Below are 111821 nucleotides of genomic sequence, written 5' to 3'. Positions count from 1 at the left end.
GGCGGGCGCGAAGTTGCCGAGCGCCAGGATCACGCAATCGGCGTTGATGCTCGAGCCGTCGCCCAGTACGACATTCCAACTCCCGTCAGGGCGACGCCAAAGGTCATGAACGCTAGCTGGCAGATGACGCCAGCCGACGTCGCAGCGGGCGTCGATATGTCGTTGGAGCGTCTCACCCAGGTAGTTGCCGTAGAGACTGCGCGGCACGAAATCATGTTGTGCATAGGACAGCCCCCGGCGCACGAGCGACTCGGCAAAGTCCAAGGGTGCGGCGACGTCCCATCCCATGCGCGCGGCTGGCACGTTCAGAAGATGAGCCGCAGAACGGGTGCCATAAGCGACGCCGCGGGCCAATTGCCCGCCGGCGTTGATCAGCGTCAGTTGACTGCCGCTCGGTGCCGCTTGCAGCAACTGGCAGGCGACGGCGGTTCCGACGAACCCACCGCCGACGATGGCAATTTTCATGGTTCGTCGCGGCTGATCAAATGCAGATTGAGTGAATGAGACAGATTAGGCATGCACCGCGTTGACAACGCTGGATACAGCGTCACCGGTCGATGGCGCTGGCGCCCTGGAAATCAGTAGGGATGTTCCCGAATCCTTCGATTTCCATAACCTCAGGGGAAACACTGACTGTTGCCAAAAGATCGAACCTAACGCAAGGTTTTTTGTGTGTTTTGCCACACAGCCCATGGCGCTCAGGGTTTTTTCCCAACACGGATGAACTGATCGCTCGAGAGCCCTCTGCTATGCTGCGATTCAACCTACTGAATACGGCAAGGCGTGCCAAGCCAAGTGATGTGGGGGATGGCGCAAGGGACAAGTGCTTACAGCGCTTCGCGGCCCGCGAGACTGGTAACTGTCTTGGTCCGTTGTTGCGTTGACGCTCAGATTTGCAACTGCATAATGGGTGCGCGCTGATCTGCGCTGATTCGCGAGTCAATGCGTTCATGTTCCAACAATCTCTGGAGAATCGTTTAATGAAAAAGTTCACTGTCAAGGCAACCGCCGTGGCGCTGGCGTCGGTTTGCGGATCGGCTGCTTTCGCTGGCTCCATCACTGCGCCGGCTACGGATGGCGCTGCAACCGCGTACGCCGTTGAAGGGTTGACTAACACGACGGACATCACGGGCCCGGTAGTCGTGTACACGATGGGCGTTGCTCGTACGGTCGCTCAGGACTTCACTATCATCATGACCCCGTCGGCTGGCGCGGTTTTCACGGCTGGCTATTGCGCCGCTGCGGTTCCGACCGTCGGCGTTGCCGGTGCCGGTACTGTGACCGTTAAGCGCGCTAGCACCACGGAATGCGCGTATGAAGTCGACGTGACGACGGCCACCACGACCGCCAGCACGATCACTTTCGCTGCGCCGGTGTTCGACAGCCACACGCTGGCTACCGCGGGCAACAACATCAGCGTTTCGCTGAATCTGTGGGACCTCGGTGAGACGGCTCGCATTGACAACAACGCTGCGGTGACCCGTCGCGTGGCAGTCTCCGCTCAAGCTCTGTCGCTGACCGCTACCCAAGATACGGCCACCGTTGCCAACGTCAACGCCACTGGCGGCCCGCTGTTCGGTTTCGTTGCCGGTGGTGCTGGTGTTGCTGACACGTCCACGGTTGCCAAGGCGACGTTTGTCGTCAACAACAACCCGAACAGCCTCGTCAAGCCTGACGGCGCCACGGTGTGGGACTTCGCTAATGACGGTTCCGGCCTTGCTGTTACCGTTGCTGGTACGAACTTCACGGGTCTCGCTGCTGTGAACCCGGTGACGGTTTCGACCGGCGTGGGCGCTGCTCCGACCGTCACCACGACGGCCACCACTGCCACTTTCACGATCGCTCCGACGAATGTGAATGCTGCTCCGGCTGCTACGACCGTTGAGGTCGACATGACTGCGGCTGGCAACGCGCAGTTGGGTACCACCCGTACCTTCGGTGTTTCGGCTGTCGCTGACGTCGTGACCGGCGCTGACGAAACGCTGGCTGGCAACGCCAGCTGGTGGGTGTGGTCGGCCAACGCGATCCAGCTCCAGACTGCATTCGCTACCGTTGACAGCAACGATACTGCTGGTCAGTACCGTCGCTTCTTCTTCCAGAACACCGGTACGGCTGCCACGTACACCGCAACCTGCACGCCGGAAAGCGCCCTGGCTCGCTCGCAACACGGCGGCATTTCGACCGGCGTTGTGACGGCGACCCCGGGTTCGGCTGCCACGGGTTGGCTGTACCCCGGTCAAACCGTGATCAAGGCGAGCAACGTCTGCTCGCTGGATGTGGGCTCGCGTACGTCTGTGACCTTCACGATCAACGCTCCTGCCTCCAACATCAAGGGCGTCTTCATGAGCGCTCCTAATGGTGGCGACACGACGATTGTCCCGCTGGAGCGTCCGTACGCTGGCAGCACGTTCTAATCGTTTCGCGGCTCAGCTGCAAAACGCAAAGGGCGCCCTCGGGCGCCCTTTTTTGCTTTCCAGGCGCTGTTCCGAAGCGGGCGATGGCGCTATGAAATAATGCCTTATTCGGCCGGTGTCCGGTCTTGCCGATAGTGAGATGTGTCGATGGGAAAGCTTCGGATTTCGGTGGTTCAGCGGCGCGGCTTTACGCTGTTGGAAATGCTAGTCGTGTTGGTGATCATCGGCCTGCTGGCCGGTCTTGTCGGTCCGCGGCTGTTCGGCAATGTCGACAAGTCGAAGGTCACGAGCGCGACGACGCAGGTCAAAATGTTGCGCGGCGCTGTCGAGAATCTGCGCCTGGACATTGGTCGCTATCCCACCGTCGAAGAAGGGTTGAACTTGCTCAGCAAGCCGCCGGCCGATCCAGCCCTGGCGAGCCGCTGGCGCGGGCCTTATCTCGAGGACGCGCTGCCGCTCGATCCTTGGAACAACGCTTATCAATACGCAGTGCCAGGCCAAGGGGGGCAGGGTTTCGCGCTGTACTCCTTCGGTGCCGACGGTCAACGCGGCGGCGAAGGCGATGCCAAGGACATCGGCATATTGCCGGTGCAGTGACGGGGATGCGGCGCGTCGCCGGCTTCACGCTGCTCGAACTGCTCGTTGTGTTGCTGCTGCTCGGATTGGCGGCCGGGATGGTCGCGCCGAATGCGAGTCGCTGGCTCGACGCAGCTCAGGAGCGCGGCTGGCGTGCCGATCTGAAGGCCTATCTCGAAACGCTGCCCCTGCGCGCATTCCGGTCAGGGGAGGTGCTGTCCATCGATGCCGCGCAGCTGCGCAAGGCAGTGCCGGAGCCTGTAGGCATTCAGCTGCGCGTCGACAAACCCCTTCGCTATGGCGCTAGCGGCATGGCCGTGGGTGGCGCGATCGAATTGCGGCAGGGCGCCTCTCGGGAGATCTGGCGCATCCGGCCGATCAGCGGCGAGGTCGACATCGGTGATGTCCGCGGTCGATAAATTGACGTGGCACCGGCGTCGGCGCCAGACGGGATTCGGTTTGCTCGAGGCGATCGTCGCCATGGTCATCCTGGGCAGCTCCGGGCTGATGCTGTTCTCGTGGATCGGCGAGAACATGCGCTCGGCCTCGAGGGTGCATGAGGCGACGGCCCGCGCCCAGCTCCAGCTCGAAGGCATCGCGATGCTGGAGACGATCAATCTCGCGCGAGAGCCCGAGGGCAAGCGCGAGGTCGGCTCGCTGCGCCTTCGATGGCGGGGGGAGTTGATTGAGCCGATGCGCGAAGAAAACGATGTCGGCGGCACGCTGGTGCCGCGGTGGCGGCTTGGTCTGTATCGGGTCCATGCGGTCGTCCAAGAGCGGCAGCTGAAGGCCGAATGGAGCCAGACAGCGGTCGGATATCGGTCCCTGAGCGGCAACGACGGGATCCCAGAGGCCTCGCCATGGTGATGCGCCTGGCCGGTGCAGCGCCAGGCCGCGAGCGCGGTTTCACGCTCGTCGAAATGCTCGTGACACTGCTTATCGTGGCAATGATCTCTGGCCTGCTGTGGCAGGCGATGCAGCAGACGTTTCAGGTCGAACGCCTGCTGCAGGACTCCGGCGCCGAACGGCAGATGCAGGTCGTCCGTCGCGAATGGGTGCGCAGCCTCCTGGAGTCGGCGCTGCCCGATCGTCTCGGCGCGGTCGAGCAGTTCCACGGGGACGCCAGCGAGGTCATGCTGACCAGTGCCGAGATGCCGGACTTGGCCGGCTTCGACGCCGGGTGGATGCGGCTGGTCTTCGACCGCGATCCTCGCACTGGCCAGCACCGTCTGGTCGCCAAATCGATCGCCACCCAGGCCGAGCGCGATGCCTGGCAGGATCGGGCGCTCGCCGAGGCAACGTTGTTGCAATGGTCCGGTGCGCCGCCGCGGATGCGCTACCTCGACGTTCAGGGGGAATGGCATGACGCATGGCCGGTCCCGGGTGCGCGGGTCCAGCGGTTGCCGATAGCCGTCATGCTTGAGCTCGGCGACGAGGCGGGCGGTCCGCTCATTGCCCATATCGGCGTCACAGTGCCTTCGCGTGAGCGACGGGCCGATTGGGAGAAGCGGTTTTGAGGCGGTCTGAACGTCGACAGGGCGGCTATGTGCTGGTGACGGTCATCGGCGCCCTGGCGGTAGTCGCTTTCGTGGCGCTGCGCTTCGCTGAGCGGATCGATACGCTGCGGCGCACTGCGGTCGATTTCGATGAGTATGTCGCTGCGCGGGCCAACGTCGCCGGCGCGAGGGCCGCGACACAGTACTGGCTGGCCACCCGACCGTTGGCACTCGGGGGGCGCGGCAACGCGACCGTGGTCGTGCGTGAGGATGATCGCCCATTCCGGTTTCCCGACGGCGCCGTCGTCCAGGTGCAGGATGCGCGCGGTTTGCTGTCTCTCAATTCTGGCGACAGGCAGGTGCTGTTCAATCTACTGATTGCTGACGGTCTTGAGCCTGCGCGCGCGCAAGCGATGATCGACGTGCTTGACGATTACACCGACGCGGACGATCTGCGCCGCCTCAACGGCGCCGAGCGCAGCGAGTACGCAGCGCTCGGCCTGCCGCCGCCGCGCAATGACTGGCTCTTCAGCCTGCGCGAACTCGAGGCGTTGCCACTGTGGCGCGACGATCGCGAAAGATTGGCGCGGCTATCGCGCTCGCTCAGCGCGAGCCTGTTGTACCAATTCAATCCGCTGACCGCCTCGCCGGAGGTCCTGCGCGCCATGTTCCCGCGCGCGTCGGCCGCCCAGCTTGAGCTGCTGATGACCCTGCGCGCAAGCGAGCTGCTCAACAGTACCAGTGCCGTGACGCAACTGACGGGCCTGGCGCTCGATGGAGAGCACATCCATTTCGCCCCCGGCTGGGAGTCGCGGTTGACCCTGTGGGCCCCCGGACTGCCGAGGGCCCTTGAGTACAATATTCGTTTGACTCCGGCAGGCCCGTCAGGTCCTTGGGTCATTCTCGAGCAGCATTCCATGCCTCGCCCTCGTTCGCCCCATGATCTCAGCGCTGCGCCCCTTTTCCCGCTTTCCAGGGCTGCAGGCGCGCAACCCGCGCCACACGCCAGTGCTGTTATCCCATGATCGCCTGAGTTCCGCAGCGCGCGGTGTCTGGGGAACCCAAACGATCGCACTGCCGCGCGGGCGCTGTCGCTTCAAGTGGTTTCGGCTCGCGTCGGTGCCGGCGCCGGAGCGCTTGGCCGCCCTGCGCCTCCAGGCGCTCGGCTGGCAGCCGTTCGAAAACAATGACTATGGCCTGGTCCTGCAGGGCGGCGAGGGCCTCGCTATTGCTTGGGACCGGTCCCTGGCAGCCGAGGAACTGGCCACTGCAGGCTATGTCGCCAAGCGGTCCCGCCTGGTGCCCGAGACACTGCTGCGTGCGCCGCATGACCATGGCGTACTGCTCGTGCGGTGCGGCGAAGGGGTCGAGGGCCAGATCTGGCGTGCCGGTGCATTGATTGCCAGCCGCTGGTGGGCGGTGCTGCCGGGCGAGGATGAATGGCGCTTGTTCCTTCATGCCGGCGCAGCGACTCCGGAGGAGCTGGCGAGCCCGCTACCGAATCGGGCCGAGGACGTTCCACTGTCGAACAAGCCCTGGACCGCGGTGTATGGAATTGATCATTCCGTGGACTCGCGGCTAGTCCGACTGGAGAAGCGGGCACTCGCCGCCGGCGCGTTGGTGCTGCTCGTCGGTGTCGGTGCGATTGCGCGCCAGGAATGGGACGTCTGGCGGCAATTGCAGCAGCGACGGGCCGACATGGCCGAACTGCGCGAATCTGCGGCGGTAGCTCTCAAGAGCCGCGATCAGGCGCTCGCAAAGATGGAACGCGTGGGTAAGTTCGCCGCTGTTCTCAATGAGCCACTGCCGCTTGAGGTACTTGGGCATGTCAACGACATGCTCGGTAAATCAGGCGTCCTGCTCCGCGAATTCGAACTGACCGGCAACAAGCTGCGGCTTGGCCTGCAGCTTGGGCCGCAGATCTCGCGTGCCGCGCTTGTGCGCGATCTGCAGGCCGGAAGCTGGTTCCAGGATGTGACCGAAGAGCGCCAGAGCGCCCAGGGCTATGCGATGCTGAGAATGTCGCTCTCCGGCCTGCGTCCCGGTCCGGCCGCGCTGACGAAGTCCGCCACTGCGACGGCGGATACGCAACCGGTGACCGCTTCCCCGACCGAAGCGCAGTCGACGCTGCGGCCGGCAGTGCCAACGACGATGCCCGGCACGACGGCGACGCCCGTTCCCGTCCCAGCACCGCCGAAACCGCTTCCGCTGCCGGCGGGCATGGCCAGCGGCCCGGTGCCGGACAAATTGCCCCAGTCAGTCTTCGACAGCATCGGACCCAGCAAATGAACATGAGCGGGCAATGGAGCGCGGTCCGCGAGGATTTGCGTTCGCAATGGCAGGCCTCGGCCCGTGTGCGTCTCGGGGGCTGGGCCATCCTCGGCATCCTCAGCATCTATGGCGTCCTGCTGGCGCAGGACCATGCCGATGCACGCCGGGTCGAACTCAAGCAGTTGGAGGGCGAGCTGTCGCGCCTGCGGTCGCTGGCGCGTGAAAAGGTCTGGCCAGAACGGGCCGCTGAAGCCGAACGCCTGAGCCAGGCGTTGTCGAGCATGGCCTGGTCGGAGCGTGATATCGGCTTGACAGAGGCCGCGCTGCAGGACTGGTTGCGCACCGTGCCGGCCCGGCTGGGGCTCAAGACGCGAGAGCTGTCGATTGCACGCGTCGAATCCGGCAAGACCGATGCCGGCGCGGCGCCCGCCGCAACTGCAGGCAGCAGCGATATCGTCCAGGCTTTGCCCCCTGGGCATGTTCTGTTGCGCGCACGAATCAGTTTCGACGCACCGCAGCGTGCGGCGCTGATGGTGTTTCTTGCCGAATGCGCGCGCAGTGATCGGTCCCTCGTCGTCGAGCGTTTCCTGATGCGTGGCCAGCCGGCCTTCGCGGAGATCGATCTGCGTGTCCTCGCGCGCGTTCAGGAGACCGGGTAATGGCGTTCGATGCAAACGTGAGGATGGCCACAATCGCGGTAGCGATGGCGCTTGGTCTTGGCTGGCTGCTCGGTGCTGGTGGTGAGGAGGTTGGCGGCGTCGTGCAGCCGAGGCGCGATGTTTGGACGCTGCCAGATTTGCCGCGCAAGCCTGACATGGCAAGTACGGGTCTGGCTCTGGCCAATTCACCGCTTTTCGAGCCCGAGGCGGCGGTGAACGCCGCAACGGCGGCGTCCGCAGTGCCGGAGGATCTGCGCTGGCGCATCGCCGGCATCTTTCCGCGGGCAGGCCGCCAGGTGGTCTTGATCAGTTTCATCGCACCGGGCAAGGAGCCGCAACGGTTGCGGGTCGGCGATCGGCTGCCGAACGGCCATCGGATCCAGTGCATCGAGCACAACGAGGTGTGTGTACAGAACGGCAAGAAGTCCTATCGGATGGGAGTTGAATACCTTGGTGAATAACGTCCGATACCAGCCGCTTGCGGCGGCCGTGGCCAGTCTGGTGCTCGTCGCCTGCACGCCGCCTATTCGACCCTCGATTCCAGAGTCGTTGCAGCGTCCGCAGGCGTCTCAGGCCTCTGCCAGCGATGCGGGCGCAGACAATGCGCCACGCGAGACGCGCGTGACGCCGGGGCCGAGTGCGCCGTCCAATGCCGCGGTGCCGCCGGTGGAACGCCCGTTGGCTACCGCCTCCGCAGACGGGCCGGTGTTGGCCGCTATCAATCTGCAGCAGATCGCGCTGCCAACCTTCGTGCAGATCCTCTATGCCGAGGTGCTGAAGAAGCCGGTCAACCTGCATGCGTCGGTGATCTCTCGGCAGGACCTCGTGACCTTTCGCACGCCGGGCGGGCAGACGGCCGCACAGCTGGAGCAGGCTGTCCGCCTGCTGCTCAAGAGCTACGGCTTGTCGGTGATCGAGGTCGGCGGGCTCGTGCGCGTGGTGCCGGACAATGCTGATCTCGGCAATCTGCCCGGCATCCGCTATGGCGCGGCGCAGCCCGACGTGCCGCAGTCACTGCGACCGGTGTTCCATCTCGTGCAGCTTGAGTCGGTGCGTCAGATCGATGTGACGAACTGGCTGCGCACGATGTTCGGTGATCGCGTCAAGGTGCAGGAAGACGCAGGCCGCAACGCGGTGCTGATCAGCGGCAATCCGGACAATATGAAGGCGGCGCTCGAGGCGATCGCCTCGCTCGACCAGCCGGTGATGAAGGGGCGTGCGAGCATCGCCCTGACGCCGGCCTTTTCTTCGGCCGACGAACTGGCACGCCGGCTGGCGGAGGTGCTCGGCGCCGAAGGCTACGCGGTCCATCCCGTCGGGCAGCCGATCACGCCTGGGGCCGCACGCAGCCCAGTCATCTTGCTGCCGGTCGGGACCTTGAATGCCGTCTACGTGTTCGCCGTCAGCGACACGGTGCTCAACCACGTGGCCGACTGGGCCAAGACCCTCGACAAGCCGAACGAGCGGGGCATCGGCAAGAACTTTTTCTCCTATGCCGTGAGGCACAAGGACGCCGAGGCGCTGGCGGAAACGCTAGACCGCATACTGAGCGGAGCTCGTGGCAGCGCGGCATCATCGTCGCCGGCAGCCGCGGCCAATGCGGCGCAGAGCGCCAGTGCCAATCAGCAGAGCACGTCGACGCGCTTTGCATCGGTGGTTGTCGACAAGTCGACCAACACGCTGATCTTTCAGTCGAACCAGGACGAGTACGGCCAGATCATCTCGCTGCTGCGCTCGCTCGACCGCCCGACCAAGTCGGCGCTGATCGAGGTTACGGTAGCGGAACTCTCGCTCGATGATTCGCGCGCCTTCGGCGTCGAATGGCTCACCAACCAGGTGCGCGGCGATCGCACGGTGCAAATCGGCACGCAGGGCGGCACGGCGCTTGGGACGGCGGGGCTTAACGTGAGCGTTTTCAATGGTGCCGGTGCTTTGCGTCTGGCGCTTAACGCGCTGGCCAGCGACAACCGTGCCACCATCCTGTCCAGCCCGCGACTGATGGCGCGCAACGGTGAATCGGCGACGATCCAGGTCGGATCAGAAGTGCCGATCATCACCTCGCAGCAGGCGACCAACAATGTTCCTGGCAGCAACAACGGCGTCGGACTGCTGCAGACGGTGCAGTACCGTACGACCGGCGTGATTCTGAAGATCAAGCCCGTGATCCATTCGGGCGATCAGGTCGATCTCGATGTGGTCCAGGAGGTCAGCGAGTCGGCGAAGACCGAGAACGGCGTCACGAGCACGCCGACGTTTCTGACCCGCAAGGTCGACACCAAGCTGACCCTGCGCAGCGGCGCCACCGCTTTGCTCGGCGGACTCATTTCCGAGAGCGGCTCGCAGGGCAACTCCGGCGTGCCGTACCTCAAGGACATCCCGGTGATTGGCGGACTGTTCAGCAAGCAGTCACGCGGCGGCGTGCGGCGCGAGCTGATCATCCTTATCACGCCCTATGTGGCCAACGACGCCTTTGACACCGAGACGCTGACCGATGCCTTCCGTCGCTCGCTCGGTTCCTGGGCGACCAGCGTGAAGCCGGCCGGACTGCCCGGCGCGAAGGACATTGACAAGCCGGTGCCGAACAAGCCGGGCAACGGTTCGACGAGCGATTGATGGCGTCGCTCGATCTGGACCGCCCGTTGCTGCTCGGGCAGATGCTGCTCCAGCGGGGCATGGTGCGGCCGGAAGACATCGAGGCCGGCATCGCCTATCAAGCGGCCCATGGCGGCCGGCTAGGTGCGGTGCTGATGCGCATGGGTGTGCTGACGGCCGAGAGCCTTTTCCCGGTGCTGGCCGATCAGCTCGGCCTGGCGCTGGTGCGCGGCGCGCAGCTCGACGAGGCAGCCGTGCGCGCCGGCCTGGAAACCCTCGCCGCCGACGGCGCGCGGCTGCTCGCGGCGGGCGTGCTGCCCTGGCAGGACGCTGATGGGCGCTGGCTGCTCGCCAGCGCCGATCCGCTGCGGGCCGAGCTGCGCGAAAGTGTCGCGGCGTTGCCGACGCTGGCCGCTGCAACCTGGCAGTTGATGCCGGAAGCAGAACTCGAGCAATGGCAGCAGCGGCTCGGCCGCGCCGAACGGCAGTTGCAGTCGCTCGACGCGCAGGCATTGCGCGAGATGGCCGAGGACGCCCCCGTCATCGCCTGGGTCAACAACCTGATCGCCCAGGCGGTCGAGTCCCGCGCGTCGGACATCCACCTCGAACCCGGCGAACGCGAGTGTGAGGTCAGGCTGCGCATCGATGGCTTGCTGCACACGCGGCTGGCGCTCGGCATGGACCGCTATCCGGCTGTGGCTTCACGCATCAAACTCATCGCGGGTTTGGACATCGCCGAGCGCCGTCTTCCACAAGACGGCCGCATTTCCACACGCGCCGCCGGTGCAGAGCTGGACGTGCGGGTGTCCTCCATTCCCGCTGTCTATGGCGAATCCATCGTCATGCGCCTGCTGCCTAAGAAGCGCGCCGACCTTTCGTTGGAGCGCCTGGGCCTGCGACCTTCGCAACTGGTTCAATTCAAGCGTTGGCTTGGGCTGGCCAACGGGTTGGTGCTGGTGACTGGCCCCACCGGCGCAGGCAAGAGCACCACGCTCTATTCGGCGCTCGCGGCGACCAACGACCAGACGCGCAAGATCCTCACGGTCGAGGACCCGGTCGAGTTCCGTTTGCCGCAGGTGATCCAGGTGCAGGCGCAGCCTGAAATTGGCTATACCTTTGCGCGCGCCCTCCGGGCGTTTCTGCGTCACGACCCGGACATCATCATGGTCGGTGAAATCCGCGACCGGGAGACGGCCGAGATCGCCATCCAGTCGGCATTGACCGGCCACCTGGTGCTGGCGACCTTGCATACCAACGATGCACCGTCGGCCGTCACGCGGCTCGTGGACATGGGCGTGGAGCCCTTCCTCGTCGGGGCTTCCCTGCGGGCCGTCATGGCGCAGCGCCTCGTGCGCAGGCTTTGCGACGTTTGCGCGGTGCCTACGGACGAAGCGCCGTTGCTGGCAGAGGCGGAGCTCGCTGCGGCGGTCGCCGACGCCCGCGCTGAGGAGGGTGGTGGCGATCTCCCGCGCTGGCGGCGCCCGGTGGGTTGCCCCGCATGCCAGGAGACCGGTTTCAGGGGGCGAGCCGGTATCTATGCGATGCTTGACGTCGGTGCCGACATGCAGCACGCCATCGCGCGCGAAGTGGGATTGCCCGAGCTGGTCGCCCTGGCGCGCCAGGCGGGCTACCGCTCCCTGGCACAGGAAGGCGCCCTGAAGATCGTGCAGGGCATGACGACATCGGATGAAGTGCTGCGCGCCACCGGCGCCGCCGAGGCCTGATGCGTTTCGACTACACAGCGCGTGACGCGTCGGGCCAGTCCCACAGTGGCCAGCTTGAAGCGGCGGCTGAAGCCGATGCCGTCGCGCGGCTGGCCGCGCAGGGCATGACGCCGGTGAGTCTGCGGGCCCGTGCCGCGTCGGCGCCGATGCGTGCCAAGCGTTCCAGCATCAAGCTTGCCGACCAAGTGGTGCTCCTGCGCGAACTGGCGACGCTGCTGACCGCTGGCGTCACGCTGGGCGACGCTCTGCCGAGCCTCGTGCAGGCCTACGAAGGTCAGGCCCTTGGTGCGCCCCTTGCCCAAATGGAGTCGCTGGTCCGCGGGGGCGGCAAGCTGTCGGATGGTTTGCGCAACGAGTCGCTGCGCATGCCGGTCTATGTGATCGCATTGGCGCAGGCCGGCGAGGCCAGCGGAGAGATCGCTCGGGCGCTGCAAGATTCGGCTGAGCAGCTGGAATTGAGTCGCAAGGCCGAGGAAGACATGCGCAGCGCCCTCGTCTACCCGAGCGTGCTCGTCGGCGCGGGATCGCTGGCCGTGTTTTTCATCTTTGTCGGTGTCGTGCCCCGTTTCGCGAATCTGATCAAGGGCAGCCGACAGGTGCCGGAGCTCTCACGCTGGGTCATCGAACTGGGCGTCTACGTGCGAGGCCACCTGTTGGAAGTGCTGCTGATCCTCGCCGCGCTGCTCGCCATTGCCGTGACGGGTCTGTCGCGCCCGGCAACGCGCCAGGCGTTGCTCCAGGGCCTCATGCGTGCACCGGTCATCGGTCCCTGGCTTGTGCAGACCGAAATCGGGCGCTGGGCGACGGTGCTGGGCAGCCTGTTATCGAACCGCGTCCCGATCCTGACGGCCATGGAGCTGGCGCAGGGCGTGATCCGCCTGAATCCGCTTCGTGCCGGGCTGGAGCGTGCCACCAAGGGCCTTCAGCAGGGCAGGAGCTTGAGCGCCGGCCTGGAGACGCAGGCATGGTTTCCGCGCACGCGGCTGAACCTCATCCGCGTCGGCGAGCGCTCCGGTGAGCTGCCGCGCATGCTGCTGGCCCTGGGGCACAGCCAGCGTGATGCCGCCGCGGTGCTTCAGCGCCGTATGTTGGGGCTGATCGAGCCCATCGCCATCTTGCTCATCGGTGCGGTCATCGGCGTGGTCATGGTCGCTGTCATGATGGCCATCACGAGCTTCAACACCTTGACCTGAGGTTTCAGGCAGGCGCTTCGGCTTGTGCCCGGTCGAGGGCCTCCGTGCCCTGCCGCGCTGGCTCAGGAAGCGCAGCGGTGTAGTGGTCGATGCGTCCTTGGCCGACGCGCGCCAGGGCTGTTTCCAGCGCGTCGGGCCGCGCCAGAGGTAGATTCAGGGCGTCCATGACGTGCCGTAGCGTTTCGCGAGGACGCGCTGCCAGTTCGGTCTGCCGGCAAATCACCCACCGTTGCGCCGGCAGGCCGCTGGTGCGCAACTGGTTCAGCACGTCGGCGCTGGATCGCAGCGCCTCGCCGAGGAAATCTTCCAGCCCCTGCTCCGGCCCGGGCGTCAGTTGGTGTTCGGCGAACATTGCCCGCCACATCTTGACGTTCGAATGGAAGACGGTCGAAGCATCTCTCGCCATCCAGATCACCTGAGCCTCGGGAAAGCGCCGCAACAGTGCTGGAAGGCGGAAAGTGTGATTGGGTGACTTGAGGATGAGGCGCTGGCCCGCGTGGCCGCCAGTTGCCAAGACGCCGGCGAGGAATCGCTCGAAGCGGGGCATCCAATGGTGTGCCTTGGCTTCCCAGTAGGCCGGGTCGAGCGTGTGCCGCAATTCCGGTAGGCGCTCGGGCATCAAGAAGCCGCGATAGGCCGAATCCACGCCAAGCGTCAGCAAAGCGAACTCGTCTTCCTGGGGCGACAGGGCGCTGATCTCCAGGCCGTCCATGGGTCGGGCCACGCCACTGCGCTGCGGTGGCGCCGGCAGCAATTGGAAGGCGCTGGCGTTCATGCATTGCCAGGTGAGCGGCGTAGGCAGGCCCGTGGCGGCTGTCAGCAGCTCATGCATGACCGTCGTGCCGCTACGCCAGGGGCCCACGATCAACAAAGGTGGCACGAGTGGCGGCGCTTGGACGACGCGCGCCTCGCTCAAACGGCGGTTGATCGTTGCCCAGGTCGAGCGCCAACGCAGCTGTGCACGGTTCCAAACTGACAACTCGCGCCACCGACGGCTCTCCTTCAACCAGTGCAGCAACTGCGCATCGACCGTTTGCAACGGGCTTGTCAAGGTCGCGCTCACTTCGACCCGAACTGCTTGGCGCGGCGTTGTTCGGCTTCAGCCAACCTGCTTTCCAGCATGGTGCGCAACCGCGCGGCCTTTTCGGGTGCGGTTCTGGACAGGTCGTGCTGTTCCTGCGGATCGTTTGCCAGGTCGTAGAGCTCAACGCGACTGGTGGCCAGGTGCAGCACGAGCTTGTCGTTGCGGTCCATGATGACGTATTGGCCTGCACGCAAAGGCCTAAAACGACTTTGCTTTTCCATCGCCATCGCGAAGACCGGCCGCGCAGGCACTGGCTGGCCGTCCAGCGCGGGACGCAGCGATTGTCCGTCGGTGTTCGGCAGCGAGGCGCCGGCCAAGTCCGCGATTGTCAAAGGCAGGTCGACCGTGCTCACGGGATCCGTCACATGGCGGCCTGTGGTCTGACCGGGCAGACGTACCACCAACGGAACCTGCAGCAAAGGGTTGTGCAGCAGTTCGCCGGAGTGGCCCAGGAAGCCTCGCTCGAATGATTCGCCGTGGTCTGAGCTGACGATGACGATGGCTTTGTCGAGCTTGCCACGTTGCTTCAGCTCTGTGAACAAGCGGTTCAGTGCTGCATCAGCGCCCATGATGCTTTCGCGGTAGCGCAGCCGGTACTTGTCGATGCCGGCCTGATGCTCGGGCGGGTAATCGCCCATGCCCCGAAACTCTGCCCAACGATCCAAGGTGCCCTTGGGCAGCAGCCGGTACTTGGTTTCTTGTGGCGGCAGGTAGGGATCGTGCGGCGGCAGCGTGTGCACCCAATAAAAGCGTGGCCGACCGCTGGACGATGGTGTATCCACGCTCTGCAAGAACTCTCGGTAGGCGTACTCGGCCAGATAAGGTTGCCGCTCGCCGTGCAGGTAAATGTCGATCGTGTCGAGCAGCGGTACCAGCGACGACAGCCAATAGGGCAGTGTGGTGTCGGAGAACAGCGTCAGCATTGCGCGCGGCACATGGCCCAGCGACGTCGAAGGGGCAATCCGCTGGCTGTCCCAACCGGCCTGCGTACCGTGTCGGCGCGGGCTAGCCAGCAAGTTGGCGTTGATCGAATGGGTTTCATATCCGGCCGCCCGGAGCCGGCTGCCCAACGATGCCTCCTGCTGCGGCTCGGCGATCTGCGCGACGAACTGGACCGCCCAGTGATTCCACGGCAGCAGGCCCGTCTCTAGCGTGGAAGTGCTGGGCGTCGTGTAGTTTGCGTTGGCATAGCTGCGCTCGAAGCAGGTGGCACTTGCAGCGAACTCTCGCAACCCTGGCATGGTCGTCGTGCCATTCCCGCACACCTGCGCATCCACCTCGGACAAGGTGTCGATCATGATCAGGTAGATGTCCGGCAGATTGCTCGGAACCGGCGCGGTGTTGGCTGCAGGTGCCGTGGTCGCGAGCCGAGGTGGCATCCATGCAACCACGACAATGGCGGGCAGCAGCAGCAGCAACGCCGGGCCACGCAATCCGGCCAGACGAGCGATCGTGTCGTCAATCAGCCGGCGCAACCCTCGTCGGCGTATCAGCCAGACCAATACCGCCAGAAGGGCCATTGCGGCCATCAGCCGGCCACCGTAGCCGATGTTCAGCTGCGAGGTCCAGACGCTTTTGAGCCAAGCCCATCCTGTGCCGCCCAACTGCCAGATGCAGACCCACAGAGTGGGGAGGAGCACCACGGCCCAGCCCCAACCGTCGGCATTGGCGATACGCAGACGACGCAGCAATGCAGTAACGCTAGCCCCCAGCAAAGCAAGCAGCAGCGCTGGCAGCAACAGCAGAAGGTAGGCCAACCCGACGTCGCGTGCGAGCTGCAGTGGGGTTGCGAAACCGAGGAAGGCGTCGATCTGCCGCAGCAGTGCCATGGGCATCCAGACCAGACCCAGTGGCGCGAAGCAGCAAAGGAACATCGTCCCCACACCGCTGGAGGACCCGGGCGGATTGCGGGCGGTCATTCGCGGTCGCGGCCCGTCAGGCGCGACCAAATCTGTCGGACCACCTCTGAGATCCAGCGACGCAGGAAGAGCCATCCGCCGACGATCGCCGCAAACAACGGCGCCAGCAGTTGGAACAGCATGCCGCCGGCATTCGGGTCGATATAAGCGAAGGCCGGCGTACAGCTGAGCAACAACAGCGCCAGAGCAACCGGGCGGCCGAGGGGTCTTTTCTTCGCGTGCATGGATTGAGGGGCGAGCGGGAAGCGCGAATTCTACGCAGGAGCGCTCCCATAGAATCCGCCACCCTCATTCGTACCAATGACCTCTAGGCTCGCCCGTCACACGCTGCTGAACCTGCTCGGGCTGGCACTGCCGTTATTCGCAGCGCTGCTGGTGATACCTGAGCTGCTGCGGCAACTCGGTCCCGGGCGCTTTGGCGTATTGACGCTGGTTTGGGCACTGGCAAGCTATTTCGGGCTGTTTGATCTCGGCCTGGCGCGTGCGCTGACGCAGCAACTCGCGGCTGCCAAAGAGCGGAGCGACACGGCGGTGATCGGGCCATTGGCGGCCACGACGCTGGGCTTGCTGGCACTGCTGGGCTTGTCGGCAGGGCTGCTAATGGGCGTTTTGGCGCCGACCATTGCAGACCACATGCGCGATCTGCCGGACTGGGCAGAGACCGTGGCAGTGATCCGTGTCATTGCGCTGATGATGCCGGCCATCGTTGTCACAGCCGGGCTGCGTGGCATCCTGGAGGCGTGTCATGCGTTCGGGGCGGTGAATCTGGTGCGCTTGCCACTCGGTCTGTGGACCTTTGCCGGGGCGTGGTTGTCGCTGCACCTGTGGGGCGACAGTCTGGTGAGCATTGCCTGGTTGCTGCTGGCGGGCCGAGTGGTCGCGTTGCTGGTGCATGCATGGCAGGTCTGGCACGTCCTCCCCGAGGCGGCGGGGCGCTGGCATTGGCGAGCGGCACTGTTGCGGCCCTTACTGGTGTCCGGTGGCTGGCTGACCTTGAGCAACGTCATCAGCCCCCTGATGGGCTATGTGGATCGCTTCTTGATTGGCGTGATGCTGTCCGCTGCCGCAGTTGCCTACTACGCAACGCCGCAGGAGATCGTGACCCGACTGTGGATAGTGCCCAGTGCACTGACTTCGGTGCTGCTGCCAACCTTTGCAGCCAGGTCGGTGCGGGCAGATGGCTCGGACGCTCTGCTGCTAGATCGAGCGGTGCATGCCCTGTTCCTGATCATGCTGCCCATCACGACCGGACTGGCGCTGTTCGCTGACGAGCTGCTTTCACTGTGGCTGGGCGCAGAGTTTGCGGTCGTCAGTGCGCCGTTGCTGAAGGTGTTCGCCGTCGGAATTCTGATCAACTGCCTGGCACATTTGCCGCTGACCTGGCTGCACGCCGTCGGGCAATTCAGAGTGCCTGCGCTGATGCACTGCGTGCTGTTGCCGCTGTTCCTTGCTGCCCTGTGGCTGCTGTGCCGCCAGTTCGGACCGTTCGGCGCGGCGCTGGCCTGGCTCGCACGCATGGTGGTCGATGCGATGACGCTGTTCCTGCTGTGCTGGCGCGCCCGTGGCGCGGCGCCGAGTTGGTTGGCCTGGGTGCCCGGCGCCGCACTCGCTGCCACTGCCTTTGCCGGCTTGATGCTGCAAGGGACCGATGCGCGGCTGGGATGGTGGCTCGCCATGCTGGGTGCTACTGCGACAATCGCATGGCGGCGCTTTGGCCGGCCCCGAGCTTCATGACTCAGACTCCACTCGTCAGCATCGTCATTCCTGCCTACAACCAGGGCGAGTACCTGGAGGCTGCGATTGAAAGCGTGCTGACACAGCGGCATCCTTGCCTCGAATGCATCGTCATTGACGATGGCTCCACCGATGACACGCTGGCAGTCGCTCATCGTTGCGCGCAGCGCCATGCGCCTTCGCGGCTGAAGGTGTTCACGCAGCCAAACGCCGGCCAATCTGCCGCGTTGAATCGTGGCTGGGCTTTGGCCCGCGGTGAAATACTCGGCTATCTCAGTTCGGACGATCGCTTGTGTGAAGGTGCCGTAGAGACGCTCGTGGCAGAGCTAGTTGCTCGGCCTGATGCGACGGTTGCCTATTGCGACTATTGGCTGACGAACGCGCAGGGGCAGCGCATGCGGCCCCACGTTGCCGCTGAATTCAACATCGAGGCGATGCACGTCGATCTTGTTCAGCCGCCAGGCCCGGGCGCGTTGTTCCGCCGCGAGGTGCTTGCCCGCGCAGGCGGCTGGAACACGGCGTTGCGCCAGGTCCCCGACTTTGATTTCTGGTTGCGTGCATCGACCCTGGGGCCCTTCGTGCGCGTGCCGCGCTGTCTGGCCGAGTGCCGCATTCATGATGGCTCGTCGTCGTTTCGCATGATGTCGAGGCAGCGCGCCGACGAGATCGTGGACGTGGTCACCACATTCTGGCGCGAACGACATGGGCGGGGCGCGCGCAGGGCGCGCTCCAATGCGCTGACGTTGTCGGCCAGGAACCATGCCCAGTCGGGCCGCGTGTTCGCGGCGCTTGCCTGCTTTGCGCAGGCGGTTTGGCTCGGGCCGGCCACATTATTTGACCTTGGCGTGTGGCGCCGCTTGCTGTCCGGCTTCGCGCGCCGCGCTTATTACGGTCTGCGCACCCGGGCCGAACGCTGAGTCGGCTGCTTCGTGATGCATTCTGCTTTCCCGGTGTCCAGTCGACTGCTGCTTGACGCGCCCAATGTCCACACGGGCGGCGGGTTGGTGCTGCTTCAGGCCATGCTGGCCGACTGGCCTGCCGACCTGCCGATGTGGGCTTGGCTTGACGCTCGAGCGCAAGGCCAGTTGCCATTGCCGGCTGCCGCTCAGGTTCACTGGGTGCGAGCAACGCCAATCGCCCGGCTGGCTGGCGAGCTGTCTTTGGTCCGCGAAGCACGGGCCGGTGATCGTGTGTTGTGCTTCCATGGACTGCCCCCGCTGCTGCCCAACAGCGCCGAGAACATCGTCTTTCTGCAGAACTTGCATTACCTCGGCAACATCGACCTGCGCGAATCCACGCGTTGGGTTCGTTGGCGCCAGCGATTCGAGCGGGCCCTGTTTCGGCTGGGTCGCAGCCGTGTCGCCAGCTACTGGGTGCAGACACCGACGATGGCCCGCGAGCTGCGGGCCTGGTGGCCGCAAATGCCTGTGCCGGTGAGGACGCTGCCCTATGCGTTGCCGATCGGCGCGCCGTCGCAGGACCACGGCGAGCGATGGGACTTCGTCTACGTCGCGGATGGCGAACCCCACAAGAATCATCGCTCGCTGGTCGAGGCTTGGAAGCTCCTTGCGGCGGAGGGTTTGCGACCGTCATTGGCGCTGACGCTGCCGGCTCGCAATTCGGTGCTGAGCCTTTGGGTACGTGCACAGGCGCAGCAATACGGCTTGCGCATCGAGGACCTCGGTCCATTGCCGCATGCCGAAGTGTTGGCCTTGTACGGGCGCGCTGGTGCGTTGGTCTTCCCGTCGCGCGGGGAATCGTTCGGCCTGCCGCTGTTCGAAGCGCGCGAGCTGGGGTTGCCCATCGTCGCAAGCGAGCGAGACTATGTGCGCGACATCTGCCAGCCAGCGCAGACTTTCGATCCTGAATCGCCTGTGTCGATTGCGCGCGCCATCCGCCGCCATCTCGGCCTGCGAGAAGCCACCGTTGCACCTGTGTCCGCGTTGGAGTTCCTGCGAGCCATTGCGGGTGAAGGACAATCCGCTTCATGACAGAGACCACCGCGCCTCGACTGTTGGTGCTTGGCGCCAACGGCATGTTGGGTAGTACCGTGTTGCGTTGGTTCGCGTCCCGTTCGGGGCATTGTGTCTTTGGTTCAGTACGCAGGGACGAGGCGGCCCGGCAGTTGCAGCGGGTCGCGCCACAGGCCGAGATATTGAGTCGCGTCGAAGGCAGTGATCTCAACGGGCTTCGTGCTCTATTCGACCGCGTGCAGCCTGAGTACGTCATCAATTGCATAGGCGTCGTCAAGCAACTGGCCGGAGCCGGTGACCCGGCGACGGCGATCCCGATCAATGCCCTCCTGCCGCATCGGCTCGCGCGACTCAGCAAGATCCATGGCGCTCGCCTGATCAACATCGGAACCGACTGCGTGTTCTCTGGTACGCGCGGCGCCTACACCGAAGACGATGTGCCGGATGCGCAGGATCTGTACGGGCGCAGCAAGCTGATGGGAGAAGTTGACTGTATGCATGCCGTCACATTGCGTACGTCCATCATCGGTCACGAACTCAACACCGATCATGGGTTGATCGACTGGTTCCTCGGCCAGCAGGGTCCCGTTCGCGGCTTCGCGCGCGCCATCGTTTCCGCGCTTCCGACCGTTGAATTCGCCCGTGTGATCGAGCAGTACGTTATTCCGCATCCTGAGCTTCACGGGACCTACCATGTTGCCGGACCGGCGATCAGCAAGTATGAACTGCTCAGATTGGTCGGCAAGATCTATGGCCGCGACGGGCCGGCCCAAGCTGACGACGAGCCCGTGATCGACCGCTCGCTGAGCGGTGAGCGCTTCCATGCCGCCACTGGCTACGAGGCGCCGCAATGGCCCGAACTTATTTCGCGCATGCGCGAATTTGGTTGAGCGATAGGGACGATGGACCAGATTTCTCTGAAGGCTGCGGCGCAGCGCTGTGCCGCCAAGCTGTTGGATGCTGTGGAGGGTCAGGGGTACTTCGACGAACCGTACCGCCATATCGTCGTCGACGATTTCTTCGACCTTCCAATCGCGAAAGCCTGCCTTGACCATTTCCCGGCGCTCTCGGCGTCTGGCTGGGAGCATGCGAACGATGCCGACATCGAGGTCAAGTTCCGCACGACCTGGAAGTCGGAATTCGACATTCCCGAGGGGCTTGTCGATGCCGTGCGTATCCTCAACTCGTCGCTGGTGCTGGACGCGATGGGCCGGCGCATCGGCGTAGAGAAACTGGTGCCGGATCCCTACTTCACAGGGGGTGGGCTCAACGTCACGCTACCCGGCGGGTTGCTGGATGTACACGTCGACGGCAACTATCACGACGCCACCGGGCTCACGCGCCGGCTCAATGCGATCGTCTATCTGAACCCAGGCTGGCAGCCCGGCTGGGGTGGCGAGTTCGGCATCTACGATCGCACCGGGCAAAACTGCGTCAAGCGGGTCGAGCCGCTGTTCAACCGGCTCGTCGTGTTTGACTCGCATGACTTCAGCTTTCACGGCTTGCCCGAGCCGATCACATTCCCGCCTGGCACCGAGCGGCGTTCGCTGATCCTCTACTACTACACCCGGGCTGCGCGCCCGGCGGCGGATGTTGCGGTCGGCGATCCTCACAGTGCGTTGTGGGTCAAGCGTGGTGTGCTCGACAAGCGCGGCAACAAGACGCGGCCGGCCCGTTGACCCGCGTCAGGCGTCGACGGGGTGCAGGCGGTCGACGACCCTGAGGATGAAGGTCGACGGGTTCACGACCTCCGTCTCGGCGATGGTGGCCGGGTAACTGCGCCCGATGTTGTTCATGAAAGCGATCTGTGTCTGGCAAATGAAGCGGCGCAAGGTCGCGTAGTTCGCATGGAACCGGCCGTTGATCTGCAGGGCGCCGCGGCCCCATTCATGGCGCAGCAGGAAACTCAGCGAATCCGAACGCATGGCGATGTCGAAGTCCTGCGTGTCCGTATCCCAGGCCAGGGCGCCCGCGCAGATGTCCAACACGGCCACGCGACCCAAGTCGGTCAGGTGGATGCGCGTCGCTGGCAGGCAGCCGGCTGCGGACAGCGTGCGAATCGCAGCCATGTCGTTCTTCTGCGCAATACGCGTGACATAGCGTTCGAAGGCGAGGTCCAAATCAGATTGCGCGACGCTGGGCGGCTCGCTGCATACCGACGTGGGCTGCCGCGCGGCAGCAGCCCATGCCGCGATCGCTGAGGTGTTGTCGTGACTCGTATCGCCGAGCTGCCAGCGATCGAGGACGTAAAGAGCGATGGGGCAACTGCCGTTCGCCGCGATCGTTTCGACCGCCTGGTCGACCCGGTTCGTGAAGCGGTTGAGATGCGAGTTCTCTCGACTCGAGAAGCGGGTGAAGCTCGCGAACGGAATCGTGAAACGCGGCGCCAGGACCTGCAGATTGTTCGCGAGGATACGCAAATACATGTTGGCGAGGGCGCGCGAATAGGCGTCATCTCCTTCATTCCCTATCCAGTTGGCGAACGAGTATTGGGTCAGGAGCACGTCGATCGGGCCGGTCCGGGCGTGCAGTGCCTGTGCATCAGCAACGCTCGGGAGGTAGCAATCGTTGAGGTTCAGGATCGTGCCCCCTGGCGTCTCGATGAGCAGCCATGAATCTGAACCGCGATGCTGGCCGCAGCGCACGACGATGCCGTCGGTCAGTTCATAGCGGCGGTCGTCCTCTAGTTCCAGTACCTTGAAGCCATGGCTGCGACAGAACTCCGCAACCTTGCCGTCGACGGTGGCCTGGTAGAGCACCGTGACTCCGTCTCGGGCATGCACCGGAATCTTGAGCAATTCCGCTGGCGCGAAATGATCAGGGTGTTCGTGTGAATACCAGAGATAGTTGAACGACAGGTCGGCGATCGAGACGGGCGTCGGCGCGAGCAGCTCCCAACCATGGTTGAACGCCGAGCCAGACAACCACGGATCGGTCAGCAGGCGCACGGGCCCCGCCTCGATCAGCACGCAGGCATGGTTGATCAACTGGATGCCAATATCACTCACGGCTGGTCCTTGCCTCAATGAACCACTTCTCGAGTTGCCCGATCAAGGTCGTGCGATCGAACTCGCGCTGGCTGTAGGCCAGGCCGCGGCGGCCCATCACGGCGCGCTCAACGACGCTCATTGCGGCCAATTGCTCTGCCGCGCGGGCCAGCGCTGCACCGTCGCCAGCGGGGCAGCAGAGGCCGGCGCCGGCCTCCTCGACCACGCGGGCACCTTCGCCGTCCAGCATGGCCAGCAGCGGCCTCCCGGCAGCGAGATAGCTCTGTATCTTGCCTGGGATCGTCAACGCGAAAATCGGCTCGGCCTTCAGGGACACCAGCAGCGCATCGGCACCGGCAAAGAAAGCCGGCATGCGCTCCAACGGGTGACGGCCGAGCATGAAAACGGTGGCTTGCAGACCGCGTCTTTCGATCTCCTCGCGTACCCAGGTGGCCTGACGGCCGTCGCCGACGATGAGCCAGTGCAGTTCGGGTCGGTGCCGGGTCGCTTCGGCGGCATCGAGCAGGGCCGGGAAGTCCTGAGCATCACCGATATTGCCGGCGAACATCAGCCTGAAGCTGCCGGCATGCGGTGCCAGCTCGGGCGCTTCGGCAACTCCGCCGGGATCGTCGTCGAAAGCGGCTTCGCCCCATTGCGGGAAGTAACGGGACTTGTGTGGCGCCTGCGACCAGCGCTCTATTGCCGGAAAAAAGCCCTTGGACTGGGCGAGGATCAGATCGCAGCGTCTGTAGATGAAGCGCACCAGCGCGCCGACCGCGTTGAGGCCGCGTTGCGAGCGCACCATGCCTACCGCCGACAGCGTGTCAGGCCACAGATCAAGCACCCACAGCAGCAGTGGCGCGCGCTTGATGCGGCGCAGCAGAACGGCCGGTAATGCGGACGTGATGGGTGACGTCTCGAAGCAGAAGATCGCGTCGAATTGGCGGCCGCGCAGCTTCCACGGGCCGAGCAGGCAGCCCCAGAACACGAAGCTCCAGTAGTTCAACAGCAGTCGGATCGAGCCCCTGCCGCGCGGACGCACCGGCAGACGGATGACGTTGGCGCCGTGGTAGTCGATGAAGGCGGCTGGGTCGACCGCGTAGTCGTCGAAGACGTCGCCACCAGGGTAGTTGGGCAACGCCGTCAGCACGGTGACGTCGTGGGCCCGCGCCCGCAGTTCGGAGACGATCTCATTGACGCGAAAAACCTCCGGCCAAAAGTATTGGCTGACGACCAGCACCCGCATCAGTCGTACTGGCGCCAGACGACGCGCTTCACGTAGTCCGTGTAGCTGTGGATGATGCGCACGACCTTGGCGGACACATTAGGCATGCTGTAGTCGGCAACGAGGCGCAGGCTGCGTTCGTCACCGCGAGGCTGGCCCTGCAGAACGGCAAGGCCCTGGCGCACGCGGTCCAGCGACAGGCCAGTCATCATGACGGCACCTTCCTCCATGCCCTCAGGCCGCTCATGGGCTTCGCGCAGATTCAGCGCCGGGAAGTTGAGGATGGACGACTCTTCGTTGATGGTGCCACTGTCCGACAGCACAGCTCTGGCCGAGGCCTGGAGCCTGACGTAGTCCAGGAACCCCAGGGGCTTCAGCAGCCGGATGCCGGCATGGAATTGAATGCCTTCGGCATCAATGCGCTTTTGCGTGCGCGGGTGCGTCGATACGATGACGGGCAGGCCGTGATCCTCGGCGACCGCGTTCAGAATGCCGACCAGTTTGCCAAAGGTCCGGGGCGACTCGATGTTCTCCTCGCGGTGGGCACTGACGACGAAATAGCCTTGTTCATCCAGACCGAGGCGAGTCAGCACGTCGGACGACGCGATGCCGTCGCGATAGTGGCTTAACACCTCGAACATCGGGCTGCCGGTCTTGATGACCTGATCCGGCGGCAGGCCTTCGCGCAGCAGGTAGTCGCGTGCGATCGTGCTGTAGGTGAGGTTGATGTCGGCTGTATGGTCGACGATGCGGCGGTTGGTTTCCTCTGGCACGCGCATGTCGAAGCAGCGGTTGCCGGCTTCCATGTGGAAGATTGGAATCTTGCGGCGCTTGGCGGCGATGACCGAAAGGCAGCTGTTCGTGTCGCCCAGCACCAGCATGGCCTCGGGCTGCTCGGCCTCCAGCACGCTGTCGATGCCGGCAATGATGTTGCCGATGGTCTGCGCTGCACCGCCCTGCGCTGCATTCAGGAAATGCGCGGGTTTGCGAACACCGAGGTCGTCGAAGAAGACCTGATTGAGTTCGTAGTCGTAGTTTTGCCCTGTGTGGACGAGCACGTGGTCGCAGTGCTCGTCCAGGGCCGCCATCACGCGCGACAGGCGGATGATTTCCGGTCGTGTGCCGACGACGGTCAGCACCTTGAGCTTTTTCATGGCTTGACTTTCATGGCGGTCGTGTCCGGGCGTGCGCGGTCGAAGACCTCGTTGGCCCATAGCATCACGATGAGCTCGTCGTCGCCGATGTTGGTGATGTTGTGGGTCCAGCCGGGGATGGTCTCGACGATCTGCGCCTCTCCGCCGCGTGTGACGAGTTCATGCGTCTCGCCGCTGTCGATATGGCGGAAGCCGAAATGCGCCGTGCCCTTGATGACGAGGAATTTCTCGGTCTTCGTGTGGTGGTAGTGCTCGCCGCGCGTGATGCCGGGGCCGGCAGTGAAGTAGCTGAACTGGCCGCAGTCAGGCGTCTTCAGCATTTCGACGAAAACGCCGCGGGGGTCGGCATGGCGCGGCACCGTGTACGAGAAGCCCTCGGGAGGCAGGTAGCTCACGTAGGTGGCATACAAGGCGCGGGTGAGACCCGTGCCGACGCGGTCGGTCATCAGGTCGTCGCGGGTCTGACGGAAGCCCCTGAGCGTATCGGCGAGTTCACCCACCGTGGTGTCATAGGCCGGCTTGATGTCGACGAAGCCTGGCTCGGGCGGCGCAGGCTCCAGCAGCGCCAGCATCTGGTCGATGACGTCGTCGATATAGACCAACCGCAGAGGCGCCGTCGGGTCGTTGATCGTGACGGGCTGGTCGCGTGCGATGTTGTGGCAGAAGGTTGCCACGACCGAGTTGTAGTTAGGCCTACACCATTTGCCGAAGACGTTCGTGAGCCGAAAGATGTAGACAGGGACGCGGCACTGACGCTGGTAGTGCAGCAGGGCCTCCTCGGCCGCGCGCTTACTACGGCCGTAGACGTTGTCCAGAGTCGCCTGCGTGGATGAGGCGAAGGCTACCGGGGGGCGATCCTGCAGACTCCCAAGAATGGACACCAGGCGGAGGCTGAAGTCGGCATTGCCATCATCGAACTCAAGCGGGTCCAGCGGGCGATTGACGCCGGCCAGGTGATAGACGAAGTCCAGGCCGCTCAACTGTTCGATGAGCTCGGCGTCGCCGGCTCGGTGGGAAATCAAGCGTACGTCGGCATGGCCGGCCTCGCCCAGCCGCCATTGCAAATTGCGGCCGACGAAGCCCGAAGCGCCGGTGATGCCGATGCGCACTCAGTCCTCCGCCGTCACGTTCCGCTCGCCGGCGGCGATGCGACGCATGAAGTCCAGCTTCATCAGCAGCGCCTTCATGCCGTTCACGTCCAGGCGCTCGGTGTTGTGCGAGGTGTAGTCCTCCGCGGCCTGGATGCGGGCTTCGCCTTGTTCGACGAACTTGGTGTAGTTGAGGTCGCGGCCATCGGGCGGGATGCGGTAGTAGCCGCCCAGGTCCTCAGCCCCGGCGCGTTCCTCGCGGCTGAGCAGGGCCTCGTAGAGCTTCTCGCCGTGGCGGGTGCCGATCTCGCGGATGGGATGGCTGGACTGCTCCAGCACGTCCAGCACCGCCTCCGCCAGCACGCGGATGGTCGCTGCCGGCGCCTTCTGCACGAAGATGTCGCCGTTGCGGCCATGCTCGAAGGCGTACAGCACCAGCTCGACGGCGTCGTCCAGCGTCATCATGAAGCGGGTCATCTCCGGATCGGTCAGTGTCAGCGCCTTGCCGGCACGGACTTGCTCGACGAAGAGTGGGATCACCGAGCCGCGCGAGGCCATCACATTGCCGTAGCGCGTGCCGCAGATGACAGTGCCCGTGCCTTCGAGGTTGCGCGAGGCGGCAACCATGACCTTCTCCATCATGGCCTTGGAGATGCCCATCGCATTGATGGGGTAGACGGCCTTGTCGGTCGACAGGCAGACGACGCGTTCGACGCCGGCCTGGATGGCGGCCTCCAGCACGTTTTCGGTGCCCAGCACATTGGTGCGGACGGCCTCCATCGGATGGAACTCGCAGGAGGGCACCTGCTTGAGCGCAGCGGCGTGGAAGCAGTAGTCCACGCCCCGCATCGCACCGGCCACGGCGCGCGGGTCGCGGACGTCGCCGATGTAGAACTTGAGCTTGGGCGATGCGTACTTCTTGCGCATGTCGTCCTGCTTCTTCTCGTCGCGGCTGAGGATGCGGATCTCGCGAAGGCCGGAGTCGAGGAAGCGGCGCAGCACGGCATTGCCGAAGCTGCCGGTGCCGCCGGTGATGAGCAGGGTCTTGTCGTCGAACATGGTCAGCGGGAGAGGGCAGCGGCGAAGAGGGCGTCTTTCTGGGCCGGCTGCGGATAGTTGATGAGCACGGCGCGGTACTGGCCCTTGAACACGAAGAGGCTGCCCGCGGCGCAGCCGATGACGCCGCAGGCATTGATCAGCGCCTCGATGTCAGCCAGCGAGCCGGCGCCGCCGAGCACGCTCATGGGGATGCGGATCGCCGCGCGTATCTGCTTGGCCAGCTCGATGTCATAACCTTTCATCGTGCCGTCGCGGTCCACCGAGTTCAGCACGATCTCGCCGGCACCTTGCGCCTGGCATTCGCGTGCAAACGCGACGGGATCAAGCTTGTGGACCCGGGTGGCGTTGTGCGTGCAGAGCTCGTAGCCACTGGAGAAAAGTCCGGCTTTCTTGCGCACGTCCAGCACGACGACCACGCTTTGGCCGCCCACCGCGTCGGCGATACGCCGAATGCAGGACGGATCCTCGATGGCGGCACTGCTGATGCAGACCTTCTCGACGCCCAGCTCGATGATGCGCTTGGCCTGCTCGGGCGTGCGCACGCCGCCACCATAGGCCAGCGGCATGCGGCATTCGGCGGCCAGGTCCTGGATCAGCTTGTAGTCGGGCTCAACGCCGTTGCGCGTGGCGTCGATGTCCAGCACGACCAGCTCGTCCGATTCCTTCTCGTTGAAGATCTTGACCGCGTTGATCGGGTCGCCGACGTACTTCGGGTCCTTGAAGCCAACGGTCTTGACGAGGCCTCCCTCGTGCACGAGCAGGCAGGGCGTGATGCGCGGCCTCAGCATGTCGAGGACTCCAGTTCGGCAAAGTTCTTCAGCAACGCCGCACCCCAGTGGTGGCTCTTCTCGGGATGACCCTGCATGCCGTAGACGCAACCATTGCGAACCGAGGCGGCGAAGGACGAGCCGTATTCGGCGTGCGCGGCTTCATGGGCCAGGTCGCGGCACTCGAAGTAATAGGAGTGCAGGAAGTAAAAGCGCGCGTCGGTCTCCAGCCCCTTGAAGAGCGGAACGCCCGGCAGCGGCTTCACGTCGTTCCAGCCCATGTGCGGCAGCGGCAGTCCGGCGGTCTTGCCGGTGCTATCGAAATGCCTGACCTGGCCGGGCACCCAGCCCAGTCCTTTGCATTGGCCTTCGTCGCTGGATTCGCCCAGCATCTGCATGCCGACGCAAATGCCCAGCACGGGCACGCCGCCACGGGCGACCATCGCATCCAGCGGTTCGCGCAGGCCGGAGTCGTTGAGTCGGTTCATCGCGTCGTCGAAGCCACCGACGCCGGGCAGAATCACATGCGTCGCGTCCTCGATCTCGGCCGCCGTCGTGGCAAAGCGCGTCGGGATGTTCATGCGCTTGTACATGGTGGCCAGCGCGCCGATATTGCCGACGCCGTAGCTGACGATGGTGATCATCGGATGATGGCCCGTTGCACACCAAGAGCCCGCAGCACCCGCGTGCCGAGTTCGATGATGGCCATGTCGTTGGCGTAGTCCTTGTACGTCTTCGGCTGGCCGCGATGCAAGGCCTGCAGCTCGGCAACGGTCAGGCCGAGCTTCGTCGCGATGTACTCGAAATCATGCGCCAGCGTCTCGTCGTCGTAGGCAGGGATAGCGATCTTGGCGAGCGCGTCCTCGCGCTTGAGCTGGCCTGTCAGGATCAGGCTGGAGAAATGCGCGCGGCGCTTGTCGTAGCCGAACTTGCTGGGCAGCCAATAGCCTTCGTAAAAGCGCGTGAAGCGCGATTCGTAGTGCTTGTGAGCGTATTTTTGCCAACCGAACTTCTGCACGAGTTCGTCCATGGCCGCTTCCTTGAAGAAGGGCACGCAGTTCAGCGGCTTGACGACCTGGACGCCCTTGAAGAAGCGGTAATAGATCTTGAAGCGGAAGATGCCTGCGAGCGGGAACTTCTTCAGCGGGCGCGTGCCGAAGCGGTGGTGGATGTCCTTGAGCTGGCGCACGTCGGATGCGTGGTAGTGCCACTCAAGCGGCTCGCGAACGCATTCCGTCGAGTAGTTCGCCCCGGTCAGGATGTACTTGGCGTTGTGCTTGGCGGCGAAGTTGTAGAGACCGGCGAAGAAGGCATGGTCCTGAGGGGTATCCAGATGCGGTACCTGGGCCTTGAAGAAGGCCAGTTGCAGATCGCGCATCTCGGGCCAGTCGATGACCTCGGTGAACAGATCCAGCCCCAGGCCGTCGACGAGCTTCTCGATGTTGTTGACCGCCTGCTGCGAGTTCCAGCCGGCGTCGACGTGATAGAGCAGTGGGCGCAGGCCAAACTTCTCCTTGGCCAGATAGGTCACGTAGGAGCTGTCGACACCACCCGAGAGGCCGATCAGGCAGTCGTGGTCCTTGCCCTTGCCATCGCGCTTGATCTGCTCCACCTGGGCCATGATCTCGCGCTCGCCGCGCTCATCCGTATGCCAGTTGGGCAGGATGTTGCGGTGGTAGTTGTTGCAGTAGTCGCACCAGCCGCGCTCGTCGAACACGATGCCGGAGTCGGACGTGTCCATGATGCAGTTGGAGCAGATTCGATAGTTCTTCATGCGCGTGAAACCTGCGGTCCTTGTGTGTTGCTGGCCTCAGCCATTGATCGCGTTGTTCTCAATCGCATTGCCGATGATGTCGGAGGTGGACGTCACCACGACGAAGCCCGTGAACGTCACCACCAGATAGAGCAGGAAGCTCAAGGTCAAGGTCATCCCGCCGCTCCGCCTGCTCCGGATCGCGTTGATCACGAAGATGCAATTGATGAGAAAGATGTTGCGAAAGAGCCGTATGAAATCGAGGTTGTCCAAGGTCAGCAATATCGACAGCCCGGCGATCAGGTTCATGTTCAGGATCAAGGGACCGGATATCGCCCATACGCCCATGACGGCGGGGCCACGCGCCGCGGGGCCACGGCCTGCGATTCTACGACCCGCCCACCAGATCATCACCAGGCTGGCGGCATAGAAGGTTCCGACCGAGAGCTTGGTCACCATGCTGGTCTCGGTCGTCGTGTAGACGTCGATCTTGTCGCCGATGAAGGCGAGCAGCGGCGAGGTGACCAATTCGCTGAACAGCGTGAAGTAGGCGCCCGCGCCGAGCGCGAGCATGCCCCACAGAACGAACCTGTTGCGTATGCGAGCCAGCAGGAACAGCAGATAGAAAGCCGAGGTGACGTGGAACATCGTGGCCAGCAGGATGGTCAGCGCGTATTTGGCTGGCGAGGCGCGTTGTTCGACAAGCAGGTAGCGCATGCTGAACAGGATCAGCGCCATCGCGTAGAAATTGCGCACCTGTGTCACATCCCAGATGAAGGGAAAACACAGGTAGGCGAACATCGCCAGGCCCGGCTGATCGCAGAGGTCCAGGATGGTCCGGGCGATCAGCAGCAGCGCGACGGCGGTCATGACGAAATGGAAGGCGCCGTAGTCCAAGCCTAGGCTGGAGGCCGAGTACGCCAGCAATTGGTAGCCGGGCTCAAAGCTTGCGTTCCCGCCGTCGGTCCGGACGCCCTCGAAGTTGTCCACGTAGTGGATGCGGTCCGGGTTGTCGATATTGCCTGCCACGGTGGCAAAAACCGCCAGCATCAGGAGCGCGAAGCCGATCCGGCCACGCGGCGCGGCCAGCGCAGTGATCGTTGCCACCAGCAGTAGGAGGGGGATCATGGACGGGGCCCCCCGGATCGTGCGACCCCGGCGGCGACGCGCGCCATCCAGTTGCGGAAGTCGTAGCGTGCGCGCACGGCGGGATCCACCGGCCGATAGGGCGAGCGGACGAAGGCCGCCAGCCCGGCCGGGTCGTCGCGCCCGAGGATGAAGACGTTTTCCTTGCGGTAGAAGTCCTGAGCGGCCAGGGTGGTCTCGTTGGTGATCAGCTTGCGGCCATGGAAGAGCGCTTCCATCGGCCTTTGCGTGAGGCCGCTCTGGCCTGCCTGGACGATGTCGAGCAGGCAGCGCGAGTCCTGGATGCGCCTAACCACCTCCGCGTAGGGAATGGGAGGCGAGAAGGCATGCGAGGGCGAGCTGCGGGCGTGCCCCGTGTCGGTGATGTGGAAGTCCGAGCTCAGGCCCAGCGCATCGAACTGCTGGCGAAGCTGGATCAGCTGACCCAGTCTGCCTTTATCGCCGCCAACGAAGAACACGTCGGCACCTGTCGGGCCCGGCGTCGTGGCGGACTCGGGCGCCAGGCTCGAGAAGTAGTAAGTCGTTTCCAGGCGCAGGCCGTACTGCTCGGCATCGCGCGGATCGAAGGTGATGATGGGGACGTCCTGGGCGAGCAGCCGTTCGATGCGATCGGCCGGTGTGATCGGGTTCATAAACCAGTGAACGAGCCGGTCGCGCAGGCCGCGCCGGATGAGCGCGTTACCGATAGGCTGGCTGTGCAGGGTGCCTGTCAGCAGGATCACGTCAAACTCGTGCGCCCGGCCGATCCAGTCGGCGAAGAAGGGGCTGACCGAGCCAAATGGAACCGAGCGCATGACTCGCCGACCCAGCTTGGCCCAGCGCGCGTCGCTGGCAAAGAACTCGGTCGCCTGCACCCCGGCCACCAGATTCCGATGCTGGTTGTATAGCGCGTTCTCGCGGCCGGTGAGGTAGAGGACTCGCATGCGTCGTGCTTCAGGCGGTGGCAGGGCGGGCAAGGACCCGCAGCTGGGTATAGAAGTCGGAGCGGCGCGCGTCGAGCAAGTCCTTGGCGAACTTCCGGGAGGTCGCCACATTGTCGCGGCTCATGCGGCTGAGTTCCTCCGGCGCATCCTTGAGGCGGCGGACGGCCTCGGTGAAGCCGGCGATGTCGTCCGGATCGAACATGTAGGCGGGGGGGAGCAGTTCCGGGATGCCGGCGATCGGCGTCGACAGCGTGGGCAGGCCCATGGCCATGGCCTCGATGACCGCTCGCGGAAGTCCTTCCAGGCGGGTCGGGTACAGGAACAGATCGGCCTCGCGCAGCTGTGCCAGCAGCATGGCGCGGTCATGGATGCGGCCGACGAAACGCACCCGCTCCTGCACGCCGAGTTCCGTACACAGGGCCTTCAATTCCTCGACGGCGCTGCCGTCACCGATGCAGGTCAGCGTTGCCTCGACACCTTGCTCCTGCAGGCGCTGGACGACGGCGATGGCGGCTCGGTGCCCCTTGATGTCGTTGTCGATTGAATTACTGACGTGCGCCATGCGGATGCGCGGCAAGGGGGCGAAGTCGCGCGGTGGCGCGAGCCAGTCCGCCTTCAGCTCGATGGAGGAGTAGTGCGACAGGGTGTAGAGCGGGTTGCGGCGGCACGCGTCGGGCAGGTACTTGTCCTGCAACACGTGCTCGGTGACGAAGGCCGCGCCCCGCGCCCGCCGCAGCAGCACTCGCAGCATGAACTGGTTGGCAGCGCGCATGATCCGGGGCATGTGGACGAAGGTCTCGGGGTCGTTGACGACCTCGAGGAAGAAGGGCATGCGCCGGCGCCGGAACAGGAAGGCGATATAGCTTTCCAGCTGGCTGACGCGGTAGATGGCGCAGTCCATGCCCTCACCGGCAGAACGGTAGCGGGCCAGCACTGCCGGCAGGCGCTTGAACAGCGCCTTCATGCCCTGCGTCCAGGGGAGCTCATGGATTTCCAGACCCGGCGCATCGATCAGGATGAAGCGCTGCGGGTCGATGCTCTCGACGTGGCGTGTCTTTGCTACGAAGCGGATGCTCTCGAACACCTGGAGGTAACGCTTGAAGAAGGCGTTGTCGTAGAGCGATGGTGCGTAGTAGCGGCCGTCGGGCGTGCGATAGATGTGGGCGTTGTCGACCACGAGGAGTCGTACGGGGGCGGTAGACATGCTCAGGCTCATGTTTGCAGGACGCCGCGCGGGCTCAGGGGCGGGCACGGCGCTTTCGCAGGATGTCCCGGATGTCGATCATGCGATCGAGCCTGTGAACGGCGTAAACCGCCACGAGCAGGATCGCTGCGCCGTGATAGAGGCCCGCATAGGGGAGCGAGCGGGTGGCGATCATTGCAGCACCCAGGGCCAGGAGGGCGACGGCGAACAGCAGGTTGTGAAGGCTGATGCGCAGGCCGATCAGCAGCCGACCCGCCGCGAGGAAGAAGGCCAGTTGGACGAGATAGGCCGCGACATAGCCGATGCCGGCGATGTCCAGGCCGTGATCGGCCAGCAGGAAATACAGGGCCGCGAGATAGCTCGCGCCCCAGACCACTTCGCCCACGATGAAGAGTCCACCCTTGCCGGCCGCCAGCAGGATGTAGCGGATGGGCCAGCCCAGAACCTTGAGCACATCGCCCAGGGCCAGCCAGCGCAGCAGTTCGGAGGCTGGCCCGAACTCGCGCGAGTAGAGCAGGGTGACCGCCAGCGGGCTGAACGCGATCAGGGCGAGCAGCAGGGGGCCGGACAGGGTCTGCGTCATGTCAGCCTGCTGATTGACCAGCCGGGACGCGGCCTGCGCCTCGGACTGCGCATACAGCGTGGACAGGCGCGGGAAGTAGTCCGCCGCCATCGCGGAAAGCACAAAGGTGCCATAGGTGGTCGAGATCGCCCAGGCGGCCTGGAACTGGCCGGCGGCGTCGGCCCCCAGGCTGCCGAAGACGACGCCGCGGGCGGCGAGCTGGGTGCCCATCATCGCGAGGTTTGCGGCCATGATGGGCAGGCCGAGCTTGAACATGGGGCCAAGCAGCGGACCCATCGGTGGCACGTTCCCCGACCGGACCGGGACGATGCGCTTGAAATGCAGGCCGGCGGCGGTCAATGCGGTGCTGCACAGCGGCGACATGACCACGAACCAGATGATGGCGTGCGGCCAATCCAGCAGCACCGGCAGCAAGCTGATGGCGGCGCCAAGGACTGCGGAAGCGATGCTGACGAGGGCCAGGTCGCCGATGCGGCGAAGGCCCTGCAGCAGCGCCGTCTGCATCGCGAAGAGCATGGCGGTCGCCACGCCGACGGAGAGGACCAGTGCCTGCGGCACGGAGATCGGCGCATGGATGAGCCACTGGCCGACAAGCCCAGCGCCTAGCGTCAGCAGGACGGTCGCACCCAGGCCCAGCAACAGGGTGGCGACCAGCATCGCACGCCACAGGCCCGCAGTCCGGGCGCCGTCCGCGCCTTGCGCCGCAAGGGCGCGCACGGCGCTGTTCGGCAGGCCGCATCCGGCGACGGTGGCTGCGGTGCTCACGATGCTCTGGTAGATCCCCATCAAGCCGATCGCGACGGGGCCACCCAGCACGGCCAGTGCCTTGACCTTGACCAGTCCGGCGACGAGCGTGATGGCCGTGGCGCCGCCCGTGATCAGGGTCGACTTGAAGATCTGGCGGTGGGAGGCGCTGCTCATTCGGTGCGACGCAGCCCGCTAGCGGCCCTGCAGTCAAGCCACTGGCGATTCGTGTCGGCGTTTCTCACTCCGTCGGTGCCGGCTCGGTGGCGCTTGCCGTCAACTGCCTTGGCAAGCGAGGCGGCGCCGATCAACACGGGAATGGCGAGCGCGATCGTGGCCCCGCCCAGCAGCGGGACGATGTTGCGCGAGAAATCACTTTGTGGCATCGGCAGCGCTCTCAGTGCAAGGCCTGCGTCAGTGCTTCGACAACACGTTGACGTTGACCATCTGGATGCGGCCGAAGCGGCCGGACGTCATGGTCTTCTTGAGCAACTGCAGCGTCTGATTGCGGCGGTTCTGCTTGACGACGAAGAGACGGACGCCAGCTTCGTCGCAGGCGCGGACCGATAGGCTTCGAAAAGACATTCATTCGGTATTTGCTCTGCAATGAGCTGAGGTGCCCCGGGCAGGGCTGGGCCTGCACAGAGATCGGTGATCTAGGTTCGGCGCTTTGCGCGTTCGCGACCCAATGCCAGCTTGGTGTATGCACCCACAGCGAGCAGGGCCAGCGCAAAACCGGCCAGCATGAACAGGCTGCGCTTGGGCTTGGACTTGCGCTCAGGCACTTGGGCGGCATCAATGATCTGCAATTGGCCGCCATCGCGGCTTTCGTCCACGCGCGCTAGCTCGTACTGGCGAGCGATCAGGTCGAACAGGCTTTCCTGGTACTTGAACTCGCGATAGGCGCCGACGTAGCCCCCCGCTGTCGACTGTTCAGCTTGGCCGGCACGGGTCAGTTCGCTGCGCAAGCGGCTGATAGCGGCGGTCTGCTGCCGCACTTCGGGCGTGCTCTCGGCCAGGCTGCTACTCAGCATCTGTAGCCGCACCTCAGCGCTGGTAAGTTCTGCTCGCAGTTTGGCCAAGGCGTCCACCGCGGCCTTGGGCTCGGCCTTGATCGTCTCGACCGACACGCCGCTGCCCTGCAACGCTGCCTGAGCGGCGTCCAGCTTGGCGCGCACCTGCTTGAGTTGCCCTTCGAAGAAGGCGCGCCGCTGCTGCGCTTCGGTCAGGGTCAGCCTGGAGGTGAGCTTGCGCAACTCTTCAACATACGCGTTGGCCATGTCTGCCGCGCGCTTGGGATCATGGTCGTCAACCTCAAGGGTGATCACGCCGTCCTTCTTGCCCAGGCTGACCCACGTGTGACCCGTCAGCTTCAGCCTTGCATCATGAGACAGTTTCTCTTCATAGACCGTTTTCAGATCAAAGCGCTCCAGCATTCGGTCGGCGACGGTGCGGCTCAGCGCGAAAGTGACGTACTGATCTCCCGTATTGCGCACGGCGCCCGACAGGCCAGCCAGCGCACCCAGGGATGCCAGAGCACCGGTCGCAGCGCCCTGCTGCTGGGGTGGCATGAAGGTGGTGCGAGCCGTGAAGGTCGGCTTGATCAGATAGCTCACCCCTAGAGCCAGCACGGCAGCAGCAAGCGGGGCGCCAACTACCAATCGCCAACGCGCGAGGAGCGCTGCGGCGAAATCGGACAGGGTCAATTCTGGTTCTGCGGGCGAGCTCGCCGCGCCGGAGGGAAGTGTCGACAAGGCTTGCTCTTAGTTCTTGAGGGTCTTCAATGCGGCAGCACCCAGGCCGAACTGATAGAGGATCTGCGTCCATTCCTTGGCTTCCTGGCTGAAGCTCGTGCGCGTCAGGTCCTCCGGAACGAAGATGGTGTCTCCGGGCAGTGCGGGCAGCGTTGCGAAGCCGCTACTCAACGAAATCCATCCACTGGATTGCTGCTTGGCACTGACCACGCTGCCGTTGGCGCGGATGACGAAGGTGCTTGCGTTGTCCGCGCCACGAGTCGGCCCACCGGCGAGCTTGAGCATGTCATCAAGGCTGGCGCCTGGGTTGAAGACGAAGCTGCCGCCATTGAAGACGCTGCCGAACACACCCACCGTCGAGGGACGGGCTGGCACTACCAGTCGATCACCGTCCTCAAGAGAAAGGTCCGGCAGGTTGGTGGCCGCGGGCTGTATTTGCAACACGATGCGACCGGTCGGTCGGACCGCACGAAGACGTTCGATCAGGCGCCCCGAACTCTGCGCGCGGGCTCCCTGTGCACTGGCTTCGTCAGCGGTCAGTGCCTTCTGGGTCACCTGGATGCGCGCGAACTCGGTCTCCAGGTCCCGCAGCGCGCGCTCGTACTGAGCTTGCTGGGTGATGCGAACACTCTCTCGATTGAATTCGGCTCCATAGACAAAGGCACCGGGCGTGAGGCCGCCCGCCGCAGTGACCGCATCGTTCAGCGTGCTGGTGGGCGGCAGGATGTAGTCGCCAGGCCGCTGTACCTCGCCTTCAATGCGCACACGCTTGTTCTGACGGTGCTGCGGCAGCACCGCATCGAGGGCATTGAAGGCGCGGACGACATCGCCCCCCTTCAGGTTCAAGCGACTCTGCGCCGGCAATTTGAGCTCAGCGATCCTGATGTCGTTGCGGGTGTCCAAACTTTCGACGGCCAATCGCGTGCGGTCGGCTACTGCATTCAAGCCACCGCCCATCAACAGCAGATCGTCAACGACCTCCCCGGGTTTGAGCTCGAAGATCCCCTGGCGATTGACACTGCCGATCAGGGCAACCTGCTGACCGACGGGGCCGATATGCACGACATCATCCGCTTGCAGCACGCGGTCGGCGCTCTTGTCGCCACGCAGCAGCAAGTCATACATGTCGAACTGGCTCACGAGCTTGCTGCCGCGCCGCAATTCAATGTTGCGAAAGCTGCCCGCGGCAGAAGGGCCGCCTGACTGGACCAGCGCATTGACGATGGTGGACAGGCTGCTGACCGCATAGGCCCCCGGGCGTTGAGTAAAGCCGGTGACATATACACGGATGCTGCGAAGCTTGCCGAGCGAGGTGCTGAGGCGGTAGTTGCGGAAGACTTGTCCTATCCGCTGGTCGATCGCTGCATTGAGGTCTGCATATCGCAGGCCCGCCACCATGACAGGGCCGACGCGCGGAATGGTGATGCGGCCACTGCGGTCAACGATGAGACGCAGATCGGCTTCGACCGAGCCCCACAGGTTGACCGCCAGTTCGTCACCGACGCTGATGATGTAGTCCTGAGGGATCTGGCTGGATGCCTCGCCTTGAGGGAAGTTGCGTTGAGAGAGCAACTCGGCGCCAAACCTGCGAACCTCCGAGTCTTCGCCAGCGCTACGGCGAACGTGGCGTTCGAATTCGGTCAGCAGCGGCTTGCGCCCAGATGGATCTTGCAACGTAGGGCTTAACGGATCTCGATCTCGATCTCGATCTCGATCGAGTTCGCGGTCTCGAAGCGGTGTCAGCGATTCATTTCCTGCGTCAGCGTTCGCTGGCCGTGCGGGCACTACCAGCCTGACCGGCCCCGTGGCTGAGACCTCTTGGGTGTCGTTGGCAGCAACGGCGAGACTGGTCAGCCCTGAGAACAGGGTAATGCCCAGGGCCACCAGGCTACTTCGAATTCGGCATGGCCAAACGCAACTCAACGATCGGGATGTTTCCCAGGAGCCGGGAATAGTCATTGGGGTGGCAAAAGTTATGAAGCAACGCCGTAGTTGGCGCAAGGCAATAAGGCGCAAAGCGGCGCGGATTCTAGCCATCGCCACGAGTCCCTCGCCTCTCGCGCTACTCCAACCGGGCCGTCTGGCGCCCTAGGTACACTCCCTAGATTGATTCGAAAGACGGAACGGCCGCTCAACGCGTGGTCCTATTCCGCCCGCCCTGTAGGTTTCATGCTGCCTATTCTTGCGCTAAGTTTTGTCGTCGCTGCGGCCGTGACGTTGTTGATCATTCGTTCATCGCACTTGCATGGTGCACTGTCCGCTGACCATGACCTGTCCGGCCCGCAAAAGTTCCACTCCCGGCCGGTGCCCCGCGTTGGTGGAGTGGCTATCTTTGGTGGTTTCGCCGTAGGTACGGCTCTGCTGGCATGGCGTTACCCAGCCATGCGGCACGCCGCGGCGTTGTTGCTCCTTTGCAGTACACCGGCCTTTACGTCCGGCGTCATCGAGGACCTGACCAAGCGAGTCAGCCCGTTGCGCCGCATGCTCGCCACGCTGCTTGCGGCCGGCCTCGGCGCCTGGTTGCTCGGCGGCCAGATCAAGGAAACCGCCATCCCGGGCCTGGACCTGATCGCCGCCACGACAGTCGGTGGTTATCTGCTCGCCCTGCTCGTCGTCAGCGGCGTGTCCAMCTCAATCAACATCATCGATGGCATGAACGGCCTGGCCTCGATGTGTGCGGCCATCATGTTGGCCGGCCTGGCCTATGTGGYCCTGCAGGCCGGCGACCAACTCGTCGCCGCGATGGCCATCGCCGTCATTGGCGCGGTGCTCGGCTTCTTCATGTGGAACTATCCCTTTGGGCTGATCTTCCTGGGCGACGGCGGCGCCTATTTCCTCGGTTTCATGTTGTCCGAACTGGCCATCCTGCTGCTGGTGCGCAACCCCGAAGTCTCGCCAATGTTCCCCCTGCTGCTGTGCGCTTATCCGGTCTGGGAGACGGTGTTCTCCATGTRCCGGCGCAAGGTCGTGCGCGGCCGACCGGTCGGCATGCCTGACGGCATCCATCTGCACAGCCTGATCTACCGCCGCCTGATGCGCTGGGCTATCGGCAGCAAGGATGCTGCCGTGCTGACGCGCCGCAATGCGCTGACCGCTCCTTATCTCTGGGTGCTGTGCAGCCTCTCCGTCGTGCCGGCCACGATCTGGTGGGACGATACCGTCATGCTGCAGATCATCCTGGGCCTGTTCGTCGTCTTCTACGTGCTGCTGTACTGGCGCATCGTCCGCTTCCGTACGCCGCGCTGGATGGTGCTGAACTCACGCCCCGAATCGCAGCCTCCGGTGGTCCGGCCGGAGTAGGTTTTCCCTATCCGGGATAATCACCGGATGCAAGAAACCCCTGAGTCCGCAGTCGCGGTGCCCGCCGAGGCGTCCGCGCCTGCCCGTTTCGACACCCTGCCGCTGGACCCCAAGCTGCTGCGCGCGGTCGCCGATTCCGGTTATTTGACGATGACGCCCATCCAGGCCAAGGCGATTCCCATCGTGCTGGAAGGCCGCGACGTGATGGGTGCTGCCCAGACCGGCACGGGCAAGACGGCGGCGTTCTCCATCCCCTTGCTGCAGCGCATGCTCAAGCACGAGAACCCCAGCGTTTCGCCCGCCCGCCACCCGGTGCGCGCCCTGGTGCTGGCGCCCACGCGTGAGCTGGCCGACCAGGTCGCCGAGAACGTCAAGAAGTATGCCAAGCACACCCACCTGCGCTCGGTCGTCGTCTTTGGCGGCATCGACATGAAACCGCAGACGGCCGCGCTCAAGGCCGGCGTCGAGGTGCTGATCGCAACACCGGGCCGGCTGCTGGACCACATCGAGGCCAAGAACTGCGTGCTCAACCAGGTCGAGTACGTCGTGCTCGACGAGGCCGACCGCATGCTGGACATCGGCTTCCTGCCCGACCTGCAGCGCATCCTCAGCTACCTGCCCAAGGCCCGCCAGACGTTGCTGTTCTCGGCCACCTTCTCGCCCGAGATCAAGCGACTGGCGCAAAGCTATCTGCAAGACCCCATCCTTGTCGAGACGGCGCGCCCCAACCAGGCGGCCTCGACCGTCGAGCAGCGCTTCATCAGCGTCACCGATGACGACAAGCGCGCCGCGGTGAAGCAGATCCTCAAGGAGCGTGCCATCCGCCAGGCCATCGTCTTCGGCAACTCCAAGCTGGGCGTGGCGCGTCTGGCCCGCTCCTTCGAGCGCGATGGCCTGCGCACGGCCGCCCTGCATGGCGACAAATCCCAGGACGAGCGCCTGAAGTCGCTCGACGCCTTCAAGCGCGGCGAAGTGGATCTGCTCGTCGCCACCGACGTGGCCGCGCGGGGCCTGGACATTGCCGATCTGCCGGCCGTCTTCAATTTCGACGTGCCCTTCAATGCCGAGGACTATGTCCATCGCATCGGTCGCACCGGTCGCGCGGGTGCATCGGGCCTGGCCGTCACGCTGGTCACCAAGTCCGACGCGCGCCTGGTGGCCGACATCGAGAAGCTGCTCAAGCGCAAGATCGACCTCGACCCGTTCGAGTTGCAGGACAGCCGTCCGCCGCGTTTCGAGCGCCCGCGCGAGGAGCGAGAGGCGTCTTTCGAGGCCCGTCCCGCCGTGCGGCCCACCTATCGCCCGCCGTCGCCGCCCAAGGATCCCTTCTTCGACAAGCCTTACGAGGCCAGCGCTGCCGGCGAGGCACCAGCCTGGGAAAAGACCAAGGCCGCAGCGGCGCCGGCTGGCGCAGCCAAGGGGCTGTCCAGCTACATCAAGCCCAAGAAGCAAGTGGCCGCGTTGTTCGGCGCCAAGCCTGCGCCTGCGCCGGTCGAGTCCTAAGCCAGGATTGAAAACACGGCCGGGATGCGGTCGGGCAGCTTGGTGCCGTTGGACCGCCAGTCCGCCACCGTGGCGGTCTGCGTCCAACCGCCAGGCAGCGTCAGGCCGACGCTGATCGACAGCCGCGTGCCGGGTTTGAGTGCCGCCAGCAGTGCCTGGCGCAGCGCTTCGTTGCGGTAGGGCGTCTCGATCAGCAACTGGGTCTGCTGAGCCTTGGCGGACAAGGTCTCCAGCTCGCGGATGCGCGCGGCGCGCGGCGCGGCGTCCACCGGCAGATAGCCGACAAACGCAAAGCTCTGGCCGTTGAGCCCGCTGGCGGCCAACGCCAGCAGCAGCGAACTCGGACCGGCAAGTGCCACCACCTCGATGCCCGCCTCGTGGGCCAGCGCGACCAGGCGAGCGCCCGGGTCGGCCACGGCAGGCAGGCCGGCTTCCGAGATCAATCCGACGTCATGCCCGGCCTGCACCGGGTCCAGCAGCGCCAGCCAAGCGGCAGCGTCATCCCCGCCGCCCCTGCCACCCTTGGGAGGGCGCGGCAACTCGACGATCTGCATGGCCTGCAGCGGCTGAACGAGCGGCGCAATGGCATCGACGCGCTTGAGCAGCGCCCGCGTGGTCTTGGCGCTCTCTGCGGCCCAGTGCGTCAGCCGTGCGGCCTGCTCGATGACCCGCTGGGGCAGCACCTCGCGCAGATCCAGGGAATCGTCCACGCCAAAATCCAACGTGTTGGGCATCAGGATCAAGCGACCCGTCTTCATGGGGGCGTTCATGCGAGAGGCTCCAGGCCGGCGCGGCGCAGCAGGTTGCAAGTGCGGATCAGCGGCAGGCCGATCAGCGCGGTCGGGTCGTCGGACTCGACGGCCTCCAGCAGCGCAATGCCCAGGCTCTCCACCTTGGCGCTGCCGGCGCAGTCATAGGGTTCATCCGCACGCAGATAGGCCTCGATGGCGGCATCGCTCAATTGGCGCAGGCGCACCCGCACCGCGGCGCGCTCGATGGCTGCCAGGCCCGGTGCGACGATGGCCACAGCGGTCTGGAAAACGACCTCGCGGCCGCTCATGCGCCGCAGTTGCGCTGAGGCCGCCTCGTGGGTGCCTGGTTTACCGATGGCCTCGCCAGCCAAGTCGGCAACCTGGTCGGAGCCGATGACGACGGCGCCGGGAAACCGCGCCGCGACCACGCGTGCCTTGGTCAAAGCCAGCCGCTCGGCCAGGGCCGCCGGCGCCTCGCCGGGCAGGGCGGTTTCATCGACGTCGGGCGCAACCGCTTCGAACGGCAGGCGCAGCCGGGCCAGCAATTCCCGTCGGTAGCGGGAGGTCGAGGCAAGGATCAACTGGGGCATGGCGGCATTCTCCCCCGCCTAAACTCTCGGCTATGAAATCGCGCGCCTTTGTTCCCGAGAAGCTCGATGTGGCGGCCCTGGCCCATGACGACGCCAGCTTGGCCGGTGAATGGCCGGCGACTTTGCTGACGCGCCTGGCCGACTCGGCCGCGCCCGAGTCGCCCGCCAGCGGGTGGCCGGCGCTGCAATGGAGCCTGCACGGCGAGATCCGCCAACCCAAGAGCAGCACGCCTCAGACCTGGCTGCACCTGACCGCGTCCGCCCAGGTCGCACTGACCTGTCAGCGCTGCCTGAAGCCAGTACACGAAGACATCGACATCGACCGTTGGATCCGCTTCGTCGACACCGAGGCCGAAGCGGCAGCACTGGACGTGGACAGCGAGGACGATGTGCTGGCCCTGCCGCGCCACCTCGACGCACGCGAGTTGATCGAGGATGAATTGCTGCTGGCCTTGCCGCTGGTGCCGCGCCACGAGGTCTGCCCCGAGCCCCTGTCCCACACGGACGACCTGCCGGAGCAGGAAGAGGAGGAGCGGCCCAACCCCTTTGCCAAGCTTGCGGCCTTGAAGCGGGGCGGCAACGCCTGAAACCATGGCTGGTGCCGCTTGGCTCTCGCTGTTGGCGGTGGTGACTTGGCGGCTTTCTCATCCGGTGCTACACTCGTGGGCTTTTCTGCGGCCTGGAGTTCGAGCTTTGATCTCACTCCCCGGGGTTGTGCCCCCAAGGCCCCTAAGTCCGCCCCCAAATCCCGCAGAGTCTGGAGAATTTCATGGCTGTTCAGCAAAACAAGAAGTCGCCTTCCAAGCGCGGCATGCACCGTTCGCACAATGCCCTGGTCACCCCGGGTACCGGCATCGAGCCGACGACCGGCGAAGTGCATCTGCGTCACCACATCAGCCCCACCGGTTTCTACCGTGGTCGCAAGGTGCTGAAGAGCAAGGCCGACGCGGCCTGATGGTGCCCGGTGCCGCCAGGCGCGGCGCCAAACTATCGATGAATCTGCCGACCCGGCCTGCGTACTGCGCAGCGCCGGGTTTGGTCTTTGTGGCTCACAAAAACCACTGACATGACCGCAGTACCCCTGCCTGAACCGATCCGCCTGGCCGTGGACTGCATGGGCGGCGACCATGGCCCCTCGGTGACGCTGCCGGCCTGCCGCGCGTTTCTCGACAAGCATCCGGGTGCCGAGCTCATCCTCGTCGGAAAGCCGGAAGCATTGACGGCCGCTGCGGCCTGGCCGCGTTGCCGCGTTGTCGCGGCCAGCGAAGTCGTCACGATGGATGACCCCATCGAGGTGGCGCTGCGCCGCAAGCGCGACTCGTCCATGCGCGTGGCCATCCAGCAGCTCAAGGCCGACCGGAACAGCAACCCGGCCCAGGCCCATGCCTGCGTATCCGCCGGCAACACCGGCGCGCTGATGGCCGTGGCCCGCTATCTGCTGAAGACGCTGGACGGCATCGACCGCCCCGCCATCGCTACCGTCATGCCCAACCAGCGCGGCCGTTTCACCACGGTGCTGGACCTGGGCGCCAACGTCGACTGCACGGCCGAGCATCTGCTGCAGTTCGCCGTCATGGGCAGCGCGCTGGTGTCCGCCGTCGAAGGCGTTGACGAGCCCAGCGTCGGCCTGCTCAACATCGGCGAAGAAGCCATCAAGGGCAGTGAGACCATCAAGCAGGCCGGCGAACTGCTGCGTGCTGCTGGCGCGGCCGGCCAGTTGAATTTCTTCGGCAACGTTGAAGGCAATGACATCTACAAGGGCACGACAGACATCGTCGTCTGCGACGGTTTTGTCGGCAACGTCATGCTCAAGACGTCGGAGGGCCTGGCGACCATGATGGGCGGCTTCATCAAGGAAGAGTTCAATCGCAATTGGCTGACCAAGTTGGCCGGCTTGATCGCCATGCCCGTGCTGAATGCCTTCAAGCACCGTGTCGACCACCGCCGTTTCAACGGCGCCGCGTTGCTGGGCTTGCGCGGCCTGGTGTTCAAGAGCCATGGCTCGGCCGACGCCTTTGCCTTCGAGCAGGCCCTGGCCCGCGCTTATGATGCCGCCCGCAACCGGCTGCTTGACCGGGTCCACGACCGCATCGTCGCCACGCTTCAGGCAAAAGCGAATGATGCTGGAGACAACGCGGCGAACTCCGTCGCGAAGGCTGCATGAGCCCCATCGCCACCTCTACCCCCCGCTATTCCCGCATTCTCGGCACCGGCAGCTTCCTGCCCGCCGACCGCGTGACCAACCAGGCACTGGCCGACCGCCTCGCGACCGACGGCGTCGAGACCTCCGACGACTGGATCGTCGAGCGCACCGGCATTCGGGCCCGCCATTTCGCGGCGCCCGACCAGGCTGCCAGCGACCTCGCCTTCCCGGCCGCGCAGGCGGCGCTTGAAGCCGCCGGTATCGCCGCCGAAGAGATCGACCTCATCATCGTCGCGACGTCCACGCCCGACATGGTGTTCCCGTCCACGGCCTGCCTGCTGCAGAAGAAGCTGGGCGTTCATGGCTGCGCGGCCTTCGACGTGCAAGCCGTCTGCGCGGGCTTCGTCTATGCACTGAGTGTGGCCGACTCGATGATCAAGAGCGGCGCCGCCAACAAGGCCTTGATCGTCGGCGCCGAGGTGTTTTCGCGCATCCTCGACTTCAAGGACCGCACGACCTGCGTGCTGTTCGGCGACGGTGCGGGCGCCGTCGTGCTCGGTGCGAGCGCCGAGCCCGGCATCCTCGCGACCGAGTTGCATGCCGATTCGCGCCATGTTGACGTGCTGTGCACCCCTGGCACGGTCGCCGGTGGCCAGGTGTTGGGCAGCCCCTTCCTCAAGATGGACGGTCAGGCCGTTTTCAAGCTCGCCGTCGGTGTGCTCGAGAAGGTCGCCCGCTCGGTGCTGGACAAGGCCGGCCTGACCGAAGCCGACCTGGACTGGCTGATCCCGCACCAGGCCAACATCCGCATCATGCAGGGCACGGCCAAGAAGCTGAAGTTGGACCTGAACAAGCTCATCGCCACCGTCGACGAGCATGGCAATACCTCGGCCGCTTCGGTGCCACTGGCGCTGGACGTGGCGGTTCGCAGTGGCCGCATCCAGCGTGGTGACACGATCATGCTGGAAGGTGTCGGTGGCGGCTTCACCTGGGGCGCGGCCCTGCTGAAGTACTAGCAGTCCAGATGCTGCCGCACCGGCAACATCACCGCTACTGATTTGGAATTGAATCTATGACCGCACCTTTCGCCGTTGTCTTTCCCGGCCAGGGCTCGCAGGCCGTCGGCATGCTCGACGCCTGGGGCGACCATCTGGAAGTCCGCCGCACGCTGGAAGAGGCCTCCGCGGCGCTCGGTGAGGACATCGGCGCGCTGATCCATGCCGGCCCCAAGGATCAGCTGGACCTGACCACCAACACCCAGCCGGTCATGCTGACGGCCGGCATCGCCTGCTGGCGCGCCTTCGTCGCCGAGACAGGTGCAGTGCCCGTCGCTGCGGCTGGCCATTCGCTGGGCGAGTACACGGCGCTGGTCGCCGCCGGCGCGCTGAGCCTGGCCGACGCGCTGCCGCTGGTGCGCTTTCGTGCCCAGGCCATGCAGGAGGCCGTGCCGGTCGGCGCGGGTGCGATGTACGCCATCCTGGGGCTGGACGGCGACGCCGTGCGAGCAGGCTGTGCCCAGGCTGCGGCCGAGACGGGCGAGGCCGTCGAGGCGGTCAACTTCAACGACCCCAAGCAGACCGTCATCGCCGGCAGCAAGGCCGGCGCCGACAAGGCCGCCGAGATCCTGAAGGCCGCCGGCGCCAAGCGCGCGCTACCGCTGTCGGTGTCCGCGCCTTTCCATTCCAGCCTGATGAAACCGGCTGCCGAACGACTGAAGGAAAAACTGGCGACGGTGCAGTTCAACGCCGCCGCCTTTCCGGTCATCAACAACATCGATGTTGCCGTGACGGACGACGCCGATGCTCTGCGCGACGCCCTCTACCGACAGGCCTTCGGCCCGGTGCGCTGGGTTGAGATCGTGCAGGCCCTCAAGGCACGCGGCGTGGGCCACGTCATCGAAGCCGGTCCCGGCAAGGTACTGACCGGCATGGCCAAGCGCATCGACGCCGAACTGCAGGCCGCCTGCGTCTTCGATCCCGCTTCGCTGGCGGAAGCCCGTGCGCTGCTGGGAGGCGGCTGAAATGACTGAATCCACGTTCAAGGGCGTCGCCCTCGTCACCGGCGCCAGCCGCGGCATCGGCCGCGCGATCGCGCTGGCCCTGGCCAGCGAAGGCTGGCGCGTCATCGGCACGGCGACGACCGAGTCCGGTGCCGCCGGCATCACCGAAGCGCTGGCTGCCCATGGTGGTCGCGGTATCGCACTCAACGTGACCGATGCCGCCGCCAGCCAGGCTGCCGTGGACGACATCGTCGCCAAGGAAGGCGGCCTGCATGTGCTGGTCAACAACGCCGGCATCACGCGCGACGGCCTGTCCATGCGCATGAAGGACGACGACTGGGATGCCGTCGTCGACACCAATCTGAAGGCAGTATTCCGCCTTGCCCGCGCGGCCACCAAGCCCATGATGAAGCAGCGCGCCGGCCGCATCATCAACATCACGTCCGTCGTCGGCGCCTCCGGCAATGCCGGCCAGGCCAACTACGCCGCCGCCAAGGCAGGTGTGGCCGGCCTGACGCGCTCGCTGGCCCGTGAACTGGGCAGCCGCAACATCACGGTCAACTGCATCGCCCCCGGCTTCATCGCCACCGACATGACCGAGGTCTTGCCCGAAGCCCAGAAAGCCGCTCTGCTGTCGCAGATCCCGCTGGGCCGCCTGGGCGCCCCCGAGGAAATTGCCGCTGCGGTCGTCTTCCTGGCGTCACCGGGCGGTGCTTACATCACCGGTTCCGAGCTGCACGTCAACGGCGGCATGTACATGGCCTGATTTGGCCCGGGGGCCCTGATCTAGGGGCACCCATCTAGAGCCCGTAGAATGCCGGGCTGTTTTCAGCAAATCCCTCCTGGAGGATTCATGAGCGATATCGAAGCACGAGTCAAGAAAATCATCGCCGAGCAACTTGGCGTGGCGGAAGCCGACGTTACGAACGAGAAGGCTTTCGTTGCCGACCTGGGCGCCGATTCTCTGGACACCGTGGAACTGGTGATGGCCCTCGAAGACGAGTTCGGCATCGAGATTCCGGACGAAGAAGCCGAGAAGATCACCACCGTGCAGCTGGCGATCGACTACGCCGTCAAGCACCAGAAGGCCTGAAGGCTTTCTTTCTCTCGCAACTCTGATCCGCACTGCATGAGCCGTCGCCGCGTCGTCGTCACCGGTCTTGGCCTGATCAGTCCCGTCGGCAATACCGTTGCCGAAGGCTGGGCCAATATCCTCGCCGGTCGTTCCGGCATCGCCACCGTCACCCGTTTTGACGCCAGCAATCTGGCGTGCCACTTCGCGGGTGAGGTCAAGGGCTTCAAGATCGAGGACTACATCCCCGCGAAAGAAGCCCGGCACATGGATATCTTTATCCATTACGGGCTGGCGGCGTCCATGCAGGCGGTGCGCGACGCCGGTCTTCCGACCGGCGATCAATTGACCGAAGAGCAGGCCGAGCGCATCGGCGTGCTCGTCGGGTCCGGCATTGGCGGCCTGCCGCTGATCGAAGACACCAAGACCGAGCTGATGAACCGCGGCCCGCGCCGCATCTCGCCGTTCTTCATCCCGGCTTCGATCATCAACATGATCTCGGGTCATGTCTCCATCCAGTTCGGTTTCCAGGGACCGAATTTGGCGATCGTGACGGCCTGCACCACGGGCCTGCATGCGATCGGTGAAGCCGGCCGCCTCATCGAGTACGGCGACGCCGACGTGATGGTCGCGGGCGGTGCCGAAGGTGCGGTGTCACCACTGGGCATCGGCGGTTTTGCTGCTGCCCGCGCGCTTTCCACCCGCAACGACGACCCCGCGACCGCGTCCCGCCCCTGGGACAAGGACCGCGACGGCTTCGTGCTGGGCGAGGGTGCGGGCGTGCTGGTGCTCGAGGAGTACGAACACGCCAAGAAGCGCGGCGCCAAGATCTATTGCGAGCTGTCCGGTTTCGGCATGGGGGCGGACGCGTACCACATGACCGCGCCCAACGTTGACGGTCCCAAGCGCTCCATGCGCGCGGCGCTGCGCAACTCAGGTCTCAACCCCGACCAGGTCGACTACATGAACGCCCACGGCACCTCCACGCCGCTGGGTGACGTGAACGAAACCAACGCGATCAAGCTGGCGTTTGGCGAACACGCCAAGAACATGGTCATCAGCTCGACCAAATCCATGACCGGCCACCTGCTGGGCGGCGCGGGCGGCATCGAGTCGGTGTTCACTGCCCTGGCGATCCGCGACCAGGTCGCGCCGCCGACGATCAACATCTTCAACCAGGACCCCGAGTGCGACCTGGACTACTGCGCCAACGAGGCGCGGCCGATGAAGATCGACGTCGCGGCGAAGAACAACTTCGGCTTCGGCGGCACCAACGGCACGCTGATCTTCAAGCGCGTCTGATCGCGTCCACCGGCGATGCGCCGCACGCCGCCGGTCGTCGTGCATCTGCAGCCCCAGCCGGCCGTGCAGGCCCTCGTGTCATGGATTGCAGCCCTGGCCTCAGCGGGCCTTGTGGCTTGGTTACTCAGTCTCCAAACTGTGGCTTGGCCCGCGGTGATGGTCGCGTCGCTGGCCGTACCCCTGGTCGCCTGGTGGGCATCGCGCGCGGCCGCCGTGCTGCCGCGGCGGCTGCGCTGGGACGGCGAAGCCTGGTGGCTGGATGAACCCGGTCGCGATGACGGGCCGCCGGTACAACTGGCCGTGCTGGTCGATCTGGACGCCTGGTTGCTGCTGCGCGCCAGCCCCGGCCCCCGATGGTTGCCGTTGTCGCGACGCCAGCAGCAGGCGCAATGGACCGCGCTGCGCGCGACGCTGTTCTGTGCACCGCGGGCGCTGCGATGAGTGAGGCTGACGCCGATACCCTGCTGGTGCGAGAAGCCCAGGGCGGCAACCGCGTCGCCTTCGACATGCTGGTGTTGAAATATCAGCGCCGCGTCGAGCGCCTGCTGTCGCGCAGCGTGCGTGACCCCGCCGACGTGGCCGACCTCTGCCAGGAGACTTTCCTGGCCGCGTATCGCGCGCTGCCGGCGTTTCGCGGCGACAGCGCCTTCTACACCTGGGTCTACCGCATCGCGATCAACGCGGCCAAACGTCACAACAGCCACCGCGCCTCGCAGCGGCCCGTCGAGTCCCTGGACGACGACGAGGGAACTTTCGGCACCGGCACGGCTCCAAGCGACGATGCGACCCCCGAGGCCCTGCTCGCCGGTCGCCAGTTGGCGCGGGAACTGGACGATGCCGTCGCAGCCCTCGCCGAGGACCAGCGCCGGGCGCTGTTGCTGCGAGAGGTGGATGGCTTGAGCTACGACGAGATCGGCGACCTGATGAATTGCCCGCCCGGCACCGTGCGCTCGCGCATCTTTCGCGCCCGCGAGGCCGTCGCGGCGCGGCTGCGGCCGCTGCTGGGCAGCGGGGGAGGGCGGCGATGGTGAGCGCTGCAGACAACGCACTGTACGAAGCGCTGTCCGCCGTCATGGACGGCCGCGCCACGCCAGCCGACTGGGCGCGCGTGAACGCGGCCTGGGCAAGCGACCCGGGCCTGCGCGAGCGCTGGGCAATCTGGCATGCGGCAGGTGATGGCCTTCGCGCCACCGAACTGCCGGAACTGCGTCAGCAACCCCAAGCGCTGCTCGCAGCCCTGCATGCACAACTGCCTGCCGAGGTGGTGGACCATCCACGCCGTCGCGACTGGTTGGCGCCCATCGCGGTGGCCGCCAGCTTCGTGGGCCTGGCCCTGGGCGCCGGCCTGCTGCGTCCCGCGCCCGCGCCGGACGCCCAGGTCGCCGCTGCACCGAACACAACACCGCGCGCGCAGGGGCTTGGCGGCCTGAGCTTTGCACACGCCGCCGCAGGCCGTACCCTGCCTGCAGTTGGCGCGACGCGGGAGGCCGGATTGCCAGGAGAGGCGCCGGCGGAGATCATTGACTGGGGCCTGGCTCTGCCGGAATCCGCCGCCTCGCAGCCCCCGTCCTTGAAGTGACGCTTCGATGCCCCATTTGCCTTGTCCTGCTGAATCCCTGGAACTCCCTATGCACGCTGAGACCCGCCTTCACCCTGCGCGCGCGCGCTTTCTGCTTTCCGGCACGGCGCTGGCGCTGGCGCTGGCGCTGGCGCTGACGCTGGGGCAGGCACCCGCCGCGGCGCAGCCGCGCGAGCTGCCAGACTTCGCCGAGATCGTGGAGCGCGTCGGCCCGGCGGTCGTCAACATCCGTACCGCTGAAAAGGTCAAGATGGCCGAAGGCCAGGCGGAGATGAACGAGCAGATGCAGGAGTTCTTCCGCCGCTTCGGCATCCCGGTGCCCAACCAGCGCCGCGGCGCGCCGCGCGGCGGCGGCACGCCTGACGACGACGGCCCCATGCGCCGCGGCGTCGGCTCCGGCTTCGTCCTCAGCGCCGATGGCTACGTGCTGACCAATGCCCATGTCGTGCAAGGGGCCGACGAGGTCATCGTCACGCTGACGGACAAGCGCGAACTCAAGGCCAAGCTCATCGGTGCCGACCAGCGCTCCGACGTGGCGGTCGTGAAGGTCGAGGCGACCGGCCTGCCGGTCGTGAAGGTCGGCGACAGCAACAAGTCACGCGTCGGCGAATGGGTCATGGCCATCGGCTCGCCTTTCGGCCTGGAGAACACGGTGACGGCCGGCATCATCAGCGCCAAGCAGCGCGACACCGGCGATCTGCTGCCACTGATCCAGACCGACGTGGCCATCAACCCGGGCAACTCCGGCGGCCCGCTGGTCAACATGCGCGGCGAGGTCATCGGTATCAACTCGCAGATCTACAGCCAGAACGGCGGCTACATGGGCATCTCGTTTGCGATCCCCATCGCCGACGCGATCCGTGTGGCCGATGAGCTGCGCGCCGGTGGGCGTGTCGTGCGCGGCTACCTGGGCGTGCTGCCAGACGACATCACCAAGGAAATCGCCGAGGCCATCGGTCTGGGCAAGCCGCAGGGCGCCGTGATCCGCTCCGTCATCGCCGGCAGCCCGGCCGAGAAGGCGGGCGTGGAAGGCGGCGACGTCGTCACCAAGGTCGACGGCAAGACCGTCGACAAGGCGGCTGACTTGCGCCGCCTCGTGGCCAACGTGAAGCCTGGCGCCAAGACGACGCTGACCGTGTTCCGCCGCGGCACGACCAAGGACATCGTCGTCACCATCGGCGAAGACGAACGCAGCAGGAAGCCGGGCAGCGGCAGCGAAAGCAGCAACGAGCCGGCTCCTGCCGCTTCCGCTCCCAGCGCAGCCCTCGGTCTGAAGGTATCAGAACTGACCGACGCGCAGCGCAAGGAAATGAAGCTCAAGTCCGGTGTCAAGGTTGACAGTGCGACAGGTGCAGCCGCTCGAGCCGGGCTGCGCGAGGGCGACCTCATCCTGTCGGTGGACAACGTCGAAGTGTCCTCAGTGAAGGCCTTCCAGGCGCTGATCGCCAAGGCGGACAAGAACAAGTCGATGAATTTGGTCGTCCGCCGCGAGGACGCCACCAGCTTCGTGCTGCTGAAACCGGTGCGGTGAGGCGCTAAAACCTTGGCTGTCTGGTCGGGCTTTCCGCGATGCGGCAAGCCCGCTGGGCACCCCGACCGAGGTTGTCCACCGAATACGGAAGTTGGCACCGGCTAACTTTTAGATAAAAGCCGGGATTGTTCGCGCCCGCCGCTAAAATCGCGACTCGACGCGCCCTGGAAGGGGTGTCTGACGGTGGAATCGACGCCCGCTGGCAACACCTCAATTTGATCCACAGGCGATCCACAGGAACTTGTGGATAACCTGTGGTTAAAATTCCTTGTTGGCAGCCTGCAACGACCGGAAAACCAATACTGGTGCGGCTTCCCGGCTGGGCCTTTTGGCTACAATGAAGGCCCAACAAGCAGTTGCCATACCTTTTGTTGGAAGGCACGTCGCCTCTTCGACGTGCCTTTTTTTTAGCTGTAGCACGCGCGCTTCGCGGCTTCACATCGCAAGCGATGTGAGCTTGCGCTGCAACGGCCTTCGCCGTTGTGTCCTGCTCCGTTGGCGTGCCCCCGATCTCCATGAATCACATCCGCAACTTCTCCATCATTGCCCACATCGACCACGGCAAGAGCACGTTGGCCGACCGCATCATTCAGCGCTGCGGCGGCTTGAGCGATCGCGAGATGGAAGCGCAGGTGCTGGACTCGATGGACCTCGAGCGTGAGCGCGGCATCACGATCAAAGCGCAGACTGCCGCACTCCAGTACAAGGCCAAAGACGGCCAGATCTACAACCTCAACCTGATCGACACGCCGGGGCATGTGGACTTCTCTTATGAAGTCAGCCGTTCGCTGTCGGCCTGCGAGGGCGCGCTGCTCGTCGTTGATGCCTCGCAAGGTGTCGAGGCGCAGACGGTGGCCAACTGCTACACGGCGCTGGACCTCGGCGTCGAGGTCGTGCCGGTGCTCAACAAGATGGACCTGCCGTCGGCGGACCCCGACAACGCCAAGGCCGAGATCGAGGACGTCATCGGCATCGACGCCGACGATGCGATTCCCTGCTCGGCCAAGACCGGCATGGGCATCGACGAGATCATCGAGGCCGTCATTGCCCGCATGCCGGCGCCGCGCGGCAACCCGGACGGCCCGCCGCGCGCCATGATCATCGACGCCTGGTTCGACAACTACGTCGGCGTCGTCATGCTGGTGCGCGTCGTGGATGGCGAGCTCAAGAAGGGCGAGCGCATCCGCATGATGAACACCAACACGGTGTACCCGATCGAGCACATGGGCGTGTTCACGCCCAAGAGCGAGAACCGCGACGGCCTGAAGGCCGGCGAAGTCGGCTTCATCATCTGCGGCATCAAGGAGCTGGCTGCCGCCAAGGTCGGCGACACCGTCACGCTGGAAAAGAAGCTGCCCAACAACGCCGGCCCGGCCACCGAGGCGCTGCCCGGCTTCAAGGAAATCCAGCCGCAGGTCTTCGCCGGCCTGTACCCGACCGAGGCCAGCGAGTACGACCAGCTGCGCGACGCGCTGGAAAAGCTCAGCCTCAACGACTCCTCGCTGCGCTACGAGCCCGAGGTCAGCCAGGCGCTGGGCTTTGGCTTTCGTTGCGGCTTCCTGGGCCTGCTGCACATGGAGATCGTGCAGGAGCGCCTGGAGCGCGAGTTCGACCAGGACCTCGTCACCACCGCGCCCAGTGTCATTTATGAGGTGGAGCTGAATACCGGCGAGGTCATTCAGGTCGAGAACCCGTCCAAGATGCCCGAGATCGGCGCCATGCGCGAGATCCGCGAGCCCATCGTGACCGTGCATCTCTACATGCCGCAGGACTATGTCGGCGTCGTCATGACGCTGGCCAACCAGAAGCGCGGCGTGCAGCTGAACATGGCTTATCACGGCAAGCAGGTCATGCTGACGTATGAGATTCCGCTGGCCGAGATCGTGCTGGACTTCTTCGACAAGCTGAAGTCGGTCTCACGCGGCTACGCCTCCATGGACTACGAGTTCAAGGAATACCGCGCCGCCGACGTCGTCAAGGTCGACATCCTGATCAACGGTGACAAGGTGGACCCGCTGTCGATGATCGTGCACCGCAGCCAGAGCCAGTACCGCGGCCGCGGCGTGGCCGCCAAGATGCGCGAGCAGATCCCGCGCCAGATGTACGACGTGGCCATCCAGGCCGCCATCGGCGCCAACATCATCGCCCGCGAGAACATCAAGGCGCTGCGCAAGAACGTGCTGGCAAAATGCTACGGTGGTGACATCACCCGCAAGCGCAAGCTGCTGGAAAAGCAAAAGGCCGGCAAGAAGCGCATGAAGCAGATCGGCTCCGTGGAAGTGCCGCAAGAAGCCTTCCTCGCCATCCTGCAAGTCGACGATTAACTCCCCATGCCCCTTCAATCGATGAGCGTTCTCACCGGCGTTTTGTATGCGGCCCTGGTGGCCTACCTGGGCGGCTGGTACGCCGGCCGATGGAACGGCAACTTCGCGCTGCTGCTCTTCGTCCTGACGGCGGTGACGCTGTTCTACTGGCTGGCCGAGCGCTTTCATTTCGCGCCGGCGCGCCGCGCCGCGGCCGACGCGCTGGTATCCAACGACGCCAAGCGCCGCGAGAACCTGGCCGCCCAGGGCATCGCCCGCGTCGACGGTGACGTGGAGCCCGCCCGCCAGCAGATCCTGCAGCAGCCCTGGTGGCTGGATTGGACCGCTGGCCTGTTCCCGGTCATCCTGGTCGTCTTCCTGCTGCGCAGCTTCCTGTTCGAGCCCTTCAAGATCCCGTCTGGCTCGATGGTGCCGACGCTGCTGGTCGGTGACCTCATCCTGGTCAACAAGTTCCACTACGGCATCCGCTTGCCGGTGATCAACAAGAAGATCATCTCCAACCACGACGTCAAGCGTGGCGACGTGATGGTCTTCCGCTATCCCGAAGACCCGAGCACCGACTTCATCAAGCGCGTGGCCGGCATCCCGGGTGACGAGATCAGCTACGTCAACCAGAAGCTCTACATCAACGGCCAGGCCGCGCCCGTGCAGCCGATGGGCAATTTCTATGACGACAGCGGCTCGCCGCGCGTCTACCGCCCCCGCTTCCTGGAGAAGCTCGGCGACAAGGAGCATGAGATCCTCGTGCAGCCGCAAGCCCAGACCTTCTTCCGTGCCGACCGGGCCGACGGTCCCTTTCCTTTCCAGGAGAATTGCCGCTACACCATCGAGGGCGTGACCTGCAAGGTGCCCGCCGGACACTACTTCATGTTGGGCGACAACCGCGACAACTCGCGCGATTCGCGCTTCTGGGGCTTCGTGCCGGATGAAAACATCGTCGGCAAGGCCTTCTTGGTGTGGATGAATTTCGGTAACCTCAAGCGCATCGGTACCTTCTTCAATTGACACACAGATGAGCAGCAGCAGCCTTTCGTCGCCGACCTCCTCTCGCCGCCAGCGTGGCGTCACGCTGTTCGGCCTGTTGTTCTGGGGTGTCATCGTCGCCGTCACGGTCGTTGTCGGCATGAAGGTCTTTCCCACCGTGCTGGAGTACTTCACCGTGCAGCGAGTGGTTGACCGCATCGCGGCCGGCAACCCCTCCACGGTGCCTCAGGTGCGCCAGGAGTTCGACAAGGCGACCCAGGTCGAATACTCCATCCAGAGCCTCAAGGGCAGCGACCTCGTCGTCACCAAGGACGGCAATGACCGTGTCGTCATTGAGTTTGCCTGGGACAAGGAGATTGACCTCTTCGGGCCGGTCTACCTGCTGATCAAGTACCACGGCAAGTCGCGTTGACCTTGCTTTCGCTTCGATGAGCGCCGTGCTTGAGGCCCTGCAACAGCGCCTGGGCCATCGCTTCCAGCGACCCGACTTGCTGGCGCGCGCCCTGACCCATCGCAGCTACGGGGCCGATCACAACGAGCGCCTGGAGTTCCTCGGCGACGCCGTGCTCAGTCTGGCCGTGTCCAGCCTGCTGTACGAGCGCTATGCCGGCTCCGACGAAGGCGATCTGACCCGCGTGCGCGCCCACCTCGTGCGCGAAGACAGCCTGCACAGGCTGGCGCTGGCCATGGGCTTGCCGGCGGTGTTGAAGATGTCCGACGGCGAAGCCCGTGGCGGCGGCGCGCAGCGCCCGTCCATCCTGGCCGATGCCGTCGAGGCCGTGCTGGGCGCCGCCTATATCGACGCTGGCTACGACACTGCCTTGGCCATCGTGCGCCGCCTGCTCGGTGAGACCATCACGACCGCCACCAGCGCCGGCGACTTCGCCAAGGACGCCAAGACCGCGTTGCAGGAATGGCTGCAGGCCCGCCGCATCGCCGTACCCAGCTACCGTATCGTCGCGACGCGCGGCCAAGCCCATGCCCAGATCTTCGAGGTCGAATGTGCCGTGCCGGCACTGGACGTGGCTGAATTGGGCGAGGGGCGTTCGCGCCGCACCGCCGAGCAGGAGGCAGCCCGCCGCCTTCTTGATCGCCTTCAGGACAGACCCACCGCCGAACGAGGCAAACCATGACCACCGACGCTGTACCCCCCGCCGCTGCCACCGCTGAGGGCCCCCCGCAGCGTTGTGGCCTCATCGCCATCGTCGGTCGCCCCAACGTCGGCAAATCCACGCTGCTGAACGCCCTGGTCGGGCAGAAGGTCAGCATCACGTCCGACAAGGCCCAGACGACGCGCCACCGCATCACCGGCGTGCGCACCGTCGAGGAGGCGCAGTTTGTCTTCGTTGATACGCCCGGCTTTCAGACCAAGCACAACGCCGCGCTCAACCGCACGCTCAACCGCACCGTCCACGGCGTGCTGGCCGACGTCGACCTCGTGCTCTTCGTCGTCGAGGCCGGCCGCTTTGGCCTGGACGACGCCAAGGTGCTGGGCCTGCTGCCCGAAGACAAGCCGGTCGTGCTGATCGCCAACAAGCTGGATGCCGTGCACCGCCGCGCGGAACTGGCTCCCTGGCTCAAGGGCATGCAGGAGCGCCGCAATTTCAGCGAGTTCGTGCCGCTGTCGGCCAAGAAGGAATCCGACGTCACCCGCCTTTTCAAGATCCTCAAGCCGTATCTTCCCGTGCAGGGCTGGTTCTACGAGGAGGATGCGCTGACCGACCGCAGCGAGAAGTTCCTGGCCAGTGAAATCATCCGCGAGAAGCTGTTCCGCCTGACCGGCGACGAACTGCCCTACACCTCCACCGTCATCATCGACAAGTGGGAAGAGGAGGGCGAGCTGCGGCGCATCAGCGCCAGCATCGTCGTCGAGCGCGACGCCCACAAGGGCATGATCATCGGCCAGGGTGGCGAGCGACTGAAGCGCATCGGTTCGGAGTCGCGCCAGGAGCTGGAACATCTGATGGATGGCCGGGTCTTCCTGGAGCTTTGGGTCAAGGTGCGCTCGGGCTGGGCGGACACCGAAGAGCATCTGCGGTCGTACGGGTATGAGTGACGCCCTCACGTCGGCGAGTACGCCTGCGACCCCCCTGGGGGGCTCGCCTGGCTTGGGGCGGCCCGGCGCCAGGCGGTGACCCGATGCGGCTGACGCGCCCGCCGGCGGTGCAGCAGGCTTACGTGCTGCATCAGCACGACTGGAGCGAGTCGAGCCTCATCCTCGACCTGTTCACGCGCGAGTCCGGCCGGCTCGCCGTCGCGGCCAAGGGCGCCAAGCGGCCTTACTCGCAGCTGCGCGCCGTACTGCTGCCATTGCAGCGCATCTCGGTCAGCCTCTCCAAGCCCGCCAAGGCAGAAGGAGGCGAGGTACAGACCCTGCGCAGCGCCGAGTGGGGCGGCGGTGCGACCTTGCCGGCCGGCGCCGCGCTGTTCTCGGGCTACTACCTCAACGAGCTGCTGATGAAGCTGCTGGCCCGGCACGACCCCCATCCCCAGCTCTTCGACGCCTACGCCGACACGCTGGCCCATCTGGCCGAAGGCGACGCTGCGCTGCGTGCCTTCGAGATCAGGCTGCTGGCCGAACTGGGCCTGCTGCCCGATCTGAGCGTCATCACGCCCACGCAGGGCCCCGTTGATCCGGCGCGTCGCTACCAGCTCTCGCCCGAGTCCGGCCTCATCCCACCCACCAGCGATGCCAGCCTGCCCGGCACGCTGCTGATCCAGCTCCAGGCCGCGCTGCTGCACGGCAGCTCCGCCGCATTGCGCCAGGCCTGTGCGGCGGAGCTGCAAGGCCTGAAGACCACGCTGCGCGGCTTGCTCCACTACCATCTCGGCCACCAGCCTTTGCGCACCCGCGCGCTGATGGTGGACGTGCAACAACTGATGGACTCATGAATCCGTTTGCTCATGCTGGCGCGCGCTGCGCTCTGTCGGTCAACGTCAACAAGGTCGCGCTGCTGCGCAACACCCGCCACCTGGGCATTCCCAGCGTGCTGCGTGCGGCTGAGCAGTGCCTGCTGGCAGGTGCCCAGGGCATCACCGTCCATCCCCGGCCCGATGCGCGCCACATCCGCGCCAGCGACGTTGACGACCTGGCCGCCTTCCTGCGGGATTGGCCCCAGGCCGAGTTCAACATCGAGGGCAACCCGACGCAGAACCTGATGGACTTCGTGCGCAAGCACCGGCCTCATCAGGTCACCTTCGTGCCGGACTCGGAAGAGCAGTTCACTTCCGACCATGGCTGGACGCTGTCGCAGGACGCCGAGCGACTGAAGCCTTTGATCCAGGAAGCGCAAAGCCTGGGCGTGCGCGTCAGCCTCTTCATGGACCCGAATCCGGCCGCGATGGCGGCCGTGGCCGAGCTGGGCGCGGACCGCATCGAGCTCTATACCGAAACCTTTGCAAGCGCCTTCGGCACCGAACGCCAGGACGCGGTGCTGGCCAGCTTCACGGCCACGGCCGAGGCGGCGCTCAAGGTGGGCTTGGGGCTGAATGCCGGCCACGATCTGAATCGCGACAACCTCAGCCTGTTCCTGCGCCATGTCCCGGGCGTACAGGAGGTGTCCATCGGCCATGCCCTGATCGCCGATGCCCTGGAGCTGGGCTACGCCGATACGGTGCGCGGCTATCAACAGGTCATTGCCACGGCGTACCAGTGATCTACGGCATCGGCACCGACGTCTGCGACATCCGGCGCATCCGCGCCACGCTCGCACGCCGCGGCGAGCGCTTTGCCGAGAAGGTGCTGGGGCCGCATGAGCTGGCCGTCTTCCGGGAGCGCCGCGCCAAGGTTGAGGCGCGCGGCGAGGCCTATCTGGCGACGCGCTTCGCCGCCAAGGAGGCCTTCTCCAAGGCCATCGGCATGGGAATGCGCATGCCCATGACCTGGCGCGCCATGGAGGTTGTCAAGGCGCGCAGCGGCAAGCCCGAGATCGCATTGCACGGGGCGCTGGCCGATTGGTTCGCCTCCCGGGGCTTGAGCGCCCATGTGACAGTCAGCGACGAGCAGGACTATGCCGTCGCCTTCGTCGTCGTGGAGAAGGCGGCGCCTTAGCGTCGACTTGGCGCCACCCGCTCAGGGTGCCTTCTTGACCGCTGGCTTGGCGGCTACTGGCTTGGCCAGCGACTCGCCCTTGGACTGCACCACCATGTCCATGTCCATGAACATCCGGCCGTTGTCGGGCCCGTTCATCGTCATCTTCATGTCCATGGCGAGCTGGCTGGCCAGCGGCAGGCGGTCGGCCAGGCGCAGCGAACTCGTGCCCTTGCCGCCGCCCGTGATCTGCATGTGCAGCATCTGCGGCGAAGCGTCCGTGGCCGCCGGCTTGGGAATCGGGGTGTCGACGTTCATGTTGAGATCCATGCTCAGGTCGAAGTGCGCCACGCCCTTGTCCACGCGGGCCAGCGTGTAGCGCACCAGGCCTTGCATGCCGCCGGCGCCGCCTGGCAGCGGCATGGGCAGGGCCATGTTCAGCGGCACCTCGACGCTTTCGCCGACCTTCAGCGGGCGCTGGCTCAGGGCCTTGAGCAGTTGCAGGGACTCGCTGATCGCGGCCTTGCCCTGGTTGTTCATGGCCTCGCTCAGCTCGGGCGAGCCGCCCTCGACCTTCTGCAACTCGAAGCCGAAGTCCTTGGGGTTGAAGCGCGCGGCAACGCGCATGTCGGTCTTGCCCAGGTTGGGTAGCGGTGTGGGCTTGCCGCCGATTTCCACGCTGCCGCCCGTGGCGCCGACCGACAAGCTCAGCGGCAGCCAGCCCTCGGCGTCCTGGGCATCCACCTTCATGGTCTGCTCCATGCGCATGCTCATCTTCATCGGCCCCATCAGCGCCATGCCCTCGGCGGCCTGGGCCGCCTTGGCACGCTGCTCGTCCGTCGCGTCGGGGACGGCCTCGATGCGCATCTTCATGACAGCCTGCAGGTCGATCTGCTGTCGTTGATGCTGGCCTGCACGCGGTGCGGTGTCAAAGCTGATGGCAGCGGGCGCGCTCGGTGCCGCCTGGGCAGCGAAGTTGAGGCCGAGCAGGGCGGCGAGCAGGTGCAGGCGCAGCGGGGAGACGATGGTCACGAGAGCAACTCCATGAAAAAGCGGTGCCGAACTGGCAGCCGAGCGGCATCGTAGAAAGAGCCAGGGCCCGTCCGGCATCAGCCGGCCTGGGTAATTTCACCCAAGCGAACTTATGCGGTCCTGATCAGCGCGATGGCTGGAAAAGCAGCCGCTCCGCCAGGTCCCGGCGGGCCGGGGGCTGGCCCTGCAGGCGGTCCAGCATGGCGATGACGGGGTCGCAGCTGGCCGCGACGCCGGGTTTGGCCGCCTCGGGCGCGTCGACCCACAGGCGCGACAGCATGCCCATGGCCGTCGGCCCCACCGTGCGCTCAAGGACCTCGATCTCAAGGGCGTTGACCGGCTTGGGCTGCCGGTGTGGCAGCGTGCCATTGGCCACGTCCTGCAACCATTGGGCTTCGCGCGCCTGCAACGCCTGCGGCAGCTGCGGGCGCACGCCCAGGCGTCCGTCGAGCAGCTCACGACAGGCCCCGGCACTGACGCCCGCGGCTGGCGCGCGCAGGGCTTTCAGCTGGTCGGACACCAGTTGCACATAGCGGTGGCGCAACACGGCGTCGGTGCCGCCGAGCAGATCCGGCATCTGGCGGGCCAGGGGCGACAGCACGGTGGCTTGCACCTCCTCCTCGCTGGCGCCGGCCTGGTGGGCGGCCAGCATGCGCTTGGCGATGTCGTCCACGGTGCCTGGGGTGCGTTTGTCCAGCGCCTCCCACACGGGGTGCATGTGCAATGCGTCGTCGAAATCGGCCAGCGTGGCATTGGCGGCCGGCAGCGGCACCGCCAGTGTGGGTGGCGCTGGCGCAATCAAGGCGTAGGAGACCAGCTCGTCGCGCGGCACGAACCACATGCTGCGCGAAGGTGTGCGCAGCGTCTTGTCGATCATGGGCTGCGGCAGGCCCAGCTCGGTGTAGGTCTTGGCCAACTGCTGGTTGGCCAGTTCCTCGAAGACGGGGTTGTAGGTGCCGGTGGATGCGCGATGAAAACCCAGCTCGCCCGTGGCCGTCATATGGCGGGGCTGTCCGGCCAGGAAGACCAGGGTGCAGGCGCTGGCGCAGGTGCCCACGGCGCGGCTGGCCTGCCCGCGTGCCTTCAGTGCAGCAGCCATGCGCTCGGCCTCGCGCACGCGGCCACCCGGTGATGCGAGCTCCACGCGCTTGAGGTCCCGTGCTGCCTCGCTGTTCAGCAACTGGCGCAGTCGCTCGCCGTCGCCCATGCCGATGACACCATCCAGCCGCAGGCTGCGGCCATCGGCGGAGAAGCTGAACTTGGCCTGCCCCAACGGGTCGACGCCGCGGGCCATGGACCAGTACTCGCCCACGCTGGGCAGGAAGCCGAACACCACCGACGCCAGCAACTGCAGGGTGCTGAGGGCCAGCGTGATGCGCGCCAGCCACCCCCAGAGGGCCGAGCCGCTTTCGCGCAGATAGTTGGCCGCGGCACGCCAGGCGCCGACGATGCACCACAGGTTCAGCGCCAGCAGCAGCGGCATGGTCACCAGCAGCGAGATGGCGCTGACCTGTAGCGAGTCGCCCTTGACGCTGATCCAGGTCATCAGGCCCGTCAGCAGGCAAGCCAGCGGCGTGGCGACGAGGAAGTTGTTGACCCAGTAGCTGCGCACCAGGCTCATCTCGCCATGCCAATGGCGGGCGAAATAGCCGCGCTGGGCTTCGCGGACCACGCGGGTCCGCGCCGGCCGCTCGCCCGCCGGGCGCGGGCGGTTCGAGGACTGCTGCCAGGCCGCGGGCTCGGGCGCCGGCTCAGGCGCTGCGCGTGGCGCATGGTGGTCGACCAGCGTGGGGTCGACGTAGGGGCGTCGATTTTGGGCGTCTGTCATGTGCCGCGCAGCTTACTGAGCCAGGCGCTGAAACCAAGGTGGCTATTCACCGCCGGGCGTCAATTGCGGTAGTTATTCAGCATCGGATACCGCCTTGCCACGAGCGCGAACAGCGTGGCGGCCACCAGCGCAAAACCGGCGAAGAAGAACATCAGGCAGGCGGTCTCGCTGTAGCCGGTCGACTTGATCGCCTGCAGCGCCGCCGGGCTCTTGATGCTGACGTTGGACAGCAGCACCCACAGGTTGCCGATGGTCACCGACAGGCTCCAGAAGCTCATGATGGTGCCCTTCATGGACAGCGGCGCCTGGCTGTAGGCGAACTCCAGCCCGGTGGCCGAGACCAGCACCTCGCCCAGCGTCAGCAGCGCATAGGGCAGCATCTGCCAGACGATGCTGACCGTCGTGCCTTCGTCCAGCCACAGCTGCAGCACACCGGCGACGATCCAGGCCGCGCCCGCCAGCGCGATGCCAGCGCCCATGCGGCGCAGTGCGGTCACCTGCAGTCCCGCGCGCCGCAGCGCCGGGTAGAGCACCAGGTTGTTGAAGGGGATGAGGATCATCACCAGCGCCGGGTTCAGCGCCTGCATCATGGACGACTGGAACCAGGCGGGCTTGGCCATCTGATCGGCCTGCAGCACCCAGGTCGAGGCCTTCTGGTCGAACAGCGACCAGAACGGCGTGACCAGCGCGAACAGCACCAGCACGCGCAGCACGCTACGCACACCGTCGACAGCCTCGTCCGGATGCACGCCGCGCGCGCGCTCCAGCTGCATCGCCGCGCCCACGCCGCCAAAGCCCATCACCAGCACGAGGGCCAGGCAGACCGCCGGCACGAGGCCCAGGCCATCGATGCGGCTCAGCGAGTAGGCCGCACCAACGAGCCCAAGCGATGCCACGGCGGCGCCAGCGCCGCCGGCCTTCAAGGCCGTCCAAACCACCTTCAAAAAGCTGTGCGGGTTGGCGCCGCGCGCCGGCTGGTGCACATACTTCTTGCGGCCGCTCCACAGGATGACGGTGGCGGCCAGCATCAGCAGACCCGGCAGCGCGAAGGCGACGCTGGCGCCATAGTTCTTCAGGATGAGGGGCATCAGCAGCGACGCGAAGAAGCTGCCGAAGTTGATGATCCAGTAGAAGGCGTCATAGACCTTTTGCGCCAGCGTCCGGTTGCTCTTGTCAAACTGGTCGCCAACGAATGAACTCACCAAGGGCTTGATGCCACCCGAGCCGAGCGAGATCAGGAACAGGCCGAAGTAGAAGCCCCGGATGTTGTCGTCGAACAGGGCCAGGCAGGCATGCCCCGCGCAATACACGATGCTGAACCAGAAGATCGTCGGGTACTTGCCGAAGAAGCGATCGGCCAGCCAGCCACCCAGCAGCGGGAAGAAATAGACGCCGATGACGAAGGTGTGGAACACCTCCTTGGCCTCGGCCTTGCGCAGGTCCTCGGGGATGGCCAGCAGCAGGCTGGTCATCATGAAGACCGTCAGGATGTTGCGCATGCCGTAGAAGCTGAAGCGCTCGCATCCCTCGTTGCCGATGATGTAGGGGATCTGCGGCGGCATCTTGGCCGCTGGGCTTGCCGCGGTGGCGGCGTCTGCGGTGACAGTGGTCGTCATGGGGCCTCGGAATAGGGGCTCTGAAAGTGAGAACGCCGCCCGGCTTGTGGCCGAGCGGCGTTGGAGGGTGGGATCAGCCGACCCGAATCATGCCTCGAAAGGCAGCTTCACCTGGCTGAGATCCTTGCGGGTTTCCACGAGCACCAGCGGGCCTTCGTCGACAACGGCGACCGCTGCCGGCTCGCGGCCCAGCGGGGCCGGTGCGGGTTCAGCCGCAATGGCCGCCTGCACGGCAGCGATCTTGTCGGCATCGGAGTTGACCCACTGCAGGCCGGCGCCTTCGGCGATCGCTTGCAGCTCGCCCATCGGCAGCTCGAAGGCTTCGACAACCGGCGCCGGGGCTGGAGCGGGTGCAGGTGCAGCGACCGGAGCCGGCGCGGCGGCCACGGGAGCCTGGACCGGCGCGGCAGCATTGGCCATCGCGTCTTCGATCAGCGAACTCTGCATCGGTGCGGCGGCCGAGGCGGCCTCCTCGCCAGCAGCGGCTTCCTGGCCTTCGACGGCACCTTCCTCACGGCGATTGCGGTTGCGATTGCGACCACCGCGGCGGCGGCTTTCGCGGCCATGGCCCTCGGCGTCATCACCTTCGACGGGCGGCGTGGCTTCGGCGCCTGCGTCAGCAACAACTTCAGCCGGTGCTTCGGCGCCAGCTTCTGCCGTGCCTTCGGCGCCCGTCTGATCGTCGCGCTCGCGGCCACCACGGCGGCGGCGGCGGCCACGGCCCTGGCGCTCTTCGCCGGCCGGCGTGTCGCCGGTCGGGGGCAGCGCGGCTTCGGCCTGGCTGTCGACAAAGGCGGGCGGCGCGTCATGGACGGCGGCCAGGTCCTCGCTCAACGGCGCGGCAACCGGCAATGCGGCCACCGTCTCGACCGGCGGGCGCTCCTGGCGCTCGCCCCGCGGGCGACGCTCACCACGCTCCGGGCGGTCACCGCCGCGTTCGCTGCGCTCACCACGTTCAGCACGCTCTGCGCGTTCGGGGCGCTCACCGCGCTCGGGGCGTTGCTGCTGTTCAGCCTTGTCAGCACCTTCCGTGCGTGGCTTGCGGTCACCGCGTTCGGTGCGTTCACCGCGGGCTTCCTGCGGCTTGCCATCGCGGCGGCCACCTTGGCCGCGCGGCTCGTTGCGCTCACCGCGTTCGCCACGCTCACCACGGCGGCCACCGTCGCGGCGACCATCGCGGCTGCCCTCGCGCTTGGGTTTGTCCGTCGCGGCGGGCGCCGCTGCGGGGGCCTGGACAGCAGGCGCCGGGGCCGGCGCTGCATCGCCACCGCCGAAGAAGCTGAACAGGCGGCTGAAGAAGCCCTTGGCCTGCGGTGCCGGCGGCGGGGGCGCAACGACAGGCGCCGGTGCGGGCGCGGCCACGACGGGCTCGGGCTTCGGCGCGGCGACCGGCGCGGGCTGCTCGGGCAGGATGCCCTTGATGACCGGCTCCTGCTTGTTCTTCTTCTCGACGTCGCCGCGACGCGTGATGCCGACCTCATCGGTCGGCTCTTCGATCATCGTGTAGCTGGCCTGCAGGTTCTCCAGGCGCGGGTCGTCGTGGCGCAGGCGCTCGAGCTTGTAGTTCGGCGTCTCGAGGTGCTTGTTGGGCACCAGCAGCACGGTGACGCGCTGCTTGAGCTCGATCTTGGTGATCTCGGTGCGCTTTTCGTTCAGCAGGAAGGAGGTCACCTCCACCGGCACCTGCACGTGCACGGCGGCGGTGTTGTCCTTCATCGCCTCTTCCTGGACCATGCGCAGGATCTGCAGGGCCGAGGACTCGGTGTCGCGGATGTGGCCCGTGCCGTTGCAGCGCGGGCAGGTGATGTGGTTGCCTTCGCTGAGCGCCGGGCGCAGGCGCTGGCGGCTCATTTCGAGCAGGCCGAACTTGCTGATGGAGGCGAACTGCACGCGCGCGCGGTCGCTGCGCAGCGCGTCGCGCAGGCGCTGTTCCACGTCACGGCGGTTCTTGCTCTCCTCCATGTCGATGAAGTCGACGACGATCAGGCCGCCCAGATCGCGCAGGCGCATCTGGCGGGCGATTTCGTCGGCCGCTTCGAGGTTGGTGCGGGTGGCGGTTTCCTCGATGTCGGTGCCGCGGGTCGAGCGGGCCGAGTTGACGTCGACGGACACCAGCGCTTCGGTGTGGTCGATGACGATGGCGCCGCCCGACGGCAGGGTCACCGTGCGGCTGTGCGCCGTCTCGATCTGGTGCTCGATCTGGAAACGGCTGAACAGCGGCGCGTCATCACGGTAGCGCTTCACGCGATGGCCCTGGTCGGGCATCACGTGGTTCATGAACTGGCTGGCCTGCTCGTACAGGTCGTCCGTGTCGATCAGGATCTCGCCGATGTCCTGCGTGAAGTAGTCGCGGATCGCGCGGATGACCAGGCTGCTTTCCTGGTAGATCAGGTAGGCGCCCTTGCCGCCCTTGGCCGCGTCATCGATCGCGGTCCAGAGCTTGAGCATGTAGTTCAAGTCCCACTGCAGCTCCGGCGCGGTGCGGCCGATGCCGGCGGTGCGTGCGATCAGGGACATGCCCTTGGGGTACTCGAGCTGGTCGAGATTTTCCTTGAGCTCCTCGCGGTCCTCGCCCTCGATGCGACGGCTGACGCCACCGCCGCGCGGGTTGTTGGGCATCAGCACGAGGTAGCGGCCGGCCAGGCTCACGAAGGTGGTGAGTGCGGCGCCCTTGTTGCCGCGCTCTTCCTTCTCGACCTGGACCAGCAGCTCCTGGCCTTCCTTGATCGCGTCCTTGATGGTCGCGTTCTTGACGTCGGTACCTTCGCGAAAGAACTGGCGCGAGATTTCCTTGAACGGCAGGAAGCCGTGGCGGTCCTCGCCGTAGTCGACGAAGCAGGCTTCGAGCGAGGGCTCGACCCGCGTCACGACGGCCTTGTAGATATTGCCTTTGCGCTGCTCGCGGCCTTCGATTTCGGTCTCGAAGTCCAGCAGCTTCTGGCCATCAACGATCGCGAGGCGCCGCTCTTCCGGCTGCGTCGCATTGATCAGCATGCGTTTCATGTCATCACTCCTCTCGCGCCGGGCGGCTTGTCAGCCGCCGCGAAACGCGCACGTTCATCACGCCGCCAGGCCAAGGCGCTGGCGGCTAAAGATGCACGGGCAATGACTCGAGAACCGAGGAAGGAATCGCCCTGGACCGAAAGCGCGGCCGACCGTGGGGGTCAGCGCGCAGTTGGCGTTGGCGCGTGCGCCGCAGCAGCGGTCATGCGAGCCGAGCCGCCGGCTCCCGCGCGCGCCCGCCCGGCAACAAGCCGGGGCAGGGCGGCCACACCGGGATCTAGCCGGGGCCGCAGGGGTGCGTGTGGGGGGAGGGGCATGCTCATCTGCATGGGCTGCTGGACGCTGGTGACAGCTCGCGCGGCCCGAAGGCCAGGTGCTCTGTCGCCATGGAAACCTTGTTGTCTGCGGGCGCCGGGTTCCTTGAAACAATCAAGGGCAGCGGGGCTCGCGGGTTCTTGTGTCATCGCTCTGCCGCGTCGGGCAGCGGGCCGTTCACTCACTCGGGGAGGAAACCTGCCGGCCGTCTTTCGCGTTGCATCGCCTGTGGCCACCAGGGCTGTGCCCCGTTGGCCACACGTTACCGCCGCTAAAATCAAACAAATCAAATACTTACGGCAGCAACGTGGTGAAAAGGATTATAGGGGCAGGCCAAGTGGCGCCCGACACCACGCAAACCCCTGGCACTGCACCAGCCGCAGTTCCGGCGGTCAGGCGGGTCACGGTGGACGAAGGTTCCGCCGGGCAGCGCCTGGACAACTTCCTGCTGCGCGAGCTCAAGGGGGTGCCCAAGACCCATGTCTACCGCGTCATCCGGGCCGGCGAAGTGCGGGTCAACAAAGGCCGGGCCCAGGCCGACACCCGGCTGGAAATTGGCGACGAGGTGCGCATCCCGCCGGTGCGCCTGCCCGAGCGTCAGGCTCAGCCCGAGGCGCCGGCGCGTGAGTTTCCGGTCGTGTTCGAAGATGAACATCTGCTTGTCATCGACAAGCCGGCCGGCGTGGCGGTGCATGGCGGCTCGGGCGTCAGCTACGGCGTCATCGAGGCGCTGCGCCGCGCGCGGCCGACAGCCAAGTTCCTGGAGCTGGTGCACCGCCTGGACAAGGAAACTTCGGGCCTCTTGATGATCGCCAAGAAGCGCAGCGCGCTGGTCAATCTGCAGGACCAGTTGCGCGAGCGCGAGACCGGCAAGACCTATGCCGCCCTGGTCTGGGGGGATTGGCCGGCCAAGCTCAAGGTCATCGACGTGCCGCTGGTGAAGTTCGTCGGCAGCGATGGCGAGCGCTGGGTCAGGCCGGGCAAGGCCGATGAGGAAGAGGCCAAGCGCTCGATCAGCCTGGTGAAGGTCATCCAGCGCACGCCGCAATTCAGCCTGCTGGATGTGACCATCAAGACCGGCCGCACCCACCAGATCCGCGTGCACCTGCAGCAGGCCGGCCACGCCATCGTCGGCGACCCCAAATACGGCGACTTCGAGCGCAACCGTGAACTCGCGCGCGGGCCCGCGAAGTTTGACCGCATGTTCCTGCATGCGCGGCGCCTGCAGTTTCAGCATCCGGCGACGGGGGAGCCGGTGACCTGCGAGGCGCCATTGCCCACACCCTGCCTGGAACTACTGGGACCCAATAGCGGGTGACTCAAGTGCGACCTGCCTGGCGGCCGTGCGCCCGCCCCTCGGCCCTTTCCCTTTTCTTCTTCTCATCGCCGCTCTGCGGGTCGTGCTCCTTTGGTTAGGGCATGACTGGCGGCTGTAGCACGCGCGCAAGGGCGCTGCACCCTCTAGCTGACCTGGGACAGCATCTGTGAGACGGTCGCGTGCCAGATTGCGCGAGCTGCCCGCAGCTCGATGCCGCGGTCTCCCACCATGGCGGCGGGGTGCTTGTCATAGCCGTGCTCGACCTCTGCGAGGAGCAGCGGCGTTTCGCGCCGTAGAGCAGCGACCATTTTTGTGATGATCCGCCCAGCTATCTGCGGCGGAATACCAAGCGCAGCGCCTGCCTCCAAAAGATGGCGCTGCCGAACCTCACCGAATCGCGTCGCGTCGGGCAACGGAATTCCCATCCGTAGCTCAGGCCAGATCGCCCGGTCCTGCGCGAATGCACGCGTGTGATACGTCCCAGCTGAGATCAAGTCGTAATGCTTGGTGGGCGTGATGCCCTCGGCATCAACCTGGAAGGAGAGGTTCTTGAGGTGGTTGTCGTCGTTGCCGATCAGGACACAGAAGAGCAGCCATTGGAAGATGTGCTGACGGGCCTGCAGGCGATTTCGGCATGCGTCGACAACCTTGGACAAGGTGTCCAATGACGGATGCGTCTTGAAGGACTTGGACTTGTTGAGCAGTTGGCAGGCGTCGATGATGTGTAGGCGCACAGTGCCAGCCTTGCCAATGACGCGGTCAAAACGCTCGACGATGTAGACCGGCTCGGGAACGTAGCGCCGATAGACCGCAGGGGTAGGAAGGCCAATGCGACTCGCCAGTGTCATCGTGAAGAATTCCGTCATCACTGAAGCCGCGTAGTCGGTGCTCGTATGGTTGGGCTTCAGGATGTGTGTGGAGGCTTCGCTGGCAATCGGCTCGAAGAGTTGGTCGTCCTGGTAGATCACCGGCAGCTTGTTTTGAGCCCCGGCCAGAGACATGCGCTTGGGGGCACCTTCGCTTAGCGGATGCCGTGGCAGGTCTTTGATGCGTTGGCTCAGCTCTGCGTCGAGCAGTGCCTTTCGACCGGGGGCGTCTGGGACCGGCTGATCGGGCGGCAGAAGCACCAGCGAACCTGCAGACTCGGCCCCGAGGTACTCCAGGAGGGCGAAGGCGTCGTCTCCGCCCTTGATTCCAGCCTGCTTGCTTACCTCGACTCGCAGACCTTCCTCCGGCAGTAGATTGTCGAAGTACCACTGGACCGGTCTGAGCGTCCCTCCATCCACGTGCACGGGTGTCGAGCGGGGTAGTCCTGGTCCGAGGTCAAAGCCGTCAGGAGCACTCGCCCAGCCCGGTTCATAGGCGAACTCCCAAAGGTCGTTGCCTTCGCTGATCCGGCCGATCAGCCGTGTGTTGAGCCAGACGTTCAGCTCGCGCTTAGTCATCTGTCGATTCGTCTCGGGCTTCGTGGCCGATCTGTACTTTGGCCAGTGTCTCTGTTGAGGTATTGCTTGCGGCCTGGACCCCGTCGTCGCGGTGGACTCTCATCGTCTTGGAGGAAACCTGAGCCCATCGATCCTTGCCAGTGGAGATACCACCTCTGGCGCGAAGTTGCTCTAGAGCCTTCATCGCCTCACCGGGAATGTCGGCCCGCAGTTCGATACCGAGTTCAGCAAGCAGCAGCAGCACGCGGCCAAATTCGACCGTGGGCTTCCCGTGTTCTACGTCCGAGGCGAACTGTTTGCTGACGCCGGTCATGACCGCCGCGTCGTCGATCCTGATGCCTGAGGCCTTGCGAACTGATCGGATGATCTCTCCGAGCTCTGAGGTGGACTTGATTTGGACTTGCATAGAAGTTCCTATTCTCGTAGGAATTGTATGACTGAAGCTTCGCCGTCTGTAAGAATTCCTATGAAGGTAGGAACGACTGCAGTGGCGAAGTTGCAGGAACAAAAATTCCTTAGTACCCAGGAATTGTTGATCTCGAAAGCCTCGCGGGAAATTCTCACGAACGCAGGAACGTTTTTCATCAGCGCAAGAAAGCAGTGCAGCCCACCGGCAGCGAGGATGTCCCTCTGTGTGTCGCCACCCCCGCTGGCGCTACCTCGCTGCGCGGCAAGCGCGACAAGCCTGGACAATCCACACGATGACCACCCGCCCCCAACGCTTCGACCTGATCGCCTTCGACTGGGATGGCACCCTGTTCGACTCCACGGCGTTGATCGCCCGCTGCATCCAGCGCGCCGCTGTCGACATCGGCCTGCCCGAGCCCGGATTCGAGAACTGCCGCTATGTCATCGGCCTGGGTCTGCGCGATGCTCTGGAGCATGCCGTGCCCGGCCTGGCCGCTGAGCGCTACCCCGAGCTGGGCCTGCGTTACCGCCACCACTATCTCGCGTCGGAGCACGAACTCTCGCTGTTCGAAGGCACGCTGGAGATGCTGGAAGCCTTGAAGGCGCGGCACCACTGGCTGGCCGTGGCGACCGGCAAGAACCGCGCGGGCCTGGACCGCGTGCTGGCTTCGAGTGAGTTGGGCCACCTGTTCGACGGCACGCGCACGGCCGACCAGACGCGCTCCAAGCCGCATCCCCAGATGCTGCTTGAGCTGATGAAGGAGTTCGGCACCGAGCCCGAGCGCACGCTGATGATCGGCGACACGACGCATGACCTGCAGCTGGCCATGAATGCCGGTGTGCCCTGCGTCGCGGTCAGCTTTGGCGCGCATGACCACGAGACCTTTGCCGAGTTCAAGCCGCTCTTCGTTGCGCACTCGACGCGCGAGCTGCACGACTGGCTGATCGCACATGCCTGAGCCCGAAGTCGCGCCGCCGCAGCGCCTGTGCGCGTCGGCCGAGTTGCCCGAACGCGGCAAGGCCGTCAGCTTCGACGTCATCCAGTGGCGCGAGCCGGTGCGCGCCTTCGCGCTGCGCTTCGATGGCAAGGCCGTCGCCTATCTGAACCGCTGCGCCCATGTGCCTACAGAGATGGACTGGCAGGAAGGCGAGTTCCTGGATAGCGACAAGCGCTTCATCATGTGCAGCATCCATGGCGCCGTCTACGACCCGCTGACCGGCCAATGCCTGATGGGCCCTTGCAACCGCGGGCGGCTGACCAAGATCGAACTGACCGAGCGTGACGGCGAGGTCTACTGGCACCCGACCCGCGACACCAAACCCGCTTTTGAAGATTGATATGAGCAGCACCTCCGACGATTCCCTGCCGCCCCCGATGCCCGACCCCGTCGGCGTGCCGGTACAGCTCACCCCGCAAAACGAAACGCTGCTGGCCCAGCTGGCGCGCGACTTCCTGCGCGAGCGGCGGCTGGAGCGGCGCTGGCGCACGGTGTTCCGGCTGTTCTGGCTGTTGCTCGCGGCCCTGCTGGTCTACAGCCTGTGGCTGCAGGGCGGGCATGTGACGCCGACGACGGCGCCGCACACTGCCCTCGTCGAGGTGCGTGGCGAGATCGCCGCCGACACCGAGGCCAGCGCCGAGCAACTGCTGGCTGCGCTGAAGGACGCTTTCAAAGACGCTGGCGCCCAGGCTGTCGTGCTGCGCATCAACTCGCCCGGCGGCAGCCCGGTGCAGGCGGGCATCGTCTATGACGAGATCAAGCGGCTGAAGAAGCAGTACGACAAGCCGGTCTATGCCGTCGTCGAGGAGATGTGTGCCTCCGGCGCGTACTACATCGCCGCAGCGGCCGACGAGATCTATGTCGACAAGGCCTCGGTCGTCGGCTCCATCGGCGTGCTGATGGATGGCTTTGGCTTCACCGGCCTGATGGACAAGGTCGGCGTCGAGCGCCGCCTGCTGACCGCCGGCGAGAACAAGGGCATGCTGGACCCGTTCAGTCCGCTGGTTCCGAAGCAGCGCGCCTACGCGCAAGCCATGCTGGACCAGATCCACCAGCAGTTCATCGCCGTGGTGCGCGAAGGCCGCGGCAAGCGGCTCAAGGAGACGCCGGAGACCTTCTCGGGCCTGTTCTGGAACGGCGAGCAGGCCGTCAAGCTGGGCTTGGCCGACCACTTCGGCAACCTCGACTATGTGGCCCGCGAGGTCGTCAAGGCCGAGGACGTCATCGACTACACGCCGCGCGAGAACGTGGCTGAGCGCCTGGCCAAGCGCTTTGGCGCGGCCATGGGCGCCGGCGCGGTGAAGGCGCTGAGAGAGATGGCACCGATCCGCTGACCTCCAAAGCCTGGCCGAGGCGTGCGTGCGTCACCCGGTCAGGATAGGTCGAAGCGTCTCGATTTCGGCGACGACGAAATCGAAGAACGCGGCGACACGCGGTGTGCGCCTGAGCTCGGCCGTGGTCAGCAGGCGCCAATTGCGCGTCAGCTCGGCCACGGGCTCGATCACCCGCACAAGGTCGGGCTCGGCATCGCCCAGAGCGGTCGGCAGGGCCGCCACGCCGACGCCAGCCTTGGCCGAATAGACCAGACCAAGCACGCTCGTGCTGCGCGCGACGAGCACCGCGTCCGGCGCGATCCGGCGCAACCAGGTGGCGATGCGGTGCTTGGCCATCGTGTCATCAAAACCGACCAAGGCGTGTCCGGCCAGGTCCTCCACCCGGCTCGGTCGGCCGTGGCGCTCGATGTAGGACGCACTGGCATAGACCGCCCAGACGGAATCGGCGATCTTGCGACCGACCAGCGCGCCATCGTCGGTGTCGCCCGAGCGCAGCGCCACGTCGGCCTCGCCTGCGGCCAGGTCGACGTACTTGTCGCTCATGACGAAGTGCACCTGCAGAGCCGGATGGCGGACCCGGAATAGCTCAAGCAGCTTGGACTGCGTGATGCGGTAAACGATGGGCTCGGGGCAGGTCACGCGGATGACACCCGAAACCTCCGCGGTGGCGCTCGTCAGTTGCTGCTTGAAACGGGCCACCGCCTCCTCGACCTGCTCGGCATGCGGCAACAGCGCCTGGCCGAACGCGGTCAACCTGTAGCCGCTGGGCTGGCGCTCCACCAGCGGCAGCCCGAAGCGACGCTCCAGCTGAGTCAAGCGCCGTTGCACTGTCGACTGGTCCAACCCCAGTGCGCGGCCCGCCGCCAGGGTGCTGCCGTGGCGCGCCACCGCCAAGAGGTGCTTCAGATCGTCCCAATCGAAGTCCTGAGGGCTATGCGCCATCGCGGCTCCCGTTCTGCAGATTTGCGGCTTTCGTGAAGGCTTGCCGAGCCGTAGGCTGAAGGCATGACTGCAACCGGAACCGAATTCAAGGCCGCTGCGCGCACCCAGTGGGACGCCGCTGCGGCGGGCTGGGACAAGCATACGCCGGCACTTCGCGCCTGGCTGCGCCAGACCACGGACGCCATGATCGCCATGGCCGACGTGCAGCCAGGCTGGCGCGTGTTGGACGTGGCTGCCGGCGCGGGCGACCAGACGCTGGACCTGGCCGAGCGGGTCGGTCCCGCCGGCGCCGTCACCGCGGTCGATTTGTCACCTGTTCTGGTAGCCTTGGGTCAGCAAAGGGCCAGTCGCGCCGGCGTTGCGCAGGTGCGTTGGTGCGTGGGCGACGGCGAGGCGCTGCCGGTCGAGCCAGACAGCTTCGATGCGGCGGTCAGCCGGCTCGGGCTGATGCTTTTCCCAGATCCGTTGCAAGGCCTGCGCGAAATGCACCGCGCGCTGCGCCCCGGCGGGCGCATCTGCACGGTGGTGTTCGCAGGCCCGCTGCGTAACCCCTGCGTGGCAACACTTCTGGCGACGGCGCGGCGTCATGCCGGACTGCCAGCGCTCGACCCTGCAGAGCTCGGCATGCCCGGCAGCCTGTTCAGCCTCTCGCGCCCCGGCCAGCTCGACGCGCTTTTCCACGAGGCCGGCTTCGTCGACGTCGCGACGACTGCGATGGACGCAGTCTTTCGGATGCCGACGGTCGATGACTACCTCGCCTTCGTGCGCAGCTCTGCCAGCCCTGTGCTGCAGATCCTGAGCCGCCTCGACGACGGGGCCGCACAGGCCGCCTGGGACGACATCCGCGGCCAGATGGCCGTTTTCGGCTCGTCATCCGGCTGGGCTGGCCCGAACGAGCTGCTGCTGACCGCGGCGCGCAAACCCCAGGGCGCCGCATGACCGCCGGCCTCACCCGCCGCCACGCGCTGCGCGGCGGCCTGGCGCTGAGCGCGCTGCCGCTGGCGCACCCGACGCAAGCGGCAACCGACGGGGTGTTGCGGCTGCTCTGCAGCGGCCCGGCAGGCAGCATTCCAGACCTGGTGGCGCGCGCACTGGCCGATGCCCTGTCGCCCACGCGGCGCGCCATCGTCGACAACCGCCCTGGCGCGGCCGGCCAATTGAGCGTGAGTGCGTTGAAGTCGGCACCCGCCGATGGCTCGGTTGTGCTGGTTGCCCAGGGCGCCATCGCCACGGTCTACCCCAGTCTTTACACCCGGCTGGCCTACAACCCGGACGTGGATCTGCGGCCGGTCACGCTCGCCTGCGAGATGACGCTGGCGCTGGCCGTGGGGCCCGCCGTGCCGGCCACCGTGGTGACGCTGGCTGACTTCATCGCCTGGCTGCGCGCCAACCCGGCGACTGCCAACGTCGGTTCACCGGGCGCCGGCACGCTGGCGCACCTGCTCGAAGTCCTGCTGTTCGGCCAGACCCACGTGACATGGCAGCACATCGCCTACTCGGGCGGGCCGCCAGCGGTGAACGACCTGCTCGGCGGGCAGATCGCCGCGTTGGTCTTGCCCGAAGGCCTGCTGCGCCAGCACCACGCGGCCGGCCGGGTGCGCGTGCTCGCCACCTCCGGCCCGGCACGCAGCGCCTATTTGCCCGATGTGCCGGCCTTCGCGGAGCAGGGGCGAGCAGACCTGATCGTCAAGGAATGGTTCGCCGTCTTTGCCCCTGGCGCGACGCCCCCGGAAACGGTCGCCGGGCTGGCTGAGGTGCTGCAAAACGCGATCAGCGATCCGGTGGTGGCGACTGTTTTCGCCCAAGCCGGCATGACGCCGACCTCGTCTTCGCCCCTTGCCCTGGCCGCGCGCATCGCCGCGGAACAGCGCGACTGGAAGCCGCTGCTGCGACGCCACGGCATCACGATTGACTAGATGTGAATCATCACCGGAGACCTACCCATGCGAACGCCTTTGTCACTCCCCCGCCTGGCGCTGCTCGCCGCACTGCTGCCAGGCGCTGCGCTTGCGACCAGCGCACTGGATGCCTACGTGCTGACAGCGGGCGGCAGCTCGAGCTTCGGCGCCAACGGCAATCCCTTCGGTTGCTCCACCTTTGCGCCGGACAGCGGCTCGGCCCTCTTCGGCCGCACGCTGGAACTGGCGCTGCCGACCGATGGTTCGATTTGCGGCGTGGCCGGCGTGCCGCGCAGCGCAAGCGCGCGAAGCGGCTCGGTGCAACTGGCGGCCCCACTGGCTGTGAACTTCGGCGCGCCCACCGACCCGCGCAGCTTCACCGGCGATGCACAGGCGCGTGCCGGCTTCGGGAGCCTGGGCGTGCGGGTGGTCTCGAGCTACAGCGGCACGTCCGACAACAGCGTGGTCGCTGGCGCCCAGGCCGGCGCTCGGCAAATTGATGCGCTGACCGTGGGCGGCGGTCATGGCAACGGGACCTACCGCGCCACCATCACGCTCGACGGCGCCTTCCTCAATGTCGGCCGCACCGAAAGCGAAATCGAGTTCGGCTATTCGGTTGGCACCGGCCCGACGCTGCTGGCGCTGCGCATCATGGGCGCGCAGGACGGGGCGGTGTCGTTCTATGCCAATGGCGCGTTCCAGGCCGCACTGCCCGGCATGGCGGTGAGCGGCGACCCGGTGCATGGCGTCAAGGTGGCGGGCAGCACGAGCTTCTCGTTCGACGTGCCCATCGTGTTCGGCGTCGCGCAGGACATCGGGCTGAGCTTGTGGGCTGCCACGCTGCCGCGTTCCAGCGCCGGCCTGCTGAGCGCCAGTGGCGCGGACGTCAGCTTTCTCAGCAGCGCCAGACTCACGGGCATCGAGGTGTTCGACAGCGGCGGTCAGGCCGTCCCCGACTTCACCATCACGTCCGGGTCCGGCACGCTGTACGGGCCGGGAGGTGTCGCCGCCGTGCCTGAACCCAGCACCGCGCTCATGCTGGGTGGCGGGTTGCTGTGCTGGATCGGCATGAGACGCCACGCCAGGGTCAGCGCGTCGCGCGCTCTGCTCGCGCCCACGGCCCCTTGAAGAGGATGTCGCTGACCGGCAACAAAAAGGCCGCAGCCATTGCGGGCTGCGGCCTTGCGCGGAGCGCTGATGCGCTTACTGCGTCTTGGTTTCGGTCTTGGCAGGCATGTCGCCGGTCTTGGCGGCAGCGTGCTTCTTCGCATGGTGCTTCGGCGCGTGCTTGGCAGCGCTGGCTGCATCGGCCGGCGTGGCGGCGACAGCAGGTGTCGCAGCGGTGGCCGCAGCAGTCTTGGTGGCGGGTGTTGCCGCCGTGGCGGGCGTCGCAGCGGTGGCCGGCGTGGCAGCCGGAGTCTGGGCCAGGGCCACGCCCGAAGCGAGCGTGATGAGGGCAGTGGCGATCGTGGTCTTCAGCGTGTTCATCTTGAGGGCTCCAAGGTGGTTCGGGGATTTCGGATCGGCTTGCGCAAGCTTGGGGTGACAACGACGCTTCGTCCCGCGTCGTTGACCCCGTTGCAATGCCTTACACCGGCAGAATCGGGCCCATGAACACCGCATCCCACTTCGACTGGAGCGCTGGCTACCCAAGCCGGCGCAGCCCGCTGTTCGCGCGCAACATCGTCTCGACCTCGCATCCGCTGGCGGCCCAGGCCGGGTTGCGCATGCTGCAGGCGGGCGGCAACGCGGTCGATGCGGCGATCGCGACGGCCGCCTGCATGACGCTGGTGGAGCCCTGCAGCAACGGCCTGGGCTCGGATGCTTTCTGCATCCTGTGGGACGGCCAGCAGTTGCATGGGCTGAACGCATCCGGCCCGGCGCCGGCCGCGTGGACGCCAGAGTATTTCGGGGGGCAGGTCATGCCCAGGCGCGGCTGGGGCTCGGTGACCGTGCCCGGCGCAGTGGGCGGCTGGATGGCGCTGAGCGAGCGCTTCGGCAAGCTGCCGTTCGCCGACCTGTTGCAGCCCGCCATCGAGATCGCCGAACGCGGCTACGCGGTGCCGTCGATCGTGCAGGGCAAGTGGGCCATGGCGGCGGCGTTGAGCGAGCTCACCTCGCAGCCCGGCTTTGCTCGGGCTTTTCTGCCGCATGGGCGAGCGCCCGAGGTGGGCGAGCTGTTCCGCTTTCAGGAGGCGGCGCGCAGCCTGAAGCTGATTGCCCAGTCCAAGGGCCAGGCGTTCTACCGCGGCGAGATTGCACAGGCTCTGGCTCGATTTGCGGGCGAAACCGGCGGCGCACTGACTGAAGCCGATCTTGCGGCCTACCAACCTGAGTGGGTCACGCCGCTGGCGAAGGACTTCGCCGGTCATACGTTGCACGAGATCCCGCCCAACGGCCAGGGCATCGCCGCACAAATGGCGCTGGGCCTGCTGGAACATTGCAATGTGACGGCGCACGAGGGCGACAGCCCCGAAGCCCAGCATCTGATGATCGAGGCGATGAAACTGGCCTTTGCCGACGTCTACCGCTACGTGGCCGAGCCCGGCGCGATGACGGTCAGCGCGGCGCAGTTGCTCGATCCCGACTATCTTGCTTCGCGCGCCAGACTCATCGACCCGCAGCGCGCCCAGGTCTTCGGTGCCGGCAACCCCATCAAGGGCGGCACCATCTACCTGACCGCGGCCGATGAATCCGGAATGATGGTCAGCTTCATCCAGAGCAACTACATGGGCTTCGGCTCCGGCCTGGTGTTGCCGGGCTATGGCATCAGCCTGCAAAACCGCGGCCACTGCTTCACGCTGGAGGCTGGCCACCCCAACCGGGTCGCACCGGGCAAGCGGCCCTTCCACACCATCATCCCGGCATTCCTGACCCAGGAGGGCGCGCCCGTGATGAGCTTCGGCGTGATGGGCGGCAACATGCAGCCGCAGGGCCACATGCAGACGCTGGTGCGCATGCTCTGCTATGGCCAGAACCCGCAGGCCGCCTGCGATGCGCCGCGCTGGCGTTTCAACGAAGGCTTGTCGATCAACATCGAGCCGCACATGCCGGCGGCCACCATCGAGGCGCTGCGCGGTCGCGGCCATGAGATCGGCGACATCCACGACAGCTACCAGGACTTCGGTGCCGGCCAGTTCATCTGGCGGCTGGGTGATCCGGGTGTCGAGGGTTATGTGGCGGCCAGCGATCCGCGGCGTGATGGCGCGGCCGTGGGCTACTGAAGTGGAGGTCCTGCGCCTGCACCCCGGGGACGACCTGCGCGGCGCGCTGGAAGGTCGCACCGCCTTTGTCGTCGCCGGCATCGGCAGCCTCCTTCATGCGCAACTGCGCTTCGCGGGCGAGCCGGAGCCGACGACCATCGCCGGGCCGCTCGAGATACTGACGCTCAGCGGCAGCTTGACGCCCGATGGCGCGCATCTGCATGCCAGCGTGTCCGATGCGGCCGGCCGCGTGTTCGGTGGCCACGTATGCGCTGGTTGCGAGGTGCGCACGACGGCCGAGCTGCTGATCGCGTCGCTGCCCGTGGGTTCACTGTCGCGCGAATTCGACGCGGCCACCGGCTACACCGAACTTAGAAGCAGATAGAGAAGAACCATCACACCGACAGTCCGTCTGCCGCTTCGGGAGTACCATCGAAACATCCGCCTGGCGGCAAGCCTGGCGGCAAGCCTGGCGGCAAGCCTGGCGGCAATTCACGGAGTTGTGCATGTCAACTGGACCGCAACGCATCGAAGCGGTCCTGGCGCGTCATCTCGCAGAAGGCGTTAGTTCAGCGGTGATTGCCGACGCGGCCTGTGAGCTGTGGCGTCGGGTCGACACCAGCTTGTCACCCATCATCGGGCGCCATGGCGTGGCAGCGCTGCTCAAGCGCAGCCTGCACCTCACGAGCGCTGCCCATCCTGCATTGTTGGTCGCTGCAAGCGCCGACACCCGCCCAGGTGATTTCCGTGCGTTGCGCGCGGCGCTGGCGGGTCAGGCCAGCGCGGAGGCCGCCGCGCTGAATGCCGCGTTGCTGGGCACCTTCTACGACCTGCTGTCCAGCCTGATCGGCGCCACGCTCACGGAGCGGCTGCTGGATCCCGTATGGGCTTCACCTTCCACCGACGCGCCCACACAGGACTCTGAAACATGACCACCACCAAAGCAACCATCAACCGCCTGGCCACGGGCGTGCAGGGTTTGGACCAGGTGTTGGGCGGCGGCCTGCCGGAGTTTTCGTTCAACATCATTGCCGGCCCCCCGGGCTGCGGGAAGACGACGTTGGCGCATCAGATGATGTTCGCGCTGGCCACGCCCGAACGGCCAGCGCTTTACTTCACTGTGCTCGGCGAACCGCCGTTGAAGATGCTGCGCTATATGCAGCAGTTCGAGTTCTTCGACAGTGTGCAGGTCAACCGGTCGATCTACTTCATCAACCTGGCCGACGACACCGCCGCCGGGGATCTGGACAAGGTGCTGGACAAGATCGTTACAGCCGTCGAGCTGCACAGCCCTGGCCTGGTCTTCGTCGACTCCTTTCGCTCGGTGATGCTGGCCAGCCAGGGCAGCGGCAACAGCTACATCACCTTGCAGCAATTCGTCCAGCAGCTAGGCATGTTGATGACCAGCTGGCAGGCGACCACGTTCCTGATCGGCGAGTACTTCACCGACGCCGATCCCAACCCGGTCTTCACCGTCGCCGACGGTCTGATCTGGCTGCGCCAGAGCACCAAGCGCAACTCCATCGTGCGCAATATGGAAGTCATGAAGTTGCGCGGCCAGGCGACATCGCCCGGCCTGCATACCTTTCGCATCGGTTCTGACGGCATCACCGTGTTTCCGCCCGTGCTGCAATCGCTCACGCCCGTCGATGCGGCCGTTGAAACAGGCGAGCGGCTTAGCATCGGCGTAACCGACCTTGACGCCTTGATGGGCGGCGGCCTGCCACGCGGCTACTCACTGCTGGTGGCGGGGCCCTCAGGTTCGGGCAAGACCATCCTGGCCTCGGCCTTCCTTGCAGAAGGCGCACGGCGTGGCGAGACGGGCGTCATCGCCTCCTTCGAGCAGCGCCCAAGTCTCTCGCGCACGCCGGCGGTGGCCGAGCTGGTCGGGAGCGGCCGCGTCGGGCTTGTGGACACACGGGCGGCCGGCATGTCGGTCGACGAACTGTCGATTTTGCTGATCGCGGAGATCCAACGCCTGGGCGCGAGCCGCGTGGTCATCGACTCGCTGTCGGGCTTCGAGCTCGCGCTCGCGCCGACCTTCCGCGAGGATTTCCGCGAGTCGCTCGCGCGCATGGTCACCGCACTGGCCAGCACCGGCGCCACGCTGTTGATGACGTCGGAGCTGGAAGACCGCTATGACGACCTGCGCTTCAGTCCCTATGGCACGGCTTTCCTGACCGACGCCATCATCGTGCAGCGGTATATCGAGGTGGACAGCCGCCTGCAGCGCGTGCTGGCCGTCGTCAAGGTCCGCGCCAGCGCGCATTCCAATGAGTTGCGCCTGTTCCACGTCAACGACGAGGGCATCCAGATCGGCGAAATGCTGGAGGGCTATGAAGGCCAGCTGGCCGGCCGGCCAACACGCCGGGCAGGGGCTCAGGCGCCGTCGGCATCAGTTTTGGGCCCGAAGCAGCCGTGAGCGACGACGCCCATCCGCCGCGGGCGCCCCCTGCCACAGCGCAGCAGCCCGACAAGGACGCCGACGCCATGCGTGCGGAACTCCTGCGTCTGCGGCGAGACCTCGAAGACGTGCAGCAGCAGTTCAGCGCCACGCAGGCAGCGCAACTGCGGGATGCGAACGAGCAACTCGTACTGGCGGTGATGCAAGCCGAGGTGATAGCCGAGGCGGCGACGGACAAATTGAGGGCGATGACGCGCATCACCCAGCGCGATGCCCTGACCGACACGCCCAACCGCGCGCTGATGCTGGACCGGCTGCATACGGCGTTGTCGATGGCCAAGCGCCGGCACTCACGCAGCGCGGTGCTGTTTGTCGACATCGACCGTTTCAAGCACATCAACGACAGTTTTGGCCATCTGATCGGCGACGAGGCGCTCAAACTTGTTGCGCTGAGCCTCGAAGCGGCCGTGCGCGATTCGGACACCGTCAGTCGCCACAGTGGCGATGAGTTCCTGGTGCTCTTGGCCGAGATATCGAAGGCCGCTGACGCCGCCCATATCGCGCTGAAGATGCTGGATTCGATCGCTGCAATCCGCATCGACAGCCTGCCTTCGTTCCGCGTCAGGGCCAGCGTCGGCATTGCGATCTACCCCGATGACGGTCGTACCGCCATGCAGTTGATCGACAGGGCCGATTCGGCCATGTACCGCGCCAAGAAAGCGGGCGGTGGTGGGTTCCAGTTCCACGGCGCAGAGGAAGTGCCGGACAGCGGACGCGCACCGGACTTCGGCGACACGAACGGTCTGGGCTCGCAGCCTGTGCCGCTCGACACTGGATCCAGCCCGGATCCGCACCGCCATGCCTTGCGTGACGCCAACGAGCAATTGCTCTTGTCAGCGCTTGCATCCAAGGTGTTGGAGGAGCGCACGACGCACGCGCATCAACAGCATGTCATCCATCTGGCGATGGTCGCGCACGAATTGCGCAGCCCGCTTGCGCCGCTGAGCAATGCCGCAGAACTGCTCAGCCGCGCCCGCGGCGACGAAAGCCGCCATGCGTGGCTGCAAGAGGTCATCAAACGGCAGGTTGCGCACATGGCCCGCATCGTCGATGACCTGCTGGATGGATCTCGCGCCGAGACCGGCAAGTTCCATCTGGTCTGCGGCAATGTGGATTTGGTAGAGATTCTTGGCGGGGTGGCCCAGGCCTGCCAACCGTCGATGGACGAGAAGCATCAGCGCCTGCGCGTTTCTCTTCCACAAGGCCCGCTGAACGTGCATGGCGATGCTGTGCGGCTCGAGCAAGTTTTTCGAAACCTGCTCGACAACGCGGTCAAGTACACGCGTGAACGGGGGCATATTGCCGTCACGGCTGCCGTGACCGATCGCATGATCTCGGTCACCGTGTCGGACAACGGCATCGGCATCGTGGCGGAGGCCTTGCCGCATGTATTCGACCTTTTCGTTCAGAACGAGCATGCGATGGCCATGCACCACGGCGGCCTTGGCATTGGGCTGGCGGTGGTGCGCGAACTGGTGGAGGCGCATGGTGGCTCGGTCGTCGCCATGAGCCCGGGCCATGACAAGGGCAGCGACTTCGTGGTCAAGCTGCCGCTGACCGGGCTTGCCCCGGCTGCCGCCTTGCTCTGACAGATAGCCTGCCTCAGCGATTTCATTGGCGCGCCGCTCGCATTCGCAGCGCCACGTCACAAGGTACAGCCGCTCGTGTGCGCGCGCAGGAGAGAAGCGATCTCCGTGAAACCCTCAGTCGGCCGTCCGGTTCCCCGCGACACGCCGGCAAAGCAGATCGCCCCCATCACTGACTGCCAACCGCCATGAGGCGGCCTCAGCTTCGGACGACGCCTGGCCCAGCATGGCCATCAGCGCCTCATGGGCTGCGGTGCGGGCCGCTTCGAGCTCGCGGCGCTTCTCGTCGTCGAGCGTGCTGCTTGCGGCCGCTGTGCTGAAGACCGAACGCGTGATCGCCTTGCATTGGGCTTCGGCTGCCCGCCAAGTCTGATACAGAGCTGTGAAGTCGCGGTTCATGGCACACCCCGTACAAGTGCGTCGACATGACCCGCAGCCAAGCAAGGCGCTCCAGGGCACGAAGGAGGAGCGCACACGGGAAGAGTGGCTATGGTACTGAGAAGCGCTGGCAGTGCGGCTGGCAGTGTGGCTGCCGATGCGCCTGCACCTCACGGTCGCAGGCCAGGCTCGGCTGAGGCGGTTCGCCCCAAGCGACCTGTCGTCTGCAAGCCATGACTGCCGGCACGCGACACCGCGCAGCCGCGCTGCTAGCATGCAGCGCATGACCAAGTTGCTCGACCTCGACTGACGCCCCTGCGCGTCGTTTCATCCCGGCGGGGCTGACCCGCCCGTCGAGTCCTGTCGGAGCCTCAAGCGTCATGTCCTCCAAGTTCTTCACCCTCGCGCCCGGCGATCTGCTGCGCGATGCGGTCTACCGGCGGCTATGGTCGTCCATCCTCATTTCCTCCCTTGGCGGCCAGGTCACCATGCTGGCCCTGCCGCTGACGGCTGCCGTGCTGCTCAACGCCAGCCCCACGCAGATGGGCCTGCTTCAGGCGATGGAGATCCTGCCCTTCGTGCTGTTCTCGCTGCCCTCGGGCGTGCTGCTCGACCGCATGCGCAAGCTGCCGGTCTATGTGGCCGGTGAGACCTTGCTGGCCTTCGCCGTGGCCACCGTGCCGCTGGCCGCCTGGATGGGCTGGCTGGGAATGGGCTGGCTCTATGTCGTCGGCTTCGTGCTCGGCACGGTGCACACGACGGCTGGCAGCGCCGCGCAGATCGTGCTGACCCAGGTGGTGCCGCGCGAACGGCTGGTCGAGGCGCATGCCAAGAACGCGCTGGCCGGTTCTGGCGCCGAAGTCGTCGGGCCCGGCGTGGCTGGCGTGCTGATCAAGCTGCTGGGCGCACCGCTGGCCTTGGCCGTGGATGCCGTGGCCCTGCTCGCGTCGGCCGTCATCCTGCGCGGCATCCGCGTGCAGGAGCAGCTGTCGACCACACGGGGCGCCTTCTGGGCCTCATTGAAGGAGGGCCTGGCCTTCGTGCGCTCGCACAAGCTGCTCATCAGCCTGGCCACCGCCACCGGGGGCTGGCAGCTCTTCCACAACGCCGCCCTGGTCGTGCAGATCCTGTTTGCAACGCGCGAACTGCAGCTGGCGCCGCAGACGGTCGGCCTGTCCTACGTCGCGCTGGGAGCCGGCACCGTGCTGGCCAGCATCTTCGGCCACCGAATCAGCCGCCGCATCGGCCCCGGGCCATGCCTGGTGCTGGGCTATGCGGCCTGCGGCGTCGGCTGGCTGCAACTGGCGCTGGCGCCAACCGGGCAACTGGGCGTCATCAGCTTTGGCGTGATGCTGTTTGCCTTCGGTTTCGGCGCCGTGCTGATCTTCATCAACTTCCTGTCGCTGCGCCAGGCCGTCACGCCCGCGCCCATGCTGGGCCGCATGACGAGCACCATGCGCTGGCTCATCCTGCTGCCGGCCGGGCCGGGCGCACTGATCGGCGGCTGGCTGGGCGAGCACATGGGCCTGCGCTCGGCGCTGGCCTTCTCGGGCGTGGGCGCCTGCCTGCTGGCGGCGCTGGCCTGGCGTCACCCGGTCATCCGCGGCGTGCGCGAACTGCCCAAGCCGGTTGAGGTGCTCACCGCATGACTGATCCGCTGCTGATCGACATTCCCGAGCGGCTGGACGGCGAGCGCACCGTGCTGCTGATGCCGCGTGCCGGAGTTGGCGCCGAGCTGGCCGTCGTCATCACCCAGGCCCTCTCACATCTGCGCCCCTGGATGCCCTGGGCCCAGGAAGCACCGACGGCGGAGAGTTCGGAGATGGTCGTGCGCCGCATGCAGGCCGACTTCATCGCCCGCCGCGACTTGTGCTTTCACATCTACGCCCGCCGCGCCGACGGCAGCCCGGGCCGACTGCTGGGTGGCACCGGCCTGCACCGCATGGACTGGACGGTGCGCAAATTCGAGATCGGCTACTGGATCCGCCCCGAAGCGGCAGGGCAGGGGCATGTCAGCGAGGCGGTGCGCCTGCTGACGGTGCTGGCCTTCGGGCCGCTCGATGCACGGCGCGTGGAGATCCGCTGCGACGCGTGCAACGTGCGCAGCCGTGCCGTGGCCGAGCGGTGCGGGTTCGAGCTGGAAGGCATCCTGAAGAACGACGCTCTCGGCATGGATGGGCGTCCCCGTGACATCTGCGTTTACTCCCGGATTCCCTAGCATCCGGGGCGCCAAACGTGCTGGCGCCGCCGTGATCAGGTCAGTCAATCTGGGCGCCACCCGGCCCGGCCATCGCCTGATCAACGAGTGCGCGGACAGTTTTCGCCAGGCGGCGCAGGCGGGGCGGCCTCGGCGGCGCTCGCAGCGGAGGCGGGTGGCGAGGGCCCGACGGTCAGGGCCGCCGAGCCGCAGTTGTTGCTGTAGAACCAGTCGGCCATGTAGGGGACCGGCACGATGGCGTCGCTGAGATACAGGAGCACCGGACTCGGAGTGCCCCGATGTCCTTGACCTTGAACGGTGCCTTCTGGCCGACGATCTTGCCCTTGTTCCACGGCTCGCACGACAGGGTGTTGGCTGCTGATCCCATGATGGTCTCCCATCGAGTTGAGGGCCAGCAAGCATGCGCCGGGGCCGCCCGGGTCTATAGGGATGGCGCGTCGGCAGCTTGGATGCGGATTGTCGGCGTAGCACGTTTGCTATACATTTGAGCGATGCGCTCCGCCACCTTTCCCCCCATCCGCGTCGAGCCCGAGGTTCGGGCCGAAGTCGAAGCCGTCTTGCGGGACGGAGAGTCGCTGACTCAGTTTATCGAGCAGGCGGTCGTCGCGGCCGCAGCTTGGCGCCGCGTGCAAGCGGAGTTCGTCAACCGCGGCGAGGCGGCGATCGAGCGTTGGAAGCAAGAAGGCGGCGGCCGTACGGTCGACGAGGTCATGGCCGGCCTGCAGGGGCGCCTTGACGACGCGAAACGTCGAGCAGCTGAACGCACTGGCCGGTGAAGCCCGTCTACAGTGTCACGCTGCTCGAAGAGGCAGTTGTGGACCTTCAGCGCCTGGAGGACTTCACCATCGAACGTGAGCTCGCAAGTGAAACGCCGGATTGGACGACGCCTCAACGCGCGCTCGACGCGATCAGCGAGGGGATGCGTCTACTGTCCTGGTCGCCTTTCACCTGCCGGAAGGCGGAACTGGGGAATGGCCGCTCGCGTGAATTGGTCGTGCCGTTTGGCGGCGCGGGCTATGTTGTGCTGTTCGAAATCGTCGGCAACGACGTGGTCGTGGGTGCTGTTCGGCATCAGCGCGAAGAGGACTACCGTCACTGAAATCGGACATCAGGCTGCGGGCCAACGCCGCGAGGCGACGGCTCGTGTCGGCCATGCTTATCGCCTTTCCTGAGTGACCTGGCAGCTTCGTGCCCGAGGACTAAACCGCTCGCGCGGTAGCCGCTGCGGCGGCAGCGGGAGTTGATCGGTGCAGCGTTCCTGCCACCGTTGAGCTGCGAGGCAACCCGCCTCGCTCTTCAACAGGAGCAGGACCATGACCCCATCGCCTGAAGCCATCTCGCCGCTGCGCCAACGCATGACCGAGGACATGCGCATGCGCAAGCTCGAACTCAAGACCCGCGCGGCGTACCTGCGTGCCGTCAAGAAGCTGGCCGACTTCCTCAAGCGCTCGCCCGATACCGCCACGGTCGAGGACCTGCGCCGCTTCCAGCTGTACCTCGTGAACCAGGGCACCTCACCCATCACGATCAACGCCACCATCGTCGGCCTGAAGTTCTTCTTCGACATCACCCTGGGCCGCAGCGAGTTGATTTCCAAGGTGCAGACGGTGCGCGTGCCGCAGAAGATGCCCGTCGTGCTGAGCCGCGATGAAGTCACCCGCTTGATCGCCGCGGCGCCGAACCTCAAGAGCCAGACCGCGCTGTCTGTCGCCTATGCCACCGGACTGCGCGTCAGCGAGGTGGTCTTGCTGAAGGTCTCGGACATCGACAGCAAGCGCATGACCTTGCGTGTCGAGCAGGGCAAGGCCGCAAGGACCGCTACGCCACGGGCTCCTCCTTGAATGGACATCTCGCTGGTGAAGACCATGCCCGGGAAGCTGCGCAACGGCGCGCCGTTCAATGCCGTGCCGAGGTGCTGCAAACCCTGCAGCGCCACCTGCTGCGCCACGCGGGCGGCGACCGCGTCATGATGCAAATGTGATTCTTTAGTGAGTGTGGCATGCGCTGCATCGCTGGCGGGCTGCAGGTTAGGCGGACGAGGAGCAGCGAAGCTCCTAAAAAATGGATCACAACATATATATTGCCAGAGTGCCTATTATTGATAAACTATATGATGTGACTAAAGCTTCAAATGCATTGGGCAGGCTGCCCCCAGCTACCCTTGCTGCCATTGAAAAGCTGGGAGCCGACCTCGCTGTGGCCCGGCTGCGGCGTGGCGAATCCCAGAGGACGTGGGCCAAGCGCATGGGTGTCTCGACCCCCACGCTGCAACGCTTGGAGGCCGGCGATCCTGGCGTGTCCTTGGGCATCCTGGCTACCGCGCTCTTCCTCATCAACCGGGATGGCCAGCTGACCAAACTGGCCGCACCGGAGGCCGATCAAGGAGCCATCGAACTCAGCGTCCAGGAAGCTAGCGAGTTGGGCAGGCGGCGCGCGCAGGCATCAGCCGAAGCACGGCTCAAGCGTTCGTGATCTGAACCCTCATCACGAGGCGAAGATGACACAGCCAGCCGCTCCGCGCCACGACAACCTGCATCTCTGGTACCTCGGCAACCCCGCGGTGCCGCGCCATGTCGGAACTCTGCGCCTGGTCGCGTCTGGAAAAGGGGTCTCCCTTCAGTACGACGCCCAGTGGATCGCAAGCGGATTCCCCCTCAGCGAAGACCTGCCTCTGAGCGACGCCACGCACATGCCACGCGGGCGCCTGACAGGAGATGGCGAGCGCGCGGTGGGAGCCGTCGATGACGCACGCCCTGACCGGTGGGGGCAGAAAGTCATTCGCGTCATCGCCAACCCGAAGCGCAAATCATTGATGGAGTACCTGTACTACGCTGGTGACGACCGGTTCGGCGCGCTCAGCGTGTCGACCAGCAGCGACGTCTACGCACCCTATGCAATTGGCGCCTTACCCAGGCTCGAGCAGGCAGAGGCGCTCAGCCAGGTCGCCGCAAAGATCGAGGCGAGCGAGGAGTTGTCCGACCAGGAGCAGAAGATGATCCGGGCTGGCGGCAGCATTGGTGGGGCCAAGCCGAAAGCGCTCATCAATATCGACGGCCACGAGTGGGTCATCAAATTCTTCAACGGCGAACCCGTGGACTCGCCCCTCATCGAGCACGCGACGATGACGCTGGCCAAGAAGGCAGGCATCACCGTGGCGACAACCCGGATGATCTCGCTCCTGACGGCCAACGCCGTGGCGGTCAAGCGCTTCGACCGTACCGATGGCGGCCGCATCCACAGCATCTCTGCAGGCACCGCGTTGCGCGCCGCGGCGGTCGAGGCGGAGCCCGAATTGAGCTATCCGGCACTCGCCCAGTTGCTGCGCCGCGCCGGCGTCACGAAGGACGACCGCAACGAGAAGGACGCGCGCGAACTCTTCCGTCGCATGGTGTTCAACATCCTGATCGACAACACCGACGATCACGAAAAAAACCATGCGCTGCTGGTCACGGCGCCAGCAGCCAACGGCAAGTACGAGCTCGCGCCGGCCTACGATGTTTTGCCGACCGGTTCAGCTCAGGGATACCAAGAGTTGGCCTGCGGCGCCGATGGACATGACTCGACGCTGGTCAACGCCATGTCGCAAGCGGGTCTCTTCGGTCTCACGCCGGCAGAAGCGGCCGCAGAGGTTGTCCGCGTGATCGATGTCGTCAGCAGTTGGCGCGTCCACTTTGAATCTGAGGGCGTCTCCCAGCACGACGTCGAGAGCTTGGCCCAGCAAATCGATGGTGACGAACTGCGTGCGCAGCGGGAGGCGTTTTCTCCGGCCGGTTACGCAACCAAGGGCACCCGGCCGCGCCGCAAGGGGCCTTTCAGCCCCGGCTGAGACTCAGGCCCGGGCAGGTGCGCCGGTTGATGAGTTTTATCGTCAAGCGGCCAGTGCGATCGGCTGGATCTCTTTGGCGATGGTTTTGCCGTTCTCGATCTCCGCCACGCGCAACTCATAGGCTGCCTGAAGGTTCAACCAGCCCTTGGCCTCGCTGCCGAAATAGCGCTCCAGGCGCAGGGCCGTATCAGCCGATACGCCGCGCTCGCCCTTGGTGATCTCGCTCAGGCGTGAGTAAGGCACATGCAGAGCCATGGCCACGGCGCGCACGCTGACGCCCATGGGCTTGATGTAGTCCTCCAGCAGGATTTCACCTGGGTGGATAGGACGCATACCGTTCTTGAACATGATGCACTCCATTGCAGTTCAGGACTTGAATGCCAGTCAGGCCCGGGGTTAATGCGGGTCTTCGATGAGCACGTCGTAGGGACCGCTATCACCCCACTTGAAGGTCAGCCGCCACTGGTCGTTAATTCGCACATGCCAAGCACCGTCATATTCCTTGAGGTCATTCCCTGGCGGGGCCTTCATGAAACTCACCGACGGCGCAGCGTCGAGCTGGGCCAGTTTGCGCTCGGCTACGCTCTTGATGTTGACGAACCGGCGACACTTGCCCGTGGTGAACAAAGCCTCAGTGTCGGGACAGGCGAACGACTGAATTGGCATGGCAGATAGATTACCTGTTAACCGGTTAACAGTCAATTTTGCGTCACGCGGCAAACCGTGTCGCAGGCGCGATGTACCACCGTGCCCCCGTGGCCAGCAGGCGCTCAATGGCTGGGCCACTGTCTGCCGTGTCCGGTTCGGCTCCAGGTCGGGCGTCACCACTCGATTTCCGGCCCGGCTCGCGATCTCTGTACTTCGACGTCCCGTGACCTGTCGGCATGCTTTTGCGCGGCGGGCACCCGCTGAATGTCCCTCGGCCCCATGGCTTCCACGACAAAAGGCGTGTCGCGAACGAAGGCGGCGACCTTTTGAGCGAGCTGACGCTCTTGGGCGTCTGACGACTTCGACAGGGCCGTCATGATGTGGGCCCACGCCTGCATCACTTCGACCCGGTTCGTGTAGTAACGGTCACCTGATTTCTTGGGTGCCTCCTCGCCAGGCAGGGTCCGCGTCGCCCGGGCCTGCCGACGCCACGCCGGCTCTGCCTTGCGGTTTTCTCCGCGACAGGGCTGCGATGTCGCCTCCGCGTCCACGCCCAGATGGCGCAGCTGCGTCGCGAACGACTCGCGCCAGCGTTGCCGCTCGGTCCAGACGTTGAGGCGCTCGCCGGATCTGGACTGTGCGCGCACGATCAGATGTACATGCGGATGGGCCTGGTCCCGGTGCAGCGCGAAGACGTAGCGGCTGCCCGCCAGCTCGGCCCTGGCAAACGCGCGAGCGGCCTGGAGCACCAGGTCCGGGTCGACGCCGCGCGGCATCGACAGGGTGACATTGAGCGCCTCGCGCCGCCAGGAAACCTCATCGATCAACGCGCCCCCATAGCGCCACTGGTCAGCCAGGTCGCGCAGCGCCTCCTTGCCGACACTGCGCACCCCCCGGTCGTCCTCGATCTCCAGGCTGGCATTGCGCGTGATGTAGTTGAACTGCGCGGCGATGGCCCGCATGCCGCGGCCCCCGCCGGCGACCTTGACGATCACCTCCGGCGCGTGCCGCACCACCAGGGCTTCGATGCGTTTGCGGATGACGGCCGCCTTCCTGCGCGTCAAGGTGTCCAGGCGCGGCGTCAGGTCGGCCTTGACGATGCGGTTGGGGGGATAGAACAGCCGCTCGCCCCACTGCACCAAAACGCCATCGACTGATTGACCTGTCGTCATCGCCATCTCCTCGTGGCCTCGAGCTCGGCCAACAGCACGGCTGCAGGTTTGAGATGCGCCCGGACATCGTCGACGAGCGAGCGCAGACGGGCGCGATAGGGCTCCAGCTCTGCCGCCGGCGCGGTGCCCAGCAGGTGCATGAAGGCCCGCAGGTCGACGCAGAGCACGGCGATGTGGTCGGTGGACTTCATCAGCGCGGCGACCATGGCCGCATGGTCAGCCGGCAAAGCAGCCGGCTGGTCCCCGTCCATCAGCATTTCCACATAGCGGCTACGAGAAACGCCGCATGCCCGCGCCCGCTCCGCCAAGGCCTCGGCGCGTACGGCCGAGACGCGAAGCAGCAGTCGCGTCTTGTCGCCCTGGTCACTGTCGGCGTCCAGCGCCAGTGATCGGTCTGTGCCCAATTCACGATCACCGGCCTCGTCTTCGAGCATGCGCGATATCGCGATCCGGGCCGCGCATCCGACGCTGAGCCCCAGCCGCGCGGCGTGCTCCCTCAGCACAGGGCCCAGGCCCAGCAGATTGACGTGGACCTGATCTCGGTTGGCGATCGCGGGCGGACGATCGGCGCTGCGTGCAGCCTTGCTCATGGTGTGCTCCCCGCACCAGAACCACCGGCCGGCGACCCCGTGCGTCCTGCGTCCGGCCCGAAGTCGCGCAGGACGGGCACGGGCGCCATGCCGCCAGCCGCCTCTTGGTCACGAGCAGCATCGCCAGCATCGGCCGACGCACGCGCCGGCAACGCAGGCAGGGGCTCCAGGTGCGCGTGCCAGAGCCAGCCCGGCGCGACCGCGTCGGTGTCCGCCGCGCCAGCGTCCGGCGGCGCCTGATCCCCGCGCACGATGCTGAGTGTCGCGGGCAGGTTGCCGCAGTCTGACAGCACGGCGAACGCGCGCTGCACCTTCGCAGGCAGTTCGTAGGGCAGGCTGCGCGTGAAGGCACGCCGCTGGGCGACCAGTTTGTCCACCAGTTGCTTGCCGAAACCGTCGTCGACCGGCAGCCATTGGCGCGTCACCGGCATCAGGCACAGTTCCTGCACCGAGGGGACGCCGCCGCTCACGCCGAAGGTCGCGATCATGATCATGTGGACGTCCTCGCCAGTGGCCCACAACGCGAGCTCCGTCTCGAAGGCGCGGCCGAGCCGCCGGTACAGCGACTCGTCGATCATGAAGGCCTGGTCCGGCAGGTGCTTGACGACGGCCTTGAAGCCGTAGCGTGCCGGCACGATCTCCTTGACTTCGGCGATGAGCAGCATGAGCGCAGCGCAGCCCGCACGTTCGGCAGCCGCGCAGGACCACGCCGCAAGCCGCCGGGCATAGAGTGCTTCGCGCTGGTCGACGGAGAAGGGTTCGGGGATGTACAGGCGCGAAACCAGCAGTTCGCGCCTGGCGACCAACTGGCCGGCCGCCTCAAGCAGGTGGCTGCGCACCACGCCCCAGCTTCGCTTGCCCGCCAAGTCCGGGTGCCAGCGCGCCAGCTCGGCCTGGTCCCACAAGTAATGCAGCAGCCCGCGCAAGGACAGCGTGGCGCCGTCCGAGCGCACGCTGGTGCCACTGCCCTCGGACGTCGGCGCCACCACACGACCCTGCATGCGGCTCAGCGCGAACCCCAGCTTCAGCGTGGTCACGCCGTTCGCAGGATCCTCCAGGATGGCGCTGCCGAGCAGCTGACCGAGGCCGGAGGTCGCAGCCGGTGGCGCATAGGACGGGCAGTGCGTCGCATGGCGCCAGCCGGTGTCGGGCATGCGCTTGACGATGTAGCCGCCTTGCGCTGGCGCCAGCCGCGCGACGTACATCTCCACGCCGCCAGCCTGGCACATGCACCGCAGCCGCCGGCGGCAGGCCTGGGCCTGGGCGACGACGTTCGCGAACTCGCGCGAGTCCACGGCGTAGGACCGCCCGTCGACCTCGTAGACCGCACAAGGCGCCGTGACGGCCGTCGTAACGGTCGCTGAGAAGGCCGCCGTGGACGCGTTCATGACGTCACCTCAGCGCTCCCACCCCGGTCCGCTCCGCTCGGGGGTGCGCTGAAATTCCTGCGCCGGCGTGGCGACCGCGCGCGAGGGCGCTGCGTTGTCGTGGTCCTTGACCTGGGGTACCTGGCCCTGGCTGCTGAGCTGCGCGAGCCTTTCGGTGGCGGCCGCCATGATCGCGACACGCTTGGCCTCGGGCACCCGTTGGGCCACCAACACAGCTTCCATGGTCGCCAGCATCGTCTTGCGACTGCCGCTGCCACGCGCCGATGCCTTCTCCCCGGTCGCGGCGGCAGTGCGGTGCGCGGCATCCGCAGCCGGCTCGACCCGGTTGACAAGGCGCGCCTCACGCTCGCGCTGCAGCAGTGCCAGGTCCTGCGCACTCGGTTCATGCCCCAAGGCCTTGAGTCCGCGCACCGACGCCTCCAGCCAGATCTGGCGCTTGAAGTCCTCGTGCCCGGACACGCGCAGGGCCCGCCAGCCGCGCGCCTGCGCCACATCCACCATGGAGCGGGAAACCGATGGACTGTTGGTGTCCGTGGCCAGGCGCAGGTTCGTTTCGGTGAAGGCCACGCGCGAGCTGTCCCCCCGAAAACGATACTCCGTGCGCCCGATGGTGAGGTCCCCGATGCTCGCTGGAGCAGGCCGGATGATGTAGCGCTCGGCCAGGGCCGCTTCGAGCCCGGCGACGAACAAAGCGCGCTCGGCCTTCGCCTCCTTTCGCGGCTGTGCACCGGCATCGCCAAGCTCGGTCGCGACCTCGACTTTCGGGGCCGCCGTCGTCGCCGGTACGGCTGGCGTTTCAGGCACTTCCCGACGGGTCGGCGACGGCCCCACCGGGCCCGTTCGCTCCACCGGCATGGTCGTCGAGGCGGGGCGCTGCGGTCCGCGCTGCCACTGGCCGTCGACCTTCTGGATGGAGGTGCGCCTGCCGTCCGCGGCCACAGCCACGAAAAGGGTGCTGCCGAGTTCCTCCGCCTTGGCCGCCATCTCCGAAAACGAATCGGCCCGGTGGACCACATCGGCGACGCGGTCGCGCAGCTCGAAACGCTCCGCCGAGGCCGAGGACGCACCGGTCGTCGACCGCTGGTGCGCCGGTTCGACTGCGCCACCCGAGGGCGATGGGCGGGCGGGAGAGAAAAATTGATCCGATTCCATGGCGTTACTCCGCAAAGAGGGCCTGGCGCTCAACGCCGGGCGAAGGCAGCCGGATCGAAGGGCACCGGCAGCACGCCGTACACCTCGATCTCCACGCGTCGGTTCAGCCGCCGCCCGGCATCGCTGGCGTTGTCGGCCAGGTGGTCTCCCGAGGGCTGGTAGGTGGCGCGGATGCGCGCCGGATCCACGCCGGCGGCCACCAGGTAGTCGCGCACCGCGGTGGCTCGCGCTTGGGCGATGCGGCTCTCGGCGGGCGCGTCGCCACTTCCGTCCGTGCGACCGCGCAGGACGATCAGCGGCGCCGACCTGGCGGACTCCACCAGGGCCGTGGCGATGTCGTCCGGCACGGCGACGCCCGCGTCCCCGAATCCGAAGTGCACGGTGAACACCCGATTGGCCGAATCCGGTGGGGCGAGCGTCGCCTGCGCGGCTGCCAGCATGCGCTGGTGCGCCGCAATGCGCTCCAGCGCCACCACAGCGGTCTGTGCCCGGCGTTGCGCCTGCGCCTGCAATAGCCGCGTGTTGTACAAATCGTTCGAGCAGATCTGCAGTTCGACATCCGCCCGGGCATTCGCCGGGCGCCGGCGCGATTCGTCCACGCTGGGCGGCCCGGGCGGTCCGGGCGGCGTGGCGCAGGCGCACAGCGCGAGCAGCCAGGGCGACAAGAGGACACAGGTGACCAGCGGGAGCCCCCTTCGCATGGCGGTTCTCCAGGTTCTCGTTGAAGTCGCAGGTTGGACGCCCGGTTCTGCGCTGAGCACCCCGTCGGCGTCTGGGGCGGCCTCGATCGAGCCGCCCGCCGTTGGCTGGCCAGGCGGCGCGTCGCTGACCGTATCGATCAGGAAGTCCGCCGCCTTCTCGGGCGGGAGCTCCGCCAGGCGAGGCAGCCCGTGGATGTCGCCGGCGAGTTGGTCGATGTTGAACTCCTGCCCCGCGGCCAGTTCCTTTTCGACAGCGCGCCAGCGCTGCTTCACCCAAGCCCGGTGTCCCTTCATGTCCATGCGTGGTACGACCGGCGCCGGCAGCAACCGGTGAAGAAACTCATCGTGGTGGTGGTAGCGGAGCTTCTCGGCCAGGATGGGCCGGCAGTTCTCGAAAATCACCACCAGGCGCTCGCTGCCGAGTTCCTTGAACTCCTGCGGCAGCAGCAGCGCGCGGCGCTGATCGCTTTCGTTGCTGCTCACGCTGCTGGACGCGCGGGCACTGAACGACCGGCTGCGACCACGCGAGGTGACGCGTTGCGTGAAGTGGCCCAGCATGGCGCTGTACTCGTCGGCGTCGCGCTGTTCGCGCGGCGCGAACAGGATCTGCAGGCCGTGGTTGGTGGCGAAGGTGCGGGCCTGCTTTTCACCGTAGAGCGCGTCCAGCTGCGACATCGCCTGCACGACGGTCAGCAGCCTCAGGTTGTAGCCGGCCAGGAAGGCCGCGCCGTGCGTGACGGCGTCCACCCGGCCCATGGTGGTGAACTCATCGTTGATGAGCAGGCATTGCAGTTTCAGCGACTTGTCGTCCTCGGGCAGGACCCGGGTGTTCAGGCTGACGAGCTGCGAGAAGAAGAGCCTGAGCAGCGGCCGGGCGTTGGCTGTCTGGTCCGCTGGGACGCGGAAATAGATCGACATGCGTCTGCGGCGCACGTCTGCCAGGTTGAAGTCGTCGGCGCTGGTGGCGGCGTCGACCTTCGGATCTGTAAAGATCGTCAGCGGCGCGTTGAACGTGGCAATCACGCTGGACAGCGTGTTCTCCGAATTCGACATCAGGCGCTGCAATGCGTCGACGCACTCGCTTGACAGCGGCTTCTTGGAACCGCGCCGCTGCGCGATCAGTCTGGCGAGGTGGTCCTTCAGCGGCAGTCCCCGGCCGGAAGACTGGCGCAACATCTCGCCAATGGTGCGCGGCAAGGCCGGTGTTTCAAGCAACAGCAGACCCAGGCCGAGGAAGAGATTGCGTGCCTGGTCGTTGAAGAAGGCCTCCGACGAGGTGCCGCCGCCGTCGTTCGGGAAGAGCACCTGCCCGATGGAGAGCAGATCGCCCACGCGATGCAGCCGGCTGGTGCGCACCGCGCTCAGCGGATTCCAGCGGTGGCTGCGCGCGTTCGGGTCAAAGGGAGAGAACGCAAAGACGGCGTTGTCAGTCTGCGCACGAAAGCCGGATGTGACCCTGTAGTTCTCGCCCTTGAGGTCCAGCACCACGACCGAATCCGACCAGTGCAGCAAATTCGGGATGACGACACTCACCCCCTTGCCGGAGCGGGTCGGCGCGGACAGCATCACCGAAAGCTGGCCCCCCAGCGACAGGAGCCTGTCGCCATCGAGGGCGATGAGGATGCCGGGCCCGTCGCTACGGGTCAGTCCCGAGCGAGCAACTTCCGCGGCGCTGGCAAACCGTGCATCGCCGTGAAGCGGCCGCTGCCGGCGTGCAGCGAAGAACAGCCCTGCAGGCGCAAGGACCAGCAGGCAAGACCCCGAGACACCGGTCGCTATCTGCAGCTTCTTGCGCAGCCGGACATCGTCGGCGTAGACAGCCCAATAGTGGGTGATGCTGGTCAGGTGCGCCTGGCGTGGGTCGGCCTTGTTCAGTACCAGGAAGAGCACGCCGGCCACGTAGGCGGCCGCGCAGGCCAGGGCGACGGAGCCGATCACGACGAACACGCCCGCGACGATCTTGCGTGCGGTGGGCCAAGCCGCGAACGGCAGTGTTTCGATGCTGCTCATACGGCCTCCGAACGGCAGTCACAACCGGCTGCCCCAACGTCCTGGCGCATGCGCCGGGGTTCGTACTGGATCTCCGAGATGAAGCGGCCGCGTTCATCGCGATCGAACTGCACGACCACGTCGACCACCAGACCGAGCAGCTGCCTGATCTCGCGCAGGGCCAGACCGCCCCCGGCGCCGGTCTCTCGGATCATCAGCGCCATCTGCTCGAAGGCGAGTGCGCAGCTGCCGGCATGCACGCTCGTGATGCTGCCCGGATGGCCCGAGGCCGCCAGGCGCACGAAATGAAAGCACTCGTCGCCCCGCACCTCTGCCAGGAAGATGCGGTCCGGCCTCATGCGCAGGCAGGCTTCCAGCAACGACTTGGCGCTCACCCGCGCGGTGCCCTGCGCGTCCTTGCTGTAAAACAGGTGCACCACGTTTGGATGGTTCGGCAGCGTCAGCTCGGCCGTGTCCTGGATGGTGATGAGGCGCTCGTGGCGGGGTACCTCCTCCACCAGGCCCTTCATGAACGTGGTCTTGCCCGAGCCGGTCTTGCCGCTGACCACGATGGTCTGGTGCTTGGTCACGGCCAGGCGCAGGAATTCAGCGTAGCGGCCGGCGTCCTTAAGCGCTGCCAGCTCGCGCTCGAAGGGCAGCATCTCCGCGCTCGACTTGCGCGCCACGGTGCCGGTGCGCTCGAACAGGCCTTCGCGCTCGAAGTCGTCCAGCCGCTTGATCAGCTGCGACGGCTTGCGCACCGTGATCGACACGGTCCCGCGCGTCACGGCGGGCGGGATGACGAACTGGATGCGTTCGCCGCTGGGCAATGTGGCCGACAGCAGCGGGCGTTCCTGGTTGACCTGCTGGTCGCTGAAGGTGGCCACCGCGCTGGCCAGCGACAGGCAGCGCTCCAGCGTCATCTCCGGCGCGGGCACCGCCTGCCAGCCGCAACCGGTTTCGACCAGCATCTCGCCCGGCCGATTGACGCAGACCTCAAGCACGCCGGGTGCGTCCAGCCGGTTGCGCAGCGGGCGCAGGAACTCGACCACCGACGTGGCGTCGCCACACCAGCTGGCGTCGCCGCCCTCGTCAAAGTCAGCAAGCATGTTCATTGCAGCTCCTCGTGACGCGCCTCGCCGTCCGTGGGCCTCAAGTCGTATACCGACGAGAAGTCCACATCGCGGGCGACGTAGATGGCGACGATGCCGCCCTGGTTGCGGTAGACCAGCGGCGGGATGTTGATGGTGCTGTCCAGCACCTTCTCGGCCAGCTTGCTGGTGTTGGCCGTCGTGGACGGCAGCACGATGGTGTCGCCCTGGTCCGAATGTCCGGAAGACGCCTGGGCCTGGACGACAAGCTTCACCGAATCGTCGATCAGCGACAGCAGCATCGCCGCGCCGATGCGCTCGCCCCAGCGGTTGTCGACATGGCCGTCGATACCGGATTCGCCAAGCGGACCCGTCGCGGGTGAATCGATGTCCACGGTGACACCCAGTGGCGTGCGGATTCGGGTCCACAGAACCGGGATCCGCACGGTGCCCGGGCGGACCGACGCGATCCGGTACTCGCCGTCAAGGTGGGACCCGCGCTCGATCAGCAGCACGCGCCCGTCGTCGCCGAAGACGTTGCGCTGAACCTGGCAGCCCACCAGCCCGGAGTTGGCGCTGATGATCCGGGTCTTGAGTGCACAGGTGAAGGCAGCGCCCTTGGGCAGCGTCAGGCTGCGGTTGCCGAGCATCGCGGCCGTCGCCCTGGCGGTCACGGAGCCTGGAAGTTGGCCCGCGAACAGGCCGCCGGCAGAAGGCCCGCCGAACGGCGCGGCGCCTGCCGTCCCTCCCAAAGGCGCACCCGCCGGCGCAGCGCCGGGCTGGCCGCTCGTCAACGCGGCACTCTTCGTCAGCTGCTCGAGCAGGCCCTGCAATTGCCGCTGGTATCCCTGCAGATTGCGCGAGGTGGCTCCCAAGGAATCATCCGGGTCAACCTCGGGCGCGCCGGCGCCTTCTGCGGAGCCTGCCGGAGCCGCCCGCCGCAGCGAGGCCCCGGGCGCCGGAGCCGCCCCCGGCCGGGTGGTGACCAGCAGGATGGAAGCATCCTCAGGGGGCGCCACCTTTGGATGACCCGACTCTGGTGAGGTCGATCTCGTGCGCCGAAAACCGATGGGCTCGGCCAGTTCGCCGGTCGCAGGCACCAGCGCAGGAACCTGTTCCCTAGTCGCAGCGCTGCCGGCGTGTGGCGACCCCGAAAAATCCAGCCTGCGAGTCTCGGACATGGCAACGGTCGGCTTGTCGCGCGCCAGCCTCGGCTCAGCCGCATCGACCCTGTCGGGACCTGACAACCTGCGCTGGATCCCAAGCACGACGAAGACGGCCATGTACGCAATGACCACGAGCAGGGCCCCCAGCGCCTTCATTGACACCCGGCTGAGCCTGCGGCCTGCGAGGTCCGGAGCACCGAACTCGCCGTACCCCGGCAAGGCCCCGTTCTTTCCGACACCTGCCTCGACAGGCGCAGCCCAATTCACACCCGCGTTGACGTCCGCAACCGCGGCCGTATCGTCTTCGTCTTCGTCTTCGTCCAGAACCGCACCCGCACCCGCATCCGCATCCGCATCCGCATCCGCATCCGCATCCGCACCCGCACCCGCACCCGCACCCGCACCCGCACCCGCACCCGCACCGGCACCCGCATCCGCGACCGCACCTGCACCTGCACCTGCACCTGCACCTGCACCTGCACCGGCACCGGCACCGGCACCTGCACCTGCACCTGCACCGGCATCCGCGACCGCACCGGCATTCGCATCGGCGACCCGTTCAGGATCGCGTCTCTTGTTCGTGTTGCGCTTCATGGTGCAACTGCCTTTCGCATCGATGGGGTCGACGCGTCGGTGTCGACCTCGGTCTTGAGCACGCGACGAACACCTGGCACCGTGGTTCCGTCGCGCGGGGGCTTGCCATCCAGATCGAAGGCCTCATTCCAAAGGCCCACCACCGCGGAGCCGGCGCGCAGCATCAGTCGCCTGCTCACGCGGTCCACCACGAGCAGCTCGTCTTCCATGCGCGCATTGACCAGCGTCTCGCTGCCATCGCCCAGTACATGGAACACGGCGGGCACCTCGCGGTTCCCCGGAAAACGCAGATAGGTGAACCGGCCATCGTCAAAGACGAGGCTCGGCACGATGTCCTGCGAGCCCTCGGCCTCGGCCACCGAGTACTGCCAGTTCACCACCTGCGGCTTGGCCTGCAGCCGCTCGGCGACGAGCTGGTGCGCCGGCGGGACCGGCGGCAGGGCTGGCAGTACGGCCAGCGGCGATGCCGCGGGCGGCAGGCGCTGCGCCGCGACCGCTGTGCGCGCCGGGGTCTTCACCACGAGCCGGTAGACCGGGGCGGCGGGATCGTCGTCAGCCAACACGACGAACCGAAAGCTGTGGGTGCGGTGGTCGGTCACCACAGCCAGGGTGTTCGCCGCGCTGGCCAGACTCTTGGGCTTGACGAACAGATGGCGTCCGCCGGCCTGCGCCGCCACGCACCAGGCGGATTCCGCCTTGAGGCAGTCGCCCCCCAGGCCTGCAGCCACCTCCGTGATTGCCTCGTCGGCGTCGAGCACCACCAGCGTCACGACGCCGCGCCTGACCGGCACCGTGACGACCTGGCGCGGGTCATAGACCACTTCGCGCAAGCGTGGGTCAGCGGCCTCGGAGGCCGCTGCGGCCGCGCCGCACAGCGCGAGCCCAGCGATCAACGGGAGCCAGGCAGTGCGTCTCATGGCTTGACTCCCTGCGCGGCGGTGTTGATCTCCGCATCGGACCGGTACGCCGTGACGACGAAACCGAACGGGTTTTCCAGGCGATCGCGCTCCTTGGCCAGCACCTTGGGCTGGTACTCGTAGACGATGCTGGCCACGTGCCGCGTCGTGACCTCGGGCAGGTTGCGCTCGACGAGGCGCACCACCTTGTCGTAGGTGACCGTCGCTTCCCCCTTGTTGCCCGCACGACCGGACGCCGCCAGGCGCACGCCCACGATGTTGATGCGCCAATCCTCCGTGGCCCCGATCTTCTTGTGCAGCGCGGCGTCGCCCTCGAACTGTCGGTTGTAGTCGGCGAACACCACTGGCACCGCCATCCGCGCGACCTGGTCGAAATCGCGCTGCAGGAACATCCAGCTGTAGCCCTCGCGGGCGCGCACAAAGCTGGCAAGGTTGTGCTTGTCGAGTGCCTCCATCGGCGGGATGCTCTCGACATCCAGACGTCGCTGCACCGTGGCCTCGCCGGTCACGCGATCGACAACGATAGGAATTTCCACGACACGGCGCAGCGGGCCCTGCACGAACACCGCCGCCACGCCGGTGAGCCCCAGCACGAGGCCGGCGATGGCCACGCCCCAGGCGCGGCGCTCGGAGCGCTCGAGCATCAGCGCACGATCAACCTCCCAGGCACGGTTCGCATCGATCGCCGCGTCGGCAGTGGGCTCACCGGTATCTCGAAAACGACCAGGCAATGCAGCAGCTCTTGCTGGCGTCAGGTCAGCATTCATGGGGACCTCGCAGATCAAAGAGGTGTGGGGAAGGGCCGGGCTCTCAGTGCAGGTAGGTGGCGACCTGGCCTGGGCGATTGAGCATCTCGTACTGGCGCTCCCGCTCACGCGAACGCGCGATGCGCTCCTCGCTGTCGGCCATGCCCTGCAGCATCTGTACCTGGGACATCTCATGCGCCAGCAGTGCGTTCTCGGCGCCAATGCGGGCTTGAATCTCCTGCACCGCTTTCTGGTCGGTGGTCGCGTTGATCTGGCCCATCAGCGACTGGATCTGCGCCAGGCGGCCAGCCGCCGACTTCATGGCGTCTTGCAGCAGGCCCTTGTGCTGGTAAGGCTGGGCCAGCGAGGCCTGACAGAGGGTCCGGGCGCTGCCGACCAGATCCATGCAGTTGTAGACCATGCCCGCGTCGCGCAGTGCCCGGGCCGTCGCGTTCAGCCCCGAGTATCCGGACGCGTTGACGGCGTTGAGTTGGGTGTAAGCCTCGGCCGGCACGTAGTTCTTCAACAGCGGGTTGTTGAAGATGTCACCCAGGTTGCGCACGCCGTTGATGCTGTTGAGCTGGCTCTGCAACTGGGCGATCTGCTGCACCTGGTTGTTGACCTGGGTGATGCCGTCGATCACCTGCTGGATCGCCTGGACCAGGTTCGCAACGTCGATGACCGGTATGCCTTGCGCCCGCGCTCCGCCCGAACCGAGGACGACAAGGACCAAAAGAGCAAGCTTGAGACAGATGTGCATGGCAACACTCCTTGCCGGTTGAAGATCACGCCCGACCACGCAACGCGGCGAGCTTGTAGGCCGCGGTTCGGACCGCGCCGTAGCCCTGGCGGACTGCCGCGCCGGCAGCACGACCGGCAGCTGCGGTCGCAGTCCCTGCACCGTGCCCAGCCGCGTACGGCAGGCCGGTGCCGGCTCGCGCGACCCCGCCTGCAGCGCCGGCATTACCAGCGCCGGGTCCACGAGACCACGAACGTGCGTGAGAGATCCTGATGGCGTTCTGGATCATCTGGACGCCCTGCTGCACTGCCGTGCCGCCGGTGAGCGCAGACGCAAGGCTTGGCGCCTGGAAACAGATGATGGCCATGAGGATCATCACAACGCAGTACTTCAAGCTCTCGCCAACAACGTTGAAGGCTGGGCCGAGGAAGCCGCCCTCAGACTGAATGACGTTTACCAATGTCTGCCCCATGGAGGCGCTTAGCCCGAGCGCGAAGAAGCTAAACCAAGTCAGCACAACGGCATTGAGAACCATCGACAGCCAGCTGTCGAAGAAGCGTGCCGCGGGACGCCATGCCAAGCACAAGATGAAGAGCGGTCCTACCGCGATCACAAAGGTCAGAAAGACCTTGGCAAGCGTGACCACAAAAAGTGCGATGCACAGAAAGACCACGTTGCCGAACGCTGTCACGACCGCAGCAAATAGCAAGTCGAGTCGCGTGATCCCTGCTTCCTTCAACAGGTCCAGCACGAGTTGGCTGGCCTTGTCGTTGAAGGCGTCAAGAATGACGTACGGAGTTGTGATCGTTGCCGGATTGGCAACCGACGGCAGGAATGTCGTGGCGACGCCTGTCGCAAGCGCGTTTGCAGTGTCAGCCACATTGCTGATGTAGAAGCCAGACTGCAATGCGAAAGCCAGAACGAGGCCGATCTTGAATGTGTTCCACAAGAAGATCGGCAGGGTTTCAGAAACTTCATTGCGCAGCACCGCCCATCCGTACAACGTGACCCACAGCGTCATTGCTGTCAGGGCGACAGGTGCAATGCCAGTCATGAGCGACGAGACAACGCCGAGCACGTAGGTGTTTAGTACGCCATCGAACTGTGATCCGACCCAAGTAAACATATTTCTCACCTCTCACTGAACGGCGCCGTATGGCAAAGCCTTCGTGCTGACGCACTTGCTGGTGATGTCAGGGAACTGGCAATGCATCCATTCACCCCTCACCAATACGATCCACAGCCGAAACCGCTTCTCCGTGCCGTAGGTTGATCGGCGACAGGTCCCCGGCCTCGCGTAGATCTCGGTGCACTCGCGAAGCCCTTCCTGGGTCTCAACCATCTGCCAACCGCTCGCTGTGCACCCGGGGTTCTCTGCTCTGCATGGCTTCGCAAGCAGCGCCCCTTTGGTCGGCGGTGTCTCCACCTTCCTCGTCCCATCCGGCATCACCTTGACGGCCTCGTTGCCCTTCACGAACTGGGCGCTGGCGGCAGTTGCCCCGAGTGCAAGAGCACTCACCGCCAGGAAATGACGAACAGCTTTCATGCGGCTCTCCTTGCGTTGCGACTCCTGCGATCCTTGACCTTGCCAAGGAAGACAGGGAGCCAATCGGATGGATCGTCACCATGCTGGGTGCGCACGGCATCGAGCAGGGCGACGTTGTCAGTGGTGGCCGAGAGCACGGTGACGAAGTCCTCCAGGCCGGCGAGGTCCAGCTCGCATATCGCACTGGCGTGTCCCTGCTTGACGAGGAAGCGCCGGCCGCCTTGCGCGCCGAGGCTGCGGACGATGTCGAACTCGGCGTGCGTCAGGCCGAAGCCGTCGACGTACTCGTCGCGCACCGCCTCCGGGTTGGCGAGGAAGATCTTGGTCACGCTTTGCTCGACCATCGTGCGGCCGATCGGATGGCGCAGCACGTCCGACGGGCTCTGCGTGTCGAAGATGCCCAGGCCGTTCTGCTTGCGAATCGTCTTCTGCTTTTGCTTGGCGAAGTCGCTGAAGATCTCGTGGTCGAGCGCCTTCCAGAACTCCGAGATCACGTAGATCAGCCGCTCGCCGTTGACGAGCTCTTCCATCACCTGCAGCAGATACATAATCACCGGTGTGCGAACCTCGGGAAGGTCCAGGAACTCGGTAGTGTCAAAGGCGATGACCGGGGTCGCATGCAAGTCCAGCAAGCGGTCATCGGCCTGGTCGAAGACCCAGCCCAGCGCACCGCCCTGGCACCAGCGCCCGAGTCGCTCGAACAGGCTGTTCTCGCCCGTCTTGGGCAAGTTCTGCCGCACGGTCGAGAAGCGGCGCAGCGGCGCCGGCATCATCGCCACCGCCTTGACGGCGTCCGCGATGGCGCGCTCGTCCGCCGGGAGCAGCGGTATGGCAACCGTGGCGATGCAGGTCCGGATCAGCTGCTCCCAGAACTGGATGCGCGACGGTGTCGGTTCGTGCTGAAACGGGTTGCAGCCCGTGGGCTTGCCGGCTTCAAGGGTGAAGTAGCGCCCACCCAGTGCGCGTATGGCGATCTCGCAGCCGCGGTCCAGGTCGAAGAGCACGAGGCGAGGTGCCGGGTCCCACTTGCGCGTGAGCGCCAGCAGGAACATCTCCAGCGTCGTCTTGCCCACACCGGTCGAGCCGATGATCAGCGTGTTGCCCGGCAACTTCTTGTCCGACGAGTCTTCCCCTTCGGGACTGCTGTGCAGGTTCAGATAGAACGGCTGGCCCGAGGGCGTGCGCAGCAGGGCCAGGGCCTCGCCCCAGGGGTTGCCGTTGCGCTTGCCGCGGGCGAAGTTGTGGCCGCTCGCCAGTGCCGCGAACGCCCGCGAGGAGAGCTTGGCGTCCCGCGGCCGCCACTGCCAGTTCCCCGGCATCTGCGCAAACCAGGCAGCGTCTGCGACCAGGTCCACAGGCGACATCTGCAGGCTGGAAGCCTCGCCAATCGCACCGATGGCTGACGCCGCCCGGCGGCCGGCGTTGCCCACACCATCCGGCCCTTCGTCGCCAAAGACCAGAAGGCTGTAGTGGTACTCGCCCATGCAGAACTGGCCGTCGCCGAGCTCATTGAGCGCGACGTCCATCTCCGCGACCTGGCTTGCAACCACGTCATCGCTGGCGATCAGCTGGTCGCGCTGCAGCTCCAACGCATGCATCGCGTCGCGGCGCGGCATGATCGAGAAACTCTGCGTCTCGATGAATTCGCTGGCCTCGTAGAGCAGGGCGTTCAGGATGCCCGGCTCCACGGCGTCGGCATACTCCTTGATGTCGACCAGGGCCGCGTAACGGCGCCGGTTGCCCTGACGCAATTCGAGTTTGTCGCCGCCAAAGGAAAGCCGCGTCGTCGGCAGCGTACGGTACAGTGGCCCCGGCGTCATCGGGATCGACCGCCAGCAGCCGTTGACCAGGTAGCCCAGGAACTCGGCCACTTCGGAATACGACCGGCCACCGCGGTCCCGAGCGCCGAGCAATTGCGGTCCGAACCCACGCAGTACCCGTTCCACCAACGCGCTGCGCTCTTCCATGACTCGCAGCGCGTTGCCCTGAGCTGCGGCGATCATGGCGTGGGTGCGCTGCGTCGATTGCAGGGCGCGGCTGAGCCGCGAGACGTTGGGCCGATAGACCAGTGTCAGGTACAGCTCGTTGCTCATCATCCGGTGATCGTCGAGTCTGGCTTGATAGGCCACGGCCAGATCTCGCGCAAAGCCGGGTTGCGCCGGATGCCGAAGGCGGTCGTGGATGACGCGGTGCAGCCGATGCGTCCACACCGCCCATTCGCCGCCGGAGAGGTTGCGCAAGAGACTGCACAGTGCCTCGTGCCGCTCAACGATCAAGTGATCGTCGGCGCATTCGAACGGCACGCCGGCGAGGCGCCATACGCGCAGGTAGTCGCCTCCCCGCGTGATCACGTCATGCGCACTGACGAGCGAGGAGAACGGAATGAAGCGGGCCAGCGGGTTCTCCATCCGGGCCTGCGTCCAGTACCGAGGACGGCACTCGCTTTGGCCGACTCGGCTGCCAGCACAGGCGCTCAGGGCGCGATCAAACATGCCAAGCATCGCGGGCTCCTCGGTACAGAGTGGGCGCATAGCTGCGCGCGTGCCAGAAGCGCCGGTTGCTGTCGTGCAGCCGCAGCTTCATCGCGATGAACATCTGGCGAAAACGCTGGTCGTCTTTCGCGGTGGCCAGACGCATCCACAGCAGCGCGGGAACGAAAGCCAGGACGACCCCCAGCGCGATCCACCAACTCAACAAGATGCCGCCCCAGAGCACCAGCAGCATGCCGGTGCCAAACAGCACCACGAGCGGCACGAGCGGGATGCCGAGCTTCATCGCCGGGCGCGTGGCGCCCTTGTAGATTGCTTCGCCTTGCATGGCATCAGCTCCGGCTCAGCTGACGATGTAGGCCGCCATGGCACCCGCACCACCGACCAGCGTGCCACCGACCAACACGTTGGCCACGTCTGTCAGGCGCGCGCCCTGGAAGATCATCTTGAATCCGGCCCAGAGGATCGCGATGCTCACCACGGAGACGGAGATGGTCACCAGGATGGTGTTGACGTTGACGACGGTGTCGTTGATCTTGTCGAAGCCGGCGGCGACGGCGGGAGACCGGGCGACCAGGGCGAGTTGGACGGCGAGCACTGTGAGGGCGTGCTTGACCTGAATGAAGCGGCTCATGGGTTCTCCTTTGAAAGGGTGGTGGGGAAGTCGAGAGGCCAGGGAACAGGTGGCTGGGCCGCCGCCGCCGCCACGACCCGGGCGACGTAGCCGTGCTTGAAGCCCGTCATGAAGTTGCCGCTGTAGTAGCAGGACAGGGCAGAGCGAAGCGCCTGCTGTTTCGATCGGGCGACGGTGGTGTCGGCACGGGTGAAGCACTCGCAAAGGACCACTTGCATCGCGCGCAGGTTGGTGCACGGCTCGAACGCGGTTTCGAGGGTCAGGCCCAGGCGCTCGAGGTTGCGGACACTGATCTGGCCCAGTCCGATGCTGAAGTTCCAACCTGCTGCCTGCAACGCGCGCGCCGTGGCGAGCGCCTCGCCACGGCTGCGGGGCTGGCGTTGCAACGATCCACCGACCACCCCGATCGCCCACGGATTGAATGCGCTCTCCACGTGAACGAGGGCGGTGGCCGTCTGCACATGGATGGCTGGGGCGCACGTCGCCGCCAGAGAAGCAAAGTGAGTGGCGTCCATGGCGTGCGCTCAGTACTGCAGCCCGATCGAGGAGCGTCTGGCCAACCAGGTCGCGTAGTCGTCATCGAAGCGGGTGTCCCAAATCCCGAGCTGGGCCTTGGCGCCGGGACTGAACTCAGTCACCGCGTCGCCACCTGTTGACCACCACGTGCGGGAGAACGGCATGCCCTGCACCGTGACAGAGATGGCGCCGCTGAAGTCGCAGGTGTAAACCGGCCCATTGGGGCCCTCATGCACTTGCGTGTACTGCGGCGGGCAAAGCCCGGGCGCCGTGGCCCAGTCGTGGCTGGCCGAATTGCCCGCACCTGCCATCGCGCAGGTCGGGAACGGTTTGCCACGCGCCAGGTCGCGCAGCACTTCCCGAACCGGCGGCACGCACTGCGCAATCGCGCGCCAGCTCGGCGCGGCCAGGCACAGCAGCACGGTGCATCCATCCGCCGCTTCTGCCGGGCCGGCGGCGCCGAATGACAGGCTCAGGACGAGCGCACCGACCAGTGACCGCGTGCCGCACGGCATTTGCGCGCATGGCGACTCGCCGGCCACTTGTGAAGGGTGAAGGGTGTTCATGCCTGGTGTTCTCGTTGCAGCTCTTTCGAGCGTTGAGATCAATCTAGGCGCCGAACCCTCATGTGCTTGTGCCAGATTCGGGGGGCGGATCTTTCACTGGCGATCAAGGCTCACAGCAGGCCGTAGAGCCGGGCAACCCTTGCAGCACTGCGACGGTCGGGCACGTCCAGCCGCGTACAAAGACGATGGAAGCGGGTGTCCACCGTTTGAGGTGCAACGTTCAGGTCTTGTGCGATGACCTTGCTGGTGTGCCCGGCCTGCTCATGCCTGAGCAGCTGGATGTCGTCAGGCCTGATGCGCGCCTTTGCCTGCAGCTCCTTGGCGGCGGCGCGACGCATCCATCGGTGCAACTCCATCGCGAGCATCGTCGCGACGATGCGGAGCTGCGGATAGGCGTCGCCGTCAAAGAAGCCAGGGCGGCTGGAACCCAGGCACAGGACGCCGACCCGTGACGTTCCTGCGCTGCTGGGCGCCGGAACCACCAGCGCGGTCGCGAATCCGTACTTCGCTGCGGTTTGCACGAACTCCTGCTCGCGAGGCATCAGCTTCAGCTCGGTGTCTCGTACGGGATCTTCGTTGTCAAGGGCGTGCCGTAGCCACGGGTCATGTTCATGCCATCCAAGCCTGGCGTACTCGATGGCCCAGACTGGATCGCAGGCAAGAAGCGACCGGTACGAGGTGCGAGCGGCGTCGTCACGGATCGCACTGAGGAAGACGCCGGCATCGGCACCGATCAGTTCGAGTGCGTCGTGGAACCGCTCCACGGCCAGCTCGGCGTTGTCGGCGCTGTTGAAGCCAGCCAGGAGGTTGAGCATCTTGGCGCCAGATCCCCGCGCGTCCACCAGCGTCGCGCAGCCAGGCAGCTCAGCGTCTGCCCAGGACTTCATGGCCTTGCCTGCACAGTTTGCCGTGCAGCAACGGGTCCTCGAACCGGACGGGTTCCAGCTCGCACCAACGATCGAACCCGGCCGCATCGCGAAAGAACAGCGTCTGTGCAGTTCGCGGACCAGATGGACTGCAGAGCCGCTTCTCGATCATCAGGCCGGCGGACACGCGATGGATCGCGAACTGGAGGGCGCCGTCAGAGGACACGAGCAATTGCGCGCCGGCCCAGCTGGCGCAGCCGGTAACTCCCCCGTGCCATGTCGGCAGGGCCTGCCGATGCCGTCGTTGTTGCAGCGCTGAACGCTTGGCGCCCAACTTTCTCGCCGGCCCGTCGATCGGGTCCTGTTGGCGGGCAGCGCCCTGCGCCTTGACTTGAAGCGTCGGCTCCTCGCCAGCGCCGACTTGAATTGACGATTCCATCTTGGCTCCCGGTGACATCTCAAACCCGCTGTCGCTCGATGGGACGACTTGCGAAGGCGAGTGGGTTGCAGCCCCGGGGCGCATTGCAGACCGTCGCGCAATGCTTGTCCAGACCGTGTATTTGGCGAGTTAGATGTCGACCGAGTTTCGTTCGGCTTTCAAGTGCCTTCGAAGACGATCGAAGTGGACCTGACTACCGAACGGTTTGGCCGTTATGTTCCGCGGCTCCGGAGGGCGCAGGGTTTCCCCCGGTATTGAGATGCGAAAAAATCCGTCCTTCAAACGTCCACGTCGTCGCGCCCAACTTCACGGTTACGGCTGGTTTCAAAATTCGAGTCATTTGCGCACGCTCACGGGCGTCGTCCGCCACCTGCGCATTGGATCGGAATGGACGAAACCCCCACGGCCAACTGCGTCATGCGGTGGACCGCCGCGCAGTGGCCGTTTTCAACCTGAACGCCGGCGCTCAGCTCTTTCGCCGCACCTTTGCGCCGACGATCGCGATGCCCGCGAGCAGCAATGCGTAGCTGCCAGGCTCTGGCACCGGGCTCAAGAAATATGCCTGGCCGTCCGAGCCAGTTGCAATGATCTGTCCTGCATCGTTGATGCCATAGGCATCTCTCAAATAGACCCCCGGACTGAGAGACACGAGCGAATTGATATCCGTCATGCCCAGGCCATTGGTACCGGTGACGAAGGCATGCTGCTCCAGGTTTCCAGCGGTATAGGCGTGACCCACCACGTTTCCGCTGTTGTTGATGTCCCTGGCAGCACTGAATGAACCACCGAGCGCGCCAAGGTCGAGCATGGCTGCACCATTTGCACCGCTGATGAAGGCGCGAACCGCCTGATTTCCCTGCGTATATGCCTCACCGACTACCCAGCCGCTGTCGTTGATGCCATAGGCATAGCTGTAGCTCCCGCCTAGCGTGCCGAGATCCGTCATTCCGGAGCCGTTCGCGCCCGTGACGAAGGCATGCCGCCTCGCGTCTGCATTTTCGGAGTAACCGGCCACCTGACCGCTTTCGTTGACGGCCATCGCGATCGAATAGCTACCCGAACCGCCGAGCGTACCGAGGTCTGTCAAGGTCACGCCGTTCGGGCCTGTGATGAATGCATGGACGGCGGTGACAGTGTCTGCCCAACCCACCACCTGGCCACTTCCATTGATTGCATAGGCATGGCTGCTGGTCCCTCCGAAGGTCCCCAGATCTGTCATGCCCGCCCCGTTCGGGCCGGTCACGAAGGCGTGACCGTTCGAGGACCTGAGCTGTGTCGAATAGCCCACCACCTGCCCAACGTCGTTGATGCCGACGCCTACGCTCGATACACCACCGAGGGTTCCGAGGTCCGTCACCGACGCGCCATCGGCGCTAGTGATGTAAGCGCGGTCGGCCCAGTTGCCTGTCGTGGCCGAGTAGCCGGTAATCTGGCCTGCGCTGTTGATACCCGTGCCGTAGGTATATATCCCGCCGAGCGTTGCCAGCTTCACGACCGTGTAGGCCTCTGCAAAGACCGGACTTGAAAACAATCCCGCAATGGCTGCAGCCAGCCCGAGTGTTTGGACCCTCATGGGGTTCTCCCTGAATAACGATTGAAGGCGAAGGATCGGCGATGACAGAGCACGATCCAACGAGTTGGCAGTATCCCCGAAGCTGCGTGGGCACGAGCACCTGAGCAAGAAGAGCGCCTAGCGCCAAGAGCCGAACGCCGCCTGCCGCCGCGGCCAACTCGAGCAGTCCTCTTGTGAGGCGTGCAGTTCGGTAGCAACCGGGTCGCCATGCGTCAGCGTTCCGCGTAACCGGTGGCGGTCTGCTTCACCTTCTGGAAGTCGCCATCCACCAAAGCTTGGAGGGGCGTGCGAGCGCGGCCCGAGTCGGGCTTGGCCAACGAGCCCTTTGCCGTCGTGAAGAACAGCCACTTGCTGCCGCCCGAGAGGTCGCCCAGCAGCTTCGTTACGGCCTCGACCTGTGAGCGCTCCAGCGAATCGTCCAGATAGAAGGCCGGGTAGGCGCGAATGCCACCTACCTCGAGATAGAACATGCGCCGGCTTGCAACGGCCTTGCTCAAGGCCTGTCGGGTGATGCCAGCACGCTCCTGGAACTTGGCGCTGTCAAGCAATTGCCCGGCACTCAGCAGCTTGTCGAAGGTGGCGCGAACGTCATCGCGCGCCGGCGCAGCGGGGGGCTTGTTTGCGGCGCCGACCTTTGCGGCGGGCTTGGGCGCTGGCGACTGGGGCTCCACCACGCCACGGAAGGCTTGCACCTTGGCGTTGATGCTGTCGACCAATCGGAGCATCACCTGATTGTCGCGTCGGCGCGCGGCCCCATGCGCTTGGCATCGAAGGCTCGCTTGCAGACCGCCGACCGTCGAGACTCGTCCGCCAGCTCGCTGGCGCTGGACACCGGCAACGTCCCGCCATGTGTCCGTGCAATGTTCGAAGGCCGGACGATGCCCGGCAGAGCGCCTGCCAGGCCGGCAATCGCGCGATATCGCCTGCGACTGACCGGGATCATGCAATCGGGCCATCCATACGGCCGCTTCTGCCAGGACTTTCCTGACTCACGAGCGGCGACTTGTCGCACGCCTTCGGCGTTCCGGTGCCGTCTCGCGTTTGCACGACTACCAACCTTCCATCCAGCTGGTCAGTCGCAGCGTCGCCTTGGCAATGTGCTGGTGCACGGTCGCGATGCTGATGCCGTGGATCTTGGCGATCTCGCTGTAGGCAAGCCCGTCGATTCGATACGCCAGGAAGACGTCACGGGTTCTTTCGCTCAAACGACTCAGCCCGGCGGCCAAACGAGCCATGCGTTCTCGGGCCAGCAACACGGCCTCGGCGGACGGGGCGGTGTCGATCAGCACGACGTTCTCGATCAATACATGCTCGCCGCGACTCGAGGTCATGCGGTGGGCGTCGATCGACAGATTC

At 65.8% G+C, this 111821-nt stretch carries 112 protein-coding genes and 2 pseudogenes (2 of these 114 cut by a window edge); 58 read left to right on the top strand and 56 right to left on the bottom strand.

The genetic code is table 11. The features are described from left to right. Positions 1-465: the start of an FAD/NAD(P)-binding protein gene (locus tag ASC95_RS28470; RefSeq protein WP_057301067.1), read on the bottom strand. It extends 909 nt beyond the left edge of the window; the window shows 465 of its 1374 coding nt (coding positions 1-465); the start codon lies at positions 463-465; the stop codon falls past the left edge of the window. A gap of 515 nt (positions 466-980) precedes the next feature. Between ASC95_RS28470 and ASC95_RS28465 the strand changes: the two genes are divergently transcribed. From ASC95_RS28465 to ASC95_RS28410, 12 genes are all read left to right on the top strand, one after another. Next, positions 981-2414 carry a hypothetical protein gene (locus ASC95_RS28465; protein ID WP_157256553.1) on the top strand — a complete coding sequence of 478 codons (1434 nt, stop codon included), beginning with the start codon at positions 981-983 and terminating at the stop codon, positions 2412-2414. Positions 2415-2561: 147 nt separating this feature from the next. After that, positions 2562-3011, top strand: a complete 450-nt coding sequence (gene gspG, locus ASC95_RS28460; RefSeq protein ID WP_057301065.1) for a type II secretion system major pseudopilin GspG — start codon at positions 2562-2564, stop codon at positions 3009-3011. Between the two features lie 5 nt (positions 3012-3016). Continuing rightward, the gene (locus ASC95_RS28455; protein ID WP_057301064.1) at positions 3017-3409 is read left to right on the top strand and encodes a prepilin-type N-terminal cleavage/methylation domain-containing protein; all 393 of its coding nucleotides are present in this window, start codon (positions 3017-3019) and stop codon (positions 3407-3409) included. After that, positions 3393-3857: a type II secretion system protein gene (locus ASC95_RS28450; protein ID WP_057301063.1), complete on the top strand. Its 465-nt coding sequence runs from the start codon at positions 3393-3395 to the stop codon at positions 3855-3857. The genes ASC95_RS28455 and ASC95_RS28450 overlap by 17 nt, the downstream gene beginning before the upstream one ends. Beyond that, entirely contained in the window at positions 3851-4507 is a 657-nt protein-coding gene (locus ASC95_RS28445) for a prepilin-type N-terminal cleavage/methylation domain-containing protein (protein ID WP_057301062.1), read from the top strand. Before ASC95_RS28450 ends, ASC95_RS28445 begins: the two co-directional genes overlap by 7 nt. Positions 4508-4536: 29 nt before the next feature. Then, positions 4537-5511 carry a type II secretion system protein GspK gene (locus ASC95_RS28440; RefSeq protein WP_162250873.1) on the top strand — a complete coding sequence of 325 codons (975 nt, stop codon included), beginning with the start codon at positions 4537-4539 and terminating at the stop codon, positions 5509-5511. Further along, a complete protein-coding gene (locus ASC95_RS28435) occupies positions 5426-6775 on the top strand; it encodes a hypothetical protein (RefSeq protein WP_157256551.1) in 1350 nt (449 codons plus the stop codon). Before ASC95_RS28440 ends, ASC95_RS28435 begins: the two co-directional genes overlap by 86 nt. Before the next feature lie 2 nt (positions 6776-6777). Further along, positions 6778-7416 (top strand): hypothetical protein, encoded by a 639-nt coding sequence (locus tag ASC95_RS28430; protein ID WP_157256550.1) that lies wholly within the window; start codon positions 6778-6780, stop codon positions 7414-7416. Continuing rightward, positions 7416-7877: a hypothetical protein gene (locus ASC95_RS28425; protein ID WP_157256549.1), complete on the top strand. Its 462-nt coding sequence runs from the start codon at positions 7416-7418 to the stop codon at positions 7875-7877. The genes ASC95_RS28430 and ASC95_RS28425 overlap by 1 nt, the downstream gene beginning before the upstream one ends. After that, positions 7858-10029 (top strand): secretin N-terminal domain-containing protein, encoded by a 2172-nt coding sequence (locus ASC95_RS28420; RefSeq protein WP_162250872.1) that lies wholly within the window; start codon positions 7858-7860, stop codon positions 10027-10029. Before ASC95_RS28425 ends, ASC95_RS28420 begins: the two co-directional genes overlap by 20 nt. After that, complete coding sequence (locus ASC95_RS28415; RefSeq protein ID WP_200960219.1) at positions 10029-11732, top strand: GspE/PulE family protein; 1704 nt, start codon at positions 10029-10031, stop codon at positions 11730-11732. The genes ASC95_RS28420 and ASC95_RS28415 overlap by 1 nt, the downstream gene beginning before the upstream one ends. After that, positions 11732-12925 (top strand): type II secretion system F family protein, encoded by a 1194-nt coding sequence (locus tag ASC95_RS28410; protein WP_057301056.1) that lies wholly within the window; start codon positions 11732-11734, stop codon positions 12923-12925. The genes ASC95_RS28415 and ASC95_RS28410 overlap by 1 nt, the downstream gene beginning before the upstream one ends. Positions 12926-12929: 4 nt before the next feature. Here the strand turns inward: ASC95_RS28410 and ASC95_RS28405 are convergent, their stop codons facing one another. The 3 genes from ASC95_RS28405 to ASC95_RS31005 form a co-directional block, all read right to left on the bottom strand. Beyond that, positions 12930-13787 carry a sulfotransferase gene (locus ASC95_RS28405; RefSeq protein ID WP_255355287.1) on the bottom strand — a complete coding sequence of 286 codons (858 nt, stop codon included), beginning with the start codon at positions 13785-13787 and terminating at the stop codon, positions 12930-12932. Between the two features lie 197 nt (positions 13788-13984). Further along, positions 13985-15928 (bottom strand): sulfatase, encoded by a 1944-nt coding sequence (locus tag ASC95_RS28400; protein WP_162250871.1) that lies wholly within the window; start codon positions 15926-15928, stop codon positions 13985-13987. Next, complete coding sequence (locus ASC95_RS31005; RefSeq protein WP_057301053.1) at positions 15925-16152, bottom strand: hypothetical protein; 228 nt, start codon at positions 16150-16152, stop codon at positions 15925-15927. Before ASC95_RS31005 ends, ASC95_RS28400 begins: the two co-directional genes overlap by 4 nt. Before the next feature lie 76 nt (positions 16153-16228). Here ASC95_RS31005 and ASC95_RS28390 point away from each other — a divergent pair, with 76 nt between their 5' ends. Genes ASC95_RS28390 through ASC95_RS28370 form a run of 5 tightly spaced genes read left to right on the top strand, consistent with a single transcriptional unit; the run spans position 16229 to position 21314 of the window. Then, positions 16229-17662 carry a flippase gene (locus ASC95_RS28390; protein ID WP_057301052.1) on the top strand — a complete coding sequence of 478 codons (1434 nt, stop codon included), beginning with the start codon at positions 16229-16231 and terminating at the stop codon, positions 17660-17662. Continuing rightward, on the top strand, positions 17659-18579 hold the full coding sequence (locus tag ASC95_RS28385) for a glycosyltransferase family 2 protein (RefSeq protein ID WP_162250870.1): 921 nt from the start codon (positions 17659-17661) through the stop codon (positions 18577-18579). Before ASC95_RS28390 ends, ASC95_RS28385 begins: the two co-directional genes overlap by 4 nt. A 15-nt stretch (positions 18580-18594) precedes the next feature. Continuing rightward, a complete protein-coding gene (locus ASC95_RS28380; protein ID WP_082568192.1) occupies positions 18595-19653 on the top strand; it encodes a glycosyltransferase in 1059 nt (352 codons plus the stop codon). Next, complete coding sequence (locus tag ASC95_RS28375) at positions 19650-20525, top strand: SDR family oxidoreductase (protein WP_057301049.1); 876 nt, start codon at positions 19650-19652, stop codon at positions 20523-20525. The genes ASC95_RS28380 and ASC95_RS28375 overlap by 4 nt, the downstream gene beginning before the upstream one ends. A gap of 12 nt (positions 20526-20537) precedes the next feature. Continuing rightward, a complete protein-coding gene (locus ASC95_RS28370) occupies positions 20538-21314 on the top strand; it encodes a 2OG-Fe(II) oxygenase (protein ID WP_057301048.1) in 777 nt (258 codons plus the stop codon). Between the two features lie 6 nt (positions 21315-21320). Here ASC95_RS28370 and ASC95_RS28365 read toward each other — a convergent pair whose 3' ends face one another. The 16 genes and pseudogenes from ASC95_RS28365 to ASC95_RS28295 all read right to left on the bottom strand — a co-directional run bounded on the left by ASC95_RS28365 (position 21321) and on the right by ASC95_RS28295 (position 37906). After that, the gene (locus tag ASC95_RS28365; RefSeq protein WP_162250869.1) at positions 21321-22643 is read right to left on the bottom strand and encodes an MBL fold metallo-hydrolase; all 1323 of its coding nucleotides are present in this window, start codon (positions 22641-22643) and stop codon (positions 21321-21323) included. After that, positions 22636-23868, bottom strand: a complete 1233-nt coding sequence (locus tag ASC95_RS28360; RefSeq protein WP_057301046.1) for a glycosyltransferase family 4 protein — start codon at positions 23866-23868, stop codon at positions 22636-22638. The genes ASC95_RS28365 and ASC95_RS28360 overlap by 8 nt, the downstream gene beginning before the upstream one ends. Then, a complete protein-coding gene (gene wecB / locus ASC95_RS28355) occupies positions 23868-25001 on the bottom strand; it encodes a non-hydrolyzing UDP-N-acetylglucosamine 2-epimerase (RefSeq protein ID WP_057301045.1) in 1134 nt (377 codons plus the stop codon). Before wecB ends, ASC95_RS28360 begins: the two co-directional genes overlap by 1 nt. Then, positions 24998-26110: an NAD-dependent epimerase/dehydratase family protein gene (locus ASC95_RS28350; protein WP_057301044.1), complete on the bottom strand. Its 1113-nt coding sequence runs from the start codon at positions 26108-26110 to the stop codon at positions 24998-25000. Before ASC95_RS28350 ends, wecB begins: the two co-directional genes overlap by 4 nt. Then, on the bottom strand, positions 26111-27148 hold the full coding sequence (locus ASC95_RS28345; protein ID WP_057301043.1) for a polysaccharide biosynthesis protein: 1038 nt from the start codon (positions 27146-27148) through the stop codon (positions 26111-26113). 2 nt (positions 27149-27150) lie between these two features. Continuing rightward, positions 27151-27936, bottom strand: a complete 786-nt coding sequence (locus ASC95_RS28340) for an AglZ/HisF2 family acetamidino modification protein (protein ID WP_057301042.1) — start codon at positions 27934-27936, stop codon at positions 27151-27153. After that, the gene (gene hisH, locus ASC95_RS28335; protein ID WP_057301041.1) at positions 27930-28559 is read right to left on the bottom strand and encodes an imidazole glycerol phosphate synthase subunit HisH; all 630 of its coding nucleotides are present in this window, start codon (positions 28557-28559) and stop codon (positions 27930-27932) included. The genes ASC95_RS28340 and hisH overlap by 7 nt, the downstream gene beginning before the upstream one ends. Further along, positions 28556-29689, bottom strand: a complete 1134-nt coding sequence (locus tag ASC95_RS28330; RefSeq protein WP_057301040.1) for an N-acetyl sugar amidotransferase — start codon at positions 29687-29689, stop codon at positions 28556-28558. The genes hisH and ASC95_RS28330 overlap by 4 nt, the downstream gene beginning before the upstream one ends. A 36-nt stretch (positions 29690-29725) precedes the next feature. Then, on the bottom strand, positions 29726-30796 hold the full coding sequence (locus ASC95_RS28325) for an EpsG family protein (protein ID WP_057301039.1): 1071 nt from the start codon (positions 30794-30796) through the stop codon (positions 29726-29728). Beyond that, positions 30793-31737 carry a hypothetical protein gene (locus ASC95_RS28320; protein WP_057301038.1) on the bottom strand — a complete coding sequence of 315 codons (945 nt, stop codon included), beginning with the start codon at positions 31735-31737 and terminating at the stop codon, positions 30793-30795. The genes ASC95_RS28325 and ASC95_RS28320 overlap by 4 nt, the downstream gene beginning before the upstream one ends. Positions 31738-31747: 10 nt before the next feature. Beyond that, positions 31748-32941: a glycosyltransferase gene (locus ASC95_RS28315; RefSeq protein ID WP_162250868.1), complete on the bottom strand. Its 1194-nt coding sequence runs from the start codon at positions 32939-32941 to the stop codon at positions 31748-31750. Between the two features lie 34 nt (positions 32942-32975). Next, positions 32976-34445, bottom strand: a complete 1470-nt coding sequence (locus ASC95_RS28310) for an oligosaccharide flippase family protein (RefSeq protein ID WP_057301036.1) — start codon at positions 34443-34445, stop codon at positions 32976-32978. After that, on the bottom strand, positions 34442-34654 hold the full coding sequence (locus ASC95_RS28305; protein WP_057301035.1) for a hypothetical protein: 213 nt from the start codon (positions 34652-34654) through the stop codon (positions 34442-34444). Before ASC95_RS28305 ends, ASC95_RS28310 begins: the two co-directional genes overlap by 4 nt. 43 nt (positions 34655-34697) lie before the next feature. Beyond that, a pseudogene (locus tag ASC95_RS31000) lies at positions 34698-34832 on the bottom strand (gfo/Idh/MocA family oxidoreductase); the annotation flags it as partial. A gap of 92 nt (positions 34833-34924) precedes the next feature. Beyond that, positions 34925-36022: a Wzz/FepE/Etk N-terminal domain-containing protein gene (locus tag ASC95_RS28300; protein WP_157256546.1), complete on the bottom strand. Its 1098-nt coding sequence runs from the start codon at positions 36020-36022 to the stop codon at positions 34925-34927. Between the two features lie 9 nt (positions 36023-36031). Continuing rightward, the gene (locus ASC95_RS28295) at positions 36032-37906 is read right to left on the bottom strand and encodes an SLBB domain-containing protein (RefSeq protein WP_162250867.1); all 1875 of its coding nucleotides are present in this window, start codon (positions 37904-37906) and stop codon (positions 36032-36034) included. Between the two features lie 285 nt (positions 37907-38191). Here ASC95_RS28295 and ASC95_RS28290 point away from each other — a divergent pair, with 285 nt between their 5' ends. Continuing rightward, positions 38192-39322, top strand: coding sequence for a glycosyltransferase (locus tag ASC95_RS28290; protein WP_057301032.1), 1131 nt, complete (start codon positions 38192-38194; stop codon positions 39320-39322). Positions 39323-39349: 27 nt separating this feature from the next. After that, a complete protein-coding gene (locus tag ASC95_RS28285) occupies positions 39350-40825 on the top strand; it encodes a DEAD/DEAH box helicase (protein ID WP_082568188.1) in 1476 nt (491 codons plus the stop codon). Here the strand turns inward: ASC95_RS28285 and ASC95_RS28280 are convergent. Continuing rightward, positions 40822-41595 (bottom strand): SAM-dependent methyltransferase, encoded by a 774-nt coding sequence (locus ASC95_RS28280; protein WP_057301031.1) that lies wholly within the window; start codon positions 41593-41595, stop codon positions 40822-40824. The two genes, ASC95_RS28285 and ASC95_RS28280, sit on opposite strands and share 4 nt — an antisense overlap. Beyond that, entirely contained in the window at positions 41592-42167 is a 576-nt protein-coding gene (locus ASC95_RS28275; protein ID WP_057301030.1) for a Maf family nucleotide pyrophosphatase, read from the bottom strand. The genes ASC95_RS28280 and ASC95_RS28275 overlap by 4 nt, the downstream gene beginning before the upstream one ends. 32 nt (positions 42168-42199) lie before the next feature. Between ASC95_RS28275 and ASC95_RS28270 the strand changes: the two genes are divergently transcribed. The 20 genes from ASC95_RS28270 to acpS all read left to right on the top strand — a co-directional run bounded on the left by ASC95_RS28270 (position 42200) and on the right by acpS (position 59152). Continuing rightward, positions 42200-42754: a DUF177 domain-containing protein gene (locus ASC95_RS28270; protein WP_057301029.1), complete on the top strand. Its 555-nt coding sequence runs from the start codon at positions 42200-42202 to the stop codon at positions 42752-42754. A gap of 182 nt (positions 42755-42936) precedes the next feature. Beyond that, a complete protein-coding gene (gene rpmF / locus ASC95_RS28265; RefSeq protein ID WP_056204281.1) occupies positions 42937-43122 on the top strand; it encodes a 50S ribosomal protein L32 in 186 nt (61 codons plus the stop codon). Between the two features lie 111 nt (positions 43123-43233). Then, the gene (gene plsX, locus ASC95_RS28260; protein ID WP_057301028.1) at positions 43234-44331 is read left to right on the top strand and encodes a phosphate acyltransferase PlsX; all 1098 of its coding nucleotides are present in this window, start codon (positions 43234-43236) and stop codon (positions 44329-44331) included. Continuing rightward, positions 44328-45326 carry a beta-ketoacyl-ACP synthase III gene (locus ASC95_RS28255; protein WP_057301027.1) on the top strand — a complete coding sequence of 333 codons (999 nt, stop codon included), beginning with the start codon at positions 44328-44330 and terminating at the stop codon, positions 45324-45326. The genes plsX and ASC95_RS28255 overlap by 4 nt, the downstream gene beginning before the upstream one ends. Before the next feature lie 56 nt (positions 45327-45382). Next, a complete protein-coding gene (gene fabD / locus ASC95_RS28250; protein ID WP_057301026.1) occupies positions 45383-46330 on the top strand; it encodes an ACP S-malonyltransferase in 948 nt (315 codons plus the stop codon). A 1-nt stretch (position 46331) separates the two neighbouring features. Continuing rightward, complete coding sequence (gene fabG / locus ASC95_RS28245) at positions 46332-47075, top strand: 3-oxoacyl-ACP reductase FabG (RefSeq protein WP_057301025.1); 744 nt, start codon at positions 46332-46334, stop codon at positions 47073-47075. An 87-nt stretch (positions 47076-47162) separates the two neighbouring features. Further along, positions 47163-47402, top strand: a complete 240-nt coding sequence (gene acpP, locus ASC95_RS28240) for an acyl carrier protein (RefSeq protein WP_056204266.1) — start codon at positions 47163-47165, stop codon at positions 47400-47402. A gap of 36 nt (positions 47403-47438) precedes the next feature. Then, on the top strand, positions 47439-48683 hold the full coding sequence (gene fabF / locus ASC95_RS28235; protein WP_057301024.1) for a beta-ketoacyl-ACP synthase II: 1245 nt from the start codon (positions 47439-47441) through the stop codon (positions 48681-48683). Between the two features lie 15 nt (positions 48684-48698). Next, complete coding sequence (locus ASC95_RS28230) at positions 48699-49124, top strand: hypothetical protein (RefSeq protein WP_057301023.1); 426 nt, start codon at positions 48699-48701, stop codon at positions 49122-49124. Further along, the gene (locus ASC95_RS28225) at positions 49121-49714 is read left to right on the top strand and encodes a sigma-70 family RNA polymerase sigma factor (protein WP_057301022.1); all 594 of its coding nucleotides are present in this window, start codon (positions 49121-49123) and stop codon (positions 49712-49714) included. Before ASC95_RS28230 ends, ASC95_RS28225 begins: the two co-directional genes overlap by 4 nt. Continuing rightward, positions 49708-50262, top strand: a complete 555-nt coding sequence (locus ASC95_RS28220) for an RseA family anti-sigma factor (protein ID WP_057301021.1) — start codon at positions 49708-49710, stop codon at positions 50260-50262. Before ASC95_RS28225 ends, ASC95_RS28220 begins: the two co-directional genes overlap by 7 nt. Before the next feature lie 49 nt (positions 50263-50311). Next, positions 50312-51793, top strand: coding sequence for a DegQ family serine endoprotease (locus ASC95_RS28215; protein ID WP_057301020.1), 1482 nt, complete (start codon positions 50312-50314; stop codon positions 51791-51793). Between the two features lie 515 nt (positions 51794-52308). After that, positions 52309-54117: a translation elongation factor 4 gene (gene lepA, locus ASC95_RS28210; RefSeq protein WP_057301019.1), complete on the top strand. Its 1809-nt coding sequence runs from the start codon at positions 52309-52311 to the stop codon at positions 54115-54117. A 21-nt stretch (positions 54118-54138) separates the two neighbouring features. Continuing rightward, positions 54139-55122 (top strand): signal peptidase I, encoded by a 984-nt coding sequence (lepB, locus tag ASC95_RS28205; RefSeq protein ID WP_082568187.1) that lies wholly within the window; start codon positions 54139-54141, stop codon positions 55120-55122. A gap of 7 nt (positions 55123-55129) precedes the next feature. After that, the gene (locus tag ASC95_RS28200) at positions 55130-55513 is read left to right on the top strand and encodes a DUF4845 domain-containing protein (RefSeq protein ID WP_057301017.1); all 384 of its coding nucleotides are present in this window, start codon (positions 55130-55132) and stop codon (positions 55511-55513) included. A 16-nt stretch (positions 55514-55529) separates the two neighbouring features. Next, the gene (gene rnc / locus ASC95_RS28195) at positions 55530-56234 is read left to right on the top strand and encodes a ribonuclease III (protein WP_057301016.1); all 705 of its coding nucleotides are present in this window, start codon (positions 55530-55532) and stop codon (positions 56232-56234) included. Beyond that, on the top strand, positions 56231-57157 hold the full coding sequence (era, locus tag ASC95_RS28190) for a GTPase Era (protein ID WP_057301015.1): 927 nt from the start codon (positions 56231-56233) through the stop codon (positions 57155-57157). The genes rnc and era overlap by 4 nt, the downstream gene beginning before the upstream one ends. 83 nt (positions 57158-57240) lie before the next feature. Continuing rightward, positions 57241-57993, top strand: coding sequence for a DNA repair protein RecO (recO, locus tag ASC95_RS28185; RefSeq protein ID WP_057301014.1), 753 nt, complete (start codon positions 57241-57243; stop codon positions 57991-57993). Continuing rightward, positions 57990-58757, top strand: a complete 768-nt coding sequence (locus ASC95_RS28180) for a pyridoxine 5'-phosphate synthase (RefSeq protein ID WP_057301013.1) — start codon at positions 57990-57992, stop codon at positions 58755-58757. Before recO ends, ASC95_RS28180 begins: the two co-directional genes overlap by 4 nt. Continuing rightward, positions 58754-59152 (top strand): holo-ACP synthase, encoded by a 399-nt coding sequence (acpS, locus tag ASC95_RS28175; RefSeq protein ID WP_057301012.1) that lies wholly within the window; start codon positions 58754-58756, stop codon positions 59150-59152. Before ASC95_RS28180 ends, acpS begins: the two co-directional genes overlap by 4 nt. Positions 59153-59173: 21 nt before the next feature. Here the strand turns inward: acpS and ASC95_RS28170 are convergent, their stop codons facing one another. From ASC95_RS28170 to ASC95_RS28155, 4 genes are all read right to left on the bottom strand, one after another. Next, positions 59174-60163, bottom strand: coding sequence for a hypothetical protein (locus ASC95_RS28170; RefSeq protein WP_057301011.1), 990 nt, complete (start codon positions 60161-60163; stop codon positions 59174-59176). 124 nt (positions 60164-60287) lie between these two features. Then, positions 60288-61991, bottom strand: coding sequence for a hypothetical protein (locus ASC95_RS28165; RefSeq protein ID WP_057301010.1), 1704 nt, complete (start codon positions 61989-61991; stop codon positions 60288-60290). A 59-nt stretch (positions 61992-62050) separates the two neighbouring features. After that, the gene (locus ASC95_RS28160) at positions 62051-63607 is read right to left on the bottom strand and encodes an oligopeptide:H+ symporter (RefSeq protein ID WP_057301009.1); all 1557 of its coding nucleotides are present in this window, start codon (positions 63605-63607) and stop codon (positions 62051-62053) included. Positions 63608-63694: 87 nt separating this feature from the next. Next, a complete protein-coding gene (locus tag ASC95_RS28155) occupies positions 63695-66610 on the bottom strand; it encodes an Rne/Rng family ribonuclease (RefSeq protein WP_057301008.1) in 2916 nt (971 codons plus the stop codon). Between the two features lie 625 nt (positions 66611-67235). Between ASC95_RS28155 and ASC95_RS28150 the strand changes: the two genes are divergently transcribed. Beyond that, the gene (locus ASC95_RS28150) at positions 67236-68243 is read left to right on the top strand and encodes an RluA family pseudouridine synthase (RefSeq protein WP_082568207.1); all 1008 of its coding nucleotides are present in this window, start codon (positions 67236-67238) and stop codon (positions 68241-68243) included. Between the two features lie 143 nt (positions 68244-68386). Here the strand turns inward: ASC95_RS28150 and ASC95_RS28145 are convergent, their stop codons facing one another. After that, positions 68387-69688, bottom strand: a complete 1302-nt coding sequence (locus tag ASC95_RS28145) for a HipA domain-containing protein (protein WP_082568186.1) — start codon at positions 69686-69688, stop codon at positions 68387-68389. Then, on the bottom strand, positions 69681-70094 hold the full coding sequence (locus tag ASC95_RS28135; RefSeq protein ID WP_057301004.1) for a helix-turn-helix domain-containing protein: 414 nt from the start codon (positions 70092-70094) through the stop codon (positions 69681-69683). The genes ASC95_RS28145 and ASC95_RS28135 overlap by 8 nt, the downstream gene beginning before the upstream one ends. A gap of 295 nt (positions 70095-70389) precedes the next feature. Here ASC95_RS28135 and ASC95_RS28130 point away from each other — a divergent pair, with 295 nt between their 5' ends. The 3 genes from ASC95_RS28130 to ASC95_RS28120 are packed head-to-tail and all read left to right on the top strand — an operon-like array spanning position 70390 to position 72428. Then, on the top strand, positions 70390-71055 hold the full coding sequence (locus ASC95_RS28130) for an HAD family hydrolase (RefSeq protein ID WP_057301003.1): 666 nt from the start codon (positions 70390-70392) through the stop codon (positions 71053-71055). Next, entirely contained in the window at positions 71048-71434 is a 387-nt protein-coding gene (locus ASC95_RS28125) for a Rieske 2Fe-2S domain-containing protein (protein WP_057301002.1), read from the top strand. The genes ASC95_RS28130 and ASC95_RS28125 overlap by 8 nt, the downstream gene beginning before the upstream one ends. A gap of 1 nt (position 71435) precedes the next feature. After that, on the top strand, positions 71436-72428 hold the full coding sequence (locus ASC95_RS28120) for a S49 family peptidase (RefSeq protein ID WP_082568185.1): 993 nt from the start codon (positions 71436-71438) through the stop codon (positions 72426-72428). 30 nt (positions 72429-72458) lie between these two features. Here the strand turns inward: ASC95_RS28120 and ASC95_RS28115 are convergent, their stop codons facing one another. Continuing rightward, the gene (locus tag ASC95_RS28115) at positions 72459-73370 is read right to left on the bottom strand and encodes a LysR family transcriptional regulator (protein ID WP_057301001.1); all 912 of its coding nucleotides are present in this window, start codon (positions 73368-73370) and stop codon (positions 72459-72461) included. A gap of 183 nt (positions 73371-73553) precedes the next feature. On the opposite strand from ASC95_RS28115, the gene ASC95_RS28110 reads away from it, so the two are divergent. Genes ASC95_RS28110 through ASC95_RS28100 form a run of 3 tightly spaced genes read left to right on the top strand, consistent with a single transcriptional unit; the run spans position 73554 to position 76396 of the window. Further along, a complete protein-coding gene (locus ASC95_RS28110; protein WP_235538081.1) occupies positions 73554-74309 on the top strand; it encodes a class I SAM-dependent methyltransferase in 756 nt (251 codons plus the stop codon). Continuing rightward, positions 74306-75286, top strand: a complete 981-nt coding sequence (locus ASC95_RS28105) for a tripartite tricarboxylate transporter substrate-binding protein (RefSeq protein ID WP_057300999.1) — start codon at positions 74306-74308, stop codon at positions 75284-75286. Before ASC95_RS28110 ends, ASC95_RS28105 begins: the two co-directional genes overlap by 4 nt. Positions 75287-75313: 27 nt before the next feature. Further along, entirely contained in the window at positions 75314-76396 is a 1083-nt protein-coding gene (locus tag ASC95_RS28100; RefSeq protein ID WP_082568183.1) for a PEP-CTERM sorting domain-containing protein, read from the top strand. Positions 76397-76471: 75 nt separating this feature from the next. Here ASC95_RS28100 and ASC95_RS28095 read toward each other — a convergent pair whose 3' ends face one another. Then, on the bottom strand, positions 76472-76756 hold the full coding sequence (locus ASC95_RS28095; protein WP_057300997.1) for a hypothetical protein: 285 nt from the start codon (positions 76754-76756) through the stop codon (positions 76472-76474). 122 nt (positions 76757-76878) lie between these two features. Between ASC95_RS28095 and ASC95_RS28090 the strand changes: the two genes are divergently transcribed. From ASC95_RS28090 to ASC95_RS28070, 5 genes are all read left to right on the top strand, one after another. After that, on the top strand, positions 76879-78492 hold the full coding sequence (locus ASC95_RS28090) for a gamma-glutamyltransferase family protein (RefSeq protein WP_057300996.1): 1614 nt from the start codon (positions 76879-76881) through the stop codon (positions 78490-78492). Beyond that, positions 78470-78856 (top strand): PPC domain-containing DNA-binding protein, encoded by a 387-nt coding sequence (locus ASC95_RS28085; protein ID WP_057301109.1) that lies wholly within the window; start codon positions 78470-78472, stop codon positions 78854-78856. The genes ASC95_RS28090 and ASC95_RS28085 overlap by 23 nt, the downstream gene beginning before the upstream one ends. Positions 78857-78977: 121 nt before the next feature. Further along, entirely contained in the window at positions 78978-79403 is a 426-nt protein-coding gene (locus tag ASC95_RS28080) for a hypothetical protein (RefSeq protein WP_157256545.1), read from the top strand. Next, the gene (locus tag ASC95_RS28075) at positions 79400-80893 is read left to right on the top strand and encodes an ATPase domain-containing protein (RefSeq protein ID WP_057300994.1); all 1494 of its coding nucleotides are present in this window, start codon (positions 79400-79402) and stop codon (positions 80891-80893) included. Before ASC95_RS28080 ends, ASC95_RS28075 begins: the two co-directional genes overlap by 4 nt. Next, positions 80890-82524 carry a diguanylate cyclase domain-containing protein gene (locus ASC95_RS28070; protein WP_057300993.1) on the top strand — a complete coding sequence of 545 codons (1635 nt, stop codon included), beginning with the start codon at positions 80890-80892 and terminating at the stop codon, positions 82522-82524. The genes ASC95_RS28075 and ASC95_RS28070 overlap by 4 nt, the downstream gene beginning before the upstream one ends. Before the next feature lie 114 nt (positions 82525-82638). Here the strand turns inward: ASC95_RS28070 and ASC95_RS28065 are convergent, their stop codons facing one another. Next, complete coding sequence (locus ASC95_RS28065) at positions 82639-82920, bottom strand: hypothetical protein (RefSeq protein WP_057300992.1); 282 nt, start codon at positions 82918-82920, stop codon at positions 82639-82641. Positions 82921-83279: 359 nt separating this feature from the next. Between ASC95_RS28065 and ASC95_RS28060 the strand changes: the two genes are divergently transcribed. Both ASC95_RS28060 and ASC95_RS28055 read left to right on the top strand, forming a co-directional pair. Further along, the gene (locus ASC95_RS28060; RefSeq protein WP_057300991.1) at positions 83280-84548 is read left to right on the top strand and encodes an MFS transporter; all 1269 of its coding nucleotides are present in this window, start codon (positions 83280-83282) and stop codon (positions 84546-84548) included. Then, a complete protein-coding gene (locus ASC95_RS28055; protein ID WP_057300990.1) occupies positions 84545-85117 on the top strand; it encodes a GNAT family N-acetyltransferase in 573 nt (190 codons plus the stop codon). The genes ASC95_RS28060 and ASC95_RS28055 overlap by 4 nt, the downstream gene beginning before the upstream one ends. Positions 85118-85376: 259 nt before the next feature. On the opposite strand, the pseudogene ASC95_RS32135 reads toward ASC95_RS28055, so the two are convergent. Beyond that, positions 85377-85484 (bottom strand): annotated as a pseudogene (locus ASC95_RS32135) (integrase); the annotation flags it as partial. 124 nt (positions 85485-85608) lie between these two features. On the opposite strand from ASC95_RS32135, the gene ASC95_RS28040 reads away from it, so the two are divergent. The 5 genes from ASC95_RS28040 (at position 85609) to ASC95_RS28020 (ending at position 88943) form a co-directional block, all read left to right on the top strand. Beyond that, a complete protein-coding gene (locus tag ASC95_RS28040; protein WP_057300987.1) occupies positions 85609-85893 on the top strand; it encodes a YlcI/YnfO family protein in 285 nt (94 codons plus the stop codon). After that, on the top strand, positions 85890-86216 hold the full coding sequence (locus tag ASC95_RS28035) for a type II toxin-antitoxin system RelE/ParE family toxin (protein WP_057300986.1): 327 nt from the start codon (positions 85890-85892) through the stop codon (positions 86214-86216). Before ASC95_RS28040 ends, ASC95_RS28035 begins: the two co-directional genes overlap by 4 nt. 214 nt (positions 86217-86430) lie before the next feature. Next, positions 86431-86958 carry a phage integrase N-terminal SAM-like domain-containing protein gene (locus ASC95_RS28030; RefSeq protein ID WP_082568182.1) on the top strand — a complete coding sequence of 176 codons (528 nt, stop codon included), beginning with the start codon at positions 86431-86433 and terminating at the stop codon, positions 86956-86958. Between the two features lie 220 nt (positions 86959-87178). Then, the gene (locus ASC95_RS28025) at positions 87179-87589 is read left to right on the top strand and encodes a helix-turn-helix domain-containing protein (RefSeq protein WP_235538079.1); all 411 of its coding nucleotides are present in this window, start codon (positions 87179-87181) and stop codon (positions 87587-87589) included. 25 nt (positions 87590-87614) lie between these two features. Beyond that, positions 87615-88943, top strand: coding sequence for a type II toxin-antitoxin system HipA family toxin (locus ASC95_RS28020; RefSeq protein WP_057300985.1), 1329 nt, complete (start codon positions 87615-87617; stop codon positions 88941-88943). A gap of 42 nt (positions 88944-88985) precedes the next feature. Here ASC95_RS28020 and ASC95_RS28015 read toward each other — a convergent pair whose 3' ends face one another. From ASC95_RS28015 to ASC95_RS27895, 24 genes are all read right to left on the bottom strand, one after another. Continuing rightward, positions 88986-89291, bottom strand: a complete 306-nt coding sequence (locus tag ASC95_RS28015) for a HigA family addiction module antitoxin (RefSeq protein WP_057301107.1) — start codon at positions 89289-89291, stop codon at positions 88986-88988. Between the two features lie 48 nt (positions 89292-89339). Continuing rightward, a complete protein-coding gene (locus ASC95_RS28010; RefSeq protein ID WP_057300984.1) occupies positions 89340-89609 on the bottom strand; it encodes a type II toxin-antitoxin system RelE/ParE family toxin in 270 nt (89 codons plus the stop codon). Between the two features lie 155 nt (positions 89610-89764). Continuing rightward, positions 89765-90763: a hypothetical protein gene (locus ASC95_RS28005; RefSeq protein ID WP_057301106.1), complete on the bottom strand. Its 999-nt coding sequence runs from the start codon at positions 90761-90763 to the stop codon at positions 89765-89767. After that, entirely contained in the window at positions 90760-91353 is a 594-nt protein-coding gene (locus tag ASC95_RS28000; RefSeq protein ID WP_057300983.1) for a hypothetical protein, read from the bottom strand. Before ASC95_RS28000 ends, ASC95_RS28005 begins: the two co-directional genes overlap by 4 nt. Beyond that, positions 91350-92741, bottom strand: coding sequence for a DUF1173 domain-containing protein (locus tag ASC95_RS27995; protein WP_082568181.1), 1392 nt, complete (start codon positions 92739-92741; stop codon positions 91350-91352). The genes ASC95_RS28000 and ASC95_RS27995 overlap by 4 nt, the downstream gene beginning before the upstream one ends. A gap of 9 nt (positions 92742-92750) precedes the next feature. After that, complete coding sequence (locus tag ASC95_RS27990; protein ID WP_057300982.1) at positions 92751-93893, bottom strand: LPD7 domain-containing protein; 1143 nt, start codon at positions 93891-93893, stop codon at positions 92751-92753. 29 nt (positions 93894-93922) lie between these two features. Then, positions 93923-96604: a type IV secretory system conjugative DNA transfer family protein gene (locus ASC95_RS27985; protein ID WP_082568180.1), complete on the bottom strand. Its 2682-nt coding sequence runs from the start codon at positions 96602-96604 to the stop codon at positions 93923-93925. Further along, positions 96601-97698, bottom strand: a complete 1098-nt coding sequence (virB11, locus tag ASC95_RS27980) for a P-type DNA transfer ATPase VirB11 (RefSeq protein ID WP_057300981.1) — start codon at positions 97696-97698, stop codon at positions 96601-96603. The genes ASC95_RS27985 and virB11 overlap by 4 nt, the downstream gene beginning before the upstream one ends. Further along, on the bottom strand, positions 97695-99434 hold the full coding sequence (gene virB10 / locus ASC95_RS27975) for a type IV secretion system protein VirB10 (protein ID WP_235538078.1): 1740 nt from the start codon (positions 99432-99434) through the stop codon (positions 97695-97697). The genes virB11 and virB10 overlap by 4 nt, the downstream gene beginning before the upstream one ends. After that, positions 99431-100351: a TrbG/VirB9 family P-type conjugative transfer protein gene (locus tag ASC95_RS27965; protein WP_057300978.1), complete on the bottom strand. Its 921-nt coding sequence runs from the start codon at positions 100349-100351 to the stop codon at positions 99431-99433. The genes virB10 and ASC95_RS27965 overlap by 4 nt, the downstream gene beginning before the upstream one ends. Further along, entirely contained in the window at positions 100348-101118 is a 771-nt protein-coding gene (locus ASC95_RS27960) for a virB8 family protein (protein ID WP_057300977.1), read from the bottom strand. Before ASC95_RS27960 ends, ASC95_RS27965 begins: the two co-directional genes overlap by 4 nt. Before the next feature lie 43 nt (positions 101119-101161). Continuing rightward, positions 101162-101857 carry a type IV secretion system protein gene (locus ASC95_RS27955; RefSeq protein WP_057300976.1) on the bottom strand — a complete coding sequence of 232 codons (696 nt, stop codon included), beginning with the start codon at positions 101855-101857 and terminating at the stop codon, positions 101162-101164. A 25-nt stretch (positions 101858-101882) separates the two neighbouring features. Further along, positions 101883-102962: a type IV secretion system protein gene (locus ASC95_RS27950; protein ID WP_057300975.1), complete on the bottom strand. Its 1080-nt coding sequence runs from the start codon at positions 102960-102962 to the stop codon at positions 101883-101885. A 12-nt stretch (positions 102963-102974) separates the two neighbouring features. Next, positions 102975-103382, bottom strand: a complete 408-nt coding sequence (locus ASC95_RS27945; RefSeq protein ID WP_057300974.1) for a hypothetical protein — start codon at positions 103380-103382, stop codon at positions 102975-102977. Further along, positions 103379-105790 (bottom strand): VirB4 family type IV secretion/conjugal transfer ATPase, encoded by a 2412-nt coding sequence (locus ASC95_RS27940; RefSeq protein WP_235538077.1) that lies wholly within the window; start codon positions 105788-105790, stop codon positions 103379-103381. The genes ASC95_RS27945 and ASC95_RS27940 overlap by 4 nt, the downstream gene beginning before the upstream one ends. 76 nt (positions 105791-105866) lie before the next feature. Continuing rightward, on the bottom strand, positions 105867-106199 hold the full coding sequence (locus tag ASC95_RS27935; protein ID WP_057300972.1) for a type IV secretion system protein VirB3: 333 nt from the start codon (positions 106197-106199) through the stop codon (positions 105867-105869). 15 nt (positions 106200-106214) lie between these two features. After that, positions 106215-106505 (bottom strand): TrbC/VirB2 family protein, encoded by a 291-nt coding sequence (locus ASC95_RS27930; protein ID WP_057300971.1) that lies wholly within the window; start codon positions 106503-106505, stop codon positions 106215-106217. Then, on the bottom strand, positions 106502-107020 hold the full coding sequence (locus tag ASC95_RS27925) for a lytic transglycosylase domain-containing protein (RefSeq protein ID WP_057300970.1): 519 nt from the start codon (positions 107018-107020) through the stop codon (positions 106502-106504). Before ASC95_RS27925 ends, ASC95_RS27930 begins: the two co-directional genes overlap by 4 nt. Positions 107021-107029: 9 nt before the next feature. Then, on the bottom strand, positions 107030-107587 hold the full coding sequence (locus ASC95_RS27920; RefSeq protein ID WP_057300969.1) for a hypothetical protein: 558 nt from the start codon (positions 107585-107587) through the stop codon (positions 107030-107032). A gap of 110 nt (positions 107588-107697) precedes the next feature. Beyond that, the gene (locus tag ASC95_RS27915; protein WP_162250866.1) at positions 107698-108402 is read right to left on the bottom strand and encodes an autoinducer binding domain-containing protein; all 705 of its coding nucleotides are present in this window, start codon (positions 108400-108402) and stop codon (positions 107698-107700) included. A gap of 49 nt (positions 108403-108451) precedes the next feature. After that, positions 108452-108892 (bottom strand): hypothetical protein, encoded by a 441-nt coding sequence (locus ASC95_RS30995; protein ID WP_157256544.1) that lies wholly within the window; start codon positions 108890-108892, stop codon positions 108452-108454. A 466-nt stretch (positions 108893-109358) separates the two neighbouring features. Continuing rightward, on the bottom strand, positions 109359-110465 hold the full coding sequence (locus tag ASC95_RS27905) for a PEP-CTERM sorting domain-containing protein (protein WP_057300966.1): 1107 nt from the start codon (positions 110463-110465) through the stop codon (positions 109359-109361). Positions 110466-110677: 212 nt separating this feature from the next. Beyond that, a complete protein-coding gene (locus ASC95_RS27900) occupies positions 110678-111190 on the bottom strand; it encodes a hypothetical protein (protein WP_057300965.1) in 513 nt (170 codons plus the stop codon). 324 nt (positions 111191-111514) lie between these two features. Beyond that, positions 111515-111821, bottom strand: the 3' portion of a protein-coding gene (locus ASC95_RS27895) for an RNA polymerase sigma factor (RefSeq protein ID WP_057300964.1). The gene runs 188 nt beyond the window's last position; only the last 307 of its 495 coding nucleotides appear in the window; its start codon lies off the right edge, out of view; the stop codon is at positions 111515-111517.

The sequence above is a fragment of the Pelomonas sp. Root1217 genome, from assembly GCF_001425705.1.
Lineage (GTDB): Bacteria > Pseudomonadota > Gammaproteobacteria > Burkholderiales > Burkholderiaceae_C > Pelomonas.
The sequence above is the reverse complement of the archived record's forward strand: the minus strand, read 5'-3'. Positions and strand labels throughout refer to the sequence as shown.

Coding starts and splice junctions, on each gene's coding strand:
- ASC95_RS28465 (WP_157256553.1), top strand. CDS start 981: ATGAAAAAGTTCACTGTCAAGGCAACCGCCGTGGCGCTGGCGTCGGTT.
- gspG (WP_057301065.1), top strand. CDS start 2,562: ATGGGAAAGCTTCGGATTTCGGTGGTTCAGCGGCGCGGCTTTACGCTG.
- ASC95_RS28455 (WP_057301064.1), top strand. CDS start 3,017: ATGCGGCGCGTCGCCGGCTTCACGCTGCTCGAACTGCTCGTTGTGTTG.
- ASC95_RS28450 (WP_057301063.1), top strand. CDS start 3,393: ATGTCCGCGGTCGATAAATTGACGTGGCACCGGCGTCGGCGCCAGACG.
- ASC95_RS28445 (WP_057301062.1), top strand. CDS start 3,851: ATGGTGATGCGCCTGGCCGGTGCAGCGCCAGGCCGCGAGCGCGGTTTC.
- ASC95_RS28435 (WP_157256551.1), top strand. CDS start 5,426: ATGATCTCAGCGCTGCGCCCCTTTTCCCGCTTTCCAGGGCTGCAGGCG.
- ASC95_RS28430 (WP_157256550.1), top strand. CDS start 6,778: ATGAGCGGGCAATGGAGCGCGGTCCGCGAGGATTTGCGTTCGCAATGG.
- ASC95_RS28425 (WP_157256549.1), top strand. CDS start 7,416: ATGGCGTTCGATGCAAACGTGAGGATGGCCACAATCGCGGTAGCGATG.
- ASC95_RS28415 (WP_200960219.1), top strand. CDS start 10,029: ATGGCGTCGCTCGATCTGGACCGCCCGTTGCTGCTCGGGCAGATGCTG.
- ASC95_RS28410 (WP_057301056.1), top strand. CDS start 11,732: ATGCGTTTCGACTACACAGCGCGTGACGCGTCGGGCCAGTCCCACAGT.
- ASC95_RS28400 (WP_162250871.1), bottom strand. CDS start 15,928: ATGACCGCCCGCAATCCGCCCGGGTCCTCCAGCGGTGTGGGGACGATG.
- ASC95_RS31005 (WP_057301053.1), bottom strand. CDS start 16,152: ATGCACGCGAAGAAAAGACCCCTCGGCCGCCCGGTTGCTCTGGCGCTG.
- ASC95_RS28390 (WP_057301052.1), top strand. CDS start 16,229: ATGACCTCTAGGCTCGCCCGTCACACGCTGCTGAACCTGCTCGGGCTG.
- ASC95_RS28385 (WP_162250870.1), top strand. CDS start 17,659: ATGACTCAGACTCCACTCGTCAGCATCGTCATTCCTGCCTACAACCAG.
- ASC95_RS28380 (WP_082568192.1), top strand. CDS start 18,595: ATGCATTCTGCTTTCCCGGTGTCCAGTCGACTGCTGCTTGACGCGCCC.
- ASC95_RS28375 (WP_057301049.1), top strand. CDS start 19,650: ATGACAGAGACCACCGCGCCTCGACTGTTGGTGCTTGGCGCCAACGGC.
- ASC95_RS28370 (WP_057301048.1), top strand. CDS start 20,538: ATGGACCAGATTTCTCTGAAGGCTGCGGCGCAGCGCTGTGCCGCCAAG.
- ASC95_RS28360 (WP_057301046.1), bottom strand. CDS start 23,868: ATGCGGGTGCTGGTCGTCAGCCAATACTTTTGGCCGGAGGTTTTTCGC.
- wecB (WP_057301045.1), bottom strand. CDS start 25,001: ATGAAAAAGCTCAAGGTGCTGACCGTCGTCGGCACACGACCGGAAATC.
- ASC95_RS28345 (WP_057301043.1), bottom strand. CDS start 27,148: ATGTTCGACGACAAGACCCTGCTCATCACCGGCGGCACCGGCAGCTTC.
- ASC95_RS28340 (WP_057301042.1), bottom strand. CDS start 27,936: ATGCTGAGGCCGCGCATCACGCCCTGCCTGCTCGTGCACGAGGGAGGC.
- hisH (WP_057301041.1), bottom strand. CDS start 28,559: ATGATCACCATCGTCAGCTACGGCGTCGGCAATATCGGCGCGCTGGCC.
- ASC95_RS28330 (WP_057301040.1), bottom strand. CDS start 29,689: ATGAAGAACTATCGAATCTGCTCCAACTGCATCATGGACACGTCCGAC.
- ASC95_RS28325 (WP_057301039.1), bottom strand. CDS start 30,796: ATGATCCCCCTCCTACTGCTGGTGGCAACGATCACTGCGCTGGCCGCG.
- ASC95_RS28320 (WP_057301038.1), bottom strand. CDS start 31,737: ATGCGAGTCCTCTACCTCACCGGCCGCGAGAACGCGCTATACAACCAG.
- ASC95_RS28315 (WP_162250868.1), bottom strand. CDS start 32,941: ATGTCTACCGCCCCCGTACGACTCCTCGTGGTCGACAACGCCCACATC.
- ASC95_RS28310 (WP_057301036.1), bottom strand. CDS start 34,445: ATGAGCAGCGCCTCCCACCGCCAGATCTTCAAGTCGACCCTGATCACG.
- ASC95_RS28305 (WP_057301035.1), bottom strand. CDS start 34,654: ATGCCACAAAGTGATTTCTCGCGCAACATCGTCCCGCTGCTGGGCGGG.
- ASC95_RS28285 (WP_082568188.1), top strand. CDS start 39,350: ATGCAAGAAACCCCTGAGTCCGCAGTCGCGGTGCCCGCCGAGGCGTCC.
- ASC95_RS28280 (WP_057301031.1), bottom strand. CDS start 41,595: ATGAACGCCCCCATGAAGACGGGTCGCTTGATCCTGATGCCCAACACG.
- ASC95_RS28275 (WP_057301030.1), bottom strand. CDS start 42,167: ATGCCCCAGTTGATCCTTGCCTCGACCTCCCGCTACCGACGGGAATTG.
- ASC95_RS28270 (WP_057301029.1), top strand. CDS start 42,200: ATGAAATCGCGCGCCTTTGTTCCCGAGAAGCTCGATGTGGCGGCCCTG.
- rpmF (WP_056204281.1), top strand. CDS start 42,937: ATGGCTGTTCAGCAAAACAAGAAGTCGCCTTCCAAGCGCGGCATGCAC.
- plsX (WP_057301028.1), top strand. CDS start 43,234: ATGACCGCAGTACCCCTGCCTGAACCGATCCGCCTGGCCGTGGACTGC.
- ASC95_RS28255 (WP_057301027.1), top strand. CDS start 44,328: ATGAGCCCCATCGCCACCTCTACCCCCCGCTATTCCCGCATTCTCGGC.
- fabD (WP_057301026.1), top strand. CDS start 45,383: ATGACCGCACCTTTCGCCGTTGTCTTTCCCGGCCAGGGCTCGCAGGCC.
- fabG (WP_057301025.1), top strand. CDS start 46,332: ATGACTGAATCCACGTTCAAGGGCGTCGCCCTCGTCACCGGCGCCAGC.
- acpP (WP_056204266.1), top strand. CDS start 47,163: ATGAGCGATATCGAAGCACGAGTCAAGAAAATCATCGCCGAGCAACTT.
- fabF (WP_057301024.1), top strand. CDS start 47,439: ATGAGCCGTCGCCGCGTCGTCGTCACCGGTCTTGGCCTGATCAGTCCC.
- ASC95_RS28230 (WP_057301023.1), top strand. CDS start 48,699: ATGCGCCGCACGCCGCCGGTCGTCGTGCATCTGCAGCCCCAGCCGGCC.
- ASC95_RS28225 (WP_057301022.1), top strand. CDS start 49,121: ATGAGTGAGGCTGACGCCGATACCCTGCTGGTGCGAGAAGCCCAGGGC.
- ASC95_RS28220 (WP_057301021.1), top strand. CDS start 49,708: ATGGTGAGCGCTGCAGACAACGCACTGTACGAAGCGCTGTCCGCCGTC.
- ASC95_RS28215 (WP_057301020.1), top strand. CDS start 50,312: ATGCACGCTGAGACCCGCCTTCACCCTGCGCGCGCGCGCTTTCTGCTT.
- lepA (WP_057301019.1), top strand. CDS start 52,309: ATGAATCACATCCGCAACTTCTCCATCATTGCCCACATCGACCACGGC.
- lepB (WP_082568187.1), top strand. CDS start 54,139: ATGAGCGTTCTCACCGGCGTTTTGTATGCGGCCCTGGTGGCCTACCTG.
- ASC95_RS28200 (WP_057301017.1), top strand. CDS start 55,130: ATGAGCAGCAGCAGCCTTTCGTCGCCGACCTCCTCTCGCCGCCAGCGT.
- rnc (WP_057301016.1), top strand. CDS start 55,530: ATGAGCGCCGTGCTTGAGGCCCTGCAACAGCGCCTGGGCCATCGCTTC.
- era (WP_057301015.1), top strand. CDS start 56,231: ATGACCACCGACGCTGTACCCCCCGCCGCTGCCACCGCTGAGGGCCCC.
- recO (WP_057301014.1), top strand. CDS start 57,241: ATGCGGCTGACGCGCCCGCCGGCGGTGCAGCAGGCTTACGTGCTGCAT.
- ASC95_RS28180 (WP_057301013.1), top strand. CDS start 57,990: ATGAATCCGTTTGCTCATGCTGGCGCGCGCTGCGCTCTGTCGGTCAAC.
- ASC95_RS28165 (WP_057301010.1), bottom strand. CDS start 61,991: ATGACAGACGCCCAAAATCGACGCCCCTACGTCGACCCCACGCTGGTC.
- ASC95_RS28160 (WP_057301009.1), bottom strand. CDS start 63,607: ATGACGACCACTGTCACCGCAGACGCCGCCACCGCGGCAAGCCCAGCG.
- ASC95_RS28155 (WP_057301008.1), bottom strand. CDS start 66,610: ATGAAACGCATGCTGATCAATGCGACGCAGCCGGAAGAGCGGCGCCTC.
- ASC95_RS28145 (WP_082568186.1), bottom strand. CDS start 69,688: ATGACTAAGCGCGAGCTGAACGTCTGGCTCAACACACGGCTGATCGGC.
- ASC95_RS28135 (WP_057301004.1), bottom strand. CDS start 70,094: ATGCAAGTCCAAATCAAGTCCACCTCAGAGCTCGGAGAGATCATCCGA.
- ASC95_RS28130 (WP_057301003.1), top strand. CDS start 70,390: ATGACCACCCGCCCCCAACGCTTCGACCTGATCGCCTTCGACTGGGAT.
- ASC95_RS28125 (WP_057301002.1), top strand. CDS start 71,048: ATGCCTGAGCCCGAAGTCGCGCCGCCGCAGCGCCTGTGCGCGTCGGCC.
- ASC95_RS28120 (WP_082568185.1), top strand. CDS start 71,436: ATGAGCAGCACCTCCGACGATTCCCTGCCGCCCCCGATGCCCGACCCC.
- ASC95_RS28115 (WP_057301001.1), bottom strand. CDS start 73,370: ATGGCGCATAGCCCTCAGGACTTCGATTGGGACGATCTGAAGCACCTC.
- ASC95_RS28110 (WP_235538081.1), top strand. CDS start 73,554: ATGATCGCCATGGCCGACGTGCAGCCAGGCTGGCGCGTGTTGGACGTG.
- ASC95_RS28105 (WP_057300999.1), top strand. CDS start 74,306: ATGACCGCCGGCCTCACCCGCCGCCACGCGCTGCGCGGCGGCCTGGCG.
- ASC95_RS28100 (WP_082568183.1), top strand. CDS start 75,314: ATGCGAACGCCTTTGTCACTCCCCCGCCTGGCGCTGCTCGCCGCACTG.
- ASC95_RS28095 (WP_057300997.1), bottom strand. CDS start 76,756: ATGAACACGCTGAAGACCACGATCGCCACTGCCCTCATCACGCTCGCT.
- ASC95_RS28090 (WP_057300996.1), top strand. CDS start 76,879: ATGAACACCGCATCCCACTTCGACTGGAGCGCTGGCTACCCAAGCCGG.
- ASC95_RS28085 (WP_057301109.1), top strand. CDS start 78,470: ATGGCGCGGCCGTGGGCTACTGAAGTGGAGGTCCTGCGCCTGCACCCC.
- ASC95_RS28080 (WP_157256545.1), top strand. CDS start 78,978: ATGTCAACTGGACCGCAACGCATCGAAGCGGTCCTGGCGCGTCATCTC.
- ASC95_RS28075 (WP_057300994.1), top strand. CDS start 79,400: ATGACCACCACCAAAGCAACCATCAACCGCCTGGCCACGGGCGTGCAG.
- ASC95_RS28065 (WP_057300992.1), bottom strand. CDS start 82,920: ATGAACCGCGACTTCACAGCTCTGTATCAGACTTGGCGGGCAGCCGAA.
- ASC95_RS28060 (WP_057300991.1), top strand. CDS start 83,280: ATGTCCTCCAAGTTCTTCACCCTCGCGCCCGGCGATCTGCTGCGCGAT.
- ASC95_RS28055 (WP_057300990.1), top strand. CDS start 84,545: ATGACTGATCCGCTGCTGATCGACATTCCCGAGCGGCTGGACGGCGAG.
- ASC95_RS28040 (WP_057300987.1), top strand. CDS start 85,609: ATGCGCTCCGCCACCTTTCCCCCCATCCGCGTCGAGCCCGAGGTTCGG.
- ASC95_RS28030 (WP_082568182.1), top strand. CDS start 86,431: ATGACCCCATCGCCTGAAGCCATCTCGCCGCTGCGCCAACGCATGACC.
- ASC95_RS28025 (WP_235538079.1), top strand. CDS start 87,179: ATGGATCACAACATATATATTGCCAGAGTGCCTATTATTGATAAACTA.
- ASC95_RS28020 (WP_057300985.1), top strand. CDS start 87,615: ATGACACAGCCAGCCGCTCCGCGCCACGACAACCTGCATCTCTGGTAC.
- ASC95_RS28015 (WP_057301107.1), bottom strand. CDS start 89,291: ATGTTCAAGAACGGTATGCGTCCTATCCACCCAGGTGAAATCCTGCTG.
- ASC95_RS28010 (WP_057300984.1), bottom strand. CDS start 89,609: ATGCCAATTCAGTCGTTCGCCTGTCCCGACACTGAGGCTTTGTTCACC.
- ASC95_RS28005 (WP_057301106.1), bottom strand. CDS start 90,763: ATGACGACAGGTCAATCAGTCGATGGCGTTTTGGTGCAGTGGGGCGAG.
- ASC95_RS28000 (WP_057300983.1), bottom strand. CDS start 91,353: ATGAGCAAGGCTGCACGCAGCGCCGATCGTCCGCCCGCGATCGCCAAC.
- ASC95_RS27995 (WP_082568181.1), bottom strand. CDS start 92,741: ATGAACGCGTCCACGGCGGCCTTCTCAGCGACCGTTACGACGGCCGTC.
- ASC95_RS27990 (WP_057300982.1), bottom strand. CDS start 93,893: ATGGAATCGGATCAATTTTTCTCTCCCGCCCGCCCATCGCCCTCGGGT.
- ASC95_RS27985 (WP_082568180.1), bottom strand. CDS start 96,604: ATGAGCAGCATCGAAACACTGCCGTTCGCGGCTTGGCCCACCGCACGC.
- virB11 (WP_057300981.1), bottom strand. CDS start 97,698: ATGAACATGCTTGCTGACTTTGACGAGGGCGGCGACGCCAGCTGGTGT.
- virB10 (WP_235538078.1), bottom strand. CDS start 99,434: ATGAAGCGCAACACGAACAAGAGACGCGATCCTGAACGGGTCGCCGAT.
- ASC95_RS27965 (WP_057300978.1), bottom strand. CDS start 100,351: ATGAGACGCACTGCCTGGCTCCCGTTGATCGCTGGGCTCGCGCTGTGC.
- ASC95_RS27960 (WP_057300977.1), bottom strand. CDS start 101,118: ATGAATGCTGACCTGACGCCAGCAAGAGCTGCTGCATTGCCTGGTCGT.
- ASC95_RS27955 (WP_057300976.1), bottom strand. CDS start 101,857: ATGCACATCTGTCTCAAGCTTGCTCTTTTGGTCCTTGTCGTCCTCGGT.
- ASC95_RS27950 (WP_057300975.1), bottom strand. CDS start 102,962: ATGTTTACTTGGGTCGGATCACAGTTCGATGGCGTACTAAACACCTAC.
- ASC95_RS27945 (WP_057300974.1), bottom strand. CDS start 103,382: ATGAAAGCTGTTCGTCATTTCCTGGCGGTGAGTGCTCTTGCACTCGGG.
- ASC95_RS27940 (WP_235538077.1), bottom strand. CDS start 105,790: ATGGAGAACCCGCTGGCCCGCTTCATTCCGTTCTCCTCGCTCGTCAGT.
- ASC95_RS27935 (WP_057300972.1), bottom strand. CDS start 106,199: ATGCAAGGCGAAGCAATCTACAAGGGCGCCACGCGCCCGGCGATGAAG.
- ASC95_RS27930 (WP_057300971.1), bottom strand. CDS start 106,505: ATGAGCCGCTTCATTCAGGTCAAGCACGCCCTCACAGTGCTCGCCGTC.
- ASC95_RS27925 (WP_057300970.1), bottom strand. CDS start 107,020: ATGGACGCCACTCACTTTGCTTCTCTGGCGGCGACGTGCGCCCCAGCC.
- ASC95_RS27920 (WP_057300969.1), bottom strand. CDS start 107,587: ATGAACACCCTTCACCCTTCACAAGTGGCCGGCGAGTCGCCATGCGCG.
- ASC95_RS27915 (WP_162250866.1), bottom strand. CDS start 108,402: ATGCTCAACCTCCTGGCTGGCTTCAACAGCGCCGACAACGCCGAGCTG.
- ASC95_RS30995 (WP_157256544.1), bottom strand. CDS start 108,892: ATGGAATCGTCAATTCAAGTCGGCGCTGGCGAGGAGCCGACGCTTCAA.
- ASC95_RS27905 (WP_057300966.1), bottom strand. CDS start 110,465: ATGAGGGTCCAAACACTCGGGCTGGCTGCAGCCATTGCGGGATTGTTT.
- ASC95_RS27900 (WP_057300965.1), bottom strand. CDS start 111,190: ATGCTCCGATTGGTCGACAGCATCAACGCCAAGGTGCAAGCCTTCCGT.